Annotated in this window: 96 protein-coding genes; 50 read left to right on the forward strand and 46 right to left on the reverse strand. The window is 72.5% G+C overall.

The features are described from left to right. Positions 1 to 120: 120 nt before the first annotated feature. From ACZ4XD_RS23410 to ACZ4XD_RS23420, 3 genes are all read right to left on the reverse strand, one after another. Entirely contained in the window at positions 121 to 621 is a 501-nt protein-coding gene (locus ACZ4XD_RS23410; RefSeq protein ID WP_042160224.1) for a hypothetical protein, read from the reverse strand. 98 nt (positions 622 to 719) lie between these two features. Next, positions 720 to 1,115, reverse strand: a complete 396-nt coding sequence (locus tag ACZ4XD_RS23415) for an ACT domain-containing protein (protein WP_468044981.1) — start codon at positions 1,113 to 1,115, stop codon at positions 720 to 722. Between the two features lie 9 nt (positions 1,116 to 1,124). Next, positions 1,125 to 1,733 (reverse strand): CGNR zinc finger domain-containing protein, encoded by a 609-nt coding sequence (locus ACZ4XD_RS23420; RefSeq protein WP_468044983.1) that lies wholly within the window; start codon positions 1,731 to 1,733, stop codon positions 1,125 to 1,127. Between the two features lie 220 nt (positions 1,734 to 1,953). Here ACZ4XD_RS23420 and ACZ4XD_RS23425 point away from each other — a divergent pair, with 220 nt between their 5' ends. Beyond that, positions 1,954 to 2,688 carry a maleylpyruvate isomerase family mycothiol-dependent enzyme gene (locus tag ACZ4XD_RS23425; RefSeq protein ID WP_468044985.1) on the forward strand — a complete coding sequence of 245 codons (735 nt, stop codon included), beginning with the start codon at positions 1,954 to 1,956 and terminating at the stop codon, positions 2,686 to 2,688. Between the two features lie 30 nt (positions 2,689 to 2,718). Further along, positions 2,719 to 3,459, forward strand: a complete 741-nt coding sequence (locus ACZ4XD_RS23430) for a leucine-rich repeat domain-containing protein (protein WP_468044987.1) — start codon at positions 2,719 to 2,721, stop codon at positions 3,457 to 3,459. A 55-nt stretch (positions 3,460 to 3,514) separates the two neighbouring features. Here the strand turns inward: ACZ4XD_RS23430 and ACZ4XD_RS23435 are convergent, their stop codons facing one another. From ACZ4XD_RS23435 to ACZ4XD_RS23455, 5 genes are all read right to left on the reverse strand, one after another. Next, positions 3,515 to 3,754 (reverse strand): DUF397 domain-containing protein, encoded by a 240-nt coding sequence (locus ACZ4XD_RS23435; protein WP_468044989.1) that lies wholly within the window; start codon positions 3,752 to 3,754, stop codon positions 3,515 to 3,517. 137 nt (positions 3,755 to 3,891) lie between these two features. Continuing rightward, the gene (locus ACZ4XD_RS23440; protein WP_468044991.1) at positions 3,892 to 5,058 is read right to left on the reverse strand and encodes a thiolase domain-containing protein; all 1,167 of its coding nucleotides are present in this window, start codon (positions 5,056 to 5,058) and stop codon (positions 3,892 to 3,894) included. Next, positions 5,058 to 6,107 carry a thiolase domain-containing protein gene (locus ACZ4XD_RS23445; protein ID WP_468044993.1) on the reverse strand — a complete coding sequence of 350 codons (1,050 nt, stop codon included), beginning with the start codon at positions 6,105 to 6,107 and terminating at the stop codon, positions 5,058 to 5,060. Before ACZ4XD_RS23445 ends, ACZ4XD_RS23440 begins: the two co-directional genes overlap by 1 nt. After that, positions 6,107 to 7,054 carry a Zn-ribbon domain-containing OB-fold protein gene (locus tag ACZ4XD_RS23450; protein ID WP_468044995.1) on the reverse strand — a complete coding sequence of 316 codons (948 nt, stop codon included), beginning with the start codon at positions 7,052 to 7,054 and terminating at the stop codon, positions 6,107 to 6,109. The genes ACZ4XD_RS23445 and ACZ4XD_RS23450 overlap by 1 nt, the downstream gene beginning before the upstream one ends. 15 nt (positions 7,055 to 7,069) lie before the next feature. Continuing rightward, positions 7,070 to 7,870, reverse strand: coding sequence for a crotonase/enoyl-CoA hydratase family protein (locus ACZ4XD_RS23455; RefSeq protein ID WP_468044997.1), 801 nt, complete (start codon positions 7,868 to 7,870; stop codon positions 7,070 to 7,072). A gap of 210 nt (positions 7,871 to 8,080) precedes the next feature. Between ACZ4XD_RS23455 and ACZ4XD_RS23460 the strand changes: the two genes are divergently transcribed. Beyond that, complete coding sequence (locus ACZ4XD_RS23460; RefSeq protein ID WP_468044999.1) at positions 8,081 to 9,709, forward strand: acyl-CoA synthetase; 1,629 nt, start codon at positions 8,081 to 8,083, stop codon at positions 9,707 to 9,709. A 36-nt stretch (positions 9,710 to 9,745) separates the two neighbouring features. Here ACZ4XD_RS23460 and ACZ4XD_RS23465 read toward each other — a convergent pair whose 3' ends face one another. Together ACZ4XD_RS23465 and ACZ4XD_RS23470 are read right to left on the reverse strand one after the other, a co-directional pair. Next, positions 9,746 to 10,399, reverse strand: a complete 654-nt coding sequence (locus tag ACZ4XD_RS23465) for a chorismate mutase (RefSeq protein ID WP_468045001.1) — start codon at positions 10,397 to 10,399, stop codon at positions 9,746 to 9,748. A gap of 180 nt (positions 10,400 to 10,579) precedes the next feature. Continuing rightward, positions 10,580 to 11,278, reverse strand: a complete 699-nt coding sequence (locus ACZ4XD_RS23470) for an alpha/beta fold hydrolase (protein ID WP_468045003.1) — start codon at positions 11,276 to 11,278, stop codon at positions 10,580 to 10,582. Positions 11,279 to 11,400: 122 nt separating this feature from the next. On the opposite strand from ACZ4XD_RS23470, the gene paaK reads away from it, so the two are divergent. After that, positions 11,401 to 12,717 carry a phenylacetate--CoA ligase PaaK gene (paaK, locus tag ACZ4XD_RS23475; RefSeq protein ID WP_468045143.1) on the forward strand — a complete coding sequence of 439 codons (1,317 nt, stop codon included), beginning with the start codon at positions 11,401 to 11,403 and terminating at the stop codon, positions 12,715 to 12,717. Positions 12,718 to 12,807: 90 nt separating this feature from the next. Here paaK and ACZ4XD_RS23480 read toward each other — a convergent pair whose 3' ends face one another. The 5 genes from ACZ4XD_RS23480 to ACZ4XD_RS23500 form a co-directional block, all read right to left on the reverse strand. Next, positions 12,808 to 13,608, reverse strand: coding sequence for a VOC family protein (locus ACZ4XD_RS23480; protein WP_468045005.1), 801 nt, complete (start codon positions 13,606 to 13,608; stop codon positions 12,808 to 12,810). Positions 13,609 to 13,719: 111 nt separating this feature from the next. Beyond that, positions 13,720 to 15,315: an acyl-CoA synthetase gene (locus tag ACZ4XD_RS23485; protein WP_468045007.1), complete on the reverse strand. Its 1,596-nt coding sequence runs from the start codon at positions 15,313 to 15,315 to the stop codon at positions 13,720 to 13,722. A gap of 109 nt (positions 15,316 to 15,424) precedes the next feature. Further along, a complete protein-coding gene (locus tag ACZ4XD_RS23490) occupies positions 15,425 to 16,981 on the reverse strand; it encodes an acyl-CoA synthetase (protein WP_468045011.1) in 1,557 nt (518 codons plus the stop codon). A 41-nt stretch (positions 16,982 to 17,022) separates the two neighbouring features. Continuing rightward, positions 17,023 to 18,126 carry an NAD(P)H-dependent flavin oxidoreductase gene (locus ACZ4XD_RS23495; protein ID WP_468045013.1) on the reverse strand — a complete coding sequence of 368 codons (1,104 nt, stop codon included), beginning with the start codon at positions 18,124 to 18,126 and terminating at the stop codon, positions 17,023 to 17,025. A gap of 83 nt (positions 18,127 to 18,209) precedes the next feature. Beyond that, on the reverse strand, positions 18,210 to 19,784 hold the full coding sequence (locus ACZ4XD_RS23500; RefSeq protein WP_468045015.1) for a phytoene desaturase family protein: 1,575 nt from the start codon (positions 19,782 to 19,784) through the stop codon (positions 18,210 to 18,212). A 180-nt stretch (positions 19,785 to 19,964) separates the two neighbouring features. On the opposite strand from ACZ4XD_RS23500, the gene ACZ4XD_RS23505 reads away from it, so the two are divergent. Beyond that, a complete protein-coding gene (locus ACZ4XD_RS23505; protein ID WP_468045017.1) occupies positions 19,965 to 21,272 on the forward strand; it encodes a glycoside hydrolase family 27 protein in 1,308 nt (435 codons plus the stop codon). Here the strand turns inward: ACZ4XD_RS23505 and ACZ4XD_RS23510 are convergent. The 6 genes from ACZ4XD_RS23510 to ACZ4XD_RS23535 all read right to left on the reverse strand — a co-directional run bounded on the left by ACZ4XD_RS23510 (position 21,259) and on the right by ACZ4XD_RS23535 (position 28,502). After that, positions 21,259 to 23,424, reverse strand: a complete 2,166-nt coding sequence (locus ACZ4XD_RS23510; protein ID WP_468045145.1) for a serine/threonine-protein kinase — start codon at positions 23,422 to 23,424, stop codon at positions 21,259 to 21,261. The genes ACZ4XD_RS23505 and ACZ4XD_RS23510 overlap by 14 nt on opposite strands. Before the next feature lie 34 nt (positions 23,425 to 23,458). Further along, on the reverse strand, positions 23,459 to 24,376 hold the full coding sequence (locus ACZ4XD_RS23515; protein WP_468045147.1) for an oxygenase MpaB family protein: 918 nt from the start codon (positions 24,374 to 24,376) through the stop codon (positions 23,459 to 23,461). A 19-nt stretch (positions 24,377 to 24,395) separates the two neighbouring features. Then, complete coding sequence (locus ACZ4XD_RS23520; RefSeq protein WP_468045019.1) at positions 24,396 to 25,610, reverse strand: acyl-CoA dehydrogenase family protein; 1,215 nt, start codon at positions 25,608 to 25,610, stop codon at positions 24,396 to 24,398. A 213-nt stretch (positions 25,611 to 25,823) separates the two neighbouring features. Further along, on the reverse strand, positions 25,824 to 26,243 hold the full coding sequence (locus tag ACZ4XD_RS23525) for an SH3 domain-containing protein (RefSeq protein WP_468045021.1): 420 nt from the start codon (positions 26,241 to 26,243) through the stop codon (positions 25,824 to 25,826). 176 nt (positions 26,244 to 26,419) lie between these two features. Continuing rightward, positions 26,420 to 27,184: a VOC family protein gene (locus ACZ4XD_RS23530; RefSeq protein WP_468045023.1), complete on the reverse strand. Its 765-nt coding sequence runs from the start codon at positions 27,182 to 27,184 to the stop codon at positions 26,420 to 26,422. A 169-nt stretch (positions 27,185 to 27,353) separates the two neighbouring features. Further along, entirely contained in the window at positions 27,354 to 28,502 is a 1,149-nt protein-coding gene (locus ACZ4XD_RS23535; RefSeq protein ID WP_468045025.1) for an FAD-dependent oxidoreductase, read from the reverse strand. Between the two features lie 335 nt (positions 28,503 to 28,837). On the opposite strand from ACZ4XD_RS23535, the gene ACZ4XD_RS23540 reads away from it, so the two are divergent. From ACZ4XD_RS23540 to ACZ4XD_RS23630, 19 genes are all read left to right on the forward strand, one after another. Continuing rightward, positions 28,838 to 29,848, forward strand: coding sequence for a FecCD family ABC transporter permease (locus ACZ4XD_RS23540; protein ID WP_468045027.1), 1,011 nt, complete (start codon positions 28,838 to 28,840; stop codon positions 29,846 to 29,848). Then, positions 29,845 to 30,915: a FecCD family ABC transporter permease gene (locus ACZ4XD_RS23545; protein WP_468045029.1), complete on the forward strand. Its 1,071-nt coding sequence runs from the start codon at positions 29,845 to 29,847 to the stop codon at positions 30,913 to 30,915. Before ACZ4XD_RS23540 ends, ACZ4XD_RS23545 begins: the two co-directional genes overlap by 4 nt. Further along, positions 30,912 to 31,724, forward strand: a complete 813-nt coding sequence (locus ACZ4XD_RS23550; protein ID WP_468045031.1) for an ABC transporter ATP-binding protein — start codon at positions 30,912 to 30,914, stop codon at positions 31,722 to 31,724. Before ACZ4XD_RS23545 ends, ACZ4XD_RS23550 begins: the two co-directional genes overlap by 4 nt. Before the next feature lie 64 nt (positions 31,725 to 31,788). After that, complete coding sequence (locus ACZ4XD_RS23555; RefSeq protein WP_468045033.1) at positions 31,789 to 32,799, forward strand: ABC transporter substrate-binding protein; 1,011 nt, start codon at positions 31,789 to 31,791, stop codon at positions 32,797 to 32,799. A 91-nt stretch (positions 32,800 to 32,890) separates the two neighbouring features. Then, entirely contained in the window at positions 32,891 to 34,081 is a 1,191-nt protein-coding gene (locus ACZ4XD_RS23560; RefSeq protein ID WP_468045035.1) for an ATP-grasp domain-containing protein, read from the forward strand. After that, on the forward strand, positions 34,078 to 35,880 hold the full coding sequence (locus ACZ4XD_RS23565; RefSeq protein WP_468045037.1) for an IucA/IucC family protein: 1,803 nt from the start codon (positions 34,078 to 34,080) through the stop codon (positions 35,878 to 35,880). The genes ACZ4XD_RS23560 and ACZ4XD_RS23565 overlap by 4 nt, the downstream gene beginning before the upstream one ends. Beyond that, entirely contained in the window at positions 35,877 to 37,187 is a 1,311-nt protein-coding gene (locus ACZ4XD_RS23570) for an MFS transporter (RefSeq protein ID WP_468045039.1), read from the forward strand. Before ACZ4XD_RS23565 ends, ACZ4XD_RS23570 begins: the two co-directional genes overlap by 4 nt. Continuing rightward, positions 37,175 to 38,956: an IucA/IucC family protein gene (locus tag ACZ4XD_RS23575; RefSeq protein ID WP_468045041.1), complete on the forward strand. Its 1,782-nt coding sequence runs from the start codon at positions 37,175 to 37,177 to the stop codon at positions 38,954 to 38,956. Before ACZ4XD_RS23570 ends, ACZ4XD_RS23575 begins: the two co-directional genes overlap by 13 nt. Further along, on the forward strand, positions 38,953 to 40,188 hold the full coding sequence (locus ACZ4XD_RS23580; protein WP_468045043.1) for a type III PLP-dependent enzyme: 1,236 nt from the start codon (positions 38,953 to 38,955) through the stop codon (positions 40,186 to 40,188). Before ACZ4XD_RS23575 ends, ACZ4XD_RS23580 begins: the two co-directional genes overlap by 4 nt. A gap of 159 nt (positions 40,189 to 40,347) precedes the next feature. Continuing rightward, on the forward strand, positions 40,348 to 41,580 hold the full coding sequence (locus ACZ4XD_RS23585) for an NAD(P)/FAD-dependent oxidoreductase (RefSeq protein ID WP_468045045.1): 1,233 nt from the start codon (positions 40,348 to 40,350) through the stop codon (positions 41,578 to 41,580). A 143-nt stretch (positions 41,581 to 41,723) separates the two neighbouring features. Continuing rightward, the gene (locus tag ACZ4XD_RS23590) at positions 41,724 to 46,037 is read left to right on the forward strand and encodes a molybdopterin-dependent oxidoreductase (RefSeq protein WP_468045047.1); all 4,314 of its coding nucleotides are present in this window, start codon (positions 41,724 to 41,726) and stop codon (positions 46,035 to 46,037) included. Between the two features lie 166 nt (positions 46,038 to 46,203). Then, positions 46,204 to 46,413: a hypothetical protein gene (locus tag ACZ4XD_RS23595; RefSeq protein ID WP_018090713.1), complete on the forward strand. Its 210-nt coding sequence runs from the start codon at positions 46,204 to 46,206 to the stop codon at positions 46,411 to 46,413. A 111-nt stretch (positions 46,414 to 46,524) separates the two neighbouring features. Next, on the forward strand, positions 46,525 to 48,933 hold the full coding sequence (locus ACZ4XD_RS23600; RefSeq protein WP_468045049.1) for a phosphoketolase family protein: 2,409 nt from the start codon (positions 46,525 to 46,527) through the stop codon (positions 48,931 to 48,933). A gap of 117 nt (positions 48,934 to 49,050) precedes the next feature. Next, positions 49,051 to 49,227, forward strand: a complete 177-nt coding sequence (locus ACZ4XD_RS23605; RefSeq protein WP_181018697.1) for a hypothetical protein — start codon at positions 49,051 to 49,053, stop codon at positions 49,225 to 49,227. Next, a complete protein-coding gene (locus ACZ4XD_RS23610; protein WP_468045051.1) occupies positions 49,224 to 49,715 on the forward strand; it encodes a monovalent cation/H+ antiporter complex subunit F in 492 nt (163 codons plus the stop codon). Before ACZ4XD_RS23605 ends, ACZ4XD_RS23610 begins: the two co-directional genes overlap by 4 nt. Next, entirely contained in the window at positions 49,708 to 49,977 is a 270-nt protein-coding gene (locus tag ACZ4XD_RS23615; RefSeq protein ID WP_467118333.1) for a Na(+)/H(+) antiporter subunit B, read from the forward strand. The genes ACZ4XD_RS23610 and ACZ4XD_RS23615 overlap by 8 nt, the downstream gene beginning before the upstream one ends. Next, complete coding sequence (locus ACZ4XD_RS23620) at positions 49,974 to 50,732, forward strand: MnhB domain-containing protein (protein ID WP_468045054.1); 759 nt, start codon at positions 49,974 to 49,976, stop codon at positions 50,730 to 50,732. Before ACZ4XD_RS23615 ends, ACZ4XD_RS23620 begins: the two co-directional genes overlap by 4 nt. Continuing rightward, positions 50,729 to 51,076 carry a sodium:proton antiporter gene (locus ACZ4XD_RS23625; RefSeq protein ID WP_468045056.1) on the forward strand — a complete coding sequence of 116 codons (348 nt, stop codon included), beginning with the start codon at positions 50,729 to 50,731 and terminating at the stop codon, positions 51,074 to 51,076. Before ACZ4XD_RS23620 ends, ACZ4XD_RS23625 begins: the two co-directional genes overlap by 4 nt. Further along, complete coding sequence (locus ACZ4XD_RS23630; RefSeq protein WP_468045058.1) at positions 51,073 to 52,920, forward strand: complex I subunit 5 family protein; 1,848 nt, start codon at positions 51,073 to 51,075, stop codon at positions 52,918 to 52,920. The genes ACZ4XD_RS23625 and ACZ4XD_RS23630 overlap by 4 nt, the downstream gene beginning before the upstream one ends. A gap of 133 nt (positions 52,921 to 53,053) precedes the next feature. Here ACZ4XD_RS23630 and ACZ4XD_RS23635 read toward each other — a convergent pair whose 3' ends face one another. Beyond that, complete coding sequence (locus ACZ4XD_RS23635) at positions 53,054 to 53,713, reverse strand: HhH-GDP family DNA glycosylase (RefSeq protein ID WP_468045060.1); 660 nt, start codon at positions 53,711 to 53,713, stop codon at positions 53,054 to 53,056. Between the two features lie 218 nt (positions 53,714 to 53,931). Between ACZ4XD_RS23635 and ACZ4XD_RS23640 the strand changes: the two genes are divergently transcribed. Further along, a complete protein-coding gene (locus tag ACZ4XD_RS23640; RefSeq protein WP_468045062.1) occupies positions 53,932 to 55,020 on the forward strand; it encodes a cation diffusion facilitator family transporter in 1,089 nt (362 codons plus the stop codon). Positions 55,021 to 55,060: 40 nt separating this feature from the next. Here the strand turns inward: ACZ4XD_RS23640 and ligD are convergent, their stop codons facing one another. Continuing rightward, the gene (ligD, locus tag ACZ4XD_RS23645; protein WP_468045064.1) at positions 55,061 to 55,993 is read right to left on the reverse strand and encodes a non-homologous end-joining DNA ligase; all 933 of its coding nucleotides are present in this window, start codon (positions 55,991 to 55,993) and stop codon (positions 55,061 to 55,063) included. Between the two features lie 691 nt (positions 55,994 to 56,684). Here ligD and ACZ4XD_RS23650 point away from each other — a divergent pair. The 5 genes from ACZ4XD_RS23650 to ACZ4XD_RS23670 all read left to right on the forward strand — a co-directional run bounded on the left by ACZ4XD_RS23650 (position 56,685) and on the right by ACZ4XD_RS23670 (position 60,890). Further along, positions 56,685 to 57,539: a hypothetical protein gene (locus tag ACZ4XD_RS23650; RefSeq protein ID WP_468045066.1), complete on the forward strand. Its 855-nt coding sequence runs from the start codon at positions 56,685 to 56,687 to the stop codon at positions 57,537 to 57,539. A gap of 97 nt (positions 57,540 to 57,636) precedes the next feature. Continuing rightward, complete coding sequence (locus tag ACZ4XD_RS23655; protein WP_468045068.1) at positions 57,637 to 58,035, forward strand: DUF7144 family membrane protein; 399 nt, start codon at positions 57,637 to 57,639, stop codon at positions 58,033 to 58,035. Positions 58,036 to 58,058: 23 nt separating this feature from the next. Then, positions 58,059 to 59,450 carry a DUF2252 domain-containing protein gene (locus ACZ4XD_RS23660; protein WP_468045070.1) on the forward strand — a complete coding sequence of 464 codons (1,392 nt, stop codon included), beginning with the start codon at positions 58,059 to 58,061 and terminating at the stop codon, positions 59,448 to 59,450. Between the two features lie 135 nt (positions 59,451 to 59,585). Beyond that, positions 59,586 to 60,542, forward strand: a complete 957-nt coding sequence (ku, locus tag ACZ4XD_RS23665) for a non-homologous end joining protein Ku (protein WP_468045149.1) — start codon at positions 59,586 to 59,588, stop codon at positions 60,540 to 60,542. Between the two features lie 120 nt (positions 60,543 to 60,662). Continuing rightward, the gene (locus ACZ4XD_RS23670; RefSeq protein ID WP_042160310.1) at positions 60,663 to 60,890 is read left to right on the forward strand and encodes a DUF6458 family protein; all 228 of its coding nucleotides are present in this window, start codon (positions 60,663 to 60,665) and stop codon (positions 60,888 to 60,890) included. A 42-nt stretch (positions 60,891 to 60,932) separates the two neighbouring features. Here ACZ4XD_RS23670 and ACZ4XD_RS23675 read toward each other — a convergent pair whose 3' ends face one another. Beyond that, a complete protein-coding gene (locus ACZ4XD_RS23675) occupies positions 60,933 to 62,498 on the reverse strand; it encodes an alpha/beta hydrolase (RefSeq protein ID WP_468045072.1) in 1,566 nt (521 codons plus the stop codon). 337 nt (positions 62,499 to 62,835) lie between these two features. On the opposite strand from ACZ4XD_RS23675, the gene ACZ4XD_RS23680 reads away from it, so the two are divergent. From ACZ4XD_RS23680 to ACZ4XD_RS23700, 5 genes are all read left to right on the forward strand, one after another. Further along, entirely contained in the window at positions 62,836 to 63,744 is a 909-nt protein-coding gene (locus ACZ4XD_RS23680; RefSeq protein ID WP_468045074.1) for a histone protein, read from the forward strand. 6 nt (positions 63,745 to 63,750) lie between these two features. Then, the gene (locus ACZ4XD_RS23685; protein ID WP_468045076.1) at positions 63,751 to 64,758 is read left to right on the forward strand and encodes an SRPBCC family protein; all 1,008 of its coding nucleotides are present in this window, start codon (positions 63,751 to 63,753) and stop codon (positions 64,756 to 64,758) included. Beyond that, a complete protein-coding gene (locus ACZ4XD_RS23690; protein ID WP_468045078.1) occupies positions 64,755 to 65,618 on the forward strand; it encodes a Rieske (2Fe-2S) protein in 864 nt (287 codons plus the stop codon). The genes ACZ4XD_RS23685 and ACZ4XD_RS23690 overlap by 4 nt, the downstream gene beginning before the upstream one ends. 388 nt (positions 65,619 to 66,006) lie before the next feature. Then, complete coding sequence (locus tag ACZ4XD_RS23695; RefSeq protein ID WP_468045080.1) at positions 66,007 to 66,975, forward strand: SDR family NAD(P)-dependent oxidoreductase; 969 nt, start codon at positions 66,007 to 66,009, stop codon at positions 66,973 to 66,975. 184 nt (positions 66,976 to 67,159) lie between these two features. Beyond that, complete coding sequence (locus ACZ4XD_RS23700) at positions 67,160 to 67,696, forward strand: Dps family protein (RefSeq protein WP_468045082.1); 537 nt, start codon at positions 67,160 to 67,162, stop codon at positions 67,694 to 67,696. 73 nt (positions 67,697 to 67,769) lie between these two features. Here the strand turns inward: ACZ4XD_RS23700 and ACZ4XD_RS23705 are convergent, their stop codons facing one another. From ACZ4XD_RS23705 to ACZ4XD_RS23745, 9 genes are all read right to left on the reverse strand, one after another. Continuing rightward, positions 67,770 to 67,943 (reverse strand): CsbD family protein, encoded by a 174-nt coding sequence (locus ACZ4XD_RS23705; RefSeq protein WP_468045084.1) that lies wholly within the window; start codon positions 67,941 to 67,943, stop codon positions 67,770 to 67,772. A gap of 12 nt (positions 67,944 to 67,955) precedes the next feature. Beyond that, on the reverse strand, positions 67,956 to 68,369 hold the full coding sequence (locus tag ACZ4XD_RS23710; protein WP_235470390.1) for a gas vesicle protein K: 414 nt from the start codon (positions 68,367 to 68,369) through the stop codon (positions 67,956 to 67,958). Further along, complete coding sequence (locus tag ACZ4XD_RS23715; RefSeq protein ID WP_042160323.1) at positions 68,359 to 68,607, reverse strand: gas vesicle protein; 249 nt, start codon at positions 68,605 to 68,607, stop codon at positions 68,359 to 68,361. Before ACZ4XD_RS23715 ends, ACZ4XD_RS23710 begins: the two co-directional genes overlap by 11 nt. After that, the gene (locus ACZ4XD_RS23720; protein ID WP_468045087.1) at positions 68,604 to 69,419 is read right to left on the reverse strand and encodes a GvpL/GvpF family gas vesicle protein; all 816 of its coding nucleotides are present in this window, start codon (positions 69,417 to 69,419) and stop codon (positions 68,604 to 68,606) included. The genes ACZ4XD_RS23715 and ACZ4XD_RS23720 overlap by 4 nt, the downstream gene beginning before the upstream one ends. Next, positions 69,416 to 69,934, reverse strand: coding sequence for a gas vesicle protein (locus ACZ4XD_RS23725; protein ID WP_468045151.1), 519 nt, complete (start codon positions 69,932 to 69,934; stop codon positions 69,416 to 69,418). The genes ACZ4XD_RS23720 and ACZ4XD_RS23725 overlap by 4 nt, the downstream gene beginning before the upstream one ends. A gap of 99 nt (positions 69,935 to 70,033) precedes the next feature. Further along, positions 70,034 to 70,285: a gas vesicle protein GvpG gene (locus tag ACZ4XD_RS23730; protein ID WP_468045089.1), complete on the reverse strand. Its 252-nt coding sequence runs from the start codon at positions 70,283 to 70,285 to the stop codon at positions 70,034 to 70,036. Positions 70,286 to 70,294: 9 nt separating this feature from the next. Next, a complete protein-coding gene (locus tag ACZ4XD_RS23735; protein ID WP_468045091.1) occupies positions 70,295 to 71,008 on the reverse strand; it encodes a GvpL/GvpF family gas vesicle protein in 714 nt (237 codons plus the stop codon). A gap of 3 nt (positions 71,009 to 71,011) precedes the next feature. Continuing rightward, positions 71,012 to 71,464 (reverse strand): gas vesicle structural protein GvpA, encoded by a 453-nt coding sequence (locus ACZ4XD_RS23740; RefSeq protein WP_468045093.1) that lies wholly within the window; start codon positions 71,462 to 71,464, stop codon positions 71,012 to 71,014. An 84-nt stretch (positions 71,465 to 71,548) separates the two neighbouring features. After that, positions 71,549 to 71,977, reverse strand: a complete 429-nt coding sequence (locus ACZ4XD_RS23745) for a gas vesicle protein GvpO (RefSeq protein WP_468045095.1) — start codon at positions 71,975 to 71,977, stop codon at positions 71,549 to 71,551. A gap of 268 nt (positions 71,978 to 72,245) precedes the next feature. On the opposite strand from ACZ4XD_RS23745, the gene ACZ4XD_RS23750 reads away from it, so the two are divergent. Beyond that, positions 72,246 to 74,381, forward strand: coding sequence for a SpoIIE family protein phosphatase (locus ACZ4XD_RS23750; protein ID WP_468045097.1), 2,136 nt, complete (start codon positions 72,246 to 72,248; stop codon positions 74,379 to 74,381). A gap of 75 nt (positions 74,382 to 74,456) precedes the next feature. On the opposite strand, the gene ACZ4XD_RS23755 is transcribed toward ACZ4XD_RS23750, so the two are convergent. After that, on the reverse strand, positions 74,457 to 76,097 hold the full coding sequence (locus tag ACZ4XD_RS23755; protein ID WP_468045099.1) for a phytoene desaturase family protein: 1,641 nt from the start codon (positions 76,095 to 76,097) through the stop codon (positions 74,457 to 74,459). A 73-nt stretch (positions 76,098 to 76,170) separates the two neighbouring features. Then, positions 76,171 to 76,626: an SRPBCC family protein gene (locus ACZ4XD_RS23760; protein WP_468045101.1), complete on the reverse strand. Its 456-nt coding sequence runs from the start codon at positions 76,624 to 76,626 to the stop codon at positions 76,171 to 76,173. 232 nt (positions 76,627 to 76,858) lie between these two features. On the opposite strand from ACZ4XD_RS23760, the gene ACZ4XD_RS23765 reads away from it, so the two are divergent. Further along, on the forward strand, positions 76,859 to 77,014 hold the full coding sequence (locus ACZ4XD_RS23765; RefSeq protein WP_387249102.1) for a DUF6131 family protein: 156 nt from the start codon (positions 76,859 to 76,861) through the stop codon (positions 77,012 to 77,014). 67 nt (positions 77,015 to 77,081) lie between these two features. Here the strand turns inward: ACZ4XD_RS23765 and ACZ4XD_RS23770 are convergent, their stop codons facing one another. The 3 genes from ACZ4XD_RS23770 to ACZ4XD_RS23780 all read right to left on the reverse strand — a co-directional run bounded on the left by ACZ4XD_RS23770 (position 77,082) and on the right by ACZ4XD_RS23780 (position 81,681). Next, positions 77,082 to 78,266 (reverse strand): zinc-dependent alcohol dehydrogenase, encoded by a 1,185-nt coding sequence (locus ACZ4XD_RS23770; protein ID WP_468045103.1) that lies wholly within the window; start codon positions 78,264 to 78,266, stop codon positions 77,082 to 77,084. A gap of 97 nt (positions 78,267 to 78,363) precedes the next feature. Beyond that, on the reverse strand, positions 78,364 to 78,729 hold the full coding sequence (locus tag ACZ4XD_RS23775; RefSeq protein WP_042160344.1) for a hypothetical protein: 366 nt from the start codon (positions 78,727 to 78,729) through the stop codon (positions 78,364 to 78,366). Positions 78,730 to 79,353: 624 nt separating this feature from the next. After that, positions 79,354 to 81,681, reverse strand: a complete 2,328-nt coding sequence (locus ACZ4XD_RS23780) for a bifunctional glycosyltransferase/CDP-glycerol:glycerophosphate glycerophosphotransferase (protein ID WP_468045106.1) — start codon at positions 81,679 to 81,681, stop codon at positions 79,354 to 79,356. 467 nt (positions 81,682 to 82,148) lie between these two features. Here ACZ4XD_RS23780 and dhaK point away from each other — a divergent pair, with 467 nt between their 5' ends. The 3 genes from dhaK to dhaM all read left to right on the forward strand — a co-directional run bounded on the left by dhaK (position 82,149) and on the right by dhaM (position 84,253). Continuing rightward, positions 82,149 to 83,141, forward strand: a complete 993-nt coding sequence (dhaK, locus tag ACZ4XD_RS23785; protein WP_411133314.1) for a dihydroxyacetone kinase subunit DhaK — start codon at positions 82,149 to 82,151, stop codon at positions 83,139 to 83,141. 78 nt (positions 83,142 to 83,219) lie between these two features. Further along, a complete protein-coding gene (dhaL, locus tag ACZ4XD_RS23790) occupies positions 83,220 to 83,816 on the forward strand; it encodes a dihydroxyacetone kinase subunit DhaL (protein WP_468045153.1) in 597 nt (198 codons plus the stop codon). Next, the gene (gene dhaM / locus ACZ4XD_RS23795; RefSeq protein ID WP_468045108.1) at positions 83,813 to 84,253 is read left to right on the forward strand and encodes a dihydroxyacetone kinase phosphoryl donor subunit DhaM; all 441 of its coding nucleotides are present in this window, start codon (positions 83,813 to 83,815) and stop codon (positions 84,251 to 84,253) included. Before dhaL ends, dhaM begins: the two co-directional genes overlap by 4 nt. Before the next feature lie 34 nt (positions 84,254 to 84,287). Here dhaM and ACZ4XD_RS23800 read toward each other — a convergent pair whose 3' ends face one another. Beyond that, the gene (locus ACZ4XD_RS23800; RefSeq protein WP_468045110.1) at positions 84,288 to 85,106 is read right to left on the reverse strand and encodes an SAM-dependent methyltransferase; all 819 of its coding nucleotides are present in this window, start codon (positions 85,104 to 85,106) and stop codon (positions 84,288 to 84,290) included. Between the two features lie 382 nt (positions 85,107 to 85,488). Between ACZ4XD_RS23800 and ACZ4XD_RS23805 the strand changes: the two genes are divergently transcribed. Both ACZ4XD_RS23805 and ACZ4XD_RS23810 read left to right on the forward strand, forming a co-directional pair. Further along, entirely contained in the window at positions 85,489 to 86,133 is a 645-nt protein-coding gene (locus ACZ4XD_RS23805) for an RNA polymerase sigma factor (RefSeq protein WP_468045112.1), read from the forward strand. A 2-nt stretch (positions 86,134 to 86,135) separates the two neighbouring features. Continuing rightward, on the forward strand, positions 86,136 to 86,888 hold the full coding sequence (locus tag ACZ4XD_RS23810; protein ID WP_468045114.1) for a hypothetical protein: 753 nt from the start codon (positions 86,136 to 86,138) through the stop codon (positions 86,886 to 86,888). A 63-nt stretch (positions 86,889 to 86,951) separates the two neighbouring features. On the opposite strand, the gene ACZ4XD_RS23815 is transcribed toward ACZ4XD_RS23810, so the two are convergent. Next, the gene (locus ACZ4XD_RS23815) at positions 86,952 to 87,374 is read right to left on the reverse strand and encodes an STAS domain-containing protein (RefSeq protein ID WP_245698880.1); all 423 of its coding nucleotides are present in this window, start codon (positions 87,372 to 87,374) and stop codon (positions 86,952 to 86,954) included. Positions 87,375 to 87,683: 309 nt separating this feature from the next. Between ACZ4XD_RS23815 and ACZ4XD_RS23820 the strand changes: the two genes are divergently transcribed. The 6 genes from ACZ4XD_RS23820 (at position 87,684) to ACZ4XD_RS23845 (ending at position 94,464) form a co-directional block, all read left to right on the forward strand. Then, positions 87,684 to 88,445 carry a DeoR/GlpR family DNA-binding transcription regulator gene (locus tag ACZ4XD_RS23820; RefSeq protein ID WP_468045117.1) on the forward strand — a complete coding sequence of 254 codons (762 nt, stop codon included), beginning with the start codon at positions 87,684 to 87,686 and terminating at the stop codon, positions 88,443 to 88,445. Between the two features lie 204 nt (positions 88,446 to 88,649). Beyond that, the gene (locus ACZ4XD_RS23825) at positions 88,650 to 90,029 is read left to right on the forward strand and encodes an ABC transporter substrate-binding protein (RefSeq protein ID WP_468045119.1); all 1,380 of its coding nucleotides are present in this window, start codon (positions 88,650 to 88,652) and stop codon (positions 90,027 to 90,029) included. Beyond that, complete coding sequence (locus tag ACZ4XD_RS23830) at positions 90,010 to 90,993, forward strand: carbohydrate ABC transporter permease (protein ID WP_468045121.1); 984 nt, start codon at positions 90,010 to 90,012, stop codon at positions 90,991 to 90,993. Before ACZ4XD_RS23825 ends, ACZ4XD_RS23830 begins: the two co-directional genes overlap by 20 nt. Continuing rightward, positions 90,990 to 91,865: a carbohydrate ABC transporter permease gene (locus ACZ4XD_RS23835; protein WP_387248160.1), complete on the forward strand. Its 876-nt coding sequence runs from the start codon at positions 90,990 to 90,992 to the stop codon at positions 91,863 to 91,865. The genes ACZ4XD_RS23830 and ACZ4XD_RS23835 overlap by 4 nt, the downstream gene beginning before the upstream one ends. Further along, positions 91,862 to 92,854 (forward strand): zinc-dependent alcohol dehydrogenase family protein, encoded by a 993-nt coding sequence (locus ACZ4XD_RS23840; RefSeq protein ID WP_468045123.1) that lies wholly within the window; start codon positions 91,862 to 91,864, stop codon positions 92,852 to 92,854. The genes ACZ4XD_RS23835 and ACZ4XD_RS23840 overlap by 4 nt, the downstream gene beginning before the upstream one ends. A gap of 134 nt (positions 92,855 to 92,988) precedes the next feature. Continuing rightward, the gene (locus ACZ4XD_RS23845; protein ID WP_468045125.1) at positions 92,989 to 94,464 is read left to right on the forward strand and encodes a membrane-associated oxidoreductase; all 1,476 of its coding nucleotides are present in this window, start codon (positions 92,989 to 92,991) and stop codon (positions 94,462 to 94,464) included. A 60-nt stretch (positions 94,465 to 94,524) separates the two neighbouring features. Here the strand turns inward: ACZ4XD_RS23845 and ACZ4XD_RS23850 are convergent, their stop codons facing one another. Next, on the reverse strand, positions 94,525 to 95,973 hold the full coding sequence (locus ACZ4XD_RS23850; protein ID WP_468045127.1) for a DHA2 family efflux MFS transporter permease subunit: 1,449 nt from the start codon (positions 95,971 to 95,973) through the stop codon (positions 94,525 to 94,527). Between the two features lie 23 nt (positions 95,974 to 95,996). Here ACZ4XD_RS23850 and ACZ4XD_RS23855 point away from each other — a divergent pair, with 23 nt between their 5' ends. Further along, positions 95,997 to 96,473 (forward strand): MerR family transcriptional regulator, encoded by a 477-nt coding sequence (locus ACZ4XD_RS23855; RefSeq protein WP_468045129.1) that lies wholly within the window; start codon positions 95,997 to 95,999, stop codon positions 96,471 to 96,473. 22 nt (positions 96,474 to 96,495) lie between these two features. Here the strand turns inward: ACZ4XD_RS23855 and ACZ4XD_RS23860 are convergent, their stop codons facing one another. The 5 genes from ACZ4XD_RS23860 to ACZ4XD_RS23880 form a co-directional block, all read right to left on the reverse strand. Beyond that, entirely contained in the window at positions 96,496 to 97,509 is a 1,014-nt protein-coding gene (locus ACZ4XD_RS23860) for a DUF5937 family protein (RefSeq protein ID WP_468045131.1), read from the reverse strand. Between the two features lie 168 nt (positions 97,510 to 97,677). Then, on the reverse strand, positions 97,678 to 98,151 hold the full coding sequence (locus ACZ4XD_RS23865) for an NUDIX hydrolase (protein WP_468045133.1): 474 nt from the start codon (positions 98,149 to 98,151) through the stop codon (positions 97,678 to 97,680). A 4-nt stretch (positions 98,152 to 98,155) separates the two neighbouring features. Further along, positions 98,156 to 99,703, reverse strand: a complete 1,548-nt coding sequence (locus tag ACZ4XD_RS23870; protein WP_468045135.1) for an ATP-dependent DNA ligase — start codon at positions 99,701 to 99,703, stop codon at positions 98,156 to 98,158. Between the two features lie 66 nt (positions 99,704 to 99,769). Continuing rightward, the gene (locus ACZ4XD_RS23875; RefSeq protein ID WP_468045137.1) at positions 99,770 to 101,167 is read right to left on the reverse strand and encodes an FAD-binding oxidoreductase; all 1,398 of its coding nucleotides are present in this window, start codon (positions 101,165 to 101,167) and stop codon (positions 99,770 to 99,772) included. A gap of 13 nt (positions 101,168 to 101,180) precedes the next feature. Next, a complete protein-coding gene (locus ACZ4XD_RS23880; RefSeq protein WP_468045139.1) occupies positions 101,181 to 102,167 on the reverse strand; it encodes an antibiotic biosynthesis monooxygenase in 987 nt (328 codons plus the stop codon). An 83-nt stretch (positions 102,168 to 102,250) separates the two neighbouring features. Here ACZ4XD_RS23880 and ACZ4XD_RS23885 point away from each other — a divergent pair, with 83 nt between their 5' ends. Continuing rightward, positions 102,251 to 102,838: a nucleoside deaminase gene (locus ACZ4XD_RS23885; RefSeq protein WP_468045141.1), complete on the forward strand. Its 588-nt coding sequence runs from the start codon at positions 102,251 to 102,253 to the stop codon at positions 102,836 to 102,838. The last annotated feature ends 143 nt before the right edge of the window (positions 102,839 to 102,981 follow it).

Raw genomic sequence — 102,981 nt, forward strand, 5'->3', positions numbered from 1 at the left:
CCCCCCCCCCCCCCCCCCCCCCCCCCCCCCCCCCCCCCCCCCCCCCCCCCCCCCCCCCCCCCCCCCCCCCCCCCCCCCCCCCCCCCCCCCCCGCTGTCCGCTCCGGGGCTGTGCCGGGGCTCAGCCCTGCTGGAAGAGCTCCGCCGGCAGCGGCTTGAGCAGGGCGTAGAGGTCGTCGGTGATCGGCCGGTCCCAGCTCGCGATAGTGACCAGTACACCGTCGCTGCGGTCGAACTGGGCGCAGGAGATCCGGCTCTCGGAGCACTTGATGCGCTTGACGATCAGCAGGTTGTCGTCGTGCATCACGGGGGTGTCCTCGCTCTCGACGACCGTCACCGGTTCGTCGTTGCCGAGCGCGGCGAGCAGCTGGGCCACCTCGAAGGGCACCTGGTCGTCCTCCAGCTCGCGGGCCGGGGAGCCTTCCGGCAGATTGCCGATGATCATCGCGGGCCCGCGGCCGCCGAACAGGTCGTAGCGGAGGAAGACGCCCTGGCAGCTCCCATCGGGCGCGGGCAGCAGCCCGGCTCCGAGATTGCCCGGCCAGTCCCCGGGGTCCATGGCGAGGACGTCGAAGTCAGGCCCGGCGGGCGTGGCTGCGCTGCGGCGGCGGAGGAAGGACATGCCGCCATCGTACGTGGCCCGGCCGGGCGCGCCGCGCGGACGTCGGGGTCGGCGACACCCCGTGCGCGGCGCCGCCGCCCGCTCCGTGGCCGGTGGTCTCAGGCCCGGTCGGCCAGGGCGCGCAGCCGGCGCAGCGCCTCGTCGGCCGCGGCATACGGCACGAAGAGGTGATCGTGGTGGAAGCCCGCGACGACATTGCAGCTGAGGCCGGCCTGGGCGAGGGCGGTGGCGACGGCGGCGGTCAGTCCGACGGCGTCCAGCGCGGAGTGCACCCGCAGGGTGATCCAGGCGGCGACATAGTCGTACGCCAGGCCAGCGCGGTCGGCCTCTTCCTGGTGGACGACGAGGGTGCGGCCTTCGGGTTCGGAGACGGTGACCACCGGTGTCAGTCCTTCGGGGACCGCGCCGGGGACGCTGGCGAAGACGTAACGACCCTCGTTCCGCTCGGGACGCATCCCGCTCAGCAGGGCCCGGAGATCGCGTTCGCCTGTCATGCCGCCAGCCTACGGGGCGTCGCCCTGTGCCTCCCGGCGCCGCTCGTGGTGGCGGGCGACCCGGGCGCGGTTGCCGCAGGAGGGGGCGCACCACTCCTGGCGGGCGTGGTCCTTGACGAAGTAGCGCACACAGCGCGGGGCGGGGCAGGCCCGCAGCCGGTCGCGGTCCGGTCCGTCGAGGAAGGTGAGGGCGGCGCGGGCCAGCGCGGCGACGATCCGGTCGGCGGCCGGCGGAGTGCCGGCCGGCCGCAGCCGCAGCGTGGGCCGGGCGTCCGGCTCCCAGCTGAGCCGGGGCACCGTGGGGACCAGGGCCGCGGCGGCGTTCAGCCGGCGGATCGCCTCCGCTTCCGGGAGGAGCCGGTGGGCGTCGGCGGAGCTGGGCGGGCCCGGCCGTACGGCGCGGGCGAACAGCGACCGCACCGCGGCCCGCAGCTCCCGTACGGCGGTGTGCAGCGTCTCGTCCACGGTGACCGGCGGCCCGTCGCAGTCCAGCAGCGCGGCCCGTTCGCGCACCCAGACCGCGAGCCCTTCCGGGTCGGCCAGGTCATCGGCGACGCCGCCGTGCCCGTCGTGGCGGATGGTGACGGCGAGGTCGAGGGCGAGCTGTGTTGCGGCCATACGACTAATGGTAACGTCACCGACAACCATTAGCCGGCTGAGGGGGTGGTGTGGCCGACATGCGTCAACTGCTGTGTGATCTCCGGATCTTGGCGGGTGAGCTGCCCGTAGGCGACCCATCGACGGCACCGGGCGGACCGGCGGGACCGTGCACCGCACGGCTCGCCGGCGCCGGGCGGGCGCAGGCCCCCGAGCCGTGTGCCAGGACAAAGGAGCTGCTGTGGCACTGACGACGGAGCACACCATGCCGGCCGAGGCGATACGGGCCGCGATCGAGGCGGGTCAGGAGCGGCTGCGCGCCCTGCTGCCCGCGCTGACCGACGAAGAGGTGTCAGAGCCCAGCGAGTTGCCCGGCTGGTCCCGTGCGCATGTCCTCTCGCACATCGAGGGCGTCGGGCTGGCGCTGGCCCGGCAGGCCCGTTATGCGCTGCGCGGTGAGCTGATCGAGCCGTACGACGGCGGCCCCCCGGCGCGCGCCGCCGCGATCGAGGCCGGCGCGCTGCGGGACGCGGCGGCGCTGCGGGAAGCCGTACGGGCCGCGCTGGCCGAGGCGTCGGCGGCCTGGGCGGCGGTCGGCCCGGCCGACTGGTCGCGTCCTGTGCGGCATCGCGACGGCGATCTGCGCTCCGCGTTGCTGGCCTGGTGGCGGGAGTTGGAGATCCACACCGCGGACGCCCGGATCGGTTACGGCCCGCGGGACTGGCCGCGAGAACTGTGCCTGCACCTGCTGGACCATATGGCGCCCCGCGTACCCGGGGACGTGCACCTCGTTCTGACGGCCACGGACGGGACGCTGTCACGGCGGTACGGTTCCGGGGACGCGCCGACGGTGACCGTGAGCGGCCCGCTCGGTGATCTCGCGGCCTGGCTGACCGGCCGCACGCCGCAGCACCCGCTCGACTGCCGGCGGTCGGGGGCGGTGGCCCCGCTGCCCGAACTGCTCGGCTGGCCGTAGCGGTCCGCACCGCTTCCTGGAAGGAACCTCATGCGCCTGCCCGAGCCCGGCAGCCCTCCCGTGCTGAACCTCTGGAAGGCGGGCCTGGACGCCGTACCACCCGAGGTCTGGCGGCGCACGGACTGGGAGGTGCTGATCCTGGCCGACAACGCGCTGACCGGGATCCCGGCGGCGCTCGGCCGGCTCCGCGCGCTGCACACCCTCGACCTCGGCCACAACGCGCTGACCGCGGTCCCCGACGAGATCGGCCGGCTGGCCGGGCTGACCCGTTTCCTCTATCTGCACGACAACCGGCTCGCCGCACTCCCGGACACCCTCGGCGGACTGGACCGGCTCGGCTATCTCAACGTCGGCGAAAATCCGCTCGGCCGACTGCCGGCCGCGCTCGGCGAGATGGCCGGTCTGGTCGAACTCCGCGCGCAGCAGGCGGAGTTGACCGAACTCCCGGAGTCGCTGGGGCGGCTCGGCCGGCTCCGGGAGCTGTGGCTGGGCGGCAATGCGCTGACGGCACTGCCCGGGAGCCTCGCGGCGCTGCGCGAACTCCGGGTGCTGGAGCTACGGGACAACGCGCTCCCCCACGTCCCCGAGGCGCTGCGCACTCTTCCGCTGCTGCGCCGGATCGATCTGCGCGGCAACCGGATCGCGGAGTTGCCGCCGTGGATCGTCCGGCTGCCGTCGCTGGAGAAGCTCGATCTGCGCTGGAACACCGTGGCGGACGGGGCGGAGCCGGTCCGGGCGCTCCGGGAGCGCGGGTGCGTGGTGCTCACCTGACCACGGCGCTCCCGTGACCGCCGCCGGGCGTGTCCTGCGCTCCGGGCGACACGCCCTACGTGAGGTCGAATTCGCCCTCGCGCGCGTCGAGGACGAAGGCGCGCCACTCGGCGGGGGTGAAGATCACCGCCGGGATCTCGGGGCTGCGGCGGTTGCGCATCGCGATATAGCCCTCGACGAAGGCGATCTGGACGTCGCCCACGCCCTGGGTGCTCGACTGCCACTCGGCCTGCGTCAGGTCGAGATCGGGCCTGGGCCCGCCCACGAGCCGCTGCTCCGTGATGCTGTCGGTCACGTGTCCCGCACCTCCCGGTTCGTCGTCCGCGGTCAGCCTAACCACTGCGTCCGGGGACGGACAGGGGACGTGGCGAGGCGGTGGAGTGGTGATCCGCGGGCGGGCGCACCGTCCGGGCGCGCCCCCCCCGGCGGCGGTCAGCCGCCCGGCGTGTCGGCGCCCACCAGCCACATCGCGAAGAACTGGGAGCCACCGCCGTAGGCGTGTCCCAACGCCTTGCGGGCGCCGTCGACTTGGTGCTCGCCGGCCATGCCGCGTACCTGGAGGGCGGCCTCCGCGAAGCGGATCATGCCGGAGGCGCCGATCGGGTTGGTGGACAGCACCCCGCCGGAGGGGTTGACGGGGAGCGCGCCGTCGAGTTCGGTGACGCCGGACTCGGTGAGTTTCCAGCCCTCGCCCTCCTCGGCGAAGCCCAGGTTCTCCAGCCACATCGGCTCGTACCAGCTGAAGGGGACGTACATCTCCACCGCGTCAATCTGCCGGCGCGGGTCGGTGATGCCGGCCTGCCGGTAGACGTCGGCGGCGCAGTCCTTGCCGGCCTGCGGTGAGACGAAGTCCTTGCCGGCGAAGAGGGTGGGTTCGCTGCGCATCGCCCCGCCGTGCACCCAGGCCGCCGGGTGCGGGGCACGGGCGGCCCCGGTGCGGTCGGTGAGGATCATGGCGCAGGCCCCGTCGGAGGACGGACAGGTCTCGGAGTAGCGGATCGGGTCCCAGAGCATCGGGGAGGCCTGGACCTTTTCGAGGGTGAGGTCCTTCTCGTGGAGATGGGCGTAGGGGTTCTTGAGCGCGTTGCGGCGGTCCTTGTAGGCGACGAGGGAGCCGATGGTGTCCGGGGCGCCGGTGCGCCGCATGTACGCGCGGACGTGCGGGGCGAAGAAGCCGCCGGCACCGGCGAGCAGCGGCTGCTGGAAGGGGATCGGCAGGGACAGGCCCCACATGGCGTTGGACTCGGACTGCTTCTCGAAGGCGAGGGTGAGGACGGTGCGGTGGACCCGGGCGGCGACGAGGCTGGTGGCGACCAGGGCGGTGGAGCCGCCGACCGAGCCTGCGGTGTGCACCCGCAGCATCGGTTTGCCGACGGCGCCCAGGGCGTCGGCGAGGTACAGCTCGGGCATCATCACGCCCTCGAAGAAGTCGGGGGCCTTGCCGATCACCACGGCGTCGATGTCCGCCCAGGTCAACTGGGCGTCGTCCAGGGCGCGCCGGGCGGCCTCGCGGACGAGCCCGGCGAGGGAGACATCCCGCCGGGCGGCGACATGCCGGGTCTGGCCGATGCCGACGACGGCCACGGGCTCCTTGCTCATCACTCACCCTCCAGGACGGCGACCAGGTTCTGTTGCAGGCACGGCCCTGATGTCGCATGGGCGAGTGCCCGGTCGGACTCGCCCCGGTGGATGCGGGCGGCGGCCTCGCCCAGGCGGATCAGCCCGGCGGCCATGACCGGGTTGGCGGCGAGCGCGCCGCCGGACGGGTTGATCCGGACCGTGCTGTCCGGCGCGTCGAGCTTCAGGGCGCGGCGCAGCACGACTTCCTGGGAGGTGAACGGGGCGTGCAACTCGGCGGTGTCCACCGGCCGCTCGAAGGCTCCGGCGCGCTCGGCGGCGAGCCGGGTGGACGGTGAGTCGGTGAGGTCGCGGACGCCCAGGGCGTGGGCCTCGATGCGGTGGTCGAGGCCGCGTATCCAGGCGGGTCGGCCGGTCAGCCGGCGGGCGGTGTCACCGGCGGCGAGGACGACGGCGGCCGCGCCGTCGCCGATGGGCGGGCAGTCGCCGGTACGCAGCGGGGCGACGAGGTGCGCACCGGCGGGCACGGCACCGCGCAGCTGGGCGTGCGGATGGGCCTCGGCTGCCGCGCGGCTGCGGGCCGCGATACCGGCCAGTGCCCGCTCGTCGGTCAGCCCCGCGTCGATCAGGGCCTGGGCCTGGAGGGCGGCGAGCGCGACCGAGTCGGGCCACAGCGGGGCCAGGTAGTAGGGGTCGAGCTGACGGGTGAGGACCTCGCGGACGTCACCGGGCGAGGACTTGCCGTACGCGTAGACCAGCGCGGTCTCCGCCTCGCCGGTGAGGAGCTTCACCCAGGCCTCGTACAGCGCCCAGGCGCCGTCCATCTCGACATGGGATTCGGAGATCGGCGGCCAGGCGCCGACGCCGTCCAGGGCCATCGTGAAGGAGAAGGCGCGGCCGGCGAGGTAGTCGGAGGAGCCGGAGCAGGTGAAGCCGATGTCCCGGGCCGCCAGGCCGGTTTGCTCCAGCACGTCGTGGAGCACCGGCATCAGCATCTCCACCTCGGAGGTCTCCGCGCTGTCGCGGACATGATCGCTCTGCCCGAAGGCGACGATGGCGACCTCGCGCATCAGATCAGCTCCTTGTAGCTGTCGTAGTCGGCATCGGGTTCGCCGGTGGGGCGGTAGTGGTCGGGGAAGCGGCCGTCCTCGGTCCATACGGGTTCCACCCGCAGCCCCATGCGGACCCGGTCGTACGGGATGCCGCCGATCCGGGCGTGCAGGGCCAGGTCGGCGCCGTCCAGGGCGATATGGGCGTAGACGTAGGGGACCTCGATGTCGAGGTTCTTGGCCTTGATGTTGACGATGCAGAAGGTGGTGACGGTGCCGCGCGGGCCGACCTCGACCTGGGTGTCGGTGGCGACGCCGCAGGTGGGGCAGGCGCCGCGGGGCGGGACGTAGACCTTGCGGCAGGAGGGGCAGCGTTCGCCGATGGTCTTGTGGTCCGCGAGGGCCCGGAGGTAGCGGGACTGGGCGCGGCCGGGCGCGTAGGTGTAGTCGAGCCGGGCGGGGACGGTGATGCCGGTGACGGGGTCGGCGAACTCCCCGTCGTGCGGGGTGGGTTCGGCCTCGCCTGCCGGGCTGTCGTCGGGCTCGAAGCAGGCGATATCGGTGATCGCGCCGGAGCGCTGCGCGGCCCAGCGGATCCGGACCCGCATTCCGGTGCGTACCGCGTCGGGGCCGGGTGCGTCCAGGGCGTGCAGCAGCGCGGTGTCGGCGCCGTCGAGCCGGACCAGGACCCAGGCGAAGGGAGTGGCGAGCGGCTGGCCGCGGCGGGGGGACGGGTTCCAGGCCCAGGTGGTGACGGTGCCGGCGCCGCTCACCTCGACCAGGTCCCGGATCTCCTCGGCGGTGACCGGGTCGTATTCGGTGGGCGGTACGACCACCCGGCCGTCGCTCGCCATGACGCCGAGGACGGTGCGCTCGCGCAGCCCGGTGAGGAAGGCGCTCTGGACGGGGCCGAGCGAGCGGGTGAAGGGGAATTCCACGACGAGGGGCGCCGCGAGGACCTCGGACATACGGGACTCCTTGCGTCAGGCCCGCCGGTAGACGGGCGGGCGCTTCTCCGCGAAGGCTCGGGAGCCCTCTTTGGCATCGGCGGTGTCGAAGACCGGCCAGCCGCGGGCGAGTTCGGCCGCCAGCCCGTCGGCCTCGGTCATCCCCGCGGTCTCGTAGACGGAGGCCTTGACGGCCTCGACGGCCAGCGGCCCGCAGGCGTTGATCAGTTCGGCGATCTCCAGCGCCTTGTCGCGTGCGGTGCCCTCCGGCACGACCTGCCCGACCAGACCGATGCGCGCGGCCTCGTCCGCGGAGTAGGGCCGGCCGGTGAGCAGCATCTCCAGGGCGTGGGTGCGGGGGATCTGACGGGCGAGACGGACGGTGGAGCCGCCGATCGGGAACAGCCCGCGGCGGACCTCGAAGAGCCCGAAGGTGGCGCTCTCACCGGCGACCCGGATGTCGGTGCCCTGGAGGATCTCCGTGCCGCCCGCGACGCAGTACCCCTCGACGGCGGCGATCACCGGCTTGCGGGGGCGGTGGTGCCGCAGCATCGCCTTCCAGTGCAGGTCCGGGTCGGCGCGCAGCCGGTCGCGGTACTGCTCCCCGGCCATCCCGTCACCCGCGAGGGCCTTGAGGTCCATGCCCGCGCAGAAGGCCCCGCCGGCGCCGGTGAGGACGATGGAACGGATCTCGTCGTCCTCGTCGGCGGCGATCCAGCCGTCGTACAGGCCCACCAGCATCGGCAGCGAGAGCGCGTTCTTCGCCTCCGGCCGGTTGAGGGTGAGCACCAGTGTCGCGCCGACGCGCTCCACCGACAGATGTTCCGTACCACCCATGTTCCGTCCTCCCGTCTCACGACGAGAACAGGTTGCAGTAGCCGCACAACGACTTCAAGGCTTTTCTGACAGACAGTCAGATTTCTTGTCCGTGGCCCTTCCCAGCTCCTCGCGGCGGCGCTCTAATGACCGCCAAAGGGGGTGCCTCTTCGGTCTCGTGGACCTCGGAGAGACACCCCCTGGCCGACGCCCGCCCGGTCTGGAGGAGACGTGGAGTACAACCTTGCCGACCTCTTCGAGTCGATCGTCGACACGGTCCCCGACCGCGAGGCGCTGGTGTACGTCGACCACCCCGGGACCGGCGCGGAGCGGCGGCTGACGTACGCGGAGCTGGACCGCGCCGCCAACCGCCTGGCCCACCACCTCTCCGAGCACGGCATCGGCCCCGGCCGGCACGTCGGGCTGCACCTCTACAACGGCATCGAATATCTCCAGGCGGTCTATGCGTGCCTGAAGATCCGCGCCGTTCCGGTCAACGTCAACTACCGCTACGTGGAAGAGGAGTTGGCCTACCTCTACCGGGACGCCGACCTCGCGGCGCTGGTCTTCGACGCGGAGTTCACCGCGCGGGTGGCCGCCGCCCTCCCCCAGGCCCCCGGGTTACGGCATCTCGTCCGGGTCGGCACCCCGCCGGCCGGCGCCCCCGAACCACGGATCGCACCCGTCGCCCTCACGGACGCCGAGGCCGCCGCTTCCCCCGCCCGCGGCTTCGGCCCGCGCTCGGCCGACGACCGGATCATCATCTACACCGGCGGCACCACCGGCCTGCCCAAGGGCGTGATGTGGCGCCACGAGGACATCTTCTTCTCCGGGATGGGCGGCGGGGCGCCCACAGGTGAACCGGTCAAGCGGCCGCAGGAGCTGGCCGAGCGGGTCGCGGCCGGCGGCGACGGCCTGGTCTTCTTCCCCACGCCCCCGCTGATGCACGGCACCTCCACCCTCACCGCGTTCATCGCCTTCCACTTCGGCCAGAAGGTCGTCATCCACCGCAAGTACGTGCCCGAGGAGGTGCTGCGGACCATCGAACGGGAGCGGGTCACCAGCGTTTCCCTGGTCGGCGATGCGATGCTGCGCCCGCTCGTCGACGCGCTCGGCGGGCCGCTCAACGGCACCGACTGCTCCTCGCTGTTCAGCGTCAGCAGCTCCGGCGCGATCCTCTCCGAGACGGTACGCGCCCAGTTCAGGGCGCTGGTCCCGCACGTCATGCTGCTCAATAACTTCGGCTCCTCGGAATCCGGGTTCAACGGCACCGCCACCGAGGACTCGGGCCCTGACAAGGGCTTCCGGCTCCAGGTCAACTCCCGTACGGCGGTGGTGGATCCGGCGACGTACGAGCCGGTCCCGGTCGGCGAGGTGGGCCGGATCGCCCTGCGCGGGCATGTACCGCTGGGCTACTACAACGACCCCGTGAAGACCGCCGAGACCTTCTTCGAGGCGCGCGGTGACCGATGGGTGCTGCTGGGCGATATGGCCACCGTCGACGACGGGGGCATCGTGACCGTCCTCGGCCGGGGCTCGCAGTGCATCAACTCCGGTGGCGAGAAGATCTATCCGGAGGAGGTCGAGCAGGCGCTGAAGGCACATCCGGACGTCTATGACGCACTGGTGGCGGGCGTGCCGGACGAGCGGTGGGGCCAGCGCGTCGCGGCCGTCGTACAACTGCGTGCCGGGGCGGCGGAGCCGACCCTGGTGGACATCCAGCACCACTGCCGGACCCGGCTGGCGGGCTACAAGATCCCGCGCGCCGTCGTCTTCACCGACCACATCCGGCGTTCGCCCAGCGGGAAGGCGGACTATCGCTGGGCGAAGGCGGTGGCGGCGGGGGCACGGACGGTCTGAGGGGGCGGGCGATCGCCCCGGCCCAGGCGCTCGGTCTCAGCCGCAGACCGACCGCAGCGAGCGGGCCAGTGCGCCGGTGTGCAGCGCGTCCAGCTGCCGCTCATGACGGACCCGCACGGCGGCCGCGGTCAGCAGCGGCGCGCAGTACGGCGCCGAGCGGGCCTGCGGGGAGTCGGCGAGGGCCTGCACCAGCTCATGGTTGATGCGGTTGATCTCCTTGCGCACCTGACCGAGGTCGGGCCGCTCGGTCGGCGCCCGGCCGGGGTCCGCCTCCCATGCGCGGTGCAGCCCACGCTGCACGATCTTGTTGGCCTCGATCTGGTCCCGGAAGAACCGCACCGTGACCGCCGGATCGGCGCCCAGTTGCCGGGCCTGCTCCGCCACCGCCCGCAGTACCTCCTGCTCCCGGGCCGGGTCATCGACCGGGCCGCCGGTGCCCCATTTCGCCGCGGCCACCAGATCGCCGGTGGCCAGCCGCTCCGCGGACAGCGCGGCGAGCGACCGGAGTTGACCGTACGGGGAGTGCGTGGTGGCGGAAGCCGGTGCGGTGGCGGAGGCTGGTGTGGCGGCCACGGCGGACGGGACGGCCGGGGCGGCCGGCGCCGCGACCGCCCCCGTGGCGCCGGTGAACAGGACGGTAGCGGCGGCGCCGGCGATCAGGACGCTCCGTATCGAGGGGGTCAGCTGCACGGTCGGCCTCTCTCGAACCTCGGGCCCCCGGGAAGGGGGATGACGGGGCGGGCGTACGGCGACGAGCCCGGGCCCTGCCGTCAAACTACCGCCGTCCGCCCGAAAGGCGGTCGGAAGTGCGGCGACAGGGCCCAGGGAGCCGGACGGCCGCGGACCGCGCAGCGGCGGAGCGGCAGCAGGCTACGGCCGCGGGGTGAGGAAGGAGCTGACCGCGGCGAGGAATTCACCGGGGCGCTCCTCGTGGACGAGCGGGCCGGCACCCTCCACCGTCACCAGGCGGGCATCGGGGAGCCGCTCGACCAGCTCGTCGAGGTGTCCCTGCGGGATGTCGCTGGTCGCACCGCCGCCGATGACCAGGGTCGGTGCGGTGACCTTCGCCGGCGCGTCCCACCACACGGGGTCGGGCTCGTTGCGCTCCGCCACCACCGCGCGGGCGGCCTGCCAGTCGAACGGCTGCGGGCCGGCCGGCTGCTCCGGCACCTCCTGCGGGGGGTCGGCGGGCAGCGGTGGGGGCACCTCTTCGAGGATCAGCCGGTCCACCAGATCCGGGCGCTCCGCGGCCACCAGCAGGGCGGCCAGCGCGCCCAGCGAGTGCCCGATGAGGGCCACCCGCTCGAGACCGAGGGCCTGGAGGAAGCCGATGACATCGTCCCGCCACCGGGCGAAGCCGTACTCGCCCGGCCAGTCGCTGTGACCGTGGCCGCGCTGGTCGAGAGCGAAGACACGGTGGGTGCCGGCGAGCCGGCCGACCACTCCGCGCCAGTCCTCGCCGTCCTCGCCAAGGCAATGCAGCAGCACGGCCGGGGGCGCATCCTCCTCTCCCCACACCCGGTATGCCAGCTGGACCTCACCGACCTGCACTTTCTGGACGTCACTCATGCGCGGGACGCTACCCGTGAGCCGGCCGCGGCACGCCCCTTGACGTGTTCGCCGCGCGCTGATTACTTGGATCAGCATGCAGCTACCGAATGATCGGTAGGGAAATCGAGGCGGTGAACTCCATGCCGGAAGCGGCTACGGGCAGTGAGACGTTCGACGAGGTGGAACAGCTCTCCGGGGACGCTTTGCGGGCGCTGCAACAGACCCGGCTGCGCGCCTCGTTGCAGCATGCCTATGACCACGTCCCGTTCTACCGGGAGTCCTTCGACCGGGCCGGGGTGCATCCGCGGGACTGCCGCTCGCTCGGCGATCTCGCCCGTTTTCCGTTCACCGTCAAGGATGATCTGCGCGCCCAGTACCCCTTCGGGATGTTCGCCGTCCCCAAGGCGGAGGTGCGCCGTATCCATGCCTCCAGCGGCACCACGGGCCGCCCGACGGTCGTCGGCTACACCGAAGGCGATCTGTCGCACTGGGCGGATGTGGTCGCCCGCTCGCTGTACGCGGCCGGCGGCCGGCCCGGGCACACCGTCCATATCGCCTACGGATACGGGCTGTTCACCGGCGGACTGGGCGCGCACTACGGCGCGGAGCGGCTCGGCTGCACGGTCGTACCGGCGTCCGGTGGGATGACCGCCCGCCAGGTGCAGATCATCCAGGACTTCCGCCCCGAGATCATCATGGTCACGCCGTCGTACATGCTCACCCTGCTGGACGAGTTCGAACGGCAGGGCATCGATCCCCGTACGACCTCGCTCAAGGTGGGTGTCTTCGGCGCCGAGCCCTGGACCCAGGCGATGCGCCGCGAGATCGAGGAACGGTTCGCGATCGACGCCGTGGACATATACGGCCTGTCGGAGGTCATGGGCCCGGGCGTCGCCCAGGAGTGTGTGGAGACCAAGGACGGGCTGCACATCTGGGAGGACCACTTCTATCCGGAGGTGGTCGACCCGATCACCGGCGAGGTGCTGCCGGACGGGGCGCACGGCGAGCTGGTTTTCACCTCGCTCACCAAGGAGGCGATGCCGGTCATCCGCTACCGCACCCGGGATCTGACCCGGCTGCTGCCCGGCACCGCCCGCCCCGCCTTCCGCCGGATGGAGAAGGTCACCGGACGCAGCGACGACATGATCATTCTGCGGGGGGTCAATCTCTTCCCCGCGCAGATCGAGGAGATCGTGCTGCGCACCCCCGGCATCGCCCCGCACTTCCAGCTCAGGCTGAGCCGGGAGGGCCGGATGGACCGGCTGACCGTGCGGGCCGAGGCCCGGCCGGACGCGACCTCTGACGAGCGGACGGCGGCCGTCGGGCTGATCGCGCACAGCGTCAAGGAGGGCATCGGGGTGTCGGTCGCGGTCGAGATCGTCGATCCGGAGACCCTGGAGCGCTCGGTCGGCAAGATCAAGCGCATCGTGGACGCCCGGCCACGGGACACCGGCTGACCGGCTGACCGGCTGACCGGCTGACCGGCTGACCGGCTGACCGGCTGACCGGCTGACCGGCTGACCGGCAACTCTCCGCGGCAGGCCCGCTCAGGTCATCGTCGGGTCCCCCTTGATCAGCGCGAACGGGGCCCCGGCCAGGTCCTTGACCATGGCCAGCCGGCCGACGCCGGGGGCGTCGGTGGGCGGGATCAGGACCGTGGCGCCCTGGCCGGTGGCCGCGGCGAAGGTGGCGTCACAGTCGGTCACACCGAAATACGGGTGCCACTCCGGGGTCGAACCGGCCTTCAGATTCTCCTCCGGCAGCTGCATGATGCCGCCCTGCCCGGTGTCGTCGCCCTGGCCGCCGCCCGGGGCGGACACCACGGAGTAGATGAGGTCGCCGCCCATCGGCATGTCCTGGTGATCCCAGGAGAAGACGGAGCGGTAGAAGTCCTTCGCCGCGGCCGCGTCGGTGGTGTACAGCTCCGTCCAGCAGAGCGTGTTCGGCTCCATCACCCGCTCCAGGCCCTGCGTATCGCCCGGCTGCCAGACGGCGAAGTCGGCGCCCGCCGGGTCGGTGAAGGCGGCCAGCCGGCCGGCGGTGAAGACATCCATCGGCGGGACGCGCACCGCGCCGCCGGCCTGCTCCACCGCCTTGACGGTGGCGTCCGCGTCGGGGGTCTGGAAGTAGACGGTCCAGGCGGAGCCGGCGCCCTCCTCCATCAGCGGGCCGATGGCGGCGACCGTCTTGCCGCCGAGCTGGAAGAAGCCGTAGCCACCGGCATCCGGGCCGGCCGACTGGAAGGTCCAGCCGAACACGGCGGAGTAGAAGGAGACGGCGGCGTCGATGTCGGGGGCTCCCAGGTCGAGCCAGTTCGGGGTGCCCGGGACGAAGTTGGTGGTCAGCATGGCGGGACCTCCGTGCACGGATCGTGACGTGCACGGCGGTGTGCGCGTCGTTTCTCAGCATGGCAGGGGGCACTGACAACCGCCCTTCACGCACCCCGTGCCCGGCCCGGCTCAGGGCGCGCCGAACCGGGCCCGCAGCTCCCGCTTGAGGACCTTGCCGCTGGCGTTACGCGGCAGCGCGTCCACGAACATCACCCGTTTGGGTGCCTTGAACGGCGCCAGCCGGGCGCGGGCCGCCTCGATCAGTTCCTGCTCCCCCACCGCGGCGCCGCCGTCCGCGCGCCGTACGACCACCGCGGTCACCGCCTCGATCCAGCGCTCGTCCGGCAGCCCGATCACCGCGACCTCGGCCACCTGCGGATGCTCGTAGAGCACGTCCTCCACCTGGCGCGAGGCGACCAGGACGCCACCGGAGTTGATGACGTCCTTGACCCGGTCGACCACCGTGAAGTAGCCCTCCGCGTCGCGGACGGCGAGATCCCCGGAGTGGAACCAGCCGCCCCGGAACGCCTCGGCGGTCTCCTCCGGCTTGTCCCAGTAGCCGGTGCACAGCTGGGGCGACCGGTAGACGACCTCGCCCCGGGTGCCGTCGGATACCTCCCGCCCCGCCTCGTCCACCACCCGCGCCTCGACGAACAGCACCGGGCGCCCGCAGGAGTCCATCCGGCCCTCGTGTTCCTCCGGGCCGAGCACGGTGGCCAGCGGCCCGATCTCGCTCTGCCCGAAGCAGTTGTAGAAGGCGAGGCCGGGCAGCCGGGCGCGGAGCCGCTCCAGGACCGGCACCGGCATGATCGAGGCTCCGTAGTAGGCCTTGCGCAGCCCGCTCAGCTCCCGGACGGGGAAGTCGGGGTGGTTGGCCAGCGCGATCCACACGGTGGGCGGCGCGAACAAGCTGTCCGCCAGGCCCGCTTCCACCAGGTCGAAGATCCGCCCCGGGTCGGGCCCGTCCAGGATGGTGTTCTCCGCGCCGACCGCCAGATAGGGCAGCAGGAACACATGCAGCTGCGCGGAGTGGTAAAGCGGCAGCGAGTGCACCGGCCGGTCCGTCTCCTTCAGGTCGAGGGCGACGACGGCACTGGTGTACTCGTGCACCAGGGCGCGGTGCGTCATCATCGCGCCCTTGGGCAGCGCGGTGGTTCCCGAGGTGTAGAGGAGCTGGACGAGGGCGTCGTCGGGCACTTCGGCCACCGGGTCCGCGGCGCCGTCACCCATCGGCCCCGGCTCGACTCCCGTCGGCCCCGACTCGGCCCCCGTCGGCCCCAGCTCGGTGCCCGCGGACGCCTCTTGGGCGGCGAGCCGCTCCAGCAGCCCGCCGGGCGCCCCGTGCAGGGGCAGGGTGCGCACGGAATCCGGCAGCCGGTGTGCGAGTGCGGCGTCGGTGAGCACCAACACGCTGCCCGACTGGTCCAGGAGGTAGCGCAGATCCTCGCCGGTCAGGCTGTGGTTGACCGGTACGTGCACCAGTCCGGCGCGGGCGCAGGCCAGAAACCCGATCAGGTACGCATCGGAGTTGTGTCCGTAGGAGGCCACCCGGTCGCCGGGCTCCAGGCCGTCCGCCAGCAGCATCCGGGCCGCGGCGGTCACCGCGTCGTCCAGTTCGCGATAGGTCCAGGACCGGTCCGCGTACCGCACCGCGGTCCGTCCGGGCACCCGGCGGGCGCTGCGTCGCAGGACTCCGTCGACCGTATTGCTCCGCGCTTGCGTCATGGCGCGATCCTGGGCCGCGCCCCCTTCCGGGTCAAGGCACCGGGCGGATGGTGACGGCGGCCGGCCCGGAGAGGCGACCGGCCGCCGTGCGGGCTCGCGGCGTGCCGGGTTACAGCGCGCGCTCCCTCCCCTCCCAGTACGGGTCACGCAGCCGGCGCTTGTAGAGCTTGCCGTTGGGGTCGCGGGGCATGACGGCGATGAAGTCGAGGGACTTGGGCCGCTTGTAGCCGGCCAGGTGCCGTGCGCAGTGGTCCAGGATCTCCGCGGCCAGTTCAGGCGACGGCGGGTGGCCCTCGGCGGGTTCCACGACGGCCTTGACCTCCTCGCCCCAGTCGTCGTGCGGGATGCCGAAGGCGGCCGCGTCGGCGACCGCGGGGTGGCTGAGCAGGGCGGATTCGATCTCGGCGGGGTAGATGTTCACCCCGCCCGAGATGATCATGTCGATCTTGCGGTCCCGGAGGAAGAGATACCCGTCCTCGTCGAGGTAGCCGAGGTCGCCGACGGTGAAGAAGTCCCCGATCCGGTTCTTGCGGGTCTTGCCCTCGTCCTTGTGGTAGCGGAAGCCGCCGGTGGTCATCTTCAGGTAGACGGTGCCGAGTTCGCCCGCGGGCAGCCGGTTGCCGTCGTCGTCGAAGACGGCCAGCTCGCTGATCGGCCAGGCCCTGCCGACGGTCCCGGGCTTCTTCAGCCAGTCCTCGGCGGTCGCGAAGGCGCCGCCGCCCTCGCTCGCCGCGTAGTACTCCTCGACGCAGTCGCCCCACCACTCGATCATCGCGCGTTTGACGTGGTCGGGGCAGGGCGCGGCGCCATGGATGGCATGGCGCATCGAGCTCACGTCGTACGCCGCACGGGTTTCCGGCGGCAGCGCGAGCAGCCGGTGGAACTGGGTGGGCACCATATGGGTGTGGGTGCAGCGCTGGGATTCGATCAGGGCCAGCATGCGCTGCGGAGTCCACTTGTCCATCAGGACGAGGCGGTGGCCGATGTGGAGTGAGGCACCGGCGAATTGCAGCACGGCCGTGTGGTAGAGCGGTGAGCAGACCAGATGGACGTTGTCGTCGAACGGCTTGATGCCGAAGATGCCCAGGAAGCCGCCGAGGTAGGCGTCCTCGGGCGGGGTGCCGGGCAGCGGGCGGCGGATGCCGCGCGGGCGCCCGGTGGTGCCCGAGGTGTAGTTCATGACCCAGCCCAGGGTGCGGTCGGCGGGCGCGGACTCCGGTTGCCCGTCGAGGAGTTGGCCGTACGGCCGGAAGCCGTCGACCGCCCCCACGGCATAGCTCTGGGACGCGGGCAGCTCCGCCTCGTTCGCGGCGTGCCGGGCCGGCTGCGCGAACCGCTCGTGCGCGATCAGCACCTTCGCCCCGGAGTCGGCCACGATCCAGGCGATCTCCGGGCCGACCAGGTGGTGGTTGACGGGGACGAGATAGAACCCGGCCTGGGACGCGGCCAGGTAGGCGGTGAGGAACTCGACGCCGTTGGGGAGGACCGCGGCGAAGGCGTCGCCGCGCTCCAGGCCCGCCGCGCGCAGCCCGTGGACCAGCTGGTTGCTCGCGGCGTGCAGCCGGCCCGCGGTCCACTCCTCGCCGTCCGGGGCGATCAGGACCGTACGGTCCGGGTCGGCGGCGGCCTGCGCCCAGAAGCCGTTGGGTGGGGAGTCCTTGCTCATTCCGCTGTCCTCCTCGGGTTCATACGCGTGGGGCCTCGGGGTCATACGCGTCCGGCGATGCGGTTGATCCGGTCGATGGCCCGCTCGAAGCCGCGGGTCAGCTCGTCGAAGACGGCCTGTACGCTGCGCTCGCTGTTCATCCGGCCGACGATCTGGCCGACCGGGGTGCCCAGCAGCGGCTCGACCTCGTGCCGCTGGATACGGGAGTTGGCCTCGGCGACCAGCAGGCCCTGGAGCGGCATGGGGAGCGGGCCGGGGCCGCTCGGGTCGTCCCAGGCGTCGGTCCACGCGGTGCGCAGCTGACGGGCGGGTTTGCCGGTCAGGGCGCGGGAGCGGACGGTGTCCTCCGGGCCCGCGGCGAGCAGTTTCGCGGTCAGCCGCCGGGAGTGCAGCTGCGCCTCCTCGGTGGTCAGCCAGAGGGAGCCCAGCCAGACGCCCTGCGCGCCGAGGGCGAGCCCGGCGGCGATCTGCTCCCCGGTGCCGATACCGCCCGCGGCGAGCACCGGCAGCGGGTCGACGGCGGCCACGACTTCCGGGGTGAGCACCATGGTGGCGATCTCGCCGGTGTGCCCGCCCGCCTCGTACCCCTGGGCGACGACGATGTCGATACCGGCGGCCTTGTGGTGCAAGGCGTGCCGGGGGCTGCCGGCCAGCGCGGCGACCAGGATGCCGTGCTCGTGGGCGCGCTGCACGACATCGGCCGGCGGCGAACCGAGGGCGTTGGCCAGCAGCTTGATCGGATAGTCGAAGGCCACATCGAGCTGGGTCCGGGCGACCTGCTCCATCCACCCGGTGATCCGCCAGCCGGACGCCTCGCCCTCCGCGAGCCGCGGTACCTGGTGTTTCTCCAGCAGTTCGGCGACGAAGCGGCGGTGCTCCTCCGGGATCATCGCTTCGACCTCGGCCTCGCTGACGCCTGCCACCTTCTTGGCGGGCATCACCACATCGAGCCCGTACGGCAGCCCGTCGGTGTGCTGCTGCATCCAGTCGAGGTCCCGCGCCAGTTCGTCCGGCGCGGTGTAGCGGACCGCCCCGAGCACCCCGAACCCGCCGGCGCGGGTGATCGCCGCGGCGACCGAGGGGAAGGGCGTGAACCCGAAGACGGCGTGCTCGGCTCCCAGCGTGTTGCTCAGCTCCGTCTGCATGGGCGCAGGATGCCGCAGCGGGCCGTACGAGGGAAGAGATTTTCTGATGCAGCGTCAGCAAAGCTGGTCGCCGGGCCCGCCGCTCACCCCTCCGCCAGCACCGCCATCGCCGCGTTGTGCCCCGGGATGCCGCTCACTCCCCCACCGCGTGGCGCGCCCGCGCCGCACAGGAGGACGGTGGGGCGGCTGGTCGCCACGCCCCAGCGGGCCGCTGCGGTCTCCCCGGCGGGGTCGTCCGTCGGCTCCCCGTACGGGAAGGCCAGGTCGCGGTGGAAGATGTTGCCGCCGGGCAGGCCCAGTTCGCGGTCCAGGTCGAGGGGGGATCTGGCCTCGATGCAGGGGCGGCCGTCGGCGTCCTGGGCCAGACAGTCGGCGAGCGGCTCGGCGAGGTGGGTGTCGAGTTCGGCGAGGGTGGCCGCCAGGAGGCGGTCGCGGGTGGCGGCGTTGTCGGCGGTATCGGCGGTGAACAGGCGCGCGGGGGCGTGCAGACCGAAGAGGGTGAGCGTCTGGTAGCCCTGGCGGACCAGGTCGGCGCCGAGGATGGAGGGGTCGGTGAGCGAGTGGCAGTAGATCTCGGAGGGCGGGGCGGCGGGCAGACCGCCGGACGCGGCCTGCTGGTAGGCGTCCTCCAGCTGGCGGTACCCCTCGGCGATGTGGAAGGTGCCGGAGAACGCCTCCCGTGGGTCCACCCGGGTGTCCCGTAGCCGGGGCAGCCGGGTGAGCAGCATATTGACCTTGAGCTGGGCGCCCTCGGCGGGCGGCGGCGGCGCCTCGCCCAGGAGACGGGCCAGCTCCCGCGGGGCGGCATTGACGAGGACCCGGTGGGCGCCGACGGTGCCCTGGTCGCAGGTCACCTCCGCGGTCCGGCCGTCCGTCGCGATACCGGTCACCTCGCAGTCGGTGACGATCTCCGCCCCGGCCCCGCGGGCGGCATCGGCCAGCGCGTCGGTGAGGGCGCCCATCCCGCCGATGGGGACGTCCCAGTCGCCGGTGCCGCCGCCGATGACGTGGTAGAGGAAGCAGCGGTTCTGGCGCAGCGACGGGTCGTGGGCGGTGGCGAAGGTGCCGATCAGGGCGTCGGTGAGCACCACCCCGCGGACCAGGTCATCGGTGAAGGTCTCCTCGACCAGCTCGCCCAGGGGGCGTTCGAACAGCGCGTGCCAGAGGGCGTCGTCGTCGATACGGGCGCGCAGCGCGTCGCGGGAGGGGAGCGGTTCGGTCAGGGTCGGGAAGACCCGTTCGGCCAGCCGCCGGGTGCGGCCGTAGAAGTCCTGCCAGGCAGTGAACTCACGGTCGGAGCCGGTGAGTTCGGCGAACGCGGTACGGGTCCGGGCGTCCCCGCCGCCGACCAGGAGCCCGGTCGGGCGGCCGTCGCGCACGGTGGGGGTGTAGGAGGAGATGGTGCGCTTGCGGACCGCGAACCGCAGCCCGAGGTCCTGCACGATCTTCGGCGGCAGCAGGCTGACGAGGTAGGAGTAGCGGGACAGCCGGGCGTCGGTCCCGGCGAACGCCCGGGTCGACACGGCCGCGCCACCCGTGTGGTCCAGCCGCTCCAGCACCAGCACGCTGCGCCCGGCGCGTGCGAGATAGGCGGCGGCCACCAGTCCGTTGTGCCCGCCACCGACGATGACCGCGTCATACGAAGTCCGTTCCGCCATGCCCCTTGGTAGCACGCGGTGATCCCGGTCGCCAGGTGCAGGCGACTGAAACCTGCACCCGGGTCGGTGCGGCTTCTTGACCGGGCGGGGGGCTGCTCCTAGCGTCCCGGCCGTGCTCCGCCCCGGCACCGCTCCCGCCGTCCGCTCCGCGGGCCGTACCGCCCATCCGTGAGGTGACCCGTGTCCCGTCCGCCGGTACCCCGCATCGGCCGCTCCTTAGCCGGACTGACCGCCGTCGCCGCCTGCTCGGCCGGGCTGCTCGCGGCCCCCGCACCGGCCTCCGCCGCCCCCGACCCGGCCCGTGCCCCCGGCGCCTCGCGCGCCACCGGGACCTATCCGAATCTGGCCCCGCGCCCCCCGATGGGCTGGAACAACTGGTCGTACTACATGTGCGACCTCGACGAGCAGGTCGTCCTCGACAACGCGCGGGCGCTGGTCCGTACGGGACTGGCCCGGAAGGGCTACCGCACCGTCACGCTCGACGACTGCTGGATGAGCAGACAGCGCGACGCCAGGGGCCGGCTGGTGGCGGACCCGGCGAAGTTCCCGCACGGCATGGCCCACCTCGGCAAGCAGCTGCACGAGATGGGGCTGAAGTTCGGCATCTATACCGATGTCGGCACGCTGACCTGCGAGAAGTTCCCGGGCAGCCTGGGGCATTTCCAGCAGGACGCGGAGCAGTTCGCGCGCTGGAAGGTGGACTACGTCAAGGCGGACGGCTGCAATGTGCCGGTCACGCCGGGACGCGGCAAGGAGGCGACCTTCCGGGAGCTGTACGGGCAGCTGAGCCGTGCGCTGCGCGAGACCGGCCGCCCGATGACGTTCTCCGTGTCGGCACCGGCCTATTTCCAGTTCGACGGGGACAGCGTCTGGCACCGGGTCATCCGCTGGTCGTCCGAGGTCGGCAATCTGTGGCGGGGCGGCCGGGACATCGCCCTCCAGAAGAGCACACCGGCCGCGAAGTGGGCCTCCGTCGTCCACAACTTCCGCTACAACTCCCGCCTGGCCGCCTTCCAGCGGCCCGGACGCTGGAACGATCCGGACTTTCTGCTGGCCGGGACGGCGGGCCTGACCCGCCAGGAGATGCAGAGCCAGATGTCGCTGTGGGCGATGATGGCCGCACCGCTGATCTCCAGTACGGATCTGTCCGGTCTGCCCGCGGCGGCGCGCAAGGTGCTCGGGAACGAGCGGGTCATCGCCGTCGACCAGGACGCGCTCGGCGTCCAGGGGCGCGTGGTCGCGCAGGACGGCGATTTCGCGGTGCTGTCCAAGCCGCTGAAGAACGGCGACCGGGCGATCGCCCTGTTCAACTCCGGCAGCACACCGCGCACGCTGTCCGTCACGGCCCGCGCGGCCGGGCTGGCGGAGGCGGACTCCTACCGGCTGCACGACCTGGTCACCGGCCGCCGTACGCACAGCGGCAAGGACATCGTGGCGCGGGAGGTGCCGCCGCACGGCACCGTGCTCTACCGGGTCAGCCCGAACTGACCCGGGGACCGGCGGACCGGGTGCCGTCCCGCTTCCGTCCGCGGCGTACGGCGCGCTCCTCGTGCAGCGCCGCGACCCGGCGCCGGAGCGCCGCCGCCTCCTCCGTGCGGCCCAGTTGCTCCAGGCACTGGGCGAGGTCGCCCTGGCTGGCCAGCGCGTCGAGATGGGCGGCACCCAGGACCCGTTCGCGGGCGTCGGCGACCTGGCGGTAGACGTCCAGCGCCTCGCTCCAGCGGCCGAGCCAGCCCAGCGCCACCGCGGTCTCCCGGCGGCTGACCAGGGTGTCGGGGTGCTCGGGACCGAGCACCCGCGCGCGGGCCGCGGCCACCTCACGGGCCTCCACCAGCGCCTCCTGCCAGCGGTTCTGCCGGCCGAGGCTGACACCGAGACCGTGCCGGGCACGCAGCGTCTCCGGGTCGTCGGCGCCCTGGGCGCGGGTACGGTCCACGACCAGGTCGCGGTAGAGCGCCAGGGCGTCCGCGCCGCGGCCGAGCCGGCCGAGGCCGATACCGACCTCGTAACGGGCGGCGAGGGTGTCGTCGTGGTCGGGTCCGAGCGTGGCGGTGCGCGCCACCGCGACCTCCTGGTAGATCTGCAGCGCTTCGGCCCACCGGCCCAACTTGCCCAGGACGTAGGCGAGTTCGCAGTACGTGGTGAGGGTGTCGGGGTGCTGGGCGCCGAGCACCCGGGCGCGGGCCGCGGCCACCTCCTGGGCCATCGCCCGGCAGTCCTCCAGCCGTCCCAGCCGGCCGAGGTTGCGGGCGACGTGGTGGCGGCAGCTCAGCGCGTCGGGATGGTCCGGGCCCAGCACGCGCTCGTGGCCCGCGAGGACCTCGGCGTAGATCTGGTGCGCCTCGAAGTGCCGGCCGAGGCGGCCCAGCGCATGGCCGGCTTCCAGGCGGCTGGTGAGGGTGTCGGGGTGGTCGGCGCCGAGGAGCCGCTCGCGTGCCGCGGCGAGCGCGCGGTGCGCCTCGCCGGCCTCCTCCCAGCGGCCCAGCCGGCCGAGGTTCAGCGCGGCGGTGTGCCGTCCGGCGAGTTCGGCGAGGGCGGCGCGGCGGTCGTCCGGCGGTGCCGGGCTGGCGATGCCGGCGGCCGGGGACGCGCCGCCGTCCACCGGGTCGGTGCCGCCGGTCCAGGTGCCGGTGAGGACCGTGCCGGTGCCGTCGGCGGGGTACCGCCGCGGCCGCCGGGTGGCGTCCACCGGGAAGCCGAGCGTCATCCCCCGGGTCCAGAAGGGCAGCGGCGGGGCGGGGACCGTCAGGTCCGCGAAACCGGCGGTCACGGTGACCCCGCCGGGGTGCGGATGGCGGGCATCGGCGAGGCGTTTGCCCAGCTCGTCGGCGTCCCGGGGCCGGTCGTCGGGGTCCTTGGCGAGGAGTTCGAGCATGATCCGCTCGTAGGGCTCGGGCAGGTCGGGGCGGAGCGTACGGGGCGGCTTCGGCGCCAGGTCGCGGTGCCCGACGAGCACCGCCCAGGCGTCCCCCAGGTCGAACGGCGGCACGCCGGTGGCGATCTCGTAGAGCACACAGCCCAGCGAGTAGAGATCGCTGCGGTGGTCGACACCGTGCGCACCGATCTGTTCGGGCGACATGTAGTGCGGGCTGCCCATGGCGATACCGGTGCCGGTGAGGCGGGCGGTGAAGCCGATGTCATGACCGAGCCGGGCGATGCCGAAGTCGCAGATCTTGACCGTGCCGTCGGCGGTCCGGACGATGTTCGCCGGCTTCAGATCGCGGTGCACGATGGCCTGTTCATGGGTGTAGGCCAGCGCCGCGGTGACCTGTTCTGCGATCTCGATGACGTCCGGTACGGGCAGCGGCTGCCGGCGGTTGTCGTCCAGCAGCTGGCTGAGGTTTCGGCCGCTGAGCAGCTCCATCACGATGAAGAGGGTGCCGTCGTCCTCGCCGAAGTCATGGACGACGGTGACCCCGCGGTGCTGGAGCGCGGCCGCGACCCGGGCCTCACGGCGGAAACGTTCGCGCAGGACCTGGAGAAAGGAGGGTTCGTGCCGCGGCCCCAACGGCTTGAGGCATTTGACCGCGACCTGCCGGCCCAGCGACTCGTCGCGGGCCCGCCACACCTCCCCCATCCCACCGCGCCCGATGGTGTCGAGCAGCCGGTACCGCCGTTGAATCAGTCTGTTCTCCGCCACCATGAATCGCCGCCCCCGTCCCCGTTTCCCCCGGTCAGCCGCGCAGCTCCCCCTGCGCGCCCTCCTGCCCGTCCAGTATGGCGGCGGATCGGCGGAGCTTGTAGGGCGCTGGGCGGCTGTCGGGGCCGAGCCGCGCGACGGCGCGCAGGATGTGCCGGGGCGGGAGCTGCCAGCGGACCGTGGGCGGAACGGCGCGAAGGAGGCGGCCGGTGGCGCGCAGCCGGCGGGTGACGGCGGCCGGGCGCACGGGACGCCCGTAGAGCTGGTGTGCGTACGCGGGGAGTGCGCCGTAGGCGAGCTGTGCCACCTGCCGCCAGAGCAGGGCGCGGGCCGGGACGAGCGCGGCCGGGGTCGGTGGCCGGCGCAGGAAGCCGTCCACCTCGCGGGCCTCGGGGGTCAGCGCCAACTCGGGCCGTACGCGGGCGAAGTAGGCGGCGAGCGCGGCCCGGCTGCCGGGCACCCCGGCCGGGTCGAGGCCGACGAGCCGGGCGCTCTCGCGCTGCTCGTCGAGGTAGGCGTCGGCCTGGGCGTCGCCTACCGGGTAGCCGGAGCGGCGCAGTACGTCCAGGTAGGAGTCCACCTCGGCGCAGTGCACCCACAGCAGCAGGTCCGGTTCGTCGACGCCGTAGCGCTCACCGGTGTCCGGATCGGTGGCGGACAGCCGGCGGTGGAGGCCACGGACCGCGGCGCCGGCCCGTTCGGCGGCCTCGGTGGTGCCGTAGGTGAGGGTGCCGACGAAGTTCGCGGTCCGCATCAGCCGCCCCCAGGCGTCCCGTCTCCCCTGCCCGCTCATCCGGAACGCCGCGGAGTTCTGGAACACCCCGCGCACCGCCCTCGGGTGCAGCGCCTGGAGGTACAGCGCCCGGATGCCCGCGATCCACATCATCGGATCCGCATGCAGCTGCCAGGTCACGGAACGGGGCCCGAAGAGCCCCGGGTCATCTGTGTGCACCACACCTCCTGCTGCCGGTTCAGCGCCGTACCCGCGGCATTCCCAGGCCGATCCACGAGATGATCTCGCGCTGGATCTCATTGTTGCCGCCGCCGAAGGTGAAGATGACGGCGGAGCGGTAGCCGCGTTCGAGTTCGCCGTGCAGGACGGCGCCGGCCGAGCCTTCCTTGAGCGGGCCCGCGGCGGCGACGACCTCCATGAGCCAGGCGTAGGCGTCCCGTCTGGCCTCGGAGCCGTAGACCTTGACCGCGGAGGCGTCCTGCGGGGTGAGCGTGCCGTGCTGGAGGGCGTCGACCATCTGCCAGTTCAGCAGCTTCATGGCATCCAGTCTGGTGTGGGTACGGGCCAGCCGGCCGCGTACCCAGCCCAGGTCGATGACCCGGCGGCCGTCGGAGAGCTTGGTGTCGGCGGCCCAGCGCTGGACGTTGTGCAGGGCGCGGATAGCCATGGTGCCGTGGGCGGCGAGGGTGACCCGCTCGTGGTTGAGCTGGTTGGTGATGATCCGCCAGCCCTTGTTCTCCTGGCCGACGCGGCGGGCGGCCGGGACGGTGATGTTCTCGTAGTAGCTGGCGGTGGTGTCGTGCGAGGCGAGGGTGTTGATCAGGGTGCAGGAGTAGCCGGGGTCGCTGGTGGGGACGAGGAGCATGGTGATGCCCTTGTGGGGCGGGGCGGCCGGATCGGTGCGCACCGCGAGCCACACCCACTCCGCGGTGTCCCCGTTGGTCGTCCAGATCTTCTGCCCGTTGACGACGTAGTGGCCGGTCTCCTCGTCGCCCTCCCGTATGGCGCGGGTCTTGAGGGCGGCGAGGTCGGTGCCGGCGTCCGGTTCGCTGTAGCCGATGGCGAAGTCGATCTCGCCGGAGAGAATCCTGGGCAGGAAGTAGGACTTCTGCTCGTCGGTGCCGAACTGCATGATCGTCGGGCCGACGGTGTTCAGCGCCATCAGCGGCAGCGGCACCCCGGCCTGGGCGGCCTCGTCGAAGAAGATGAATTGTTCCATCGGGGACAGGCCGCGGCCGCCGAACTCCTTGGGCCAGCCGACGCCGAGCCAGCCGTCGGCGCCCAGCCGGCGCACCGTCTCGCGGTAGAAGCGCTTCTGGGCGGCGGGGTCGGCGAGATCACCTCTGGTGCCCCCGGGGTCCCGGCCGTAGGTGTTGTCCGGCACCAGCGCGGCGAAGTACGTACGCAGCTCGGCGCGCAACTGTTGCTGTTCGGGGGTGTATTCGAGGTGCACGGCCCCTCCAGTTCGTCCGGTCCGGTCGTCCGGTCCGAGGGGCCCGTGAAGCTGACGGGCCGTCGGCTGCCGGATCGGAGGCACAGTAGAACTTGTTCCAGTAATACGGAAGGGCGCGGAGCGGGCGGGCGGCGGGCCGCGCCGCTGCCGCACACACACGAAGGCCCGGTCCGGTACCGCTGTGGCACCGGACCGGGCCTCCCCGGGGCTCCATCAGCCCACGACGTGCTTCGCCGGGCGCTTCGGCTGCACCCGGGTGCGGTGGACGTCCTTGCAGAACTTGACGCGGCCGCTGTTGGTCACGTACTTCGCCGAGACCCAGGTCGCCCGCTCCTCGCGGGTCAGGTACCAGACGGAGTTGCCGCCCACACTCTGGGTGCGCACCTTGCACACCAGGCCGACGTGTGCGCGGTGGCGGAGGTAGCCCCGTACCGACGAGTCCGTGCTGGGGTACTGACGCTCGCTCAGACCCGCCTTGGCGATGACCACGCCGTAGGGCTTCGGGGGGCCGGGCGTCGCCTGCGCCGGGGCCGCGGCGAACAGCGTCGCGCCGAGGGCGACGGCGGTGGCCAGTGCGCCCGTGCCGGCGACGAGCCGCCTGCCTCGGGCCACGCGGAGGTCGGTCGTGGACATAGGGGGTCTCCTGTTCTTGACGCGCGATGCCACCCACTGGTGGGAGGTGGACATTACGCGCAAACCACCAGGGGAATGTGGTGCAACGACGAACAGGCCGCCGATCGTGTGACGCTGCGCGTGCGCCCGGCTCACGGGCCGTCGCCGCCCGGCGCACGCACCGGGGAGACCGGGCGTCAGCCCTCGGTGCCGACGCGGTGAATGCCGAACGAGGCCCCCTGCGGATCCCGGATCACCGCGACCTTCGGCCCGTGCGGGACCTCCGTCGGGGGCACCAGCAGCATCCCGCCGGACTCGGCGGCCCGGGCGGCCGTCCCCTCGACGTCCGCCACCGCGAAGTACGGGAGCCAGTGCGCCCTGATGTCCTCCGGGTAGAACTCGTCCAGCGCGCTCAGGCCACCGAAGTCGGCGCCGTCGACGCCCCACTGCGGATAGTCCTCGTGGGTGCCCACGGTCCAGCCGAAGACCGTCGTGTAGAACGCCTTGGCGGCCGCGGCGTCCCGGGTGGCCAGCTCGACCCAGCCGAGGGAGCCCGGCACGTTGAACACCGCGGCACCGGCGAACGAACGGGCCTGCCACACCGAGAAGACGGCGCCCTCCGGGTCGGCCAGTACGGCGAAGCGGCCCGCGTCGAAGACGTCCATCGGCCCGCTCAGCAGCCGGCCGCCCGCCCCGGTGACCGCCGCGGACAGCGCATCGGCGTCCGGGACCGCGAACGAGACGGTCCAGGCGGTCGGCTGGCCGGGGACGTGGAGCGGGGTCAGTGCGGCGACGGGGGCCTCGCCCAGATACAGCGTGGTGTAGCCGCCCGCCTCCGGGCGCGGATCGGTCTCGGCGCACCAGCCGAAGACCTCGCGGTAGTACACCTTGGCGGCAGCCACGTCCGAGGTGCCCAGCTCCACCCAGCAGGGCGCGCCGGGCGTGGGCTCAGTCATCTTCACGGTGTGTTCCGTCCCTCCGCGCCGGGCGATGGCCGGGCGGTGCCGCACTCGTGCCCGTTCGCCGCGGATCCGGTCTCCGTACGCTGCCGATCGTCCGATGGGCACGGCGGGGCCGCAACCGGAGGGCGGCCGTGGCGCCGGCCGTGGCGCGGCGGCAGTCCCGCCGCCCTCACGGTTCGCGTCCGGCGCGCAGAAAGCGCAGCGCGCTGTCCGGGGCGTCGGGGGCGAAGGCGTGGGCCAGGGCGCGGGCGGCGTGGTCGGCGGCCTGCGCGGCGCGGGGCAGCAGGGCGGATTCGTAGGCGCGTACCGCCGCGTCCGGGTCACTGTCCTCGGCCAGCGCGCGGGCGAGTTCGCAGCCGTCGAGCATGGCGAGGCCGGCGCCCCCGCCGGCGAACGGGGTCATCAGATGCGCGGCGTCACCGAGCAGGGTCAGGCCCGGGGTGTGGGTCCAGGCGTGCGGCACCGGCAGCGCGAACAGCGGACGGTTGACGAACCCGCCGTCGCTGTCCCGCAGCAGCGCCAGCAGCCGGTCGTCCCATCCGGCGAACCCGTCGAGCAGTACGGCGCGCACGGCCTCGGTGTCCGTGATCCGCACACCGGCCGACAGTGCCCAGTCCTGGGAGCCGCGGAACCCGGCGTACACCAGGAGGCGGCCCCGGCCGTGCCGCCGGGCGAGCAGCCCCTTGCCGGCGGACAGCGCCAGCATGCCGCCGTCGCCGACGAGACGGGCGAGGTCGGGGTGGCGGCCGTCGGCGTCCTCGATCCCGGTCTCGACGAAGGTGACACCGGAGTAGTGGGGGGTGTCGTCGGAGAGCATCGGCCGCACCCGGGACCAGGCTCCGTCGGCGCCGATGACCAGGTCGAAGGTCTCGGTGTGCCCGTCGTCGAACTCGGCCTTGTGGCGGCCGTCGCCGAGCGGGTGCAGGGTGCGCAGATAGCTGCCCCAGTGCACGGTCCCGGCGGCGAGGGAGGCCAGCAGCAGACGGCGCAGGGCGGCCCGGTCGACCTCGGTGCGGTCGGGCCCGCCGGGGGCGGGGGCGTCCTGGAGGAGCACGGTCGCGGTGTGGTCGAGCAGCCGGAGCTCCGGTCCGGCGGGGCGGGCGACGGCGGTGAACTCCTCGTACAGTCCGGCCGCCCGCAGCGCGGTCCGAGCGGTCGTCATCCGCAGTTCCAGGGCGCCGCCTTGCGGATCGGCGGCGGCCGGGGCCTCATGGGCGAAGACGGTGACCGGTACGCCGCTGTGCTGGAGCACCCGGGCACAGGTCAGACCGCCGGGTCCGGCACCGATGATCGCGATGCGCGGAGTGGTGGGGTGCATGGCGCTCCTCGGCCGGGCGGAACCACAAGATCCCCTCACCAGAAAAACACGGTGCCTCCGCCCCTGCAATGGAGGCGCTTGGGGGTGCATCAACCCGGAGGCGTCCTCGGCTCCTGACGCGTCCTCATCGAGGAGGGGAACGGTCGGGCGGCGTGGATGGCGGCAGGGAGGGGTAGAACGGCCCAGGTCGGAGCGCTGAGCGCCGCAGCGGACGGCGGTCGCCCGACAAAAGGGATAGTTGACCGTTTACCGACCGGGCGCTTGCAGTATTAGGTATGCCTAACCTAATGTAACGACGCGTGTCGACGACCAAACCTCCTGCCACCGCACCCCCCGTGCCCGATGCGCGTTCCGCCGCGAAGGTCCTGCGGCGTGTCCCGCTGTTCGTGGCCGGGCTCGGTGCGCTGACGGTCTGTGCCGCCCTGAGCCTTGCCCTCGGCGCCCGCTCCGTACCGCTGTCCACCGTCTGGGACGCGCTGACCGGCGCCGCCCACGGGCCGGACGCCCTGGTGGTGACGGGGCTTCGGATACCGCGGACCGTGGTGGCGCTCGCGGTCGGCGCCGCCCTCGGGGTCGCCGGAGCGGTCGTCCAGGGCATCACCCGCAATCCGCTCGCCTCCCCGACCACGCTCGGCATCAACGCGGGCGCGGGCTTCGCGGTGGTCACCGCGATCTACGCACTCCATCTGACCCGCCCCGTGCAGTACCTCTGGTTCGCGTTCGCGGGCGCCGCGGCCGCCGCGCTGTTCGCCCAGGCACTGGCCCGGCGCGCCGGTGACCTCGACCCGGTACGCCTCGCGCTGGGCGGCACCGTGCTGCAACTCGTGCTGCTGTCCTGGACGTCGACGGTCATGCTGGCCAGCAAGCGGTCGCTGGACGAGGCCCGGTTCTGGCTGGCCGGTTCGCTGGCCGAGCGCCCGCTGTCGGTGCTCTACCCGGTGCTGCCGGCCCTGGCGATCGGGCTGGTCGTCGCGCTGGCCCTCACCCCTGCCCTCAACGCCCTGGCGCTGGGCGACGATTCGGCGCAGGCGCTGGGCGTGCCGGTGGCGCGGATCCGCACCGTCGGCGGCCTGGCCGTCGTGCTGCTCGCCGGGTCCGCGGTGGCCGTGGCCGGTCCGCTGGCCTTCATCGGGCTGGCCGCACCGCATCTGGTCCGCCAGCTGCTGCGCACCTCCGACCACCGCGTGCTGGTGCCCGGCTGCCTGATCGCCGGCCCGCTGCTGCTGCTCACCGCCGACATCCTCGGACGGCTCGTCATCCGGCCGTCCGAGCTTCAGGTCGGCATCATCAGCGCGTTCCTCGGCGCGCCGCTGCTGGCGCTGCTGGCCCGGAAGGTGGCCCGATGAACGACGTCGTACGGAGCGCGAAGCCGCTCGGCTCCCCGTCGCCGGCCCCGGCCGCCGGACGCCGGCCCGGACGCGGCCGGACCCCGCTGCTCGCGCTCGCCGGTCTGGTGGTGCTCTGCGCGCTGGTGACGGTGTCCGTGGCCAATGGTGAGATGCCGCTGCCGCCCGTCGAGGCGGTCAAGGGGCTGTTCGGTGCCGCAGACGCCGGCACGGTGCTGATCGTGCAGGAATTCCGGGCCCCGCGGATGGTCGCGGCGATCGTCGCGGGCGCGGGACTGGCCGTGGGCGGTGCGCTGTTGCAGCGGCTGTTCCGCAATCCGCTCGCCTCCCCCGATGTGATGGGGGTGACCGGCGGGGCCTCGTTCGGCGCGGTGGCGATGCTGGCCGCCGGGGCCTCGCAGGCGCTGATGCCGCTGGCCGCGCTCGGCGGCGGGCTGCTGGCCGCGGTGCTGCTGGGAGTGTTCGGCGGGCGCTCCGGTACCGGCGTGACGCGCCTGGTGCTGGTCGGGCTCGCCGTACAGGCCGGCCTGTCCGCCGCGGTGAGCTTCATGGTCGTCACCTTCCCCACCGAGCTGGCCGGTTCGGCCCTGCAATGGACCACGGGCTCGGTGTACGGGCGGACCTGGACCGAGGTGTGGTCCGCGGGCGGGGCGGTGGCCGTGGGACTCGCCCTCGCCTTCGTCCTGCACCGCCGGCTCGCCGTCCTCGACCTGGGCGACGACTCGGCCGGCACGCTCGGCCTGAACACCCACACCGCCCGGCTTCAGATCCTGGTCATCGCCATCGTGCTGGCCTCGCTGGCCGCCGCGCTGACCGGACCGGTCGCCTTCGTGGCGCTGGCCGTGCCGCACATGGTGCGGTTCCTCGCCGGGCCGCCGACCGCCGGGACGCTGGCGCTGTCCGCCCTCGCCGGTGCCGTACTGCTGCTCACCTCCGATCTGGTGGCGCAGTATCTGCTGCCCGTCGGCGGCCTGCCGGTCGGAGTGGTCACCGCCACTCTGGGCGCGCCCTGGCTGCTGGTGCTGATGATCCGTCAGAGCAGTTCCGTGAACAGGAGTGTCCGATGACCGCCAACCAGCTCTCCACCCACGGACTCGACCTGCGCTACGGCGACCGGCTGATCGTCGGCGGCCTCGACCTGGTGCTGCCCGGCGGCGCCGTCACCGCCGTCGTCGGCCCCAACGCCTGTGGGAAGTCGACCCTGTTGCGCGGCCTGACCCGGCTGCTGCCGCCGGCCGCCGGCACCGTCGCGCTGGACGGCGCCGACATCCACCGGATGCCGGCCCGTGCGCTGGCCCTGCGGATGGGGCTGCTGCCGCAGCAGCCGGTCACCCCGGACGCGATCACCGTCGAGGCGCTGGTACGGCTCGGCCGCTACCCGCACCAGCGGCTGCTGAGCGCGTGGTCGACGGCGGACCAGAACGCGGTGGAGGAGGCGCTGCGGCGCACCGGCACCGAGGAGCTGCGCCACCAGCCCGTCGACCAGCTGTCCGGCGGCCAGCGGCAGCGCGCCTGGATCGCGCTCGCACTGGCCCAGGACACCGATCTGCTGCTGCTCGACGAGCCCACCACCTTCCTGGACCTGCGGCACCAGCTCGATGTCCTCGACCTGGTCGCCGCACTGCACTCCGAGGCGGGCCGCACCGTGGTGATGGTGCTGCACGACCTCGGACAGGCCGCCCGTTACGCGGATCATCTCGTGGTCCTCAAGGACGGGCAGCTGGCGGCGGCCGGTGCCCCGGCGGACGTACTCGACGCGGAGCTGGTGAAGTCCGTGTTCGACGTGGACTGCCGGGTGATCCCCGACCCCGAGACCGGCACCCCGCTGGTCGTCCCCAAGGGCAGCGCGAAACGGCACACCGCCGTCACCGCCTGACCCGAACCCGCTCTCCCCCACGAGCACTTTCCTTTCCGCTCCCCCTGAAGGAAGTCGAACCCTCATGCTCATGAGAACTGCTGTTACCGGCCGCCGGCTGCCGGCCGTCCTGCTCGCCGCCACCGTCGGCGCCGCGACCCTGACCGCCTGCGGCGGCGGGGCGTCCAAGGAGGGCGACGACGCGGCGAAGGGCGGTGCCGGCTTCCCGCGCACCGTCAAGAGCTTCCAGGGCGGCGACGTGAAGATCCCGGCCAAGCCCAAGCGCGTGGTCGTCCTGGACACCGGTGAGCTGGACGACGTCACCACCCTCGGCGTCAAGCCCGTCGGCGCGGTCTCCCCGCACATGAAGACCGAGGGCGGCTTCCCCAAGTACCTCAAGGACGAGATCGGCGGGGTCAAGGACGTCGGTCCGCTGCTGGAGCCGAACCTTGAGAAGATCGCGATGCTGAAGCCCGATCTGATCCTGTCCTCCAAGGTCCGGCACGAGAAGATCTACGACAAGCTCAAGGCCATCGCGCCGACCGTCTTCACCGAGACCACCGGCGGCCCCTGGAAGGCCAATCTGAAGGTCCACGCCAAGGCGCTGGGGCTGGAGAAGGAAGCCGACCAGAAGCTGAAGGCGTACGAGAGCCGCGCCAAGGCGCTGGGCGAGGCGATCAAGAAGAAGAACGACGGCAAGATGCCGTCGGCCTCCGTGGTCCGCTTCGTCGCCGGCCCGACCCGCCTCTACCAGAAGTCCTCCTACAGCGGCGTGGTCCTCAATGACATCGGCCTGGCCCGGCCGAAGTCGCAGAGCTCCACCGACCCCATCAAGACGATGCTCGACGTCAGCCCGGAGCAGATCGACAAGGCCGACGCCGACATGGTGTTCGTGACCGTCGCGGACGACCCGGACAAGACCCAGCAGAAGGACGTCACGTCCAACCCGGTCTGGAAGGACCTGAAGGCCGTCAAGGACGACAAGGTCTTCAACGTGCCGGACGAGACCTGGATGTCCGGCATCGGCATCCAGGCGGCCGAGCACATGCTCGCCGATGTGGCGAAGGCCGCCGGCGTGCCGCTGCCCAAGGGCTGAACCGACGGTCCACCCGGGGGTGGGCCGCCGTCCCCCGGCCCGCCCCCGCCCAGTTCCCCCGCACCACCTCGACCCCGAAGGGGCCCCGCTCATGCGGATGTACCTGCTCGCCCTCAACCCCACCGACTCGGTCACCGATGGGTTCCTGCCCGCCGCCGCCCGCCTCGGCCTCGACCTCACGATCCTGACGGACCAGCCCGCGGCGCACCAACGGGTCTCCCCGCAGACCGAGGTCCTGGAGTGCGACGTCCATGACTTCCGTGCCGTCATCACCCGCATAGCGAACCACCACCCCGCCGCCGCGGTCTTCACCAACAGCGACCATCTGCAGACCCAGGCGGCGCTGGCCGCCGAGTACTTCGGGCTGCCCGGCAAGGACTGGCGGGCCGCGCTGCGCGCCAAGAACAAGGCCGAGATGCGCCGCCATCTCGCCGCGTCCGGCGTCGACACCGTACGGACCGCGGAGCTCGCCGCCGGCGAGGACCCGGCCGCTTTCACCGCCGCCGGCCTGCCCTACCCCTGCGTCCTCAAGCCCCGCGAGGGCGTGGCCAGCGAGGATGTGGTGCTCGCCGAGGGCCCGGAGGAGCTGGTGACGCTCGCCAAGGAGATCCAGGCGCGGCGCCCGCAGGCGGCGCTGGTCGCCGAGGAGTTCCTGGCCGGTGAGCTCTACACCCTGGAGACCCTGGGCGACGGCCGCGTACGGCATGTCCTGGGCGGCTTCCACACCACGGTCTCCGCCCCGCCGGCCTTCATCGAGGAGCGGCTGGACTTCGTCGCCGCGCACCCCGAGCCCGTCGTGGCGCAGGTGCTGGAACAACTGGACGCGCTGGGCGTCGGGTTCGGCGCCGCCCACACAGAGTTCGTGGTCCACGAGGGCCGCGCGCGGCTCATCGAGGTGAACTACCGCGTCATCGGGGACCAGTGCGACCTGATGCTCGCGCAGGTCCTGGACATCCCCCTGTTCGAGCACATTCTGCGCACCCACCTGGGCGAGCCGCTGCCCGCCGACCTCGGCGCGCGGCGCGACGGGGCGGGCCGGGTGGACTACGCCTGCGCCGACCGGGCCGGGACGCTCACCGCGGCGCCCGCCGCCGCGGACCGGACGGTGGACGGCGTACGGCTCACCTACCGGCCGCTGCGCGAGACCGGCACCGAGCACCCGCACTACCGCACCAACCGCGACTACCTCGGCGTACTGCGGGCCACCGGCACCGACCGGAGCGCCGTGGACCGGGTGTCGGATGCGTTCTTCGCGGCCGAGCGCTGGGAGATATCGTCGTGACCGCCGCGCTCGACACCGCCACCGGCCGGACCGCGGCCGCGGCGGACGCGGAGGAATCCGGACTGCTGCTGCGGGTCCTGGGCGCGCTGCTGCGCGAGGACGTGGTCGGCCTGCGTACCCGTGGCACGCTGCTGGAGCGGCCGGACGGCCCCTGGCTGCGGCTGCCCGCCGACGAGACCGCCGGGGCGCTGCTGCTGCCCCTCGGTGAGGACGGCTACCAGAGCGCGTACACGGCGCGGCTGCCGCTCCTCGTGCGGGAGTCCGACGGCGCCCGGCTGACCACGGTCGACGAGGTCCTCACCGCGCTCCACGCGCTGGCCGATCCGGCCGACCACGAGGGCTTTGAGGCCTTCGCCGAGGAGTGCCGCCAGACCCTGGAGACGATGCGGCTGCACACCCGGACCCGGGACGAGGTCGAGGACGAGCTGATGGTTCGTCATGGCGCGGACCCGGCCGACTGGCCGGGGCTGGACGGCGGTCTGGCCCACGACACGCTCGCCGCCCGGCTCGACCACCCCGTCTACCCGACCGCCCGCGGCCGGTCCGGCCTGACCGAGGCCCAACTGCGCGCCTACGCACCCGAGTTCCGGCCGGACTTCGCGCTGCGCTGGCTCGCCCTGCCGCGCACCGCGGTCACCCTTGCGGGCGGCGAGGCGGCGCTGCCCGCCTGCTGGCCGACGCCTGCCGAGCTGGACCTCGCCCACCTCGACGACAGCCATCTCGCGCTGCCCGTCCACCCATTGACGCTCGGCGCCCCGCTGGACGGTGCGCTGCGCGAGACGGGCCTGGCGGGCGAGGCCGTACTGTCCGAGCGCGCCGTGGTCGACGTCGTCCCCACCCTGTCGATGCGCACCGTGGCGCTCAACGCCGATCCACGGGTGCATCTGAAGCTGCCGCTGGCCACCGCCACGCTGGGCCTGCGGAACCGGCGCACCATCAAGCCCCGTACGCTCATCGACGGCGCGGCGGGGCAGCGGCTGCTGGAGACCGTGATCGCCCGCGAGCCGCGCTTCCGGGAGTCGGTCCTCCAGGCCGATGAGACCGTCTACGCGCACGCCGATCACGAGCTGCTGACCGTGCTGTGCCGCCGCTACCCCGCGGGGCTGGACGGCAGTGCCGTGGTGCCGATGGCCGCACTGCTGAGCCGGGCGCCCGGCGGGCGGCTGGTGATCGACCACCTCGCGGACCGCTTCTACGGCGGCGATCCGCTCGCCCTGCTGGACGCCTGCCTCACCCTGCTCTTCGACTGGCAGACCACGCTCTTCGGCTACGGCATCGCGCTGGAGTCCCACCAGCAGAACATCTCGCTGGTGTGGGACCGCACGGCGGACGGCACCCGGCTGCGGCTGCTGTTCAAGGACAACGACGGGCCGCGGATCAACGCCGCCCGGCTGCGGGACACGCTGGGAGCCGACGCCCCGGACCCCGCGGACTTCGCCGACCCACGGATCTTCGCCGACAGCGACCAACCGGTGCTGGACCTGTTCGCCACCATCACCGTCCACCTGTGCGCCGGTTCGTACGCCTTCGGGCTCGCCCGGCACGGACGGGCGCCGCTCGCACAGCTGCTGGGTCTGGTCCGCGACCGGCTCGCCGAGGCCGTCGAACGGCTGGGCACCGCCCCGGGCGAGCCGGGCGCCGCGCTGCGCGGCTACGTCCTGGACGCCCCGCACCTCCCCATCAAGGCGATGGTGAGCGCCGGGACGCTGCTGTCCAAGGAGCGTTCGGGCGCTGCCGACATCAACAAGCACTACACCACCGGCCCCAACTATCTGCTTCCGACGGGGACTTCCCGATGAGGACCACCACTTCTCGCCAGGTCGAACCGACTGTCGTCGAAACCAAGGACCGCCCGGGCCTCGCCCGCCGCCAGGTGCACGCCGTGGCCGGCTGCTACTTCGTGGCGTCGTTCGCCGCCCTCGGGCTGCCGCCGTACCTCACCGAGATCCTGCCCGAGCTCGGCGACGACGCCGCCCGCTGGGCCGGACTGCTCTACATCGTCCCCACCATCTTCGGCGCCCTCGGCGCACCGCTGTGGGGGCGGCTCGCGGACCGCTTCGGACGGAAACGGCTGCTGCTGCGGGCGCAGTTGGGGCTGGCGGTGGCATTCCTGCTGGCCGGCTGGGCCGACTCGCTGGGCACGTTCACCGCGGCGCTGGTCCTCCAGGGCATCCTCGGCGGCACCTTCGCCGCGTCGAACGGCTATCTGGGAGCGGCGCTCGAAGGCAACGCGCTGTCCCGGGCGCTCACCCTGATGCAGGGCAGCGCCCGTGCGGCACTGGTCTTCGCCCCGATCGTGGTCGGCTCGCTGACGCCGTGGCTGTCGCCGCACCGTCAGTACGCCCTGCTGGCCGTGCTGCCGCTGACCGCGGCCGTGATGCTCGCGGCGCTGCCGGAGCCACCGCGGGTCCGGACCGGGGCACCGCAGGCCGCCACCGCGGAGGTCGACGCGGACGGCACCTCGGCGGTGGAGCCGGCCGCGGCCGAGGCCGCTGCGGCCGAGCCCTCCGGGCGCGCCCCGCTCTCCTCGCTGCGCGCCCTCTACGCCCTGGAGTTCGCCTTCGTCTTCTCCACCGTCATCTCCTTCCCCTACCTGATCTCCCTCATCAAGGAGCGGATTCCCGGCACCGGCCCCATGGTGTCCGGCGTGCTGTTCGCGCTGCCCCACATGTGCTACCTGGTCGCGGCGATGGCGGTGCACGCCGTCTTCCGCACCCGCCCCCGGCTCGGCATCGGTCTCGGCTTCGGCTGTATCGCGCTCGGTCTGGCCGGGCACGGCCTGGTGGACTCGCTGACCGGCTTCGTCGCGGTCCGCCTGGTACTCGGCGCCGGGCTCACCCTCGGTCTGGTCTGTCTGTCCGTACTGGCCGCTGACTGCGCCAAGGGCCGGGCCCCGGGCGGGCTGTTCGGCTCGATCGAATTCTTCTCCAAGGCCGGCGCGGTCGCCGCCGGTGTGGCCGCCGCGGCCGGCAACGACTGGTTCGGCCCCGCCGCGCCCGTCCTGACCGGCACCGCGATCGCCCTGGTCACCGTCCTCGCGACCGCCGCCCCCGTTCTGCTCTCCCGCCTCCCCCGCACCCGCAGGAGCCCGCGATGCCTCCGCTGACCAATACCCCCGTCCCCGCCGTGGCACCCGCCGCCCCCGCCGGTCCGCCCACCGCCGATCAGGCCGTGGCCCACACCCTGCTCAACTGCCTGCTGCGCGAGGTGTCCGGACCCGAGCACCAGACCGCTGTCGACAACGGGCAGCTGCTGATCCGGCTGCCGCGCCGCGGTGTGCTGCTGCGGGTCGCACTGCGCCGTACCTCGCTGCTCGGCGCGCACCGGTTCACCGGCCCGGTGTCCGAACAGACCGCGGACGGCTGGGCCGAGGTGGGCTGGCGCCGGCTGGCCGAGTACGTGCACGCCGAGCTGTCGTTGCGGACCGGCGTGGACAACGACGAGTTCCTGGCCCAGATCGCCTCCAGCCACCAGGCCGTCTCCGCGGCGTTGGCGGCCCGTACGGAGCGGTGCCCGGTCGCCGGGGAGCAGGACACGGAGGACTGGCAGACCGCCTATGTCACCTCCGAGCAGTCGCTGATCCTCGGCCACCGCTTCCACCCGACCCCCAAGGCCCGCACCGGTGATCCTGCCGCCTGGCAGTCGTACGCGCCCGAGACCGGGGCCGCGTTCCCGCTGCTGCTGCTCGCCGTGCGCGAGGAGCTGATCGCCGAGGAAGCGGCCGACGAGGGCGCCACCGCCCCGCTGGACGCGCTGCACACCGAGGTCCCGGACGGCTACCGGCTGCTGCCCGTCCACCCCTGGCAGTACGAGCTGCTGCGTGACCACGCCGGGCTGCGGGCGGCGCTGGACCGCGACGACATCCGTGTCCTGGGCGCCGGAAAGGCGCCGTTCGCCGCCACCGCGTCCGTGCGCACGCTCTACGACGGCGAGGCGTTCCTCAAGTTCAGCCTGAACGTCCGGATCACCAACTGCCTCCGGAAGAACGCCAGTTACGAGCTCTCCGGGGCGGTGGCCCTCACCCGGCTGCTGGCGCCGGCGCTCGCCGATCTCGCCACCCGGTTCCCGGGCAGCGCGGTGCTGCGCGAGCCCGCCTACCGCAGCCTGGCGCTGCCCGGCGCCGACGGCCGTCCGGACACCGAACTGCTCGAAGGGTTCGGCGTCATCGTCCGCGAGGGTCTCTCCCAGCGGCTGCTGCCCGGCACCACCCCGCTGCTGGCCGCCGCCGTCGCCGACGAGTACCCCACCAGCGAGGCCCATGTCTCCCGGCTCCTGGACGGCGCCGGACCGCAGGCCGCGCTGGACTGGTGGGCCGCCTACCTCAATCTGCTGCTCCCGCCGGTGCTCGCCGCCTACTTCGACCACGGCCTGGTGCTGGAACCGCACCTCCAGAACGTGCTGGTCTGTGTCGACGGCGACGGCATGCCCGCTCAGGTCCTCTTCCGTGACCTGGAGGGCACCAAGCTGGTCCCCGAGCACCACGCCGAGCTGCTGGCGTCGCTGCCCGAGCGGGTCGCGGCCCCGATGACCTACGACGCCCAGCGCGGCTGGGACCGGGTCGTGTACTGCCTGCTGGTCAACCATGTCGCCGAGATGCTCGCCGCGCTCGCCGATCTGCACCCGGGCACCGAGGCGGAGCTGTGGGCGCAGGTGCGCCGCACCCTGCAGACCCACGCGGACCGGTACGGCTGCCCGCCGCGGCTGGCCGCCCTGCTGGCCGGTGTCCCGCTGCCCGCCAAGGCCAATCTGCTCACCCGCTGGGAGCGCAAGGCCGACCGTGAGGCCGGCTATGTCCTGCTGCCCTCGCCGCTGGCCGAGGCCGTTCTGTCCGGTGCCGTGCGCGCCGACGACACCACCCCCTGGAGCACCCGATGACCACCCCCGGCCTCGCCCCCACCGACGCGGTCCGCGCCCGCGTCCAGGGCCTCGCGCCCGAGGAACTGCCCGCCTATGTCTACGACCTGACGGCGCTGCGCGCGCATCTGGCCGAGGTCCGGGCCGCGCTGCCCGAGCGCGTGGAGCTGTACTACGCGGCCAAGGCCAACCCGGAGCCGGAGATCCTGGGCGCGCTGCGCCCGTACGTCGACGGCTACGAGGTCTCCTCGGGCGGCGAACTGGCGCACACCGGCAAGGCCGTGCCCGGCGCCCCGCTCGCCTTCGGCGGGCCGGGCAAGACCCCCGCGGAGGTCGCCCAGGCGCTGGAGTGCGGGGTGCAGCGCTTCCATGTGGAGAGCGTGTACGAGATCCATATGCTCGCGGACCTGGCCGCCCGGCTCGCCCCGGAGCGCCGGATCGCGGCGCTGGCCCGCTTCAATCTGCCGGTCGACGACGGTTCCCTGGACGGCAGTTCGCTCGCCATGGGCGGCCGCCCGACCCCGTTCGGGCTGGACCCCGACCAGGCCGGTGAGGTCGTCGCACTGCTCACCGACGGCACCTACCCGCACCTCGAACTCCGCGGTGTGCACGCACACTTGGCCAGCGGCCTGGAGGCGCCGGAGCAGCTGGGCGTGGCGGAGGCGGTCGTGACCTGGGCCGCCGCGCTGGCCGCGGAGCACCGGTTCCCGCTCTCCGAAGTGGTCGTCGGCGGCGGTATGGCCGTCGACTACGCCGCGCCGGAGCGCCGCTTCGACTGGACCGCGTACGGCGCCGGCCTGGCCCGGCTCGCCGCGGCCCACCCCGGTCTCACCCTGCGGATCGAGCCGGGGCGGGCGCTGACCGCGTACTGCGGCTGGTACGCCACCGAGGTACTGGATGTGAAGCACAGCCACGGCGAGGAGTTCGCCGTGGTGCGCGGCGGCACCCACCATCTGCGGACCCCCGCGACCAAGGGCCACGACCAGCCCTGCACGGTGCTGCCGTCCGACGCGCCCTGGCCGCACCCCTGGCCGCGGTCGGTGGCCCGGGGGGACCAGGTCACCGTCACCGGGCAGCTGTGCACCCCGAAGGACGTACTGGCCCGCGCGGTCCCGGCGCCGGGGCTGCGGGCCGGTGACCGGGTGGTGTTCGGGGTGGCCGGGGCGTACGCCTGGAACATCTCGCACCATGACTTCCTGATGCATCCGCGCCCGGGGTTCCATTTCCTCGACGGTGCGGCAGCGGAGGTCTGAGGCAGCCGGCCCGGCGCTCTCCCGTAGTCGCACGGATGCCCCGGCAGGTCCGTCACCCCCGCGGACGGGAGTGACGGCCACACCATCGGCGGTGCCTGCCGGGGCTCCGGGCGGGAACGGATGACGGGAAACCGATCGTCCGAAGGAGCTGAGCGGGACATGGGCCGGAACACGGCATTCTTGATCGCGGGAGCGGGGCTGGCCGGCGCCAAGGCCGCGGAGGCGCTGCGCAAGGAGGGCTTCGACGGCCCGCTCGTGCTGCTGGGCGACGAGCGCGAGCGGCCGTACGAGCGGCCGCCGCTGTCCAAGGGCTATCTGCTGGGCACCGCCGAGCGGGAGACGGCCTTCGTCCATCCGCCCGAGTGGTACGCCGAGCACGAGGTCGAGCTGCGCCTGGGCCAGGCCGTCACCGGTCTCGACCCGGCCGGCCACGAGGTGACCCTCGCGGACGGCAGCCGGCTCGGCTACGCCAAGCTGCTGCTGGCCACCGGCTCCACCCCGCGCCCGCTGCCGGTGCCCGGCGCGGACCTCGACGGGGTCCACTACCTGCGGCGGCTGGCGGACAGCGACCGGCTCAAGGAGGTCTTCCGGTCCGGGTCCCGGGTCGTGGTGATCGGCGCGGGCTGGATCGGCCTGGAGACCGCGGCCGCCGCGCGGGCCGCCGGGGTCGAGGTGACCGTGCTGGAGGCGGCGGCGCTGCCGCTGCTGCGGGTCCTGGGGCCCGAGGCCGCCCGGATCTTCGCCACCCTGCACACCGATCACGGGGTCGAGCTGCGCTGTGACGTCCAGGTCGCGGAGCTCACCGGCACGAACGGCGTGGTGGACGGCGTGCGGCTGGCCGACGGCAGCCTGATCGGGGCCGACGCGGTCATCGTCGGTGTCGGGATCACTCCGAACAGTGAGCCGGCCGCCGCGGCGGGACTCAAGGTCGACAACGGTGTCGTGGTGGACGAGCGGCTGTGCACCTCCCACCCGGACATCTTCGCGGCCGGCGATGTCGCCAACGCCTACCACCCGCTCCTGCGCCGGCAGCTGCGCGTCGAGCACTGGGCCAACGCCCTCCACCAGCCGCAGACCGCCGCCAGGGCGATGCTGGGCCAGGACGTCCGCTACGACCGGCTGCCGTACTTCTTCACCGACCAGTACGACCTGGGCATGGAGTACACCGGATACGCCGAACCGGAGGGCTACGACCAGGTCGTCTTCCGCGGGGACACCGATGCCCGGGAGTTCATCGCCTTCTGGCTCTCCGGGGGACGGGTGCTGGCCGGGATGAATGTGAACGTCTGGGACGTCACCGGGCCGATCAAGGCACTGGTGCGGAGCGGGCAGGCCGTCGACCCGGAGCGGCTGGCCGATCCGGCCGTACCGCTGGACTCCCTGGTGCCCTGAGCGGCGGCCGCCGCCCGGTTCTCACGGAGCGCCTCCGGCGACTGTGTGGCCGCCGTAACGACTGGTGATCGCTTGATGTGACACCCGGTTAACGGGCCGTTCGTAGGGTCGGAACAAGCTTCCGACCACGAAGGGAACCGTCCGTGACCGCACCGGAACCGCTGGCAGAGCGCCTCACGCAGGTGCGGACGGCGTGCTCGTACTGCGGGGTCGGGTGCGGGATCGTGCTGGATGTCGCGACGGACCCGGAGGGGCGGCGGACCGTCCGCAAGGCGGCCGGGGACAAGGCTCACCCGGCGAACGGTGGACGGCTGTGCACCAAGGGTGCGACCAGCGCCGAGCTGCTCGCCGCGCCGGGGCGGCTGTCGTCCGCCCTGGTGCGCGCGGACCGCGGTGACGAGCCGGTGGCCGAGGCGATGACGGCGGCGGTCAAGCAGACCGCCGGGCGGCTGCGCGAGATCGTCGACGAGCACGGCCCGGACGCGCTGGCGCTGTACGTGTCCGGCCAGATGACGCTGGAGGCCCAGTACTTGGCGAACAAGCTCGCCAAGGGCTTTGTGCGCACCCGGCACATCGAGTCCAACTCCCGGCTGTGCATGGCGAGCGCGGGCAGCGGCTACAAGCTGTCGCTGGGCGCGGACGGGCCGCCCGGCTCCTACCAGGACTTCGAGCACGCCGACGTCTTCTTCGTGATCGGCTCCAACATGGCCGACTGCCACCCGATCCTCTTCCTGCGGATGATGGAACGGGTGAAGGCGGGCGCCAAGCTGATCGTGGTCGATCCCCGCCGTACCGCCACCGCGGCCAAGGCCGATCTGTTTCTGCAGATCGCACCGGGTACGGATCTGGCGCTGCTGAACGGTCTGCTGCATCTGCTGGCCGAGAACGGCCGGCTGGACACGGAGTTCATCGCCGAGCACACCGAGGGCTGGGAGGCCATGCCGGCCTTCCTCCAGGACTATCCGCCCGCGCGGGTCGCGGAGCTCACCGGAATACCGGAGGCGGACCTGCGCCGGGCCGCCGAGTGGATCGGCGCGGCGGATGACTGGATGAGCTGCTGGACCATGGGCCTGAACCAGAGCACCCATGGCACCTGGAACACCAATGCCCTGGTCAACCTGCATCTGGCGACCGGTGCGATCTGCCGGCCCGGCAGCGGCCCGTTCTCGCTCACCGGCCAGCCCAATGCGATGGGCGGCCGCGAAATGGGCTATATGGGGCCGGGGCTGCCCGGCCAGCGGTCGACGCTGGTGGCCGAGGACCGTGCCTTCGCCGAGGAGCTGTGGGGCCTGGAACCGGGGACGGTGCGGGCGGACGAGCCCGGGCAGGGGACCGTCGAGATGTTCCGGCAGATGGCGGACGGCGACATCAAGGCGTGCTGGATCATCTGCACCAACCCCGTCGCCTCGGTGGCCAACCGCCGGACGGTCATCGAGGGGCTGGAGGCCGCGGAGTTCGTGGTCGCCCAGGACGTCTTCGCGGAGACCGAGACCAACGCCTACGCCGATGTCGTGCTGCCCGCGGCGATGTGGGCGGAGTCCGAGGGCGTGATGGTCAACTCGGAGCGCAATCTGACGCTGGTGCGACCGGCCGCTGACCCGCCGGGCGAGGCCTGGCCGGACTGGCGGATCATCGCGGAGATCGCCTGTGCCATGGGCTACGAGGACGCCTTCACGTATCACAGCGCGGAGGAGATATTCGAGGAGATCAAGCGCGCCTGGAACCCACGGACCGGCTATGACCTGCGCGGAGTGACCTATGAGCGGCTGCGGGAGACCCCGGTGCAGTGGCCCAGCGCGGCCGTCGACGGGCCCGACCGGAATCCGGTGCGCTACCTCAACGACGGCGTCAGCCAGACCCTGGACGAGCGGCCCGACGGCACCCGCCCCCGGCTGTCCTTTCCCACCGCGACCGGCCGGGCGGTGTTCTTCGCCCGGCCGCACCTCCCGCCGGCCGAGATGCCCGACGACGACTTCCCGTACGTCCTGAACACCGGGCGGCTGCCCCACCAGTGGCACACCCTGACCAAGACCGGCAAGGTCGCCAAGCTGAACAAGCTCAACCCCGGCCCGTTCGTGGAGCTGCATCCGCAGGACGCGGCGGCGCTGGGCCTCACGGACGGTGACACGGTGGAGGTCGCCTCGCGGCGCGGCCGGGCGGTGCTGCCCGCGGTGGTGACCGACCGGGTGCGGCCCGGCAACTGCTTCGCGCCGTTCCACTGGAACGACCTGTTCGGCGAGTACCTCAGCGTCAACGCGGTGACCCATGACGCGGTCGACCCGGTCTCCTTCCAGCCCGAGTTCAAGGTCTGCGCGGTGTCGCTGGCCAGGGTCGCGGCCGCCCCGGGGCAGCCGCAGGGCGGGGCGGGCGCCGGGCGGACCGGCGGCGGGTCCGGGGCCGGGGCGGACCAGGGCCACGACGCGGCGAGGGCGGTACTGGCCGGGGTGTTCGGGCTGGGCGAAACCGCCCCGCCGGCGCTGGCCGAGCACGAACGGCGCTATCTCTCCGGTTTCCTCGCCGGGCTGGGCTCCGGGCCCGCCACCGCCGTCGGCACTCCCGTGCTGCCGTCCCACGCCCCGTTCAGCCCGGAGAGCGCGCTGTGGGTCAACGGCGTCCTGGCCGGGATGTTCTCCCGCACGCCGGACACCCGGCCGGCGACGGCGGCGGACCCGGCGACGGCTCCCGCCGAAGCGACCGACGCCCCGGCCGCCCGTACGGTCGTGGTCCTGTGGGCCTCCCAGACGGGCAACGCGGAGGAGGTCGCCGCCGACACGGCCCGCCGGCTGACCGGCAGCGGACGGGCGGCGACGCTGCTCAGCATGGACGACAGCGCACCGGCCACCCTGCCCCGCGGCGCCGATCTGCTCATCGTCACCAGCACCTTCGGCGACGGCGACGCCCCCGACAACGGGACCGGCTTCTGGGAGACCCTGAACGCGCCGGACACCCCCCGGCTGGACGGGATGCGCTACTCCGTCCTCGCCCTGGGCGATTCCTCCTACGACGACTTCTGCGGCCACGGCCGCCGGCTCGACGCCCGCCTCGCCGAGCTGGGGGCGAAGCGGCTGGTGCCCCGTACGGACTGCGAACCGGACTATGAGCATCCGGCGGGGCAGTGGCTCGACCAGGTCCTCACGGCCCTGGAGGCCGGCGCGGAGCCGGCGGGCGGTGCGGAGGCGGACGGTGTCGGGGAACCGGACGGCGGTGCGGAGGGGCCGGCCGGCGGGGAGGCGGACGGCGGTGCCGGGGCGGGGGCCGCGGCCGGCGCGCCGCCGGGGGCGGTCCCGGCTCCCGCCGCACCGGGCCGGGCACCGGGCGGCCCCGCCCGGCCCTCGAAGGCCGCGCCCGCCACCGCCCGCCTCGTCGGCAACGAACTGCTGAGCCGGGCGGGGGCCACCAAGGAGGTGCGGCAGTTCACCTTCGACACCCGGGACGGCTACGGCATCCCGCTGGACTACGAGGTGGGCGACGCGCTGGGCGTGCTGCCGCGGAACTGCCCGGACCTCGTGGCGGAGTGGCTGGCCGTCACCGGTCTCGATCCCGCCGCCCCCGTCGAGCTCCCGGGCCCGGGCACGGTGCCGCTGGGCGAGGCGCTGCACCGCCATCTGGACATCGCCAGGATCACCCCCGCGCTGCTCCGGATGGTCGCCGAACGCACCGGTGACCGGGTCCTCAAGAAGCTGCTGCGGCCCGACAACAAGGGTGAGCTGGCCCAGTGGACCTGGAGCCGGCAGGCCGTCGACGTGCTCGCGGAGTTCCCGGTCCGGGCCGGTGCGGCGGAGTGGGCCGGTCTGCTCCCCCGTCTCCAGCCCCGGCTGTACTCCATCTCGTCGAGCCCGCTGACCGATCCCGGGCTGCTCCGGCTGACGGTCTCCGTGGTCCGCTACGAGAACCGCGCGGGCCGCCCGCGCAAGGGCGTGGCCTCCACCTTTCTGGCCGATGCCGAGCCCGGCAGCCCGGTACCGGTCTTCGTCCAGCGCGCCGCCCACTTCCGTCCGCCGGCCGATCCGGCCACCCCGATGGTGATGGTGGGCCCCGGCACCGGGGTCGCGCCCTTCCTCGGCTTCCTCGACGAGCGGCGGGCCCGCGGCCACCGCGCCCCCAACTGGCTCTTCTTCGGGGAGCAGCGACGCGCCACGGACTTCTACTACGAGGAAGCGCTCGACCGGCTGCGCCGCGACGGGCTGCTCACCCGGCTGGACACCGCGTTCTCCCGCGATCAGCGGGCCAAGGTCTACGTCCAGGACCGGATGCGCGAACACGGCGCCCAGCTGTGGTCCTGGCTCCAGGACGGCGCACATTTCTATGTCTGCGGTGACGCGTCCCGGATGGCCAAGGATGTCGACCGCGCGCTGCGGGACATCGCCGTGGCGCACGGTGGCCTGGCGGAGGAGACGGCCGCCGGTTACGTCAAACAGCTCGCCGCCGACAAGCGCTACGTCCGCGACGTGTACTGAGACGTCCACGGGGCCCGCCCCCTCGTAACGCTCTCTTTCGGCCGGGCCGTTCGCCCGCCTGGTGTCTCCCCCGTACCGGCGTGCGGCTCCTGCGCGCCCCCGTGTTGATGTCCTGAACGGGCCGACCCCGGGCATTGGACGGACGATGGAGAGGAAGGAGAGCGCTATGACCCTGATGACCGCTGACGCCATGACCACCGAACCGGAGCCCAAGGGACCGGGGCCGGTGCCGAGCGAACCCGAACCGGTGCCGCACGACCCGGGCCCCGGCGAGCCGGTCCCCGCCGCGCCGGAACCGGACGAGCCGGCACCGGCACCGGAGGAGCCGCCCGGCGCGGAGCCGGGCGACCACCCGGCGCCCGAGCCGCCCGACTGACACCGGGTACCGCCGCCCGGCGCACGGCCGGCAGAGCCCTGACCGGGCCGGCGCCCGCACCGTGCCCGCGGCGGCACGCCCGATGCACGCCCCCTTTTGGAGGAGCTGAGCATGCACGACGCGGAATCCCCGGCCGGAACGACAGGGGCCCCGGCGACGGCGGGCCCCCTCGACGCCGCCGAGCTGCGACGGCTCGATGCCCACTGGCGGGCCGCCAACTATCTGTCCGTCGGGCAGATCTATCTGATGGCCAATCCGCTGCTGGAGGCGCCGCTGCGCCCCGAGCACATCAAACCGCGGCTGCTGGGCCACTGGGGCACCTCCCCCGGTCTGAACCTGGTGCACACCCACCTCAACCGCGTCATCAAGGCCCGTGACCTGGACGCCCTGTGCGTATGGGGGCCCGGACACGGCGGCCCCGCCGTAGTGGCCAACTCCTGGCTGGACGGCACCTACTCCGAGACCTATCCCGATGTCAGCCGGGACGCCGCGGGCATGGCCCGGCTGTTCAGGCAGTTCTCGTTCCCCGGCGGTGTCCCCAGCCATGTCGCGCCGGAGACCCCGGGCTCGATCCATGAGGGCGGCGAGCTGGGCTACTCCCTCACCCATGCCTATGGCGCGGCGTTCGACAACCCGGAGCTGCTGGTCGCCTGTGTGGTCGGCGACGGCGAGGCGGAGACCGGGCCGCTCGCCGCGTCCTGGCACGCCACGAAGTTCCTGGACCCGGTGCACGACGGCGCGGTGCTGCCGCTGCTGCATCTCAACGGCTACAAGATCGCCAATCCGACGGTGCTCGCCCGCATCCCGCAGGACGAACTGGACGCGCTGCTGCGCGGCTACGGCCATGACCCGATCCATGTCACCGGCGACGATCCGGCGACGGTCCATCAGGAGCTGGCCGCCGCCATGGACCGCGCCCTGGACCGGATCGCCGCCATCCAGCGCCGGGCCCGCGGCGAGGGGGTCACCGAGCGCCCCCGCTGGCCCATGATCGTGCTGCGCACCCCCAAGGGCTGGACCGGCCCGCACGAGGTCGACGGGCAGCCCGTCGAGGGCACCTGGCGCTCCCACCAGGTTCCGCTTGCGGGCGTACGGGACGACGCCGGGCATCTGCGGCAGCTGGCGGAGTGGCTGCGCTCGTACCGGCCGGAGGAACTGTTCGACGAGGAGGGCCGGCCGCGCCCGGACGTACTGGCGTGTGTGCCCGAGGGCTCACGCCGGCTCGGTGCCTCACCGCACGCCAACGGCGGTCTGCTGGTACGGGACCTGCCGCTGCCGCCGCTGGAGCGGTACGCCGTGGAGGTCGACAAGCGCGGCGCCGTGCTGCACGAGCCGACCCGGGTGCTGGGCGGACTGCTGCAAGCGGTCATGGACGCCACCGCGGAGCGCCGCGACTTCCGTGTCGTGGGCCCCGACGAGACCGCGTCCAACCGTCTGGAGGCGCTCTACGACGCCACCGGCAAGGCCTGGCAGGCACAGACCCTGGACACCGACGAGCATCTCGCCCACGACGGCCGGGTCATGGAGGTGCTCTCCGAGCATCTGTGCCAGGGCTGGCTGGAGGGCTATCTCCTCACCGGCCGGCACGGGCTGTTCTCCAGCTACGAGGCGTTCGCGCACATCGTCGACTCCATGGTCAACCAGCACATCAAATGGCTGCGGACCGCCCGCCGGCTGCCCTGGCGGCGCCCCCTCGCCTCGCTGAACTACCTGCTCACCTCACACGTCTGGCGGCAGGACCACAACGGCTTCTCGCACCAGGACCCCGGCTTCGTCGACCACATCCTCAACAAGAGCCCGGAGGTGGTCCGGGTCTATCTGCCGCCGGACGCCAACACCCTGCTCTCGGTGGCCGACCATGCGCTGCGCAGCCGTGACTACGTCAATGTGATCGTGGCCGGCAAACAGCCGAGCTTCGACTGGCTCACTCTCGACGAGGCCCGCACCCACTGCGCACGCGGCGCCGGCGCCTGGCAGTGGGCGGGCACCGAGGACGGCAACCGGGACCCCGATGTGGTGCTGGCCTGCGCCGGGGACGTCCCCACCCAGGAGACGCTGGCCGCCGCCGCGCTGCTGCGCCGGCATCTGCCGGAGCTGGCGGTGCGGGTGGTCAATGTCGTCGACATGGCCCGGCTGCTGCCGTCGGGGGAGCATCCGCACGGGATGCCGGACCCCGAGTACGACGCGCTGTTCACCCGCGACAAGCCGGTCATCTTCGCCTACCACGGCTACCCGTGGCTGATCCACCGGCTCTGCTACCGCCGCGCCGGACACGAGAACCTGCATGTCCGCGGCTACAAGGAGGAGGGCACCACGACCACGCCCTTCGACATGGTCGTCCGCAACGATCTCGACCGGTACCGGCTGGTGATGGACGTGGTGGACCGGGTGCCCGGCCTCGGGGTGCGGGCCGTGGCACTGCGGCAGGAGATGGCGGACGTCCGTACCCGCCACCACGCCTGGATCCGGGAGCACGGCACCGATCTGCCGGAGGTCGCCGACTGGACCTGGGCGGGCTGACGGGGCCCGGTGGCGGCCCCGCCTCCGACGGAGTAACGCGCGGCGCGGTGACGGGGCGGCCCGGCCCCCGCATGTGAGCCTGAGGCCCGGGTACCCGGGGCGTCAGGAGGTGCGCGGATGGCGCGATGGCTGACAACGGGCGCCGAACTCATCGGCTGGTGGGCGGTGTTGACCGGACTGTGGATCGTGCTGATCGGTACGGTCGACACGCTGGAGTGGGCGGTCGGCGCCGGCGCCGCGCTGCTCGCCGCCGGGGCGGCCTGCGGTGCGCGGCGTGCGGTCGACCGCCGATGAGCGGTTGGACCGCCGCGGCCGCGGCGCTGCTGCTGTGCGGTGTCGCCCCGGCCGCCTGTGGCGCCGCCACCGGCCCGGTCCGGCGGCGGGTGCCCGCACAGAACCTGACGACCACCCTGCTCAGCCTGGTCGTCCTGCTGCTGGCCCAGGGCTACGGCCGCCCGGCGTACACCGATCCGGCGCTGGTGCTCGCGGTGCTGGGACCGGCCGGCACCCTGCTCTATGTGCGGCTGCTCGCCGACCAGTTGGCGGCACATCCGCCGCGGCCGCGCTCGCTGCTCGCGATGACGGCGCTGAGCTATACGGCCGTGCCCGCCGTGGTGCTGCCGCTGTGTGTGGCCGCCGGGCCCGGCAGAGCCATGGTGAAACTGCTGGTCATCGGCGTGCTGTTGGTGCTGGGGAGCCGGGTGGCGGCCCGTGCGGTGACCGCAGCCGTCTCCGCGGGACACGGCCGGACCGGACCGGCGGAGGGAATGTCCGATGGCTGACGATCTGCCGCTGCTGCTCGGCCTGCTCCTGGTGGCCGCCGCCGGAACCGCCACCGTCCTGGTGCGCGATCCGGTGCGGCAGTCCTTTCTGCTGTCCCTGTTCGGCCTGGCGCTGGCCCTGGTCTTCCTGCTGCTCCAGGCCCCCGATGTCGCGCTCTCCCAGCTGGCGGTGGGCTCCGCGCTGACCCCGCTGATGGTGCTGCTGTCCGTACGCAAGGTGCGGCGCAAGGCGCGCAGTGAGCGCCGGGAGGAGCACGAATGAGCAGCAGGCTGCGGCTGTGGGTGCTGGCCGCCGGCGGCCTGGGGGTGGCCGTCCTGTTCGTCCTGGCCTGCTTCGACCTGCCGGCGTTCGGCGGGCTCTGGCACCCGTACGGCGACCGGGCCGTGCATGCCGCGCTGGCCCGGCACACCGCCAACACCGTCTCCTCCGTCAACTTCGACCAGCGCGCCTTCGACACCCTCGGCGAGGAGTCCATCCTGTTCGGCTCGGTGGTGGGCACCGTCGTCCTGCTCCGCCAGACCCGGGACGAGGGCCGGCTGCCACCGGAGCCGGCCACGGTCGCCCCGCCGGTCCGCCGCTATGCGCTGATCGCGCTGCCCGTCACCCTGCTCATCGGCCTGTATGTCATCGCGCACGGCCAGCTCAGCCCCGGCGGCGGCTTCCAGGGCGGGGTCGTGGTCGCCACCGCGCTGCATCTGCTCTATATCGCCGTGGACTACCGGGCGCTGGAGCGGATCCGGCCGGTCGGCCTGTACGAGGTGGCGGATGCCGCCGGGGAGGCCGCCTATCTGCTGCTGGGCACGGCCGCGCTGGTGACGGGGGCGGCGTTTTTGACCAACTTCCTTCCCTACGGCACCTTCAACACGCTCTCCTCCGGCGGCACCGTCCCGCTGCTCAACGCCGCCATCGGCGTGGAGGTGGCCTGCGGGGTGGTCGTCCTGCTGGCCCGTTTCCTGGACCAGGCCGTGGAGATCGAGAGCGGGGACCGGGACGAGGAAGCGGAGGCCGGGACATGAGTGTGCTGCCGTATCTGATCGCCGGGTGGCTGTTCCTGATCGGCTGTTACGGGCTGGCCACCAGCCGCAATCTCATCCACGCGGTGGGCTGTCTCGCCGTCTGCCAGTCCTCGACCTATGTCCTGCTGCTCGCCATCGGCTACCGGGACGGCGGCACCGCCCCGGTCTTCTCCGACATCACGCCGGGCTCCCGCCCGGTCGTCGACCCCGTCGTGCAGGCCCTCACCCTCACGGACATCGTCATCGGGGCAACCGTCACCGCGCTGCTGCTCTCCCTGGTCATCCAGGTCGCCAAACGGCACCGGACGGTGGACCCGGACGAGCTCTCGGAGCTGCGGGGGTGAGCGTCGACCGGATCCTGCCGCTGATCGTGGCGGTGCCGCTGTTCGGGGCGGCGCTGCTGGTCGGCGCGGGCCGGCGGCTGCCGCGGTCCGCCGCGGAGGTGCTGGGGTGTCTCTTCGCCGCGGCCACGGCGGCGCTCGCGCTGGCCGCCTCGGCCGGTACCCCGTCGTCCACCGCCCGGCCCCTCGAATGGCTGGGCGGCTGGCGGCCGCACGACGGGGCGGGGGTGGGCATCGTGCTGGTCGGCGACCGCATCGGCCTCGGCCTGGCCACCCTCGTCTCGCTGCTGGTGGTGGCCGCCCTCGCCTACGCCTGGCGGTACTTCGACGAGCCCCCGCGGCGCCATGCGGGCTCCTTTCCCGCCCTGGTGCTGCTCTTCCAGGCGGGCATGTGCGGCTTCGCGCTGGCCGGGGATCTGTTCAACGCCTTCGTCTTCTTCGAGCTGATGGGCGTCGTCGCCTACGCCCTGACCGGCTACCGCGTCGAGGAGGCCCGCGCCGTCCAGGGGGCCTTGGTGTTCGGTGTCGTCAACTCCCTCGGTGCCTACACCACCTTGCTGGGCATCGGCCTGCTCTACGCCCGCACCGGCGAACTCGGCCTCGCCCAGATCGGCAGCGCCCTCAATGCCCGCCCCGGCGGCCCGGACGCGCTGGTGATCGCCGCCTTCGTCCTCGTCGCCACCGGACTGCTCGTCAAGGCCGCGGCGGTGCCGTTCCACTTCTGGCTCGCCGATGCGCACGCGGTGGCCCCCACGCCGGTGTGCATGCTGATGTCCGGGGTCATGGTCGAGCTGGGCGTGTACGGCACCGCCCGGGTCTACTGGACGGTCTTCGCGGGCCCCGGCGGCATCCCGGCGCCCGACGCGCAGCGGGCGCTGCTGGCGCTGGGGGTGCTGACCGCGGTGCTCGGTGCGGTGATGTGCGGGCTCCAGCGCCATCTCAAGCGGCTGCTGGCCTATTCCACCGTCGCGCACACCGGCCTGTTCCTCATCGGCCTGGCGGTGCTGACACCGGAGGGGCTCGGCGGTGTCGCGCTGTACGTGCCGGCGCATGCCGGGGTGAAGGCCGCGCTCTTCGCCTGTGTGGGGATTCTGCTGGACCGGTTCGGCAGCGTCGATGAGCCCGAGCTGCACGGCAAGGGGCGGGAACTCCCGTGGGTGGGCGCGCTGTTCGGGACCGGCGGGCTGGCGCTGGCCGGGCTGCCGCCGTTCGGCACCGCGCTGGGCAAGGCCGTCACCGAGGAGGCGGTGGGCGGCTGGGCGACCGCGCTGTTCGTGGTGGTCTCGGCGGCCACCGGGGGCGCGGTACTGCGGGCCGGAGCGCGGGTGTTCCTGGGCCTGGGGCCGGTCGCGGGGAGCGGGGCCGACACGTCCGGGCCGACCGACGCCGCCGCCGACGAGCCCGCCGAGGAGACCACCGGGAAGGCGGAGGAGCCGGAGACCAGCGGCGGACGGCTCACCCGGGTTCCGGGCAGCATGCTCGCGGTGCCCGCCGTGCTGCTGGCCGGGGCCCTGGCGGTCGGACTGGTCCCGGGCCTGCGCACCGGCACCGGTCACGCCGCCGATGCCTTCACCGACCAGGCCGGCTACCTCGCGGCCGTGCTGCACGGCCGGGCGGTGGAGCCCGCGTCCACTCCCCCGCCGCACTGGCCCACGGCCGGTGTGCTGTGGGGTCTGCTGGCCACCGCGCTGGCCGTGGGCCTCGCCCTGCTCGCCGTCCGCCGTCCGCTCGGCGCGGAACCCGCCCGCTGGACCACACCGCTTCGGCGGCTGCACTCCGGCCATGTCGGCGACTATGTCGCATGGTTCCTGGCGGGCGTCACCCTGCTGGGCGTGCTGGTCGTGTGACGGGCGGGGCGGCGGTCCCGGCCTTCTCCCGGCCGGGTTCCGGGCCGTGCCCGCGGCCGGGTGTCCCCGGCCGGGGCCGGGCCGTGTCCACGGCCGGGTTACGGGCCGTATCCGTGGCCGTGTCCCGCCCGTTTCAGGCTCCCGCGGCCTCCCGTACCTCCTCGGCGACGGACCGGTCCAGCGCCGCGCGCACCAGCCCCGAGGCGAACGCCGCGGTCTCGTCCGCAGCGACCAGCCGGGCCAGCTTCGTGCTGTCGCCCGGCAGGCCCAGCCGCTCCGCCCCCTGGACCGCCTTGGCGTCGAGATACGGGGCGAATTCGGGCCAGACGCCCTGGACCTCGCGCAGAAAGATGCTGCAGCCCGCCGGTCCCAGGCCGGGCACCTCCCGCAGTGCGCTGCGCAGCGCCCCGAGGTCACCGTCGGCCGCGTCCCGCATCCGCCGCAGATCGCCGCCGTACCGGTCCAGCAGCAGGGTGGCACCGTCCCCGAGCTGCGTGGCGGTGCGCTCGTCGTAGCGCCGGTAGCCGCCCTCGCCCAGCGCGTCGACCCGTTGCTGCCAGGTCGCGTCCGCCATCCGCTGGGGTGTGCGCAGTCCCGCCTCGAACAGGGCCCGGGCGGCCGCCACCGCCACCGAGGCACGGATCCGCGCGCTGAGCAGCCCGGCCAGCACCAGCACCTGGTACAGCGGCTGCGGGGTGTTCGCCAGCCGGATCCCGCTCTCCGCGGCGAAGGTCTCACCGTGCCGCTCCACCAGGGTGCGGGCCAGCGCCCGCTGACCGCCGCGGGGGCTCATCGCGCGCACCCGTACCGGCGCAGCACGTCATGGCGGGAAGTGTCGGTCACGTCCTGTCCTCCGTCGTTCCGGTGGGGGTCCGCACTCACCGTCCCCGGTCCGCACGGCGGGAAACCGCCACTGCTCCGTGGGGCGCAACGACACCGCACCGTATGCGTGGCCAGGTCCGGGCGGCTACGCTCGCGACGGCGGTCCGACCGACGAGGGGGAGGCCACGCTTGTCCCGGCACGCTGACGCCGCACCGCACTCCACCGGCCGGCCGGACCGGCAGGACGGGAAGGACGCGGAGGACGCCAGGACGGCGGTCACGGTCCTCGTGGCGCTCGGCGCCAATCTGGTGATCGCCCTGGCCAAGCTGGCCGGCGGGCTGTTCGCGCGCTCGCCCGCGCTGCTGTCCGAGGCAGCGCATTCGGTCGCCGACAGCCTCAACGAGCTGTTCCTGCTCGCCTCGCTCAAGCGCAGCACCCGCGCGCCCGACAGCCGGCACCCCTTCGGCTACGGCAAGGAACGGTACTTCTGGTCCCTGCTCGCCGCGGTCGGCATTTTCGTCATGGGCGGCTGTTTCTCCTTCTTCCAGGGCATCGAGGCCCTGCGCTCGCACCACTCGGAGTCCTTCACGGGCTATGTCGTGGGCCTCGCCGTGCTGGCCGTCGCGCTGGTCGCCGAGGGCTCCTCGCTGGTCCGTGCCCTGCTCCAGGTCCGTGGCCGGGCACGGCAGGCCGGCCACGGCATGCGGGAGGCGGTCCGTACGGCCGACGACCCGGCGCTGCGGACGGTACTGGCCGAGGACTCCACCGCCTGTTTCGGTGTGCTGGTCGCCATGGCCGGCCTGGGCCTGCACATGCTCACCGGTGAGGTGCAGTGGGAGGCCTGGGCCTCCATGATCATCGGCGCGCTGCTGGTGTTCGTCGCCTACCAGCTGGCCAAGGAGTCCCGTGGCCAGATCATCGGCGAGGCCGCCGACCCGGCGCTGCGCCGGGCCCTGCGGACGTTCCTGGAGGAGCAGCCGGAGATCGACACGGTGACCACCCTGCTGACCATGCGGCTGGGCACCCGCTCCACGCTGATCGCGGCCCGGGTCGATCTCGTCGGCGGGCTGGACAGCGAGGAGGTCGAAGAGGTCCTGGTGCGGGTGAAGGCGGCCGTCCGTGAGCAGTGGCCGATCGCCGACCAGGTCTTCCTGGACGTCACGGAGGCCACGCCGCGGGACCGGGAGCGCGCGCGGCGGGAGCGGCGGCAGCTCGACGAGTCGGTGACCGCGGGCGGCGACGGGCCCGGGCCGAAGCCGCCGGAGGACCAGGGGTGAGGTGGCGCCGCAGGTGTGCTCCCGCCGGCCGCCGCCTCGCTCACCGCAGCGCGTCGAGCCGCCGGCGCGCCGTACGCAGGGACCGCCCGCGGGCCGCCGCCCCGGACCACGGCCGCGCCGCCACCTGCTCCAGCACACCCGCGACATCCTTCACCGTCCAGCTCCGCGCGGTGAGTTGAGGATCGTCGAGCTGCTGACGGCTGATCGGCGCGGCGACCGGACCGCCCGGTTCCGCCCGCAGCGACCAGGGCGCGACGGCCGTCTGGGCATAGGCGTTGCGCTGCACATCGAGGTAGAGCCGGTCGCCGCGGGACTTCTTGCGTACGGCGGTGGTGAGGCGGTCCGGGTGACGCGCCGCCAGCACCTCGGCGGCGTCCTGCGCGAAGCCGCGGACCGTGTCGAAGTCGGCCTTGCCGTCCAGCGGCACGATGACGTGCAGGCCCTTCGACCCCGTGGTCATCAGGGCGGCCGGCAGCCCGAGTTCATCGAGCAGTCCGCAGAGCTGCCGGGCGGCCTCCCGTACGGCTTCGAAGTCCGGGCCGGGCGGGTCGAGATCGAACACCAGCCGGTCGGGGTGGTCGGGCCGGCCGGCGCGGGAGAGCCAGCGATGGAAGGTGAGACAGGCCTGGTCGGCGAGGAACAGCAGGGTCGCCTTGTCGTCGCAGACGGTGTGGGTGACGGTGCCGCCCTCCTTGGTGACCTCCGCCCGCCGGATCCAGTCGGGGTAGTGGCCGGGGGTGTCCTTCTGCATGAACTGCGGGCCGCCGAGGCCCTCCGGAAGCCGTTCCAGCATCAGCGGCCGCCCCCGGAGCTGCACCACCATCGCCGCGGCCACCCGGCGGTAGTAGCCGATGACATCGGCCTTGGTCAGCCCGTCGTCGGGGAAGAGGACCTTCTCCGGCCGGTGGATCCGCACCGTGCGGCGGCCGGCGCGCACGGTGTCCGTGCCGGTGCCGGAATCTGTGGCGTTCATGCGGGCGGGGGTACCCGCTTGGGGCCGTCGTACGCTCGCGCGTCCGGGTGGTGCGGGGCGCGGTGCGGCCGTTCGCCGTCCGTGTCGCCGGGCGGTCGGGGGCGTCGCAGAGTGAACAGGTACCTCGCGGAGTCCGTACGCCGTATGCCGCATGGCCGGCCCGGGATCGGCAAGGAGACCAGCATGCCGCGTGGAGCGGGCGCCGGGCGCCCGGCCGCGGAGGAGCGACGTGTGAGGAGCTCATGACGGTGCGACAGCCATCACGACCGCCGGGCATCACCCATCCGGACCCGGTCCCGCCCACCCCGGGCCCGGGCCCCGGGCCACCAGGACCCACGCCGGGCCCGGGGCCCGGCCCGGTCCCCGCACCGGGCCCCGATCCGGTGCCCCCGCAGCCACCACGCCCCGAACCGGACCCGGTCCCGCCGCATCCGGCGCCGCCGACGCCGGGCCCGGAGCCCGGCCCCGCGCCCGATCCGCTCCCGGCCCCGGGCACCGCGGGACGGGCCGCGCCACCGGGCGCCCCCGGGCCGCCCGGAGCCGCGCCCGGCGCACCGCCGACGGAGCTGCGGGGCACGCCCGCACCACGCTGACGAGGCAGGCCCTGGCCGTCCCACGGTGGATCGCCGGGGCCCGCGCGGGTCGGCGTGCGCCCGCGCCGACCCGCCGGATGAGGTTCTACGCTCGGCGGGTGCGGAATTCCGAGAAGCGTGCGGAGCATGAGGAGCGTGCCGAGGGTGCGGGACCGTTCATCACCCGGCTGACCTGGCGCCTCGAAGAGGGCGGCACCGCCGTCTGGGAGTCGCGGGCGGCCCGTAAGCGCGGGACGCTCGCCGTACGGCCCGCGGGGGCCACCGAGACCAGTGCGCGGCGGGCCGGCGCCGCGGCGCTCGACCGGCTGCGCCGGCTCAACGGCGTGGCCGCGGGCTCCTTCACGATCGGCGGGTCCCTCTTCGCCCTCGGTGCGGCGCTCGCCCAGTGGAGCGCGGGCCCGGCCACCAGCGCCACGATCTACTTCGTCGGCGGGGTGTTCTTCACCCTGGGCGGCTATGCCTCACTCGTTCAGGCCATCAACGCGCCGCGGCGGGAGGGCACGGCCGGTTCGCTGGCCACGCACCGCTTCCGGTGGTGGAGCTACGAGCCGGGCCGGATCGACTGGCTCAGTACGTTCGTGCTGTTCGCGGGGACGCTGGTGTTCGGTGTCAATCTGCTGGACTCCTTTCTCCAGGGGCTCACGACCCAGCAGCTGAACCGGCTGGTCTGGGCGCCCGACATGATCGGGTGTCTGCTGTTCCTGATCTCGGGTCATCTGGCGATCGCCGAGGTCTGCCACGGCCGGCCGTGTATCCACCGGCGCAGCCTCGGGTGGTGGATCGTCGCGGTCAATCAGCTGGGGTCGGTGCTCTTCATGGTCTCCGCGGTGGCCGCGTTCACCCGTCCGGAGACGGGGAGTGAGATCAGCGTCGGCGTCGCCAACTGGGGCACTCTCACGGGAGCCCTGTGCTTCGCGGTGGCCGGTGTGCTCCAGGCCTTCGAACGTCCCTGACATGCGGCCCACCGGACCCTGTGTAAACGTGGAATGACTGCATGGTCACCTGCGGGTCCGCTAGGGACGGCCAGGTTTCTCAAGTGAGGAGTGACCCATGGCCACTCAGAAGCAATATGTGGGCGGCTGGACGGCGTTCGCCGCGGTCCTGATGATTTTCGGTGGCGCGATGGCCTTCCTGGAAGGCATCTCCGCCCTCGCCAAGGACCAGGTCTTCGTCACCACACAGAACTACGTCTTCTCCTTCAACCTCACGGGCTGGGGCTGGATCCATCTCATCCTGGGCATCGTCATCCTGCTCGCGGGCGTCGCACTGCTCGCGACCGGGGCGATGTGGGCACGGGTCATCGGTGTGATCCTGGCCGGCCTGGGCGCGCTCGCGAACTTCCTGTGGATTCCGCACTACCCGTTCTGGGCCATCGTGCTGATCGCCATCGACATCTTCATCATCTGGGCGCTGTGTACGAACTCTCACCGGCACGCCGCCACCAGGTGAGCTGAACTCCACCAGCACCGGTCATGGCCACCGGACCCACCGCACGGGAACGCGCGGAACAGGGCAGGGCACTTCGCTCCGAAGTGCCCCGCTCCCGTCATGCGGAGTTCGAGCCCAGCGCCTCCCGTGCCGATCCGGTGGACCTCATCGAGCGGCAATCGGCGGTCCGCGTACCGGAGTTGGTGCCCCTCCGCTACGGGCGGATGCTGGAATCGCCGTTCCGCTTCTACCGCGGTGCCGCCGCCATCATGGCGGCGGATCTGGCGACGACCCCGTCGACGGGGCTGCGGGCCCAGCTGTGCGGGGACGCCCATCTGCTGAACTTCCGGCTGCTGGCCTCCCCCGAGCGGCATCTGATGTTCGACATCAACGACTTCGACGAGACGCTGCCCGGCCCGTGGGAGTGGGACGTCAAACGGCTGGCGGCCAGCTTCGCCATCGCGGGCCGCGGCAACGGTTTCAGCGAGACGGTCCGGGCCGGCATCGTCCGGGCCGCCTGTGCCTCCTACCGCGACCGGATGCGCGAGTACGCGGACCTGCGGACCCTGGAGGTCTGGTACGCCCATGCCGATATGGCCGATGTGCAGGCCGAGGAGGCGCAGGAGCTGGGCAGCAGGGGCCGGGCGGGGCTGTCCCGGGTCATCGCGGAAGCCCGTACGCACGACACCGTGCAGGCGTTCCGCAAGCTGACCCGGAAGAGCGGCGGCCGGGTCCGGATCGCCGCCGATCCCCCATTGATCGTGCCGCTGGAGGACCTGCTGCCGGACGTGGAGCGTGACGAGCTGGAGGACCGGATCCGCGGGCTGATCCGGGGGTACGCCGCCAGTCTGCGCTCGGACCACCGGCGGCTGCTGGAGCAGTACCGGGTGGTCGACGTGGCCCGCAAGGTCGTGGGCGTCGGCAGTGTGGGCACCCGCTGCTGGATCATCCTGCTGCTCGGCAAGGACGCGGACGACCCGCTGCTGCTCCAGGCCAAGGAGGCCGACGAGTCGGTCCTCGCCCCGTACGCCGGCGCGGCCGTCCAGCGCAGCCAGGGCGAACGCGTGGTGACCGGCCAGCGGCTGATGCAGGCCGCCAGTGACATCTTCCTCGGCTGGGACCGGGTCACCGGGATCGACGGCCGCACCCGGGACTTCTACGTCCGCCAGCTGCGCGACTGGAAGGGCATCATGCCCGCGGACATGATGGTGCCGGTGGGCATGCGGCGGTTCGCGGTGCGCTGCGGTGCCACGCTGGCCCGCGCGCACGCCCGCTCCGGCGACCGGATCGCGATCGCCGCCTACCTGGGGCGGGGCACGGTCTTCGACGAGGCGCTGGCGCGGTTCGCGGAGCGTTACGCGGACCGGAACGAGCGCGATCACCAGGCGCTGGAGGAGGCGGTCCGGGAGGGCCGGGTCACCGCCCAACCGGGCTGAACCGGCGGGAGGCCCGCAGCCGGCGAGGGGCGTCCGCCGCCACCACCCGTTCGGCGCACCCGTTATCGCCCGGGATGTACGGTCCGTCCGCCCCGCCTAGCATGGTCCCGAATGGCTCCGATGAAGGCGGCCCCCATGCGCCCCACGGCGAAGTTCTCCATCAGCTTCGGCCTGGTCACGATCCCGGTCGCCGCGTACAACGCCACGGACACCTCCGCATCGGTGAGCTTTGTGCGGATCCATACGGCGGACGGCGGACGGGTGCGCAATCAGCCGGTGTGCTCGCTGGAGGGCGTCGAGATCACCCAGGACGAGATCGGCCGGGGCTACAAGCCCGGCGACGGCGACACGGTCGTGCCGCTGAGCGACGAGGATCTGGACGCGCTGCCGCTGCCCACCGCGAAGACCCTGACGATCCTGGCCTTCGTCGCCGGCGGCGACATCGACCCGCTCCAGATGGGCAAGGGCTATTACCTGGGCATCGACAGCCCCGCCGCGGCCAAGCCCTACGTACTGCTGCGGGAGGCGATGGAGCGGCATCAGCGCGTCGGGCTCGGCAAGATCGCGCTGCACGGGCGGGAGACCCTCGCGATGATCCGCCCGATGGAGGACGCGCTGGTCATGCAGGTGCTGCTGTGGCCGCACCAGATCCGTTCGATGGACGGGGTGCTGCCCGAGCGGCAGGCGGAGGTCGCCCGCAACGAGGTGTCGGCCGCCGAGGCCCTGATGGATTCCTTCGGTGAGCTGTCCGAGGACGATCTGCACGACCACTACCGGGAGTCGCTCGAAGAGATCGTGGCGGCGAAGCTGGCGCACCGCGAGCCGGAGTTCCCGGCCGGCGAGGAGCAGCCCGCCGGAGAGGTGATGGACCTGATGGCGGCCCTCCAGGACAGCGTCCGGGCGGCCAAGAGGTCCCGCGGCGAGGACGAGGAGGCCGCGTCCCGGTCCGGCCGTACCGCGAAGAAGAGCACGGCGAAGGAGAGCACGGCGAAGAAGTCCACCGCCACGAAGGACACCGCCAAGAAGACCGCCGCCAAGAAGCAGACCGCGGCGAAGAAGACCGCGGGCAGGGGCGGGCGGCGGGCCGGCTGAGTCCCGCCGGACCCGGCTGCCGGTGGCCGCCCTGCCCTGCCTGCGGACATAAGGCGTCCGCCGCGGGGTACGCGAGCGTCATCAGGCCTTACTGCCCATACAGTTATGGAGGCTGACGCCATGGGTATCGGCGGATGCATCGGTCTGCTCGCGGTGGGGGCGATTCTCACCTTCGCGGTGGACTGGCACATGGCCGGCATCAACGTTGACCTGGTCGGCATCATCATGATGATCGTCGGCATCATCGGGCTCGCGACCTATGTGAGCATTCTGAAGCGGCGGCGCACCCAGCCGCCGTCCCCGGGCGCCCCGGTCGTCGATGTCGAGGACACCCGTTACTACAAGTAGTTCCCGGCCATGCGGTCTTCGTTCCGCCGTCGGCCCCGTCCTTCAACCGCAGGACGTACCGGACTTCGGCAGGACCCCGGTCAGCAGGAAGTCGTCGACATGGCGCTGCACACAGAGGTCTCCGGTGGTGTAGGCGGCATGTCCCTCACCGTGGAAGGTCAGCACGACACTCGAATTGCCCAGCTCGCGGGCCATGTTGAAGGCACCCTCATAGGGCGTCGCCGGGTCGTTGCTGGTCGCGACGAGCAGCAGGGGCGGCGCGGTGGGCGCCGCGACCTCGCGGGAGGAGTCATCGCCCGCCACCGGCCAGTCGTAGCAGTCCAGCAGGAGCGGGGCGATGTCCGGGCCGAAGAGCGGGGACGCCTTGGTGAGTTCGCGCTCCGCACGGGGGTAGTCGTCGGCGCCGTAGCGCTCCGAGGTGTCCCGGCACGAGATCGCCCGGAGGGCCAGCTGGTCCTGCGGCGGTAGCTCGTCCCGCCCCACCTGCGGTGCCGGGACCGTACGGGCGGTGCTGCCGCCACCGCTCTCGCTCAGGCGGAGGATCCCGGCGGCGTCGCCCCGCCGCAGCTGCGCCAGCGCTTGGCGCAGCGCCGGCCAGTCGCTTCTGCTGTACAGGGCCTCCCGCAGCGCGTACACATAGGTGGTCTCATCCACCGTCTCCCCCTTCACCTTCATCGGCCGTTCGCTCAACTCCTGGTACCACGTGCGCAGTTGCTCCTGCGCCCCGCGTTTGTCGGTGCCCAGCGGGCAGTCCGCGCTCTGGAGGCAGTCGGCGGCGAAGTCGTCCAGCGCCCGCTGGAAGCCGCGGGCCTGGGCCAGTGCGGTCTGCCAGGTGTTCTTGGTCGGGTCCTCGACGCTGTCCAGCACCATCCGGCCGACCTTGTCGGGGAACTCATGGGCGTAGACCGCGCCGAGTTTGCTGCCGTAGGAGAAACCCAGGTAGTTGAGCTTGTCGTTGCCGACGGCGGCGCGCAGTACTTCCATGTCCCGGGCGACATCGGGGGTGCCGACCCAGCGCAGCAGCCCGCCGGAGTACCGGCCGCAGGCCTCGTTGATGCGCTTCTCCTTCGTGGCGAGGCTGTCGTCGGCGCCGGTGGCGAGTTTGCTGCCGCAGGAGATGGGTTCGGTGTGGCCGGTGCCGCGCGGATCGAAGCTGACGATGTCATAGCGCTGATTCAGCCGGGCGAAGGCGTTCCCGCTGTCGATCAGATAGTTGACGCCGGAAGCACCCGGCCCTCCGGGGTTGATCACCAGGGAGCCGAGGTGTGCGCCGGGTCCGGTCGCCTTCAGCCGGATCAGCTGGACCTGCATGGTGCTCCGGGTGGGGTTGGCGTAGTCCCGCGGCACATCCATACGGGCGCACTCCAGGCGGTCCCGGAAGCCGGGCGGCTGGGAGGCGCCGTCGCTCCGCGCGCCGTTCCGGAGGTCCTGGCCACAGGGCTCCCAGGACAGCGTCTGCTGGTAGAACGGCGTCAGCCCGGGGTCATCGACGGCCTGCGCGGCCGGAGTTCCCGCGAAGACGCAGAGCAGCGCGACCACCGCCGCCAGGGCCGACAGCCGCAGTGAGGTCAGGCGCCGGCGAACACACCGCGCTCCCCCTACTCCCACACGAGACGGTGCACGGCGTGTTCCCGGCATATTCCGAGCCTAGGGCCGTTGCACCGCTCCCGCACACCTGCCGTGGGGGCGCCGCCGTGGCGCTTCTTCCGGCGGCGCCGTGGCGCCTCTTCCGGGCCCACGACGACCGACGGTCACGGCGTCATGACCCGGCCACCCAGCGGGACCGGGCCCTCTCGGAGCGTGGTCCCGGGGGCCTTTCGGTCCGCTCAAGATGCGGAGGTCGCGAGTCCGATCACCCTGGAGAGTAGGGCAGAACGATGCCACCGCGTGGCGGGGCCCTGCACAGACGCCCATCGGCTGCACGGCCGGGAAAAGGTGACCACCCATGAATGACGGAACCAAGGTCCTGCTGGCCGCCGCCTTGGCCGGTGGCTATGTGCTGGGCCGGACGAAGAAAGGCCGGTTCGCGCTCACCGCGGCGTCCTATATCGCCGGGCGTCAATTCGGGCTCGACCCCCGCCAGCTCGTGAGCCAGGGGGTGCGCAAGCTCACCGAGATTCCCCAGGTCGCGGAGCTGGGTGACCAGCTGCGCGGAGAAGTGCTGGACGTCGGCAAGAAGGCCCTGACGACCGCGGCCAACCGCCGTCTGGAGACGCTCGCCGACACGCTCCACGACCGTACCCGCGCGCTCGAATTCGGCCCGGAAGAGGAAGAAGGGGAGGAGGAAGAGGGCGAATTCGAGTACGACGAGGAGGAAGAGCCGGAGGAGGAAGAGGAAGAAGAGGAGGAGCCCGAGGAGGAGGAAGAGCCGGAAGAGGAGTACGACGAGGGCGAGGGTGCGGAGGAGGAGCCCGAGGAGGAGGAAGAGGAGCCCGAGGAACGGCCCCGTCGGCGTACGCCACGAGCCGCCGCACAGAAGCGGGGTGGGCCGTCCGCCAAGAAGACCGCCGGGAAGCAGGCGGCCGCCGGCCGGAAGGCGGCGGCGAAGAAAGCCGCACCCGCTAAGAAGACCGCGGCAAAGAAGACGGCGGCGAAGAAGACGGCCGCACAGAAGACAGCCAAGAAGGCACCTGCCAAGAAGGCGGCCCCGGCAAAGAAGACCGCGGCCAAGAAAACCGCCGCGAAGAAGACGGCAGCGAAGAAGACCGCGGGCCGGACCACCGCGGCCAAGAAGACGGCGGGCAAGGCCGCCGCCAAGAAAGCTCCTGCGAAGAAGACTGCCGCGCAGAAGAAGGCAGCTCCTGCGAAGAAGAGCGCCAAGAAGACAGCATCGCGCGTCGAGCGCCGGAGGTAACCGGTCATGGCCAAGACGGGACAGGACAACGTGGGCTCGGGCCTCGATCGGCTGCGAGACGAACTGGGGAACTACGCGACGCAATGGGTGGGGAACCTGGCGGAGAAGGCCGGCGACAAACTGACGGATGTGACCGGACAGCTCACCGATGTCGCCGAGAACGGCGGATCGCTGGGCAAGATCGCGGGCAATATCCTGGGCGGTGACTCGCCCTTCAAGGCCGCTTTCAAGGGGACGGCGGAGAACGTCAAGGACACCGTCACCGGAAAGGCCAAGGAGCTCTTCGGCGGCGGAAAGGGAAAGCGCAAATCGGGGGATCAGAAGGTCACCAACATCATCGAAGTCCTCGACATCGGGGTGCCGCTGCGTACCGCCTACGACCACTGGACGCAGTACGAGAAGTTCAGCGGCTTCACCAAGGGCGTCCGCAATGTGTCGATGCACGATGAGACGACCAGTGACTGGAAGGCCAAGGTCGGTCCGTCGACACGGGGCTGGAAGGCCACCGTCCAGGAGCAGGTGCCGGACGAACGCATCATCTGGACGTCCGAGGGCGCCAAGGGCACGACCCGCGGTGCCGTCAGCTTCCACGAACTGGCGCCCAATCTGACCCGCATCGTGCTGGTCGTCGAGTATTACGCCTCGGGGTTCTTCGAGAAGACCGCCAATATCTGGCGCGCCCAAGGACGGCGGCTGCGGCTGGACTTCAAGCACTTCCAGCGCTACGTCACGCTCACCGACGAGGAACCGGAGGGCTGGCGCGGCGAGATCCGCGAAGGCGAGGTCGTCCGGACCCACGAAGAGGCCATCGAGGACGAAGAGGCCGAGGAGCGCGAGGGCGAAGAACGCGAAGGCGAGGACGAGGGCGAGGAATACGAAGAGGACGGCGAATACGAGGACGAGGAAGAAGCCGCGGACGAGGACGAAGAAGGCGAGGAAGGCGAAGAGGAGGACGAGGGCGAGGACGGCGAGTGGGATGAGGAAGAGGAAGACGAGGAGGAAGAGGAGGAATGAGCTCCGCACTCGTGAAATCCCTTGACACACTGGGCCGTTGGGAGCAGCTGGACGCCGTGATCGGCCCGGTGCAGCGGGTGGTGCGCGGCCTGCCCCTCGGGCGTTTCCGCGATGTGCTGCACGGTCTGCCGATCGGTCATCCGCTGCACCCGGCGCTGGTGCAGCTGCCGATGGGCGCCTGGATGTCCGCCGCCGTGCTGGACACCGTTCCGGGTACCCGGCGCGGGGCCCGCCTCCTGGTGGGGGTGGGCGTCCTGGCGGCCGTACCGGCCGCATGGGCCGGCTGGGTGGACTGGGCCGAGCAGCACGAGGACCAGATGCGTACCGGGCTGGTGCACGCGGGGTCGATGGCCCTGGCCATCGGGCTGTACGCGAGATCCTGGGTACACCGCGGCCGCGGCAGCACCGCGCGCGGCAAGCTGCTCGGGTTCGCCGGGCTGTCCGCGGCCGGCACCGGCGGCCTGCTCGGCGGCCATCTCGCCTACCGGCAGGCCGCGGGCGCCAACAAGGCGGAGCCGGTACCCCGTCTGCTGGAAGAGGGCTGGCACCCCGTGGGCAGGGTGGAGGACTTCCCGGTCAACGAGGCCGTACGCCGGGAGCTCGGTGAAGTGCCCCTGCTGGTGGTGCGTCAGCCGGGCGGTGAGATCCATGTGCTGGCCGGGCGCTGCAGCCATCAGTCCGGGCCGCTGACGGACGGCACCCTCGCCGACGGCTGTGTGACCTGCCCCTGGCACGGCAGCGTCTTCCGGCTGGCGGACGGCGCGAACATCGCCGGCCCGGCGACCGCTCCCCAGCCCTCCTTCCGGGTGAGCGTGGAGGGTGACGGCACCGTTTACGTACGGTTGCCGGGCGCGGGCTGAGCCGTTCGTAGGCGTGCTCCGGGCCGTGGCCGGGCACTCGCCGCTCCGCCCGCGGTGGCCGGACCGGGCACTCGCCGGGCCGCCCCCGGTGGCCGGACCCAGCACTCGCCGAACGGCCCCGCCCCGACCGCGTCCAGGCGGCGCGCCCCCGCCACCGCCCGACTGGCCGAACGCCCCCTCGCGGGTGCCGCGCCCCCTCGCGGGCCGCATCCGCCCCTGCCCGCCCGGGAATCCCTGCCGTGCGGGAGCGCGAACGCCCTGCTCAGCGGCCGGGTGACGGGCCCGCCGTCGGCCGCCGCCCGCTACCGTCGAAGAGCGTGCGCGTCCGGACCCGCCCGTGGGGCCGTACCCCGTCCGTGCCGATCCGCGTCCAGTGGAAGGGCTCATCATGCGTGTGCTTCCGGCCGCTCCCCCGATCGAAGGGCTCACCGCTGTCGTCACCGGCGGCTCGCGGGGGCTGGGGCTGCTCCTGGCCCGCCAGCTGCTGCGGCGCGGCTGCGATGTCGTACTGCTGGCCCGGGACGAGGCCGAACTCGGCAGGGCCGTCGGGAAGCTGCGGCAGTGGGGCGGCGGGACGGTGCGCGCCGTGGTGTGCGATGTGCGGGACCGTGCCGCGGTGCGGGACCGTCTCGCGGAGATCGCCGACGAGCACGACGGACTGGACATCGTCATCGCCAACGCCGGCATCATCCAGGTCGGCCCGGCCGACGCGCTGGGCTCCGACGGTTTCGAGGAGGCGATGGACTCCGTCTTCAACGGGGCCCTGAACACCGCGCTCGCCGCCCTCCCCCACCTGCGGCGCAGCCCGGCCGGCGGCCGGCTCGCGCTCGTCGGGTCGGTCGGCGGCCTGCTGGCGGTGCCGCATCTGCTGCCGTACTCCTGCGCCAAGTCCGCGGTGGCCGCGCTGGCCGAAGGGCTGCACGCGGAAGAGGGCCCGCACGGGGTCTCGGTGACCGCGGTCCACCCCGGTCTGATGCGGACCGGGTCGCATCTGCACGCCCTCTTCGGCGGGGACCGCCGCCGGGAGTACGCCTGGTTCTCGGCGCTGGCCGGGGCCCCGGTGCTGTCCATGAACGCCGAGCGGGCGGCGGAGCGCATCGTGACCGCGCTCCAGCGGCGGCGGCCCCGGATCGTGCTGACGCCGGCGGCCAGGCTCGGCGCCACGGCGCACGGGCTGGCCCCGGTGACCACCACCCGGCTGGCGTCCGCGGTCGCCCGGGTGCTGCCCCGCAACGGTGCGCGCGGCACCGTCGACGGTTCGACGGTCGCCGCCGGGGAACAGCCACCGGCCCGTCGGCTCCGCGGTGTCCTCGGCGCCCTCAACGAACGGGCGGCCGACCGCTTCAACCAGCGCTGAGGGCCCGTACGGGCACTTCGGAACGGGCCTGACCGCAGGTGCGGAATGCGGAAAGCGAGGCGTCCCGGTGTTTCCTGGCCGCGTTGCCGGGCACGCGGACTGGCACGACAGGAAGAGCCGACCTGTGGTGAAAGGAGAATGCATCGTGGCTGCGAGCAATTCCCCCGCCTATACCGTTCCCGGGATGACCGAGACCGAAGGCGGAGAGGTCATCGGACGGCTGCGGATGAGGCTGCACGCGCTCAATGACCTGGCCCTCACTCTTAAGCATGTGCACTGGAATGTCGTGGGGCCGCACTTCATCGCCGTCCACGAAATGCTCGATCCGCAAGTCGACGCGGTCCGTGCCATGGTCGACGCGACCGCGGAGCGCATCGCGACGCTCGGCGGCTCCCCCACCGGGACACCCGGCGCGCTGGCCGCCGAACGGACCTGGGAGGACTACTCCGTCCAACGGGCGCAGGCCATCGAGCACCTCGGGGCGCTGGATGTCGTCTACTCCGGCGTCATCGAGGACCACCGGGCTGCGGTGGCCGCCACCGAGGGCATCGACCCGGTGACCCAGGACCTGCTCATCGAGCATCTGCGGTCCCTGGAACTCTTCCAGTGGTTCGTCCGGGCGCATCTGGAGAGCGCCGGCGGCACCCTCAGCACCGGCTCGGCCAACGGGCTGTCCGAGGCGGGCCGGGCGGCCGCCGAGCAGGCGCGCCGGCAGCCCTGACCGAGGCACCTCAGGTGGCCCACCCGAGGGCGCCGGCCCCGCCGTCGCGCAAGGCGACGGCGGGGCCGCGCGGTCAGTGCTTAAAGGAGTCCCGGCCCTTTTCCACCGCCTGCTTCATTTTCCCCATGGCCTGTTCCGCCTTGCCCCGCCTTCGCAGGGCTTTGTTTCCGAGGGCCCTCCCGGTCGTTTCCTTGGCCTTTCCCTCGACGATATGGCCGATGTTCCTGGTCTTCTTGGCGATGCCCATGGTGTGCTCCCTTCAGGGTTCTTCGGCGGGTGGCAAGAGGGTCCCGAGCGGCCCGAGATCCAAATTGAGGTCTTGCATCGTCAGTTCATAGCGGGCGCAGAGTTCCACCATCCGGTCGTGCAGAATCATCAGCGTCGCTCCCAGGCGTTCCTCCTGTTCCTCGGTGAGGTCCCCGGCGTCGACCCGTTGCAGGGCCTGGCGTTCCATCAGCTGGCGCAGCAGCTCGACCAGGGTGAGCACGAGCTTGATCAGGTCTCGCTCCACCGTGTCGGGGTCGGCGCTGATCCGGTGCGCCGGATGCCGGGCCGCCGGGCCGCCGGGCGGCGGGATGTCCTGCGGTGCCGCGGGCAGCAGCCGGAACGCCCGGTCGGCCGCGTCGGCGACATCGTCGAACCGGTTGCCGGGCCGGCGCTCCTCAGCCGTCATGGTCGTCCCGTACCGAGGGTGCGAGGGCGGACCACGGGGAGGGGTTGTGTTCGCTGATGGAGACGATCAGGGCGCGCAGCGAGATCCGGACCAGGTCGATATCGGCGATGGAGAGCACGACATCGCCGGTGAGGACCACGCCGCCGCTGAGCAGCCGGTCCAGCAGATCGATCAGCGCGATCTGCCGATCCGGCAGAGGTTCGTCCGTCGTTGCCGGCGGCCCGCCCGCCGGCCTCATGGAGCAGCTCCCCGCACCGGTTCGGTCTCGGGCGGCGTGGCGAAGGAGTACGGGGCCCAGGGCCCGGTGACCTCCACACGCACCCCGGACAGCCCCTCGGCGGCCCGGCTGACGTCCGCGCGGAAGCTCTCGGCCTCTCCGAGCGGCACGAGGTAGGCGTCGTTGACGACGTTCTCGCCCGGCCCGCGGGCGAGTTCGCCCTGCTGCACCCGGTGCTGGACCCGGTCGACCGCATGGCCGCGGGCGGCGGCCTCGACCCGCCGGGCGACCTCTTCGGCGTCGCGGTAGGCGTCCTCCCGGGCGTGCCGCTGTGCCTTGCGGTGGCTGAGGTAGGCCCGTCCGGGGCTCAGGCCGGTGTCCGCGGGCGGCGCGGCCGGCCGGTCGGTGGGCGCGGGCGCCTCGACATAGATCTTGACGCCCCACTCCGTGTGCGCGGCCAGCTCGGCCAGCCGGCCGGCGAACGCCTCCTGGCGGGCTTCCAGCATGCGCCGCACCCGCTCGTCGTCGAGGTACACCGTCGCCAGCCGGAGCGGCAGCACGGTGGTACGGGCGGCCAGCGCCTCGATCACCCGGTGATGGGCGCGGGCCACCGACTCCAGCCACTCCAGATCCTCCAAGTTGGCGCGCAGCGCGGCCTCGTGGAAGTCCTCCTCGGGCACCGGGCTCACGGCGACCACCACGTCACCCCCCTCTCCGGCCCGCACCAGATGCACCGGTGCGTCCGCGACCCCCGGCAGACCGGCAAGCGCCTCCGCCAGCGATCCGCCGGCATCCCGCGCGACCGCGTACGCATAGCTGATGACCTCGGTCATGAGGTGTCCCGCCGCTTCTTGGTACGGGGGCGGGGCTCGGGCCGCTTGGCACGGGTGCCGCGGGCGGCGGTGGCGCGGCGGGCGGCGGGACGGGGCTTCTCGTCCTCGTACTCAGCCTTAGCCTCGGGCTCGGCCTCAGCTTCGGCCTCATCCTCGTACTCGTACTCCTCCTCGTCCTCCTCCTCGGCCGGGGGCAGTTCGTCGTCCTCCCGCAGGGCCCGGATCTCGGCGCGCAGCCGTTTGTTCTCGTCGGCGAGCGAGCGGTAGCCGTCGGACGCGCGGGACGAGAGCGAGGGGTCGTGCTCCCACCAGTCGATGCCCATCTCCTTCGCCTTGTCCACCGAGGCGACCAGCAGGCGCAGTTTGATGGTGAGCAGTTCGATGTCCAGCAGGTTGATCTGGATGTCGCCGGCGATGACGATGCCCTTGTCCAGGACCCGCTCCAAGATGTCGGCAAGGTTGGCCGACGAGCCCTGCCCGCCGTACGGGCCGGCCCGGGACGGATAGTCGCCCATCCTCCTGGCGACGGGTTCGTTCACGGCCGCTGCACCTCGATTCCCGGTGTTGCGACGGGAGCGCGGGGCGGCGCTCCCGTTCCGCGGCGGCCACCGCGGTCAGCTGTTGGTGCCCTGGGCATGGGCCCTGATCTCGTCCAGCCGGTCCAGCAACTCGTCCTCACGCCGGTCGAAGGCCTCCTCGGAGATCTCTCCTGCCAGCAGCGCGCGTTCGAGCTCGGCGAGTTCCCGCTCGACGGGTTCGGGGTCGTAGTACTCCTGCTCCGCGGCGTCGAGGGCGCGTTCCATGACCCAGGCCACGCCGCGCACCGGCGCGAGCGGAAGGGTGGCAAGGTGACTCAACAGGCCCATGGGGACCCCCTAGACGAAACTGTAGGCGGGCAGCGGGCCGAGCAGCCGGAGGTCGAAGTCCTCCCCCAGCTCCTTGGCGAGATCCCGCTGCGCACCGAGGAAGCTCTTCTCGTTGTCCTGCTCCACCAGGAAGGACACGCTCAGGAAGTCGTTCCCGGTCGGTGGCGAGGAGCGCTCCTCCCGGGCGAAGCCGCGCAGTGCGTCGAGGACTCCGGCGGCGAGCTGCTCCTGTCGTGCCTGCACTTCCTGGGAGACCATCTCACCGAGGGCGAGCGGGAGTTCGGGCGCGGCGTTGCCGCTTCTGATCTGCTCGTTGAGCTGTCGTGCCTCATCCGACTCCGTGAGGATCTGCCGCAGCAGCGCGTCCTCGTCCTGGGCGGCCTTCAGGTGGTATTCGACGCAGCCCTCCAACGCCTCCAGCCGCTCGGTGAATTCGTCCGCACGCTCCTTCAGGACGGCCCGTACGGCCTCGTCGTCCGTGGTCGTGAAGCCGAACTGCAAGGGCAGGACCGTACCGTCGGCCATCAGCCGTTCCTGGACGGCCTGGTGCGCGCCGAGGTCCCTGCGCTTGGGCCGCAGCTCCTCCGGGGCGTCGCTGACCACGGCGGACAGCTGCTTGCTCTGCACCGTGCGGAGGTCGGACGGGGGGTTGCCCACCCCGTGGAGGCCCTCCAGGTTCTGCGGATGGGTGGTCGCGAGGATGGAGTAGACGTAGACCGACATCCCTCACTCCTTTCGGCGCCGGGCCGGCCGGCGAGCGGACCGCTCGCGCCGCTCGGCGGGCTCCTTGTGCCTCGACTCGTGTTCCTCGTCGTCGCTGCCGCCCTTGAGGGCGTCGGTCACCGCTTCCGCGGCCCCGGACAGCGCGCCCTTGGCCTTGCCGTGCGAGCCGCCCTCGGTCACCTCACCGACGAGGTCGGTCAGCTGGGAGGGTGCCTTGCGTCCCGCCTCCAGGTCGAGGCGGTTGCAGGCTTCGGCGAAGCGCAGGTAGGTGTCGACGCTCGCGACGACGATGCGGGCGTCGATCTTGAGGATCTCGATGCCCACCAACGACACACGCACAAAGGCGTCGATGACCAGACCGCGGTCCAGGATCAGATCGAGGATGTCGTAGAGGTTTCCGGAGCCTCCGCCGCCACCTGCGGCGACGGTTCCTCCGCTTTGCGGCACCACAGTCACGGTGCCTCCCTTCACCGGCTCGCTCCGGCCTTACGAAGCGGCCGTCTCGTTCGCCGGGCGAACGGTGGGTGGCTTCCCGACGCCCTATCGGCGGTCGATCTGGCCTCGGGTGTAGCGGCGGGTGCGCTCGTACGCCACCAGTTCGCCTTCCTTGTCCAGCATCACCCGGTAGGTCGCCATCACGCTGGTGGTCCCGGGGACGCGTTCCAGCTCCAGGACTTCCACGTCCGCCTGCCAGCCGTCCTCCGTCGGCTGCACCGCGGAGACGGACTCGGGAGCCCGCCCCAGCAGTTCCTTGAGCTGGTCCGCCGCGTACCGCATGGCACGTGGCGCCGAGACCCGGCGGCCCGCGCGCGGCGGTTCGCTGTCGCTTTCGCTGTCGCGGTGACCGGACCGGGCGCTGCCGGCGCTTCCGGCGGGCTTTTTGACGGTCTTCTTGGCGGTCTTCTTGGCGGTCTTCTTACCGGACGGACGCCGAACTCGTTCGGTCTCGTCCTCTTCGCCTGTGGCCATGTTCCTCTCCGACATCGGAGGCGACATGCTGCCCGCGCCACTACAAAGAGGCGCCACTTCATGATACGCGGCTTGAGCTGAGCGCATCTTGGAGCCGGAATGCCTGGTCCCGGGGCTGCCGGACCGGCCCGGCAGCGAGTGCCGGGGCCCGGTGGGCGGCGTAACGTCGGCACTGTCCCGGGAGAGACGTCAGGACGGTCTCGGCACGGGGAGAAACCGGCGGGCCGGAGTGGGTCTCGATGGCACGACGACAGTGCGCAGGTGCGCGATGACCGGCGGGAACGAGCCCGGCCCGGCGGGCGACCCGGTGGGCCGGGCGCTGCTGCGCGCCATGGAGGAGACCGGGGCGTCCGTCGGCGGGGTCTATGTGCTGGCGGCCGACGCGCCGGTCCTCCAGCTGACCGTCATGAGCGGGGTACCGGCGCCGTTCCTGGCACCGTGGGACCGGGTCGCGCTGGCAGCTCCCATCCCGGTGGCCGTCGCCGGCCGCGAACAGCGCCTGGTGTGGGCGGGCGGCCAGCAGCAGATGGCCCGTGACTTCCCGCGGACGGCGGTGGCGGTGCCCTACGACTTCTCGCTGGCGGCGGCCCCGGTCAGCAGCCCGGCCGGCAGCCTGGGCGCCTTGCTGCTGCTGTGGCCCGCCGGCCATGCGGCCCAGCTGTCGACGGCGGAACGCGAGGCGGTGACCGCCGCGTGCCGGCGGCTGGCGGCGCTGCTGGCACGGCACCCCCGGCCCGACGGCTCCGGCCCGTGCGAGGCGCCGCGGGTCCTGACGCCGCCACCGGCGCGCGCCGTGGGCCCGGCCGAGGCGCTGGCGGCGGCCGACTACCTGGAGCGGCTGCCCGGCGGCTGCTGCGCCCTTGACCTGGAGGGACGCATCACCCTGGTCACGCAGGGCGCGGTGGAGCTGCTCGGCGAGAAGGGCTCCCGGCTGATCGGCGCGCGCCCGTGGGAGGCCCTGCCGTGGCTGCGCGACCCGGTCTTCGAGGACCGCTACCGGGCCGCGGTGATCAGCCGCCGGCCGACGTCGTTCACCGCCAGCAGGCCCCCGCACCACTGGCTCACCTTCCGGCTCTTCCCGGACAGCCGAGGTCTGAGCGTGTGGATCAGCCCGTCGGACAAGGACTACGGCCCGGTGGCGGCCGCACCCGCGCAGGGGGAGGTCGTGCCGGTGCGGGCCGGGCAGATCTACCACGTGCTGCATCTCGCGGCGGCCCTCACGGAGGCCGTGGGAACGCAGGATGTGGTCGATCTCGTCGCCGACCAGATCGTGCCGGCGTTCGGCGCCCAAGGCATGCTCATGTACGTGACGGAGGCGGGCCGGCTGCGGACCATCGGGCACCGCGGCTACTCCGCCGAGGCGGTCGCCGCCTTCGAAGGGGTCGCCCTCGGCGCCGCCAACAGCCCCGCCGTCCACGCCCTCGCCAGCGGGGAGCCCAGCTTCTTCTCGTCCCCCGAGGAGATCGAACACGACTACCCGGGGCTGCCGCGGCTGACCGGCAAGGCCGCGCGGGCCGTGCTGCCGCTGATCGTGTCCGGCCGCCCGGTCGGCTGCTGCATCCTCTCCTACACCCGGGCCCGCACCTTCAGTCCGGAGGAACGCCAGGTCCTGACCTCGCTGGCCGGGCTGATCGCCCAGGCGCTGGACCGGGCCCGCCTGTACGACACCAAGCAGCAGCTGGCGCACGATCTCCAGGCCGGCCTGCTGCCGCACGGCCTGCCCTCGGTACCGGGGTTCGCGGTCGCCGCCCGTTACCTGCCGTCGACCCGCGGTATGGACATCGGCGGCGACTTCTACGATCTGATCCGCCTCAATGAGGACAGCGTCGCCGCCGTCATCGGTGACGTGCAGGGCCACAACGCGGCGGCGGCCGCCCTCATGGGGCAGGTCCGCACCGCCGTCCGCGCCTACGCCACCGCCGGGGCCGCACCGGACGAGGTGCTGGCCCGGACGAACCGGCTGCTGACCGATCTGGACCCGGGGCTGTTCACCAGCTGTCTGTACGTCCACATCGACCTGCGCACCCGCCGGGCCCGCCTGGCCGGTGCCGGGCATCCGCCGCCGCTGCTGCGCCACCCCGACCGGCACACCACGGTGCTGCATGTGCCTCCGGGGCTGCTGCTGGGGATCGAACCCGGGGCCCGGTACTCCGCCACGGAGATCACCCTGCCGCCGAGGTCCGTCCTGGCGCTCTACACCGACGGCCTGATCGAAACGCCGGGGACCGATCCGGATCTCTCCGTCGCCGACCTCGCCGGACGCCTCAACGACGCGCCGCCACTGGGTCCGGACCGGCTGGCCGACTCCCTCCTGGAGAACCGGCACGGCGACGCGGACCGGCAGGACGACGTGGCCCTCATGCTGCTGGCGGCGCTGCCGGCCGGGCCGGTCACACCCGATTGAGCGCCGGGGCGGGGGAGGCAGCGGACCGGCGCACCGAAGTGAGCCGCAGCAGAGGAATTTTGATGCCTCGTCACCTCAGTTCACGTCACCTCGGCCCGTCGGCGCCCGCGGCGCTGCGCCGCGGTGGAGGGAGCGCTGGGCCCGGCTGAGGACGCGGCCCGGTGCGCGGGTGCGCAGCGCCGCGCGGGCCGCGTTGGCGCCGGGGGCGCCGTGCACCCCGCCGCCCGGATGGGCCCCGGCGGAGGCCAGGTAGAGGCCCGCCACGGGGGTTTCCGGACGGGCGAGTCCCGGCAGCGGACGGAACACCAACTGCTGGTGGAGGGCGGCCGTACCGCCGTTGAGGGCGCCCCCGTGCAGATTGGCGTCCAGCGCCTCCAGCGTCGGCGGGGCGAGAATACGGCGCGCCTTGATCCGGGACCGGAAGCCCGGCGCGAAGCGCTCGACCTGCTCCTCCAGCCGGTCCGCCATCGCCTCCTGGTCCCCCTGCCCCCAGGCCCCGCCGATCCCGTCCTCCCCCGCGTCCCCCCGGATCCGGTGGGGTACATGGGTGTAGGCCCAGGCCGACTCGGTGCCCGGCGGGGAGCGGGTGGCGTCCGCGGTCGTCATCTGGCCGAACAGCGCGAACGGCCGGTCGGGCACCTGGCCCGCGGCGATCTGCGCGGTGAAGCGGGTGAGTTCGTCCATGCCGTCGGCCAGATGCACGGTGCCCGCGGTGGCGGCGGCCTCGGCGGTCCACGGCACCGGGCCGCCGAGCGCCCAGTCCACCTTGAAGGTGGCGAAGTCCCATTGGAAGCGCCGCAGGTCCGCCGTCAGCCGCCCGGGGAGGTGCCGGGAGTCGACCAGCCGGCCGTACAGAGCGGGCACGGACACATCCGCCAGCACGGCGCGGCGGCCCGGCACGGTCTCACCGATCGCGGTACGCACCGCCACCGCGCGCCCGGAGCGTACGACGATCTCGTCGACCCGCTCCCCGCAGCGCAGCACCCCGCCCCGGCGGTACAGCCGCCGCACCAGGGCCGAGGTGAGCGACTGGGCACCACCGGCCGGTACCGGAAAGCCGTAGTGCTGGCCGAGCATCGACATCAGCCATCCGAAGCCGCCGCTGCCCGTGGCCTCGGGGGCGAGGTCGGCGTGCAGCGCGTTGCCCGCCAGCAGCAGCCGGCCCGCCTCGCCGTGGAACTCCTCCTCGCCCAGGCGCCGTACGGGCAGCAGCAGCATCCGCGCCAGCCGCAGCCCGCCGGCCCCGCGGACCCGGGCGGCGAGCCGGGCCAGGACACGCAGCGGCGGGAACGGGGTGAACAGCGCGTCGAGGAGGTCGCCGCCGACCCGCTCCCAGACATCGCACAGTTCCTGCCAGGCCGCGCCGTCGCCGGTGCCGAACATCTCCAGCCCCGCCACCGTGCCGGCCGTGGCGCGGCCCAGCAGCGCGCAGCGGCCATCGGTCAGCGGATGGGCCAGCACCTGGGGCGCATGGCTCCAGACCAGCCCCTCTTCGTACAGGTTCAGGGCGGCGAGGACCGGGGAGGCGGCGGCCAGCGGATAGAAGGAACTGCACAGGTCGTTGACGAAGTCGGGGTGCACCGCACAGTCGCTGCGGACCGCGCCGCCCGGTTCTTCCTGCTCCTCCAGCACCTCCACCGTCCACCCGGCGTCGGCCAGCAGGTTCGCCGCGACAAGTCCGTTGGGTCCGGCACCGATCACCACTGCGTCCGGCATCGCTGCCTCCTGTTCACCCGCCCCCGTGGTGCACCGTGTCCCGACCTCGGTGCCTCACCGGACGGGACGGCGGTCAGGTTCCGGCCGGCGCCCGGACCGGGGCCTCTTCGGCCACCTCGGCGAGCCTGCTGAGCATGCTGCGGTGGCGCAGCTGGAGCAGGACGTCCAGCGCCCCGTTGTGCAGCCGTCCGCCCGGTCCGGCCAGTGGGTGTTCGTCGACGATGACCAGGGAATCGGCGCCCCAGGGACGCACTTCGAGAGCGATCCGGGCGGTGCCCAGCCGGCCGCTGTCCACCTCCAGTTCGAGGGTGCGCGGCGGATCGCTGTGGCGGACGACGGTGTGCCCGGCGGCCTCCCAGGGCCCCAGGCGCACGGTGTATTCGAGCGTGGCGCCGACCTCCGGCCAGTTGCCGTCCTTCGGCCGCGAACGCGCGGTGCCGACCACCCAGTCCTGGTAGCGGGAGCGGTCGGCGAGCACCGCCCACAGCTCCTCGGGCGACCTCCTGATCAGCTGGTGTCGTACGGCCACGAGCCTTTCACCGCCTCACCGCACTCGGTCGCCGGCTTCCTCACCCAGCGTAGAGCGCGCTCCCTGGCCCGGCCTCCTGAGCGGTACGCCCGTCCGCCCCCGGCAGCCGCGGCCAACCGGGCGCTGCGGTGCGGCGAGCCACTACGGCTGCCCTCCGCCGACCAGCGGTTGCCCGGGGGGCAATACAGGACCAAAGTGATGAATACACACGCATGCCAGATCGGAGCGCATCGTGATCGTTCTCGGAATCATCCTGCTTGTCATCGGATTCCTGACCGGCATCGGCATTCTGTGGACCATCGGCATCATTCTCGCCGTCATCGGCTTGATCCTTTGGGTCCTCGGTGCCATGGGGCATGCGGTCGCCGGCCGCAAGCACTACTGGTAGCCGGGCTGCTGCCCCCGGACCGCTGCGGCGGCGGAACAACCCTTCCCGCCGCCGCACCGGCCTGAAGTCAGGGCGTGAGCACCGTCTTGATCATGCCGTCTTCCTTCGCCTGGAAGGTCCGGTAGGCCCGCGGCCCGTCTTCGAGCGGCAGGGTGTGGGTGGCGAACCCGTCCACGCCGAGCACATCCGCGTCGTTGAGGAGGGGCATGATGTCGTCGACCCACCGCCTGACGTTGGCCTGGCCCATCCGCAGCTGGATCTGCTTGTCGAACAGGGTCAGCATCGGCACCGGGTCGACACTTCCTCCGTAGACACCGATGAGCGAGATCGTGCCGCCGCGGCGGACCGCGTCGACAGCGGTGTTGAACGCCGCCATGCTGTCCACCCCCGCACGGCCCATCAGTTTCTCCCCCACGGCATCGGGCAGCAGACCGGCCAGATTCTGGGCGGCCCGCGCCAGCGGAGCCCCATGGGCCTCCATGCCGACCGCCTCGATGACGGCGTCGGTGCCGCGCCCTGCGGTGAGCCCGCGGATCTCCTCGCCCAGATTCTTCCCGTACTCGTTCAGATCGAGGGTGTGCACCCCGCGCTCGCGGGCGCGGGCGAGGCGTTCGGGGACGAGGTCGACGCCGATGACCTTGCTCGCGCCCTTGTGCAGCGCGATCCGGGCGGCCATGTCACCGATCGGGCCGAGTCCCAGCACGGTGACCGTGCCGCCGGGCGGCACGTCGGCATAGACGACGGACTGCCAGGCGGTGGGCAGCACATCGGAGAGATAGACGTACCGCTGGTCCGGCGGACCGTGCGGCACCTTCACGGGCAGCGTGTTGCCGAACGGGACCCGCAACAACTCCGCCTGTCCGCCCGGCACTTGACCGTAGAGCTTGGAGAACCCGAAGAGGGCGGCGCCCGTCCCCCGCTCCTTGACCTGCGTGGTCTCGCACTGCGAGTGGAGCCCCTGCCCGCACATCCAGCAGGTGCCACAGGAGACATTGAACGGCACCACCACACGGTCACCGACGGACACCTCCGTGACCTCGGGCCCGACCTCCTCGACGATGCCCATCGGCTCGTGGCCGAGGATGTCACCGGGGTCGAGATAGGGGCCGAGGACCTCGTAAAGATGCAGGTCGGAGCCGCAGATACCGGTGGAGGTGATGCGGACGATGATGTCGGTCGGTTCCTCGATGGTGGGGTCGGGGACCGTGTCCACGCGTACATCGCGCTTGCCGTGCCACGTCAGGGCTCTCATCTTCGCTCCTCAAGGAGAAGGGGGCGGACTCATGACGGAATCCGCCCCGCCGCACGTCGGGCAGCCGTGACCTCAGGGGCGCCGGACCGCCGGGACCTCAGGGTTCCTGCGGGTCGACGCCGGTGTGCGCCTCCGCGTCCCTGCCGCCGCTGGGCCGGCGCGAGGGACCCTTGGGCCCCATGTCCCGCATGCCCTTCTCCTCGGTTTCGGCAGCACGCCGCTCACCGGAACGGGTCTCGCTCTTGGTCTCGCTCGCCGGGGGGACCTTCTCCTGTCCGCCGGACTCCTTGCTGCGGTCCTTCTCGGGCGCGTACTCCTCCGGGCGGAACGACCGGCCGGCGCTCTCGTTCTTCTGCTGCTCGGTCTGGTCGACGTCGGGCGACCAGCCGTGCTGCTCGGTTCCCTTGTGCATGCTGTGGCCCTCGCCCATCTTCGGGTGCGAGGACTTGCGGTGTCTGGTCACTGCTGCTCCCTACGTTGCGCGTCGCCGACGGTCGCCATCGGACCACGCCGTGCACGCGGAACGGCGCGCCGTCCTCGCCATGCGCACGCCCTCTGGACGCTATGCGCATGCCGGGCCGGCTCCTACGTCGCCTGCGTCGGAGACTCCCGTACCTCCAGGCTGAGGGCCAACGGGATCATCCGCATCTCCGCCCTGCCGGGGCGGGCCCTGCGCGGGCCTGCGCGGGAGGGCGACTGACGGCGTGCGGCGCGCGGCCGGGGAGCAGCCGGCCGGCGCCGTACCGGGGAGTTACTCCGGTCGTCCGTATCGTCCGTATCGTCCGTGTCGTCCGTGGCGTGACTCGCCGGACGACCCGGCGGCGCGCGAGCCCCGGTCGGGACCGGGGCCGGGGCCGCCGGGCCGTGGTGCGGGCTCAGGGTCAGGGGGGTCGGGGACCGGCGGCGGCTGGGGCTCGGGGTGCACGGGGTCCAGCGGGCCCGGCGGTGGCGGATCCGGTACCTCGTGATGTGGCATGCGTCAGCTCCTTCCGGTCGCCTCGTGGTTCACGGCTGCGGGTGCCCGGTCCGCGTCCGCTCACACCTGGGGGCCGCGCCGGCCCGGAGTCCGGACCGGCGCCGCCGGCCGTCAGCCGGTCAGCTCGACATCCGGCCGGCCGGCGGAGGTGTCCGCCCCGGAGGCGAGGGCCACGCCCCGCACGGCGCGAGCGGCCTCGGCCGGGGACGGTGCGACGGTGCGCTCGGACAGCGGAAGCGGGGCCGGGACCAGCTCGGGGTTGCCGAGGAAGACCCGGTTGACCACCCGCTCGGCGGCGTGGCCGTCGTCCCACATACAGAAGCGGGCACGGAAGGCGGCCCGCAGCGCACCGGCTTCGGTGCCGTTCCAGCGGCCGCTGCGGAACGCCTCGATCAGCTCGTCCTCGCTGGTGGCGACGATCCCCGGGGTGTCTCCCGGCTTTCCCGACAGCAGGTCGAAGGTGACCCCGCGGGAGCGGACGTAGGTCTCCCAGTCGTCCGCGTAGCTGATGATCGGCCGGTCGAGATTGGCGTAATCGAACATGATCGACGAGTAGTCCGTGATCAGCGCGTCCGCGGCGAGGCACAGCTCCTCGACCGACGGGTGCCGGGAGACATCGATCAGCGCCCCGTCCTCCTGGAGCTTCTGAAGGTGCGGGTTCTGGTCGTAGAAGTAGTGCGTACGGACCAGCAGGACGATGTCCGGGCCGAGTTCGCGGGTGATTTTCTCCAGGTCCAGCTGGGGCACATAGCCGACCTGGTAGTCGCGCACCGTCGGGGCGTAGAGGACGGCGGTGCGGCCGGGGGCGATGCCCAGCCGCTCACGGATGTCCAGGATGTCCCGGGCACCGGTCCGGAAGAAGACGTCATTGCGCGGATAGCCGGCGTCGAGGGACTCGAAGCCACAGGGGTAGACCCGCTCCCACTGCTCACTCGTGTGCTGGTTGGCGGAGACCGACAGATCCCAGCGGTCGGCGCGTTCGAGCAGCTTGCGCATGCTCATTCCCTTGCCGGCGGCCGGGTATTTCTGCTGGTCGATGCCCATACGCTTGAGCGGGGTGCCGTGATGGGTCTGGAGATGGACCTGGCCCTTGCGCTTGACCACCCCGTCGGCGAAGTTGACGTTGTTGACGAAGTACTTCGCGCGCGCCATCAGCTCCCAGTAGCGCCGGCTGTTGACGACGACATGGTCCATACCGTCCGGCACGGTGTCCACGGCGTCCTCGCGTACGACCCACACCCCGTGCAGCTGCGGGGCCAGCTCCTTGGCCTTTTCGTAGACCGCCAGCGGATTGCAGGAGGGGGTGCGGTTCCAGTAGGCGCTGAAGACGGCGAGGTTCTGGTCGAGGGGGCGCTTCAGCTGTATCCGGTAGAAGCTCGCCGCGGCCCGCTTGCTCATGGCGCGCTGGGCCTTGCGCAGGCGCCGCTGCCCGCTCTTCCGGGTACGGCTCATCAGATTCAGGGCCTGGAAGGCGCGGTAGGAACCGCGTTCCAGTGCCTGGAACCGGCGGGCGTCGGCCTCCGGGGGCGGGGTGAAGCCCGCGGGCTTGTGCCGCCGGCACATCGCCACGGAACGCCGGAAGAATTCCGGCCGGTCCTGGAGGTGCACCCGGCTTTCCCGCGCGCCGGTGAAGAGGAAGTGGCTGACCATACGCTCGAAGAACAGCGGCCGCAGAGGGTCGAGGTCCGGCCGGCCGTCGAGGAAGTCGAAGAGCCGCTGGTACTGGTCGAATATCGTGAAGTGCTTGCGGCCCGGTGTCTTCATGGAATTGCCGTGCCGGCGCTGGCGGTATTCCACACAGGCGTGGTCCAGGCACACGGCACGCTCGGCGGTGAGCATGGTCGTGTAGACCATGAGGGCGTCCTCGTAGAGCCCGTCGGTGTACCGGAATCCGTTGTCCACGAAGAAGTCGCGCCGGAAGGCCCGGTTCCACACCACCGCGAACATCTGCAGGAATTCGGTGCGCTCGGTGGGCTTGAAGACCTCCGCTCCGGCCTCGGCGAGGAGTTCCCGGACGGCACTCGGCTGGACCGCGTGCCACCAGTAGGTCCGTACGTGGTCGAAGAGCAGCAGGTCCGGGTCCTGCGATGCGGCCAGCCGGTCGGCCATGGCCCGCAGCGCGCCCGGGGTGAAGGTGTCGTCACTGTCGAGGAACAGCAGATAGTCCCCGCGCGCACGCGCCACTCCGGTGTTCCGGGCCGCGCCGATGCCGCCGTTCTCCTCGTGGCGCACAGGGATCACCCGGGGGTCGCGGGCGGCGAACTCCGCCAGGATCTCGCCGCTGTGGTCCGGCGAGCAGTCGTCGACCGCGATGACCTCGAAGTCGGTGAAATCCTGCGCCAGCAGCGAGTTCAGACACGCGCGAAGATAGCCCTGCACGTGGTAAACGGGAACGATGATGCTGAACCGCGGGGCGGCTCTGAGGCCCGTCTCGGGCATGGCGGGGTTGCTCCTCGAAGGTGTCGGCCGCAGGACGCCGGCCGGAAGTTTCCGTGACGGGCAGTGGGACAGCCGGTGACCGGAAATGGTTGTGTCCGAGCCGCCCAGAATTCCCCTTGTCTCCCTCACACGACATCCCGGGCCCGCCGTGACGGGGCGGCCCGGTCCCCCGGTCGGCAGTCCCGGGCCGCCCGGGCCGGAGACGCGGACACTCGCCTTCTCCGCGTCACGTGACCTTGGGGATCTGAGCACGGATACTGCCCTCGGGGCGGCCCCACCTCCGCTCCGCGCACGCCGCGGAGTGTCGGAAGCACCGTCAGGAAAGGGGGCTGCGGCCGTCCTTCGTCCTGCCCTGCCCCTTCCCTCGCCGCCCTCGGACCGCCAAGATCGATAGTCGTGCATCACCACAGCCTGACCTGGGCAAACGCCGGTCAGCGACCCGATTGCCAGCTCACCAGGAGGTACCCATGAAGATGCTGATCAACGTCGCCGAAACCGTGGTGACGGATGCGCTGCGCGGGATGGCCGCGGCCCACCCCGAGCTGGTGGTGGATGCCGAGAACCGGGTGATCGTACGGCGGGACGCGCCGGTGGCGGAAAAGGTGGCGCTGGTATCCGGGGGCGGCAGTGGGCACGAGCCGCTGCACGGCGGGTTCGTCGGGCCCGGCATGCTGGACGCCGCCTGTCCGGGCGAGGTCTTCACCTCGCCGGTGCCCGATCAGATGGTGCGGGCCGCGGCGGCCGTGGACAGCGGCCACGGCGTGCTGTTCCTCGTGAAGAACTACACCGGGGACGTCCTCAACTTCCAGATGGCGGCGGAGCTGGCGGAGGACGAGGGGGTGCAGGTGGCCAGTGTGCTCATCGATGACGATGTCGCGGTGACCGACTCGACGTTCACCGCGGGGCGGCGCGGCACCGGGGCGACGCTCTTCGTGGAGAAGATCGCCGGTGCCGCGGCGGAGGAGGGCATGCCGCTGGAGCGGGTGGAGGCGCTGGCCCGGCAGGTCGTGGCGTCCTCGCGCAGTTTCGGGGTGGCGCTGAGCGCCTGTACGACCCCGGCGAAGGGCAGCCCGACCTTCGATCTCCCTGCCGGGGAGCTGGAGTTGGGGGTCGGGATCCACGGCGAGCCGGGGCGCGAGCGCCGCGCGATGATGACCTCGCACGAGATCGCGGACTTCGCGGTGGACGCGATCCTGGAGGACCTGGATCCGCGGCTGCCGGTGCTGGTGCTGGTCAACGGCATGGGTGCGACCCCGCTGCTGGAGCTGTACGGATTCAACGCGGAGGTCCGCCGGGTGCTCGACGAGCGGGGCGTGGCGGTGGCCCGTACGCTCGTCGGCAACTATGTGACGTCGCTGGACATGGCGGGCTGCTCGGTGACGCTGTGCCAGGTCGACGGGGAGCTGCTGCGGCTGTGGGACGCGCCGGTGCAGACCGCGGGGCTTCGCTGGGGACGGTGACCGGGCCTTCGGACCCGTGCCCGTATCGCTTTCTTTCTCCGTACCTGAACAACCAAGGAGTAGTCCGTGTCCGAAACGGTGCTGGATACCGCGTTCTTCGTACGCTGGATGACGGCGGCCGCCGCCGTCATCGACCGGGAGGCCGACCGGCTCACCGAGCTGGACTCACCCATCGGTGACGCCGACCACGGAAAAAATATGCAGCGCGGCTTCGCGGCCGTGGTCAAGGTACTGGAGACGGAGCCGCCGGCGACGCCCGGTGGCGTCCTGACCGCCGCCGGACGGCAGTTGATCTCCAGTGTGGGCGGGGCGTCCGGGCCGCTCTACGGGACGCTGCTGCGGCGCGCCGGCAAGACCCTGGGCGAGGCACCGCAGACCTCGGCGGCGGAGCTGCGGTCCGCGCTGGCCGCGGGGGTGACCGCGGTGGGGCAGCTCGGCGGTTCGGCGCCGGGCGACAAGACGATGCTGGACGCGCTGACGCCCGGTGTCGTGGCGCTGGAGGACTCCTTCGACGCGGCGGCCGCGGCCTCCGCCGAGGGTGCGCTGGCCACCGTACCGATGCAGGCCAGAAAGGGCCGGGCGAGCTATCTGGGAGAACGCAGCATCGGGCATCAGGATCCGGGCGCGACGTCCTCGGCACTGCTGTTCGCGGCGCTCGCGGAGGTGGCGAAGTGAGCACGGGGACGGCGAACGGGACGAGCGGCGGCGAGAGCGCGCGGGTCGGGGTGGTGCTGGTGTCGCACAGCGGGCCGGTCGCGGAGTCGGTGGCGACGCTGGCGGTCGGGCTGGCCGGCGGCGGGGACACGGTGCCGGTGGCCGCCGCGGGCGGCACTCCGGACGGCGGCCTCGGCACGAGTGCGGAGCTGATCACCGAGGCGGCGCGGTCGGTGGACCGCGGTGCGGGGGTGGCGGTCCTGGTCGACCTGGGCAGCGCCGTACTGACCGTCAAGGCACTGATCGCCGAGGGGGACGAACTCCCCGAGGGCGCCCGGCTGGTGGACGCGCCGTTCGTGGAGGGTGCGGTGGCCGCCGTGGTCACCGCGTCGGCCGGGGCGGATCTGGACGCGGTCGCGGCGGCGGCCGGGGAGGCGTACGGCTACCGCAAGGAATAGGAGGGCCGCGTGGGAGGCTGCCGGCCGGGCCCGCTCAGGGTTTGCGGGCGACGCCCGCGTAGCAGGCGGCCTCCGCGTCGGTGACATGGGTGGCGTCCTCGGGGCGGTCCGGGCGCCACTGGTGGGAGAGCGTGAGGCCCGGTTCCAGCAGCTCCCAGCCGTCGAAGAAGCTCAGGACCTCGGCGCGGGAGCGGAACTGGAGCCGGGTGCCCGTATCGCCGTAGATCTTGATGATCTTCCGCATCGCCTCGGGGCTGAAGTCCGGTGTGGCATGGCTCAGCGCCAGGGTGCTGCCGCTGGGCAGTGCGGCCTTGAGGGTCTCGACGATGGTGTGGGCGCGGTCCTCACCGTCGTCGGGGACGAAGTGCATCAGAGCGTTCAGGCTGAGCGCGACCGGGCGGGTCAGATCGAGGGTGTCCAGGAGCTGGGGCGCGCCGAGGATGCCCCACGGGTCGTTGACATCGGCCTGGACATACGCCGTGCGGCCCTCGGCGGTGCCGATCAGCAGCGCCGCGGCGTGCGCGAGGACGATCGGGTCGTTGTCGGTGTAGACGACCCGGGCTTCGGGGGCGATGTTCTGGGCGATGTCGTGGAGGTTCGGCGGGGTGGGGATGCCGGTGCCGATGTCGAGGAACTGCCGCAGACCGGAGGCGGCGAGGACCCGGGTGGCGCGGTGCATGAACTCGCGGTTGATGCGGGCGGCGACCAGCGCGGCGGGGAAGACGCCCAGGACGCTCCCGGCGGCCATCCGGTCGGCCAGGAAGTTGGTCTTGCCGCCCAGGAAATAGTCATAGATCCGGGACGAGTGGGCCCGGTCCAGCTGTAGGTCCACCACGGAATCGTGCTCGCCCATCGTGCGCTGCCTCCCCAGTTCGCCCACCCGCCCGGCGTGTCCCCCACGCACCATGATGCCCGTTCCGTCCGCCGCGCACCGTCGAGAGTGCGTCAAACTCCTTCGCACGACAGGCCGTTGGGACGCGGTGCCCCGTATGTCACGGATCATGCCGGAGCACACCCGGCGCGTCCCATGACGGGCGGCCATGCCGCGGTCATGCGCGGTCACATGCCACGGTCATGCGTAGTCATATGAATACGCAGCGGCAGATTTTTGCCCTGCCGATGCCACAAACGGGCTCACTTTCCGGTTCATTGGAAGGTGAGAGCAACCGCTCTCCCGCGGCCGGCGGCGCCTCGGCGCCCGGCTCGGTGCATGCCCAACGGAACGAGGACGGCTTGTGAGCGCAGACCGGGACCGACCGCTGCCGGCGTGCGCTCCGGCGCATGTCCGTGCCGCGGAGTTATCGCCACTCCCCCACTGTTCGCTCCCGGCCTCCGCTTCGGACCCGTTCGACCACCGGCTGTCGATCACCTTCGAGGCGTTTCTGGCCACCCATGCGCGGAAGTGGCTGACCTACGCCTATCTGCACACGGGCAGCGAGGCCGCGGCCCGTGAGGTCACCCGGGCCGCGTACGGGCAGCTCGGCCGGCTGTGGCCGCACGCGCTGCGGCAGGCGTCGGTGGAGGCGTACGCCTGGTCGGTCCTCAAGGAACGGGTCGTGGAGTGGCTGTACGACCACCACCAGCCCACCGCGCTCACCGAAACCGCCGCCTTCGCCGTCGTCACCCATGCCCTGCTGCGTGAGTGCCAGCAGCAATTCGCCATGCTGGAGAGCCAGTTGGGGCTGTACGCGGCCATCGCCCGGCTGCCGGAGCGGCAGTGCGATGTGATCGTGCTGCGCCATGTCATCGGGTACAGCGACGCCCAGATCGGCGCGCTGCTCGGCGTCGACGAAGTGACCGTCCGCTCCTATGCGAGCCGCGGCAAGCGCAAGCTCGCCGCCGCGCTCGGTATCGATCAGGGAAACGCAAGGGGGAACTGACCATGTGGCACACCCGTCCCGCCGACCGCCGGGAGACCGTCGAGACACTGCTCAGCGCGGCCGCGGCGGTGTCCGGCATCGATGATCTGGCCGGATTCCGCGACCTCGATGACGCGGGCGCGCTCGGCCGCCTCGGCGCGTCCCTGCTCGCGGGGACGGCGGCCGCGGACGGTCGTCCGACAGCGGTGCGGACGGTCCGGGCCGACCAGGGCGCGCCCAGCACCTACCCCAGCGCCCGGGACGAGGCCACCCATGAGCTCCAGCTGGCCTGTGCGCTGGTCGTCAATGCCGCGGCGGCCGCGGCGAGTCTGGAACGGCTGGTCAACGACCATCACATCGACCCCGAGGGCGCGCTGGTCTTCGCCTGTCTGCTGCACATCACCGGGCGCACCGACGCGGCGCACTTCTGGTGGCACTTCGGCGCCGGCGCCGGCAGCCGGACGGCCGCCTACTGCCTGTATCTCTCGCACCGCCGCAACGGCGAGTACCGCGACGCCGCCTACTGGCGCGAGCAGGCCGCCCACGCGCCGGACGAGGAGCGCCCCTCGGTGGCCGCGTTCGACGAGAAACAGCTGCTGCCGGACTCGGCCCGGCACAACCTCCTCGTCCAGTGGCACAGCGGGCTTGCCCCGACCCTGCCGACCGCGCTGGAGAACGTGATCAACCGTCTCGTCGTGGACAGCGACGACGAGGACTTCGGCGAGATCCCCCGCCCCTCCCCCACGCTCGTCCGGGACCTGGGCCGGGCGGAGTAGCCACCCGCCGCGCGCCCGCGCCCGTCCGGGCCGGCCCACTGCCCGGACGGCGGGCCGCCGGGCTCAGATGTCGTCGGCCTCCGCGACCGGGTCCGCCACCGCGGGCGGCCACGCCGGGCGGCTGGCGTCGGGGACCGCGGTCAGCGCATGCCCGACGGTGGGGTAGCAGGAGAAGACGCCGAGGGACTGGGTGCCGACCAGCAGCCGCAGCATCCGTACGCCGAGCGAGGCCAGCAGCAGCCGGCCCTCCAGGCGGCGGCAGAGCCATTCCAGGGCGAGCAGGCAGCTCAGCCCCCGTGAGTCACAGAAGCGCAGGGCGGTCAGATCGAGCACCAGATAGCGGTGTCCGGCCGAGACCACCTCCCGGGCCTCGGCCAGAAAGGCCTGCTCGGTGCGGAGGTCCAGCTCCCCACTCACCCGCAACACCGCACACTCTTCCGCCTGCACGATCGCAGTGACCGCCAACGACCGCATCTCCGAACTCATGCCGTCCAGACTAAGCGCCGCCGACGGCTGCACCACCGCGATGGCCCGCCGGCGCACCATGGCCCTCCCCCCGGCGCCGCCCCGGCCCGTCGCGCCCGGGCGGACCCTCCCCACGCGCCATACGGGCACCCGTTCGTGCGTACGGCCAGGCTGACAGCGTTCGGAAGCGGGCGGAAACGGTCTGGTTTTTTGCCGTGACGGGCAGCCTGCGGGGCCGCTCCGGTTGCTATAAACCTGATGCGGGCGGAAACGGGCAACCTCGTGACCGAACGCAGACCGGAAGCACACGGAAAGCGGCAGGAGTGAACCATGAGGGCCGAGGAACGCCAGCATCGCCTCCTCGCGCTCGCCCGGCAGTCCGGCCGGATCGAGGTCGCCGAGGCCGCATCGGAATTCGGGGTCGCCCGGGAAACCGTCCGGCGCGATCTGAGCGAGCTGGAGCGCCGGGGCCTGGTCCGGCGTACGCACGGCGCGGCGTACCCGGTCGAGAGCGCCGGGTTCGAGACCACGCTGGCCCGGCGGGAGACCCAGCAGGTGGACGAGAAGCGCCGGATCGCGGCGGCCGCCGCGGCGCTGGTCGGCGAGGCCGAGACGGTCTTCGTCGACGAGGGCTACACCCCGGAGCTGGTCGCCACGCTGCTGCCCACCGACCGCCCGCTGACCGTGATCACCGCCTCGCTGCGCACCGCCTCCCTGGTCGCGGCGTCCGAATCCACCACCGTCCTGCTGGCCGGCGGCCGGGTCCGCTCCGGGACGCAGGCGACGGTGGGGTCCTGGGCCCGGGAGATGCTCGCCCGGTTCGTGATCGACCTGGCCTTCCTGGGGGCGAACGGCGTCTCCCGGGAGCACGGTCTGACCACGCCGGATCCGGCGGTCGCCGAGGTGAAGGAGCAGGCGGTCCGCTCCTCACGGCGGCGGGTGCTGGTCGGGGTGCACAGTAAATTCGGTGCCAGCAGTTTCTGCCGGTTCGCCGAGGTTCGTGACTTCGACACGATCGTCACCGACGCGGGGCTGTCCGCGCCGGAGGCGCATCGCTATTCGCTCCTGGGGCCGCAGGTGCTCCGGGTCTGACCGCGGCCGGGGCCGCCGGACGACCGGCCCCGCACCGCGGCACCACATCCCCCACAGCTGACCGCCGAAGGCCGGGCCCGCACCGCCGGCCGTCGGACGGCTCCCGGGCGTACCCGCGAAACGGCGCCGTACGCCCCAAAACCGCCGCTTGTGCGGCATTCGCCGGACACGCACCTCCCCCTTGTCCCCAGAAAGGTACGAGCCGTGAGAGCACGACCCCCCGGACCAGGCCGCGGCGCCCGCTCCCTAGGGCTGACCGCCCTCGCCGTGGCCCTGGCGCTGTCCACCGCCGGCTGTTACCGCGGCGCCGGCGACGCGGGCAACGAGAGCCGCCACAGCATCAATGTCCTGATGGTCAACAACCCGCAGATGGTGGATCTCCAGCGGCTCACCGCCGAGCACTTCACCAAGGAAACCGGCATCAAGGTCAACTTCACCGTGCTGCCGGAGGACGATCTGCGCGACAAGATGAGCCAGGACTTCTCCAGCCAGGCCGGGCAGTACGACGTGGCGAGCGTCAGCAACTACGAGACGCCCATCTACGCCCGCAACGGCTGGCTGACCGAGCTGGGCACCCGTGCCGCCAAGGACCGCGGATTCGACCAGGGCGACATCCTCCCCCCGGTCCGCTCCTCCCTCACGGCCGCCGACGGCAAGATCTACGCCCAGCCCTTCTACGGCGAGTCCTCGTTCCTGATGTACCGCAAGGACCTCCTCAAGGAGGCCGGGCTGTCCATGCCCGCCCGGCCCACCTGGCACCAGGTGGCCGCCCTGGCGGCGAAGCTGGACGGCTTCCGCAAGGGCATGAAGGGGATCTGTCTGCGCGGCCAGCCGGGCTGGGGCCAGCTGGCCGCCCCGCTGAGCACCGTCGTCAACACCTTCGGCGGGACGTGGTTCACCAAGGACTGGCGGCCGCAGGTCGACAGCCCGGAATTCACCCGGGCCACCCGGTTCTACGTGGATCTGGTCCGCAAGCACGGGGAGGCGGGCGCCCCGCAGGCCGGCTACACCGAGTGCCTCAACGACATGCAGCAGGGCAAGGTCGCCATGTGGTACGACGCGACGGCCGGCGCCGGTTCGCTGGAGGGGGCCGACTCCAAGGTCGCGGGCAAGGTCGGCTACGCACCGGCGCCGGTGGAGCGGACCCGGGACGCGGGCTGGCTCTACACCTGGGCGTGGGGCGTACAGAAGGCCAGTACGCACCAGGACGCGGCCTGGAAGTTCATCCGCTGGGCCTCGGGCAAGGACTACGAGCGGCTGGTGGGCCGCGAGCTGGGCTGGGCGAACGTGCCCGGCGGCAAGCGGGCCTCCCTCTACCGCGATCCGGCCTACGTCAAGGCGTCCGGGGCGTTCGCCGGCCCGACCGAGCGGGCGATCCGCTCGGCCCGGCCCGGCGACCCCGGCGTCCAGCGGCGCCCGGCCCCCGGCATCCAGTTCGTCGGCATCCCCGAGTTCGCCGACCTGGGCACCAAGGTGTCCCACGAGATCAGCTCGGCCATCGCCGGGAAGCAGAGCGTGTCCGAGGCCCTGAAGAACAGCCGGCGACCGGCGCAGGAGGTGTCCGATGCCTATACGGACCACTGAGCCGGCCCCCGCGGCCGAGGTGGCCACCGTGCACCGCGGCGGTGCCCCGGCGGCCCGTGCCCGCCGCACCGAGCGGGCGAAGAACTGGGCCCGCCGCGCCCCGCTGCTTCCCGCGCTGGTCTTCCTGATCATCGTCACCCAGCTCCCGTTCGTGGCCACCGTGGTGATCTCCTTCACCCGCTGGAACGCGCTGGCGCCCGAGAACCGCGGCTTCGCCGCCTTCGACAACTACAAGGCGGTCTTCACCGATCCCGCGATGCGGGCCTCGGTGGGCACGACGGTGCTGCTGACGGTCACCGTGGTGCTGGTCAGCCTGCTGCTCGGGCTGGGTCTTGCGCTGCTGCTCGACCGTGGTTTCCGCGGGCGCGGCATCGTCCGGACCCTGCTCATCACGCCGTTCCTGGTCGTCCCCGTCGCCTCCGCACTGTTGTGGAAGCACGCGCTGTACAACGCCTCGTACGGGCTGCTGAACGGCTCGCTGACCTGGATCTGGCGGCTGTTCGGCAGCGACGACCCGCCGCAGCCGGACTGGATGACCGACTCGCCGCTGGCGGCGGTGGAGGTGTCGCTGATCTGGCAGTGGACGCCGTTCATGATGCTGATCCTGCTGGCCGGGCTGCAGAGCCGGGCCACCGACGCCATCGAGGCGGCCCGGATGGACGGCGCCTCGGCCTTCGACATCTTCCGCTATCTGACCCTGCCGCATCTGCGCCGCTACCTCGAACTCGCCGCGCTGCTGGGCACGGTGTACGTCGTGCAGAACTTCGACGCGGTGTTCACCATCACGTCCGGCGGCCTCGGCACGGCCAACCTGCCGTACACCATCTACCAGACCTTCTACCAGGCCCATGACTACGGACGGGCGTCCGCGCAGGGCGTCGTCGTGGTGCTGTGTTCGCTGCTGGTGGCGACCTTCGCGCTGCGTACCGTCTCGTCCCTGCTGCGCGAGGAGGTCACCCGATGAACCGCCCGCTCCTGGCCCCGCGCCGCCCCGGCTCCCCCGCCACCCGGCGCCGTCGCCACACCGGCACCCTGCTGGGCCTGGTGGCCTGGCTGTGCGGGATCGGCTTCTTCCTGCCGGTCGCCTGGATGGTGCTGACGTCCTTCCACAGCGAGACGGACGCAGCGACCAACCCGCCGAGCGTCGGCGCCGGGCTGAGTCTGCACGGCTACCGCGAGTTCTTCGGCGCGGGCAGCGGTGTCAGCCCCTGGCCGCCGCTGATCAACTCGCTGACCGCCTCCGTCGTCGCCACCGTGCTGGTGCTGCTGCTGGCGGTGCCCGCCGCCTACGCCCTCGCCATCAAGCCGGTGCGCAAGTGGAGCGATGTCCTCTTCTTCTTCCTGTCCACGAAGATGCTGCCGCTGGTGGCCGGGCTGCTGCCGGTGTACCTCGTCGCGCAGAACACCGGGATGCTCGACAGCATCTGGCTGCTGGTCCTGCTCTACACCTCGATGAATCTGCCGATCGCGGTGTGGATGATGCGTTCGTTCCTCGCCGAGGTCCCGGTGGAGATGCTGGAGGCCGCCTCGATCGACGGTGCCGGGCTGACCACCACCCTGACCCGGATCGTGGCGCCGGTCGCCATGCCGGGCATCGCGGCCACGGCCCTGATCTCCTTCATCTTCAGCTGGAACGAGCTGCTGTTCGCGCGGGTCCTGACCGGGATCGTGGCCGGCACCTCGCCGGTGTTCCTGACCGGACTCGTGACCAGCCAGGGCCTGTTCCTGGCCAAGGTGTGCGCCGCCGCCACCGTCATCTCCCTCCCGGTGATCGTCGCCGGGTTCGCCGCCCAGGACAAACTCGTCCAGGGCCTGTCGCTTGGAGCCGTGAAATGAAAGCCGCAGTGATCAGCGCCCCCGGGACCGTCGAGGTCGCCACCGTCGAGGACCCGGCGCCCGGCCCCCGCGAGGTCGTGGTCTCGGTCGCCGCCTGCGGGCTGTGCGGCACCGATCTGCACATCCTCCAGGGCGAGTTCGCGCCCACCCTGCCGGTCGTGCCGGGCCATGAGTTCGCCGGGACGGTCGTGGCGACCGGCAGCGCGGTCACCGAGCTCGCCGAGGGGGACCGGGTCGCCGTCGACCCGTCGCTCTACTGCTTCGAGTGCCACTACTGCCGCACCGGCCGCAACAACCTCTGTGAGCGCTGGGCCGCCATCGGGGTGACCACGGCGGGCGGCGCCGCCGAGTTCGCCGTGGCCCCGGTCGGGAACTGCGTCAAGCTGCCCGAACACATCAGTACCGAGGACGCGGCACTGATCGAGCCGCTCTCCTGCGCCGTACGCGGCTACGACATCCTGCGCTCCCAGCAACTGGGCACCCGGGTCCTCATCTACGGCTCGGGCACCATGGGCCTGATGATGCTCGAACTCGCCAAGCGCACCGGGGCCGCCGGGGTCGATGTCGTCGACATCAACCCGCAGCGGCTGGCCACCGCCCGCACCCTGGGGTGCAGCGCCGCGGCCGGTTCCGCCGATGAGCTGGACCGCCCGCGCGGCTGGGACGTGGTGATCGACGCGACCGGCAACGAGCACGCCATCCAGGACGCCCTGGGGCGGGTCGGCAAGGGCGGCACCTACCTCCAGTTCGGCGTCGCCGACTACGCGGCGCGCGCCACCATCGAGCCCTACCGCATCTACAACCAGGAGATCACCATCACCGGCTCGATGGCCGTCCTGCACAGCTATGAACGCGCCGCGGAACTCTTCGCCGCGGGCGTGCTGGACCCGGAGGTCTTCATCAGCGACCGGCTCCCGCTGGACCGCTACGCGGAGGCGCTGGGCCGCTTCCGGGCGGGCGAGGGGCGAAAGATCCTCGTACGGCCGTGAGCGGCGCCCGGGGCGGTCCTAGCGGGCCGCCCCGGGGGGCGCCGACTCCTGAGCGAGGCCCGGGAACGTGCGGCAACCCTGGCCGCACAGCTCTTGGTTGACAGTGCGTCCACCCGCGCGACAGCATCCGGCCGGTGGAGATCACCGAGCTGACCCCAGCGGAACGCCGTGTCTGGGAGGCGTTCCCCCTCGGCGCGGGCGTCGACTTCCGGGAGAACGCCGACGAGGACCCCGCCGCCGGCGCCACCTGGGGCCCCGAGCGGACCGTGCGCGCCGCGGTGCTCCGGGTGCTGCTGCTCAACGGGCCGTCACGGGACGGCGAGATAGCGGGGCTGAAACTGTGGGGCGCCCGGATCACCGGGGAGCTGAACCTGAAGTACGGCAGGGTGGAGCACCCGGTACGGCTGCGGTCCTGTTCCTTCGAGGAGACCCCGGATCTGTACGGCGCGACGCTGCGCATCCTGGCGCTGAACGACTCGGTCCTGCCGGGTCTCACGGCCGGACACCTCCATGTCGAGGGAGTGCTGCGGCTCACCTGTTGCCGTATCAAGGGGCCGGTGCGGCTGGCCGGGGCGCAGATATCCGGTGCGGTCTTCGCCAACGGAGCCCACTTCGGCGATCCGGCCGCCACGGAGCCGCCGGAGGAACCCGTTCTCCAGCTGAACCACGCCGACATCGGCACCGACCTCTGGGCTCCCGGCCTGGTCACCCACGGCCGGATCCGGCTGAACGGCGCGACCGTCGGCGGACAGGTCACGCTCGACGACGCACGGCTCAACGCCCCCGGCGGTCACGCGCTGGAGGCCGAGACGCTCAGCGTCGGCACCGACGTGCACGCCATGCGGCTGCGCGCCCACGGCCGGGTCGACCTGCGCGGTGCCCGGATCGGTGGGCAGCTCAACCTCGCCTATGCCGCCCTCGCCAACCCGGGTGGGGTGGCGTTACGCGTCAGCAGCTGCGTCGCGGGCGAGATGTGGCTGCGCGAGGCGCAGCCGGTGGTGGGCACGGTCAATCTCCGCCGCGCCCAGTTCGATGTGCTGTACGTCCCGCCGGAGGTCTGGCCGGACGAGGTCAAGCTCGACCGGCTCACCTACGGCTCGCTGCTTCCGCACCTTCCCGCCGAGGAACGGCTCCCGGTGCTGGAGCGCGAGCGCGCGGGTTATGTGTCGTACTCGTACGAGCAGCTCGCCGGCGCCTATCGTGCGGCCGGGGACGAAGCCGCCGCCCGCACCGTCCAGCTGGCCAAACTCCGCCGCCACCGCCGCACCCTGCCCTGGTACGCCAAGGTCTGGGGCCACCTCCAGGACGCCACCGTCGGCTACGGCTTCCGTCCGATGCGCGCCGCCGGCTGGCTGCTGGCCCTGTTGCTCATCGGCGCCCTCGCCTTCGCCCTGCACCCGCCACGCCCGCTGAAGACCGACGAGGCCCCCGACTTCAACCCGTTCTTCTACACCCTCGATCTGCTGATGCCGATCATCGGCTTCGGACAGGAGGGGGCCTTCGCGCCGCGGGGCGGGTACCAGTGGCTCTCGTATCTGCTGGTCGTCACGGGCTGGACGCTGGCCACCACGATCGCCACGGGCATCACCCGCTCCCTGGCCCGCCAGTAGCGGGCGTCCCCACCGTCCCCACCCACGCCGCCGTCTGCCACGCCCCGCGCAACTCCCGCCTCACGGACGGGAATCGGCCCTCGCGCCCGTGCGTTCGGCCGTGGCGCGGGCCCACCGGCTGGAGCTGATCGCAGCGAGGACGAGGACGCCGGTGCCGAGCACGACGAGCAGCCACCACACACGCTGCGCCGCGCCCGTGAACGCCGTGCCGCCATGGGCGATCTGCGGGCCGATGAGGGTCCCGGAGATCGCGACACCCAGGGTGGTGCCGGTCTGGCGGCCGGTGGAGGCCAGCGAGCCGGCCAGCCCGGCCATCGAACGGGGCATCCCGGAGAGCGCGGCGTTGGTGATCGGCGGGTTGACCGCGCCGAGGAAGACGCCGAACACCAGGTGCACCGCCAGCACGGCCGGCAGGGGGGTCTCCGGGCCGAGCCATAGCGACATGCCGCCGCCGAGGGCCAGCGCCGTCCCTGCCACCACCAGCGGTATCAGGGGACCGCGCGCGCCGACCACGCGCCCGGTGAGCGGCGCCACCACCAGGACCGGCAGCCCGACCGGGAGCAGGCACAGCCCGGCCGCCACCGGTGACAGGCCGCGCACATCCTGAAGGTACTGGGTGGTCACGAACAGGAACGCGCCGAAGCCGCACAGGCCGAACAGCGCCATCACGATCGCGGAGCTGAACGGCACACTGCGGAAGAGGCGCAGTTCCAGGAGCGGGTCGGCGCGGCGCGGTTCATATCCGAGGAGGCCCGCCACACCGAGCGCGGCGACGGCGAGCAGCCCGATGATGACCGGCGAGGTCCAGCCGAGCGCGCCGGACTCGATGATCGCGTAGACCACGCAGCCCAGGACCAGGACCATCAGTACCTGCCCGACGGGGTCGAACCGGCGGGCCCGTTCGGCACGGGACTCGGGTACGAACAGCGTGGCGCACACGATCGCCACGGCCACGATCGGGACGTTGATCCAGAAGACCGACCGCCAGCCGAGGGCGTCGACCAGCCCGCCGCCGACGACCGGTCCCAGCACCAGCGCCAGTCCGGACATCGAGGCGAAGACCCCGATGGCCCGGGCCCGTTCGGCGGCACCGGTGAACGTGGTCGCGACGATCGCCATGGCCACCGGGTTGAGCATGGTCCCGCCGACCGCTTGCAGCGCACGCGCCGCGATCAGCCAGCCGATGTCCGGCGCCAGTCCGCACAGCACCGAGCCGAGGCCGAAGGCCGCGAGACCGGCCTGGAAGACCCGCCGCCGGCCGACCCGGTCAGCGGTGGCTCCGGCCAGGACGAGGAACGCGGCCAGCACCAGCGTGTAGGCGTCGACCGCCCATTGCCGGCCGGATTCGGACGCGTGCAGGTCGCGGCCCATGCTGGGAAGCGCGACATTGACGATGGAGATGTCCATCACCACGACGACGATGCTCACGCAACAGATCGCGAGCACCAGGGACTTGCGGCGCGGGCTCAGTCCGGCAGCCGCCACGGGGGAAAGTACTGGTGAACTCATGGTCCGACGTTAGGAATTAGAGCGTGCTCGAAATCAAGCAGCACTCAGCAGCAGATGCCACCGAACCGAAGGCGCGCCCCGACGCGGTGCCCCCGGAAGGCGTGACCATCGCCGAGGCGGCCCGCCGCACCGGGGTGAGCGCCCACACGCTCCGCTATTACGAGCGGGCCGGCCTGGTCGTCAGCCCGGTCGACCGCACGAGCGGCGGCCGCCGCCGGTACCGCGCGCTCGACCTGAAGTGGATCGTCATCTGCACCAAGCTGCGCGCCACCGGCATGCCCATCAGGGGCATCCGCCGGTACGCCGAACTGGTCGCCGCCGGACCGGGCAACGAGGCGGAACGCCTCGCCCTCATGGAAGCCCACCGCGCCGACGTCCTGGCCAAGCTGGCGGAGACCCAGGAGAACCTGAAGATGATCGACCACAAGATCGAGAAGTACCGGGGCAGCATGGCCGCGGGCGACGCCGGCCGGCTCTGGGCACCCGTCAGCCACCCGTGAGCAGTCCGCTGCCCCGGCACTCTCAATGCGGCAGGCGGACGGGGGCGAGTTCACCGTGCAGCAGCGCCGTGCCGAGCGGGGTGAGGGCGTGGATGACCGAACCGCCGTCGCGCCGGCTGCTGGCCAGGTTGGCCTCGCGCAGGGCGCTCACATGCTCGCTGGCCGAGGGTGCGGAGACCCGTAAGCGGCGGGCCAGTTCACCCGTGGTGGCCGGTGCGTCGAGCGCGGCGAGGATACGGGCGCGGGTGCGGCCGAGGAGGGTGGACAGCGCCTGCGGATGACAGCTGCGGGTGGTGGCCGGTGCCCACGCCGTGGAGTGTTCCACGGGGTAGACCAGCACCGGCGGCAGGCCGGGGTCGGCCAGCGCGATGGGTCTGCGCCAGCAGAAGTGGGACGGGATCAGCCGCAGCCCGCGCCCGCCCAGCCGCAGCTCGCGGTCCTGGGGATAGTCGACGTACAGCACCGGCGGCTCCCAACGGAGCGCCGGGCGGAGGCTGTTGAGCATGCCGTCGACTCCGCCGCGGCAGAGGGCGCGGGCCCGGGCACCGCGGTCGGAGTCGACGGTGACGGCCGCCTCCGTCCAGTCGGGGGCGATCACCGCGCGGTGCACCTCCCGGAAGGCGCGGGCCAGTTCGTCGAGCGGCTCCCGGCTTCCGGCGGCCAGGGCGGCGCTCCAGCGCGGGAGCCGGTCCGGCAGCGCGGCCCGCGCGGATTCCGCCGTCAGCCGGACCGGGGAGGTCTCCCGCAGCGCCGCCAGCCCGGCGGCCAGCCCGTCGCGGGCCGCGTCGGGGGTGAGGAAGTCCGGGAAGTAGCGGGCGTCGGCCGGGGCCAGTGCGCTGATCAGCCGGGCGGCGCGGGTCAGTCCCCGGGCGTCCAGTTCGCGGCGGGCGCGAGCGCGCCAGGCGCCGTACACCGGCACCCCGCGCCCCGGTGGGGTGAGATGGTGCAGAGCGAGCACCGTTTCCCACAGGGGATCGGGTTCGGCCGCTATCTGTACCCGCGCGACATCCCGGTCTTCGAAGTGAATACGCAACATGCGGCCCCCGCGGCATGCTCATGACCCTGTGGCCAGGGCCCCCCCGTTCGGGACCTGGTGGCACGGCCCCGCCGCCAGACTGCCGGGTGGGGAACGGGGGTGTCCAGGGCGAGTGGTGGCATGCCGCCTGCTCGGGTGGTGAAGCCGGGGAGTGCGCAGCGCCCGCGGTCAGGCCCCGCTCGCGAGCCGTTCCGCCAGCCGCTCCAGGAACACCCGCTGGCCCGCCACCAGCCGCTCTCGCGCCTCGTCCGGGCCCCACCAGGCCACCCGGTCGATCTCGGGGAAGATGCCGATCACCCCGGAGCCGCGCGGCCACTCCATCTCGAAGGTGCCGGGCACCACCTGCTCCGGATCGAGATCGCTCTCCACGGCCCAGGCGGTCACCACCTTGCCGCCCGACTGGCGGATCTCGCCCAGCGGGAGACCGGGCCCGTCGGGCGGCGGCACGCCCAGCTCCTCCGCGAACTCCCGCCGGGCCGCGTCCCACGCCTCCTCCGGCGGTACGTACTCGCCCTTGGGCACGGTCCACGCCGCCGCGTCCCGCCGCTCCCACAACGGCCCGCCCATGTGCGCCAGCAGCACCTCGACCCCGGTCGCCGTGCCCCGGTACAGCAGCAGCCCGGCACTGCGCTTCCCGGCCATGGCGCTACGAGGCCCCGCCGTCGTGCGCGGTGAGCACCGTCTCGACGGTGTCCGCCTCGGCCGCGGTCTTGTCCTCCCGGTAGCGCACCACCCGTGCGAAGCGCAGGGTCACGCCCGCCGGGTAGCGCGAGGAGGTCTGGAGCCCGTCGTAGGCGATCTCGACGACGAGTTCCGGACGCACCGTCACGACATGGCCGTTGTCCGCCACCGCGAGCTCCCGCAGCCGCTCGGTCTGCCAGCCGAGGGTGGCGTCGGTGAGCCCCTTGAAGGTCTTGCCCAGCATGACGAAACCCCCGTCCGGGTCCCGCGCCCCGAGGTGGAGGTTGGACAGCTTCCCGGTGCGCCGGCCGTGGCCCCACTCCGCGGCCAGCACCACCAGGTCCAGGGTGTGCACGGGCTTGACCTTCAGCCAGGCGGCGCCGCGGCGGCCGGCGCTGTAGGGGGCGTCCAGCGCCTTGACCACGACGCCCTCATGTCCCCGGCGCAGGGTCTCGGCCCAGAACTCCTCCGCGGCGGCGCGGGCGGCGGCGTCGGCGGGGTCGCCGATCACCTGGCGGCGCACCCGCAGCGGCTCGGGGACCAGCCGGGCCAGCTCCGCATACCGCTGCTCGCCCGGCAGTTCCAGCAGGTCGCGGCCGTCGACCGACAGCACGTCGAAGAAGACCGGGGACAGCGGCAGCGCGGCCTGCGCGGCGGAGACGTCCACCCGCGAGCCGAACCGTCCGGCGACCCGCTGGAACGGCACCGGCCGGCCGGTGCCGTCCAGGGCGATCACCTCGCCGTCGAGGATGAAGCGGCCGGCCGGCAGCTCCCGGGCGAGGGCGGTGACCTCGGGGAGCCGGTCGGTGACCTCGTCCAGGGTGCGGGTGTGGATCCGGACGTCCGGCCCGTCACGGTGCACCTGGACGCGGATGCCGTCGAGCTTCTCCTCCACGGCGCAGGCCCCGAGCCGGTCGACCGCCTCGGCCACCGACTTGGCGCTGTGCGCCAGCATCGGCCCTACGGGCCGGCCGACGGTGAGCCGGAAGTCCGCGAGCGCCGCCGGTCCCTCGGCGAGCAGCGCCCGCGCCACGTCCGGCAGCGAGCCCGCCAGCATCACGGCGCGCCGTACGTCCGCCGCGGGCACCTCGGTCGCGGCGGCGAGCCCTTCGGCCGCGATGGCGTCCAGCGCGCCCTGCCGTACCTCTCCGGTGAGCAGACCGGTCAGGAACCGCTGCTCCTCCGCGGTCGCCGCGGCCAGCAGCTCCCGGACGAGGCCGCGCCGCTCGCCCTGCGCCCCGGCCCCGGAAACCCGCGCCAGGGCGGTCAGCGCGGTATCCACGTCGCGTACGGTCAGCGTGGCGCGGTCCGCGGCCGGCACCGGTTCGCGCAGCACGCTCCAGCCGACCCCGATCCGCCCCTGCGGCAGCCGTCCGGCGAGATACGGGATGACCACCGGGACGTCCTCCGGCGCCGCGGCCCGGAACAGCCCGGCCAGCAGCGCGATCTTCCGCGAACGCGCCGGTGTCGCGGCGACCTCTCCCGATACCTGTGCGAGATGCGCCAGCAGCATAGGGCCATGGTGCCCCCGCGGCGCCGTCACCGCTTCCCCTGACGGCGGATCCCCGCCCCTGTGGCGTCAGGGGGCGAGGTAGGAGTGGAAGAGGTTTTCCGGGTCCCACTGCGCCTTGATCTCCTGGAGACGGTCCCAGGTGGCGGGGGTGTAGGAGCGCCGGGCCCGCACGGGGTCGGCCTCCAGGTCCGTCTCGGCGATGTAGTGGCAGCCCTCGCCCCGCGGGTCGGCGGCGGCCATCGCGTCCCGCAGCCAGCGCGCGTTGTCCCGGTCGCCGGCCGGGTCCTCCCAGACCGCGTAGCAGACGAGATAGGACGCGCCGAGCGGGGCGAAGGCCATGTTCCGCAGCAGTGCGGGTTCCTGGGAGACCGGCTGCACGGGCGAGAGCACCAGGGACTTCCCGGAGGGGGCGCGGGCGACCGCGTCGGCGATCCGGGTCAGCTGGGTGGCGTGGCTCTCCGGCGACCACAGGGTGTCCGCCGCATACCGGTGTGCGGGCGGCCAGATGGCTGCCGCGCCCTCGTGCAGCGCGGCGAAGGACACCGGCGTGGGCAGTTGCCGGGTGACGGCGCATTCGCCGAAAGGACAGTCGGCGAACGGCTCCAGCGCCTGCCGGGCCTCGTGCTCCGTGGCGGCGAACGCGGTGGCGGCGACCGTGATCCGGGGTCCCCGGGGAGCACTGGTTGTCGGCGGGCCGGAGGCCGCGAGGACGAAGGCGGTCTCGACGTACGGCGGGAGGCGGCGCGCGATCGGCTCCGCCCACTCCGTCACCTGCCGGACATCGGCCAGCGGGAAGGTGAGGCTGGTCATCAGCATCGAGGCCGGGTGCGGGTGCAGGGCGAGACGGAAGCCGGTGACGGCCGCGCAGAAGCCCGGCCCGGCCCCCCGGGCGGCCCAGAAGAGATCGGGGTGCTCGGTGTCGCTACAGGTGACCGTCCGCCCGTCGGCGGTGACGGCCCGGATCTCCCGCACATCGGCGCAGGACGCCCCCCAGGCACGGGAGTTCCAGCCGAGACCGCCGCTGAGCAGGAATCCGCCGACCGCCACCGTGGGGCAGTGCCCGACGGGGAAGGCCAGGTCGTGCGGGGTGAGGGCGGCGACCAGGTCGTGGCCGGTGGCAGCGGGGCCGACGGTGGCGGTAGCCGGGCCGGTGCCCTGGGCGGGCGTGAGGGCGCACTGCCGGAGCCCGGAGAGGTCGAGCAGCAGGCCCCCGTCGCGGAGGGGCGAGCCGGACCAGTTGTGCCCGCCGGAGCGCATCGATACCCGCAGGCCCTGGGCACGGGCCCAGGTGACGGCGTGCACCACGTCCGCTTCCGTGGCGGCCCGCACGATGAGGTCGGGGAACCGCGGGGGCGTGACCTCGTTCCACACCGTGCCGGTACGGGCGTCCTCGTAGCCGGGGTCGGCCCGCCGGATCAGCGTGCCCTCGATGTCCGTCCCAACTGCCGGTGCCCGTGGGCGCATCGCCGCCGCCTCCTCACCAAATCTGGCCGGTGATCAGGCCGAAGACGCCGATGGACACCACGTAGCAGAGCAGCATCACCGCGACACCGGTCAGCTGCACCCGGCGGGTGCGGGCGCGGGCGGGCACCAGCCAGAAGGCGAGCGCCCGGTTCACGGCCGGCATCAGCAGCCAGGTCAGTGCGCTGACGCTCAGCACATTGGAGAGGAACAGCCCGATGTACTCCCGGATTCCGAGCTTCTCCAGTCCGTATCCCACGGTCAGGTTGAGCACCATCACCGTCGGATAGAGCGCCAGCAGAACGGACATGGCCTGTTTCCAGTTGGGCGGCGCGCTGTGATCCTCACCGTGGTCGAAGGTGAACCAGCCGCTGAACGACGAACCCACCTTGCGCACGTCGTAGGAGGTGAAGTATTTGCTCCCCTCCTCCAGCAGCTTGCTGCGTACGTCGGAGGTGAGCCAGTCGTCGAGGTAGGCACGCGACTCGAACCGGAAGACCACAACCCAGTTGTCCTGCACGCCGGCCACCGGCTCGAACAGCTCCGACCCCATGAAGCCCGGTGCCTTCTCCTGCTCCTTGAGGGTCTTCTGCTGCCAGCTCACAAATCCCTCTTCGCAGCCCGGCTTCACCTCGTGCGAGATCACGGCCGTGACCGCCTCCGGGGCCGGCCGGGCGGGGGTGCCGCCCTGGAGCACCTCTTGCGTCGGGGGGCTCTCGAAGAGTCCGCGCGCTTCGTCCAGCAACTCCTGGCGCCGCTCCGAATCCAGCCATGCGGTCAAATAATCCATGGCGGAAAAGCGGAATACGGCCACCCATTCATTGGCTTCACCGGCGCCCGGCGGAAATACCTCGGCGCCCACAAAACCCGCGAATTCACCGGCCGCCTGATTCACCCGGTCCTGCCAGCGCCGATACTCGTCGGCCCGGCCCTCACGCACCTTCTGCGAGGTCACCACGGTGGCGTTGAGCGCCGTGGGGTCACGGCTTGCACGGGAACTCACATCGAGTAGCCTAGTCCATAGGGGAATTATCGGGCAAATTGGGCATTTATCCAGTCTGTTCCGCAGAGGACGCTGAGGAATCGATGCCGATCGGAGAGTCCGTGATGGAAGACAAAGAACTCCTCGCAGAGGCCGTACGGCTGGCCACGGAATCCGTGGAGAACGGCTGGGGCGGCCCGTTCGGCGCGGTGATCACACGCAACGGCGAGATCCTCGCCCGCGGGCAGAACCGCGTTCTGCTGACCGGCGACCCCACCGCTCACGCCGAGATGCAGACCATCAGCAAAGCCATCCAGGTCCTCAACCCTGAGGCTCCGTCAATCGCGGTGGAGCATCAGAACGAGAGCACGCTGGAGTACGTCCCCCGGCCCGAGGGTTCACCGGACCCGCTGCCGGAACGCGCCCGGATGCTCCAGGGCTGCTCGATCTACATCAGCGGCGCCCCCTGCCCGATGTGTATGAGCGCCATCTACTGGTCGCGGATGGACGCCGTGTACTACAGCTGCGACCTGGAGGACACCGCGCGGATCGGCTTCGACGACTCGTTCCAGTACGAGGACTTCAAGCGGCCCCTCGGCGAGCGGCGGATCAAGATCGAACAGATCCACCCCGAGCTGGGCGCCCATGCGTATGCGGCATGGACCAACCGGGCCGACCGGCACGCGTACTGACGAAGGATCACGGCCCGGGGGGGGGGGGGCGGCCCCCCCCCCCCCCCGGCCGCTCCCCTGGGCCCCCCCCCCCCGGGCACGACCTCACCCCCCCGGCACGCGGCGTTTCTGTGGGGTTCCCCCTACCTCCCCTCATCCCTTAG

The organism is Streptomyces sp. NPDC029466 (assembly GCF_055574515.1).

Excerpts from the sequence above, each read along its gene's own strand:
- ACZ4XD_RS23410 (WP_042160224.1), bottom strand. The coding sequence starts at position 621 with ATGTCCTTCCTCCGCCGCCGCAGCGCAGCCACGCCCGCCGGGCCTGAC.
- ACZ4XD_RS23415 (WP_468044981.1), bottom strand. The coding sequence starts at position 1,115 with ATGACAGGCGAACGCGATCTCCGGGCCCTGCTGAGCGGGATGCGTCCC.
- ACZ4XD_RS23420 (WP_468044983.1), bottom strand. The coding sequence starts at position 1,733 with ATGGCCGCAACACAGCTCGCCCTCGACCTCGCCGTCACCATCCGCCAC.
- ACZ4XD_RS23430 (WP_468044987.1), top strand. The coding sequence starts at position 2,719 with ATGCGCCTGCCCGAGCCCGGCAGCCCTCCCGTGCTGAACCTCTGGAAG.
- ACZ4XD_RS23440 (WP_468044991.1), bottom strand. The coding sequence starts at position 5,058 with ATGAGCAAGGAGCCCGTGGCCGTCGTCGGCATCGGCCAGACCCGGCAT.
- ACZ4XD_RS23445 (WP_468044993.1), bottom strand. The coding sequence starts at position 6,107 with ATGCGCGAGGTCGCCATCGTCGCCTTCGGGCAGAGCGATCATGTCCGC.
- ACZ4XD_RS23450 (WP_468044995.1), bottom strand. The coding sequence starts at position 7,054 with ATGTCCGAGGTCCTCGCGGCGCCCCTCGTCGTGGAATTCCCCTTCACC.
- ACZ4XD_RS23455 (WP_468044997.1), bottom strand. The coding sequence starts at position 7,870 with ATGGGTGGTACGGAACATCTGTCGGTGGAGCGCGTCGGCGCGACACTG.
- ACZ4XD_RS23470 (WP_468045003.1), bottom strand. The coding sequence starts at position 11,278 with ATGAGTGACGTCCAGAAAGTGCAGGTCGGTGAGGTCCAGCTGGCATAC.
- paaK (WP_468045143.1), top strand. The coding sequence starts at position 11,401 with ATGCCGGAAGCGGCTACGGGCAGTGAGACGTTCGACGAGGTGGAACAG.
- ACZ4XD_RS23480 (WP_468045005.1), bottom strand. The coding sequence starts at position 13,608 with ATGCTGACCACCAACTTCGTCCCGGGCACCCCGAACTGGCTCGACCTG.
- ACZ4XD_RS23485 (WP_468045007.1), bottom strand. The coding sequence starts at position 15,315 with ATGACGCAAGCGCGGAGCAATACGGTCGACGGAGTCCTGCGACGCAGC.
- ACZ4XD_RS23490 (WP_468045011.1), bottom strand. The coding sequence starts at position 16,981 with ATGAGCAAGGACTCCCCACCCAACGGCTTCTGGGCGCAGGCCGCCGCC.
- ACZ4XD_RS23495 (WP_468045013.1), bottom strand. The coding sequence starts at position 18,126 with ATGCAGACGGAGCTGAGCAACACGCTGGGAGCCGAGCACGCCGTCTTC.
- ACZ4XD_RS23500 (WP_468045015.1), bottom strand. The coding sequence starts at position 19,784 with ATGGCGGAACGGACTTCGTATGACGCGGTCATCGTCGGTGGCGGGCAC.
- ACZ4XD_RS23525 (WP_468045021.1), bottom strand. The coding sequence starts at position 26,243 with ATGTCCACGACCGACCTCCGCGTGGCCCGAGGCAGGCGGCTCGTCGCC.
- ACZ4XD_RS23535 (WP_468045025.1), bottom strand. The coding sequence starts at position 28,502 with ATGCACCCCACCACTCCGCGCATCGCGATCATCGGTGCCGGACCCGGC.
- ACZ4XD_RS23545 (WP_468045029.1), top strand. The coding sequence starts at position 29,845 with ATGAACGACGTCGTACGGAGCGCGAAGCCGCTCGGCTCCCCGTCGCCG.
- ACZ4XD_RS23550 (WP_468045031.1), top strand. The coding sequence starts at position 30,912 with ATGACCGCCAACCAGCTCTCCACCCACGGACTCGACCTGCGCTACGGC.
- ACZ4XD_RS23555 (WP_468045033.1), top strand. The coding sequence starts at position 31,789 with ATGCTCATGAGAACTGCTGTTACCGGCCGCCGGCTGCCGGCCGTCCTG.
- ACZ4XD_RS23560 (WP_468045035.1), top strand. The coding sequence starts at position 32,891 with ATGCGGATGTACCTGCTCGCCCTCAACCCCACCGACTCGGTCACCGAT.
- ACZ4XD_RS23570 (WP_468045039.1), top strand. The coding sequence starts at position 35,877 with ATGAGGACCACCACTTCTCGCCAGGTCGAACCGACTGTCGTCGAAACC.
- ACZ4XD_RS23575 (WP_468045041.1), top strand. The coding sequence starts at position 37,175 with ATGCCTCCGCTGACCAATACCCCCGTCCCCGCCGTGGCACCCGCCGCC.
- ACZ4XD_RS23580 (WP_468045043.1), top strand. The coding sequence starts at position 38,953 with ATGACCACCCCCGGCCTCGCCCCCACCGACGCGGTCCGCGCCCGCGTC.
- ACZ4XD_RS23585 (WP_468045045.1), top strand. The coding sequence starts at position 40,348 with ATGGGCCGGAACACGGCATTCTTGATCGCGGGAGCGGGGCTGGCCGGC.
- ACZ4XD_RS23595 (WP_018090713.1), top strand. The coding sequence starts at position 46,204 with ATGACCCTGATGACCGCTGACGCCATGACCACCGAACCGGAGCCCAAG.
- ACZ4XD_RS23600 (WP_468045049.1), top strand. The coding sequence starts at position 46,525 with ATGCACGACGCGGAATCCCCGGCCGGAACGACAGGGGCCCCGGCGACG.
- ACZ4XD_RS23605 (WP_181018697.1), top strand. The coding sequence starts at position 49,051 with ATGGCGCGATGGCTGACAACGGGCGCCGAACTCATCGGCTGGTGGGCG.
- ACZ4XD_RS23610 (WP_468045051.1), top strand. The coding sequence starts at position 49,224 with ATGAGCGGTTGGACCGCCGCGGCCGCGGCGCTGCTGCTGTGCGGTGTC.
- ACZ4XD_RS23615 (WP_467118333.1), top strand. The coding sequence starts at position 49,708 with ATGGCTGACGATCTGCCGCTGCTGCTCGGCCTGCTCCTGGTGGCCGCC.
- ACZ4XD_RS23620 (WP_468045054.1), top strand. The coding sequence starts at position 49,974 with ATGAGCAGCAGGCTGCGGCTGTGGGTGCTGGCCGCCGGCGGCCTGGGG.
- ACZ4XD_RS23625 (WP_468045056.1), top strand. The coding sequence starts at position 50,729 with ATGAGTGTGCTGCCGTATCTGATCGCCGGGTGGCTGTTCCTGATCGGC.
- ACZ4XD_RS23635 (WP_468045060.1), bottom strand. The coding sequence starts at position 53,713 with ATGAGCCCCCGCGGCGGTCAGCGGGCGCTGGCCCGCACCCTGGTGGAG.
- ligD (WP_468045064.1), bottom strand. The coding sequence starts at position 55,993 with ATGAACGCCACAGATTCCGGCACCGGCACGGACACCGTGCGCGCCGGC.
- ACZ4XD_RS23655 (WP_468045068.1), top strand. The coding sequence starts at position 57,637 with ATGGCCACTCAGAAGCAATATGTGGGCGGCTGGACGGCGTTCGCCGCG.
- ACZ4XD_RS23660 (WP_468045070.1), top strand. The coding sequence starts at position 58,059 with ATGGCCACCGGACCCACCGCACGGGAACGCGCGGAACAGGGCAGGGCA.
- ku (WP_468045149.1), top strand. The coding sequence starts at position 59,586 with ATGCGCCCCACGGCGAAGTTCTCCATCAGCTTCGGCCTGGTCACGATC.
- ACZ4XD_RS23670 (WP_042160310.1), top strand. The coding sequence starts at position 60,663 with ATGGGTATCGGCGGATGCATCGGTCTGCTCGCGGTGGGGGCGATTCTC.
- ACZ4XD_RS23680 (WP_468045074.1), top strand. The coding sequence starts at position 62,836 with ATGAATGACGGAACCAAGGTCCTGCTGGCCGCCGCCTTGGCCGGTGGC.
- ACZ4XD_RS23685 (WP_468045076.1), top strand. The coding sequence starts at position 63,751 with ATGGCCAAGACGGGACAGGACAACGTGGGCTCGGGCCTCGATCGGCTG.
- ACZ4XD_RS23690 (WP_468045078.1), top strand. The coding sequence starts at position 64,755 with ATGAGCTCCGCACTCGTGAAATCCCTTGACACACTGGGCCGTTGGGAG.
- ACZ4XD_RS23695 (WP_468045080.1), top strand. The coding sequence starts at position 66,007 with ATGCGTGTGCTTCCGGCCGCTCCCCCGATCGAAGGGCTCACCGCTGTC.
- ACZ4XD_RS23700 (WP_468045082.1), top strand. The coding sequence starts at position 67,160 with ATGACCGAGACCGAAGGCGGAGAGGTCATCGGACGGCTGCGGATGAGG.
- ACZ4XD_RS23705 (WP_468045084.1), bottom strand. The coding sequence starts at position 67,943 with ATGGGCATCGCCAAGAAGACCAGGAACATCGGCCATATCGTCGAGGGA.
- ACZ4XD_RS23710 (WP_235470390.1), bottom strand. The coding sequence starts at position 68,369 with ATGACGGCTGAGGAGCGCCGGCCCGGCAACCGGTTCGACGATGTCGCC.
- ACZ4XD_RS23715 (WP_042160323.1), bottom strand. The coding sequence starts at position 68,607 with ATGAGGCCGGCGGGCGGGCCGCCGGCAACGACGGACGAACCTCTGCCG.
- ACZ4XD_RS23720 (WP_468045087.1), bottom strand. The coding sequence starts at position 69,419 with ATGACCGAGGTCATCAGCTATGCGTACGCGGTCGCGCGGGATGCCGGC.
- ACZ4XD_RS23725 (WP_468045151.1), bottom strand. The coding sequence starts at position 69,934 with ATGGGCGACTATCCGTCCCGGGCCGGCCCGTACGGCGGGCAGGGCTCG.
- ACZ4XD_RS23730 (WP_468045089.1), bottom strand. The coding sequence starts at position 70,285 with ATGGGCCTGTTGAGTCACCTTGCCACCCTTCCGCTCGCGCCGGTGCGC.
- ACZ4XD_RS23735 (WP_468045091.1), bottom strand. The coding sequence starts at position 71,008 with ATGTCGGTCTACGTCTACTCCATCCTCGCGACCACCCATCCGCAGAAC.
- ACZ4XD_RS23745 (WP_468045095.1), bottom strand. The coding sequence starts at position 71,977 with ATGGCCACAGGCGAAGAGGACGAGACCGAACGAGTTCGGCGTCCGTCC.
- ACZ4XD_RS23750 (WP_468045097.1), top strand. The coding sequence starts at position 72,246 with ATGACCGGCGGGAACGAGCCCGGCCCGGCGGGCGACCCGGTGGGCCGG.
- ACZ4XD_RS23755 (WP_468045099.1), bottom strand. The coding sequence starts at position 76,097 with ATGCCGGACGCAGTGGTGATCGGTGCCGGACCCAACGGACTTGTCGCG.
- ACZ4XD_RS23770 (WP_468045103.1), bottom strand. The coding sequence starts at position 78,266 with ATGAGAGCCCTGACGTGGCACGGCAAGCGCGATGTACGCGTGGACACG.
- ACZ4XD_RS23780 (WP_468045106.1), bottom strand. The coding sequence starts at position 81,681 with ATGCCCGAGACGGGCCTCAGAGCCGCCCCGCGGTTCAGCATCATCGTT.
- dhaK (WP_411133314.1), top strand. The coding sequence starts at position 82,149 with ATGAAGATGCTGATCAACGTCGCCGAAACCGTGGTGACGGATGCGCTG.
- ACZ4XD_RS23800 (WP_468045110.1), bottom strand. The coding sequence starts at position 85,106 with ATGGGCGAGCACGATTCCGTGGTGGACCTACAGCTGGACCGGGCCCAC.
- ACZ4XD_RS23810 (WP_468045114.1), top strand. The coding sequence starts at position 86,136 with ATGTGGCACACCCGTCCCGCCGACCGCCGGGAGACCGTCGAGACACTG.
- ACZ4XD_RS23815 (WP_245698880.1), bottom strand. The coding sequence starts at position 87,374 with ATGAGTTCGGAGATGCGGTCGTTGGCGGTCACTGCGATCGTGCAGGCG.
- ACZ4XD_RS23820 (WP_468045117.1), top strand. The coding sequence starts at position 87,684 with ATGAGGGCCGAGGAACGCCAGCATCGCCTCCTCGCGCTCGCCCGGCAG.
- ACZ4XD_RS23830 (WP_468045121.1), top strand. The coding sequence starts at position 90,010 with ATGCCTATACGGACCACTGAGCCGGCCCCCGCGGCCGAGGTGGCCACC.
- ACZ4XD_RS23835 (WP_387248160.1), top strand. The coding sequence starts at position 90,990 with ATGAACCGCCCGCTCCTGGCCCCGCGCCGCCCCGGCTCCCCCGCCACC.
- ACZ4XD_RS23840 (WP_468045123.1), top strand. The coding sequence starts at position 91,862 with ATGAAAGCCGCAGTGATCAGCGCCCCCGGGACCGTCGAGGTCGCCACC.
- ACZ4XD_RS23850 (WP_468045127.1), bottom strand. The coding sequence starts at position 95,973 with ATGAGTTCACCAGTACTTTCCCCCGTGGCGGCTGCCGGACTGAGCCCG.
- ACZ4XD_RS23860 (WP_468045131.1), bottom strand. The coding sequence starts at position 97,509 with ATGTTGCGTATTCACTTCGAAGACCGGGATGTCGCGCGGGTACAGATA.
- ACZ4XD_RS23865 (WP_468045133.1), bottom strand. The coding sequence starts at position 98,151 with ATGGCCGGGAAGCGCAGTGCCGGGCTGCTGCTGTACCGGGGCACGGCG.
- ACZ4XD_RS23870 (WP_468045135.1), bottom strand. The coding sequence starts at position 99,703 with ATGCTGCTGGCGCATCTCGCACAGGTATCGGGAGAGGTCGCCGCGACA.
- ACZ4XD_RS23875 (WP_468045137.1), bottom strand. The coding sequence starts at position 101,167 with ATGCGCCCACGGGCACCGGCAGTTGGGACGGACATCGAGGGCACGCTG.
- ACZ4XD_RS23885 (WP_468045141.1), top strand. The coding sequence starts at position 102,251 with ATGCCGATCGGAGAGTCCGTGATGGAAGACAAAGAACTCCTCGCAGAG.